Source organism: Campylobacter sp. W0066.2, assembly GCF_024723515.1.
Classification (GTDB): Bacteria; Campylobacterota; Campylobacteria; order Campylobacterales; family Campylobacteraceae; genus Campylobacter_D.
Map to the genome: position 1 here is coordinate 1 of NZ_JANQCV010000002.1, position 113,745 is coordinate 113,745.

125 protein-coding genes, 1 tRNA gene, 1 other RNA gene and 1 pseudogene (1 of these 128 only partly in view) are annotated in these 113,745 nt (G+C 29.4%); 66 read left to right on the plus strand and 62 right to left on the minus strand.

Annotated features, from left to right (window positions below; translation table 11 throughout):
- The first annotated feature begins 35 nt into the window (after nt 1–35).
- On the plus strand, nt 36–1,799 hold the full coding sequence (locus tag CAMP18498_RS00810; protein WP_337197020.1) for a tetratricopeptide repeat protein: 1,764 nt from the start codon (nt 36–38) through the stop codon (nt 1,797–1,799).
- A gap of 7 nt (nt 1,800–1,806) precedes the next feature.
- Here CAMP18498_RS00810 and ychF read toward each other — a convergent pair whose 3' ends face one another.
- The 6 genes from ychF to rpiB are packed head-to-tail and all read right to left on the minus strand — an operon-like array spanning nt 1,807 to nt 6,249.
- Nucleotides 1,807–2,907, minus strand: a complete 1,101-nt coding sequence (ychF, locus tag CAMP18498_RS00815) for a redox-regulated ATPase YchF (protein ID WP_337196823.1) — start codon at nt 2,905–2,907, stop codon at nt 1,807–1,809.
- A gap of 2 nt (nt 2,908–2,909) precedes the next feature.
- Nucleotides 2,910–4,355, minus strand: coding sequence for a leucyl aminopeptidase (locus CAMP18498_RS00820; protein WP_337196825.1), 1,446 nt, complete (start codon nt 4,353–4,355; stop codon nt 2,910–2,912).
- The gene (locus CAMP18498_RS00825; RefSeq protein WP_039618134.1) at nt 4,352–4,945 is read right to left on the minus strand and encodes a DedA family protein; all 594 of its coding nucleotides are present in this window, start codon (nt 4,943–4,945) and stop codon (nt 4,352–4,354) included. The genes CAMP18498_RS00820 and CAMP18498_RS00825 overlap by 4 nt, the downstream gene beginning before the upstream one ends.
- A gap of 1 nt (nt 4,946) precedes the next feature.
- The gene (gene apt, locus CAMP18498_RS00830; protein WP_337197022.1) at nt 4,947–5,483 is read right to left on the minus strand and encodes an adenine phosphoribosyltransferase; all 537 of its coding nucleotides are present in this window, start codon (nt 5,481–5,483) and stop codon (nt 4,947–4,949) included.
- Nucleotides 5,483–5,815: a hypothetical protein gene (locus tag CAMP18498_RS00835; RefSeq protein ID WP_039618138.1), complete on the minus strand. Its 333-nt coding sequence runs from the start codon at nt 5,813–5,815 to the stop codon at nt 5,483–5,485. The genes apt and CAMP18498_RS00835 overlap by 1 nt, the downstream gene beginning before the upstream one ends.
- Nucleotides 5,812–6,249 carry a ribose 5-phosphate isomerase B gene (gene rpiB / locus CAMP18498_RS00840; RefSeq protein WP_337196826.1) on the minus strand — a complete coding sequence of 146 codons (438 nt, stop codon included), beginning with the start codon at nt 6,247–6,249 and terminating at the stop codon, nt 5,812–5,814. The genes CAMP18498_RS00835 and rpiB overlap by 4 nt, the downstream gene beginning before the upstream one ends.
- A 139-nt stretch (nt 6,250–6,388) precedes the next feature.
- On the opposite strand from rpiB, the gene CAMP18498_RS00845 reads away from it, so the two are divergent.
- Together CAMP18498_RS00845 and CAMP18498_RS00850 are read left to right on the plus strand one after the other, a co-directional pair.
- Nucleotides 6,389–6,940 (plus strand): CheB methylesterase domain-containing protein, encoded by a 552-nt coding sequence (locus CAMP18498_RS00845; RefSeq protein ID WP_337196827.1) that lies wholly within the window; start codon nt 6,389–6,391, stop codon nt 6,938–6,940.
- 9 nt (nt 6,941–6,949) lie between these two features.
- Nucleotides 6,950–7,732, plus strand: coding sequence for a CheR family methyltransferase (locus CAMP18498_RS00850; RefSeq protein WP_263664281.1), 783 nt, complete (start codon nt 6,950–6,952; stop codon nt 7,730–7,732).
- On the opposite strand, the gene CAMP18498_RS00855 is transcribed toward CAMP18498_RS00850, so the two are convergent.
- Nucleotides 7,729–8,922 carry an MFS transporter gene (locus tag CAMP18498_RS00855; protein ID WP_337196828.1) on the minus strand — a complete coding sequence of 398 codons (1,194 nt, stop codon included), beginning with the start codon at nt 8,920–8,922 and terminating at the stop codon, nt 7,729–7,731. The two genes, CAMP18498_RS00850 and CAMP18498_RS00855, sit on opposite strands and share 4 nt — an antisense overlap.
- A gap of 105 nt (nt 8,923–9,027) precedes the next feature.
- On the opposite strand from CAMP18498_RS00855, the gene CAMP18498_RS00860 reads away from it, so the two are divergent.
- The 15 genes from CAMP18498_RS00860 to mog all read left to right on the plus strand — a co-directional run bounded on the left by CAMP18498_RS00860 (nt 9,028) and on the right by mog (nt 25,347).
- On the plus strand, nt 9,028–10,074 hold the full coding sequence (locus tag CAMP18498_RS00860) for a dehypoxanthine futalosine cyclase (RefSeq protein WP_263737132.1): 1,047 nt from the start codon (nt 9,028–9,030) through the stop codon (nt 10,072–10,074).
- Entirely contained in the window at nt 10,074–11,294 is a 1,221-nt protein-coding gene (locus tag CAMP18498_RS00865; RefSeq protein WP_337196831.1) for a M16 family metallopeptidase, read from the plus strand. Before CAMP18498_RS00860 ends, CAMP18498_RS00865 begins: the two co-directional genes overlap by 1 nt.
- Nucleotides 11,284–13,107, plus strand: coding sequence for an ATP-dependent DNA helicase RecG (recG, locus tag CAMP18498_RS00870; protein ID WP_337196832.1), 1,824 nt, complete (start codon nt 11,284–11,286; stop codon nt 13,105–13,107). Before CAMP18498_RS00865 ends, recG begins: the two co-directional genes overlap by 11 nt.
- Nucleotides 13,100–13,702: a Crp/Fnr family transcriptional regulator gene (locus tag CAMP18498_RS00875; RefSeq protein ID WP_337196833.1), complete on the plus strand. Its 603-nt coding sequence runs from the start codon at nt 13,100–13,102 to the stop codon at nt 13,700–13,702. The genes recG and CAMP18498_RS00875 overlap by 8 nt, the downstream gene beginning before the upstream one ends.
- Nucleotides 13,703–13,745: 43 nt before the next feature.
- Nucleotides 13,746–14,393, plus strand: a complete 648-nt coding sequence (locus CAMP18498_RS00880; protein ID WP_039618152.1) for an amino acid ABC transporter permease — start codon at nt 13,746–13,748, stop codon at nt 14,391–14,393.
- Nucleotides 14,386–15,045, plus strand: a complete 660-nt coding sequence (locus tag CAMP18498_RS00885; RefSeq protein ID WP_337196835.1) for an amino acid ABC transporter permease — start codon at nt 14,386–14,388, stop codon at nt 15,043–15,045. Before CAMP18498_RS00880 ends, CAMP18498_RS00885 begins: the two co-directional genes overlap by 8 nt.
- 1 nt (nt 15,046) lies before the next feature.
- Nucleotides 15,047–15,784 carry an amino acid ABC transporter ATP-binding protein gene (locus tag CAMP18498_RS00890; protein ID WP_337196836.1) on the plus strand — a complete coding sequence of 246 codons (738 nt, stop codon included), beginning with the start codon at nt 15,047–15,049 and terminating at the stop codon, nt 15,782–15,784.
- A gap of 75 nt (nt 15,785–15,859) precedes the next feature.
- Nucleotides 15,860–16,687 (plus strand): cysteine ABC transporter substrate-binding protein, encoded by an 828-nt coding sequence (locus CAMP18498_RS00895; RefSeq protein WP_337196837.1) that lies wholly within the window; start codon nt 15,860–15,862, stop codon nt 16,685–16,687.
- A 2-nt stretch (nt 16,688–16,689) separates the two neighbouring features.
- Nucleotides 16,690–17,904: an MFS transporter gene (locus tag CAMP18498_RS00900; protein WP_337196838.1), complete on the plus strand. Its 1,215-nt coding sequence runs from the start codon at nt 16,690–16,692 to the stop codon at nt 17,902–17,904.
- A 73-nt stretch (nt 17,905–17,977) separates the two neighbouring features.
- Nucleotides 17,978–19,384, plus strand: coding sequence for a COG3400 family protein (locus tag CAMP18498_RS00905; protein ID WP_337196839.1), 1,407 nt, complete (start codon nt 17,978–17,980; stop codon nt 19,382–19,384).
- A 7-nt stretch (nt 19,385–19,391) separates the two neighbouring features.
- Nucleotides 19,392–20,450: a 3-dehydroquinate synthase gene (aroB, locus tag CAMP18498_RS00910; RefSeq protein WP_337196841.1), complete on the plus strand. Its 1,059-nt coding sequence runs from the start codon at nt 19,392–19,394 to the stop codon at nt 20,448–20,450.
- On the plus strand, nt 20,447–21,976 hold the full coding sequence (locus CAMP18498_RS00915; RefSeq protein WP_337196843.1) for a mechanosensitive ion channel family protein: 1,530 nt from the start codon (nt 20,447–20,449) through the stop codon (nt 21,974–21,976). Before aroB ends, CAMP18498_RS00915 begins: the two co-directional genes overlap by 4 nt.
- Complete coding sequence (mtaB, locus tag CAMP18498_RS00920) at nt 21,973–23,229, plus strand: tRNA (N(6)-L-threonylcarbamoyladenosine(37)-C(2))-methylthiotransferase MtaB (protein WP_337196845.1); 1,257 nt, start codon at nt 21,973–21,975, stop codon at nt 23,227–23,229. The genes CAMP18498_RS00915 and mtaB overlap by 4 nt, the downstream gene beginning before the upstream one ends.
- On the plus strand, nt 23,219–24,817 hold the full coding sequence (locus CAMP18498_RS00925; protein WP_337196846.1) for an AAA family ATPase: 1,599 nt from the start codon (nt 23,219–23,221) through the stop codon (nt 24,815–24,817). Before mtaB ends, CAMP18498_RS00925 begins: the two co-directional genes overlap by 11 nt.
- A gap of 2 nt (nt 24,818–24,819) precedes the next feature.
- Nucleotides 24,820–25,347 carry a molybdopterin adenylyltransferase gene (gene mog / locus CAMP18498_RS00930; protein WP_337196847.1) on the plus strand — a complete coding sequence of 176 codons (528 nt, stop codon included), beginning with the start codon at nt 24,820–24,822 and terminating at the stop codon, nt 25,345–25,347.
- A 12-nt stretch (nt 25,348–25,359) separates the two neighbouring features.
- Here the strand turns inward: mog and CAMP18498_RS00935 are convergent, their stop codons facing one another.
- From CAMP18498_RS00935 to CAMP18498_RS00980, 10 genes are read right to left on the minus strand one after another with little or no spacing between them, the layout of a single operon-like run.
- Nucleotides 25,360–25,734, minus strand: coding sequence for a rhodanese-like domain-containing protein (locus tag CAMP18498_RS00935; protein WP_337196849.1), 375 nt, complete (start codon nt 25,732–25,734; stop codon nt 25,360–25,362).
- Between the two features lie 2 nt (nt 25,735–25,736).
- The gene (locus CAMP18498_RS00940) at nt 25,737–26,072 is read right to left on the minus strand and encodes a rhodanese-like domain-containing protein (RefSeq protein WP_263675485.1); all 336 of its coding nucleotides are present in this window, start codon (nt 26,070–26,072) and stop codon (nt 25,737–25,739) included.
- A complete protein-coding gene (gene htpG, locus CAMP18498_RS00945; RefSeq protein ID WP_337196852.1) occupies nt 26,069–27,898 on the minus strand; it encodes a molecular chaperone HtpG in 1,830 nt (609 codons plus the stop codon). Before htpG ends, CAMP18498_RS00940 begins: the two co-directional genes overlap by 4 nt.
- An 11-nt stretch (nt 27,899–27,909) precedes the next feature.
- The gene (gene crcB, locus CAMP18498_RS00950; RefSeq protein ID WP_337196854.1) at nt 27,910–28,278 is read right to left on the minus strand and encodes a fluoride efflux transporter CrcB; all 369 of its coding nucleotides are present in this window, start codon (nt 28,276–28,278) and stop codon (nt 27,910–27,912) included.
- Nucleotides 28,275–28,964 carry a lysophospholipid acyltransferase family protein gene (locus CAMP18498_RS00955; protein WP_337196856.1) on the minus strand — a complete coding sequence of 230 codons (690 nt, stop codon included), beginning with the start codon at nt 28,962–28,964 and terminating at the stop codon, nt 28,275–28,277. Before CAMP18498_RS00955 ends, crcB begins: the two co-directional genes overlap by 4 nt.
- The gene (locus CAMP18498_RS00960; protein ID WP_337196857.1) at nt 28,942–30,147 is read right to left on the minus strand and encodes a hypothetical protein; all 1,206 of its coding nucleotides are present in this window, start codon (nt 30,145–30,147) and stop codon (nt 28,942–28,944) included. Before CAMP18498_RS00960 ends, CAMP18498_RS00955 begins: the two co-directional genes overlap by 23 nt.
- Nucleotides 30,141–30,791: a phosphoribosylformylglycinamidine synthase subunit PurQ gene (gene purQ / locus CAMP18498_RS00965; RefSeq protein ID WP_337196858.1), complete on the minus strand. Its 651-nt coding sequence runs from the start codon at nt 30,789–30,791 to the stop codon at nt 30,141–30,143. The genes CAMP18498_RS00960 and purQ overlap by 7 nt, the downstream gene beginning before the upstream one ends.
- Nucleotides 30,788–31,024 (minus strand): phosphoribosylformylglycinamidine synthase subunit PurS, encoded by a 237-nt coding sequence (gene purS / locus CAMP18498_RS00970; RefSeq protein ID WP_337196859.1) that lies wholly within the window; start codon nt 31,022–31,024, stop codon nt 30,788–30,790. The genes purQ and purS overlap by 4 nt, the downstream gene beginning before the upstream one ends.
- Nucleotides 31,025–31,032: 8 nt before the next feature.
- Nucleotides 31,033–31,746 (minus strand): phosphoribosylaminoimidazolesuccinocarboxamide synthase, encoded by a 714-nt coding sequence (purC, locus tag CAMP18498_RS00975; protein ID WP_337196861.1) that lies wholly within the window; start codon nt 31,744–31,746, stop codon nt 31,033–31,035.
- A 1-nt stretch (nt 31,747) separates the two neighbouring features.
- Complete coding sequence (locus CAMP18498_RS00980; protein WP_337196863.1) at nt 31,748–33,064, minus strand: S41 family peptidase; 1,317 nt, start codon at nt 33,062–33,064, stop codon at nt 31,748–31,750.
- 207 nt (nt 33,065–33,271) lie between these two features.
- On the opposite strand from CAMP18498_RS00980, the gene CAMP18498_RS00985 reads away from it, so the two are divergent.
- The 5 genes from CAMP18498_RS00985 (at nt 33,272) to CAMP18498_RS01005 (ending at nt 40,102) form a co-directional block, all read left to right on the plus strand.
- On the plus strand, nt 33,272–35,845 hold the full coding sequence (locus tag CAMP18498_RS00985; RefSeq protein ID WP_337196865.1) for an ATP-dependent Clp protease ATP-binding subunit: 2,574 nt from the start codon (nt 33,272–33,274) through the stop codon (nt 35,843–35,845).
- Between the two features lie 161 nt (nt 35,846–36,006).
- Nucleotides 36,007–37,146 (plus strand): hydrogenase small subunit, encoded by a 1,140-nt coding sequence (locus CAMP18498_RS00990; RefSeq protein ID WP_337196867.1) that lies wholly within the window; start codon nt 36,007–36,009, stop codon nt 37,144–37,146.
- A gap of 2 nt (nt 37,147–37,148) precedes the next feature.
- Nucleotides 37,149–38,864, plus strand: coding sequence for a nickel-dependent hydrogenase large subunit (locus CAMP18498_RS00995; RefSeq protein ID WP_337196869.1), 1,716 nt, complete (start codon nt 37,149–37,151; stop codon nt 38,862–38,864).
- Nucleotides 38,865–38,879: 15 nt separating this feature from the next.
- Nucleotides 38,880–39,572 carry a Ni/Fe-hydrogenase, b-type cytochrome subunit gene (cybH, locus tag CAMP18498_RS01000; protein WP_337196870.1) on the plus strand — a complete coding sequence of 231 codons (693 nt, stop codon included), beginning with the start codon at nt 38,880–38,882 and terminating at the stop codon, nt 39,570–39,572.
- Nucleotides 39,569–40,102, plus strand: a complete 534-nt coding sequence (locus tag CAMP18498_RS01005) for a HyaD/HybD family hydrogenase maturation endopeptidase (RefSeq protein WP_337196872.1) — start codon at nt 39,569–39,571, stop codon at nt 40,100–40,102. The genes cybH and CAMP18498_RS01005 overlap by 4 nt, the downstream gene beginning before the upstream one ends.
- Before the next feature lie 21 nt (nt 40,103–40,123).
- Here the strand turns inward: CAMP18498_RS01005 and CAMP18498_RS01010 are convergent, their stop codons facing one another.
- Nucleotides 40,124–40,546, minus strand: a complete 423-nt coding sequence (locus CAMP18498_RS01010) for a PepSY-like domain-containing protein (RefSeq protein WP_257396881.1) — start codon at nt 40,544–40,546, stop codon at nt 40,124–40,126.
- Between the two features lie 134 nt (nt 40,547–40,680).
- On the opposite strand from CAMP18498_RS01010, the gene gltX reads away from it, so the two are divergent.
- From gltX to CAMP18498_RS01025, 3 genes are read left to right on the plus strand one after another with little or no spacing between them, the layout of a single operon-like run.
- Nucleotides 40,681–41,976, plus strand: coding sequence for a glutamate--tRNA ligase (gene gltX, locus CAMP18498_RS01015; protein ID WP_337196874.1), 1,296 nt, complete (start codon nt 40,681–40,683; stop codon nt 41,974–41,976).
- 1 nt (nt 41,977) lies between these two features.
- Entirely contained in the window at nt 41,978–42,265 is a 288-nt protein-coding gene (locus CAMP18498_RS01020; protein ID WP_012661430.1) for a YggT family protein, read from the plus strand.
- Entirely contained in the window at nt 42,266–43,903 is a 1,638-nt protein-coding gene (locus tag CAMP18498_RS01025; RefSeq protein WP_337196875.1) for a lytic transglycosylase domain-containing protein, read from the plus strand.
- Here the strand turns inward: CAMP18498_RS01025 and CAMP18498_RS01030 are convergent.
- A complete protein-coding gene (locus tag CAMP18498_RS01030; protein WP_263675496.1) occupies nt 43,791–44,285 on the minus strand; it encodes a hypothetical protein in 495 nt (164 codons plus the stop codon). The two genes, CAMP18498_RS01025 and CAMP18498_RS01030, sit on opposite strands and share 113 nt — an antisense overlap.
- A gap of 86 nt (nt 44,286–44,371) precedes the next feature.
- Here CAMP18498_RS01030 and mobB point away from each other — a divergent pair, with 86 nt between their 5' ends.
- From mobB to CAMP18498_RS01055, 5 genes are read left to right on the plus strand one after another with little or no spacing between them, the layout of a single operon-like run.
- On the plus strand, nt 44,372–44,851 hold the full coding sequence (gene mobB, locus CAMP18498_RS01035) for a molybdopterin-guanine dinucleotide biosynthesis protein B (protein ID WP_337196877.1): 480 nt from the start codon (nt 44,372–44,374) through the stop codon (nt 44,849–44,851).
- Between the two features lie 9 nt (nt 44,852–44,860).
- On the plus strand, nt 44,861–45,709 hold the full coding sequence (locus CAMP18498_RS01040; RefSeq protein WP_337196878.1) for a class 1 fructose-bisphosphatase: 849 nt from the start codon (nt 44,861–44,863) through the stop codon (nt 45,707–45,709).
- The gene (locus CAMP18498_RS01045; protein ID WP_149062294.1) at nt 45,709–45,903 is read left to right on the plus strand and encodes a hypothetical protein; all 195 of its coding nucleotides are present in this window, start codon (nt 45,709–45,711) and stop codon (nt 45,901–45,903) included. The genes CAMP18498_RS01040 and CAMP18498_RS01045 overlap by 1 nt, the downstream gene beginning before the upstream one ends.
- Nucleotides 45,904–45,916: 13 nt before the next feature.
- Nucleotides 45,917–47,803 carry a methionine--tRNA ligase gene (gene metG, locus CAMP18498_RS01050; protein WP_337196881.1) on the plus strand — a complete coding sequence of 629 codons (1,887 nt, stop codon included), beginning with the start codon at nt 45,917–45,919 and terminating at the stop codon, nt 47,801–47,803.
- Complete coding sequence (locus CAMP18498_RS01055) at nt 47,804–48,745, plus strand: hypothetical protein (protein WP_337196883.1); 942 nt, start codon at nt 47,804–47,806, stop codon at nt 48,743–48,745.
- 60 nt (nt 48,746–48,805) lie between these two features.
- Here CAMP18498_RS01055 and CAMP18498_RS01060 read toward each other — a convergent pair whose 3' ends face one another.
- Together CAMP18498_RS01060 and queC are read right to left on the minus strand one after the other, a co-directional pair.
- Nucleotides 48,806–49,378 (minus strand): YceI family protein, encoded by a 573-nt coding sequence (locus tag CAMP18498_RS01060; protein ID WP_337196885.1) that lies wholly within the window; start codon nt 49,376–49,378, stop codon nt 48,806–48,808.
- Nucleotides 49,379–49,439: 61 nt separating this feature from the next.
- Nucleotides 49,440–50,105, minus strand: coding sequence for a 7-cyano-7-deazaguanine synthase QueC (queC, locus tag CAMP18498_RS01065; RefSeq protein ID WP_337196886.1), 666 nt, complete (start codon nt 50,103–50,105; stop codon nt 49,440–49,442).
- Between the two features lie 52 nt (nt 50,106–50,157).
- On the opposite strand from queC, the gene ybeY reads away from it, so the two are divergent.
- Together ybeY and CAMP18498_RS01075 are read left to right on the plus strand one after the other, a co-directional pair.
- The gene (ybeY, locus tag CAMP18498_RS01070) at nt 50,158–50,568 is read left to right on the plus strand and encodes an rRNA maturation RNase YbeY (RefSeq protein ID WP_337196888.1); all 411 of its coding nucleotides are present in this window, start codon (nt 50,158–50,160) and stop codon (nt 50,566–50,568) included.
- Complete coding sequence (locus CAMP18498_RS01075) at nt 50,569–51,537, plus strand: DUF3298 and DUF4163 domain-containing protein (protein ID WP_337196890.1); 969 nt, start codon at nt 50,569–50,571, stop codon at nt 51,535–51,537.
- 4 nt (nt 51,538–51,541) lie between these two features.
- On the opposite strand, the gene CAMP18498_RS01080 is transcribed toward CAMP18498_RS01075, so the two are convergent.
- A complete protein-coding gene (locus CAMP18498_RS01080) occupies nt 51,542–51,952 on the minus strand; it encodes a PepSY-like domain-containing protein (protein ID WP_337196892.1) in 411 nt (136 codons plus the stop codon).
- Between the two features lie 113 nt (nt 51,953–52,065).
- On the opposite strand from CAMP18498_RS01080, the gene CAMP18498_RS01085 reads away from it, so the two are divergent.
- The 4 genes from CAMP18498_RS01085 (at nt 52,066) to CAMP18498_RS01100 (ending at nt 55,247) form a co-directional block, all read left to right on the plus strand.
- The gene (locus tag CAMP18498_RS01085; RefSeq protein WP_133318917.1) at nt 52,066–52,596 is read left to right on the plus strand and encodes a rhomboid family intramembrane serine protease; all 531 of its coding nucleotides are present in this window, start codon (nt 52,066–52,068) and stop codon (nt 52,594–52,596) included.
- Nucleotides 52,593–53,084 carry a SixA phosphatase family protein gene (locus CAMP18498_RS01090; protein WP_337196894.1) on the plus strand — a complete coding sequence of 164 codons (492 nt, stop codon included), beginning with the start codon at nt 52,593–52,595 and terminating at the stop codon, nt 53,082–53,084. The genes CAMP18498_RS01085 and CAMP18498_RS01090 overlap by 4 nt, the downstream gene beginning before the upstream one ends.
- A gap of 676 nt (nt 53,085–53,760) precedes the next feature.
- Nucleotides 53,761–54,828 (plus strand): tyrosine-type recombinase/integrase, encoded by a 1,068-nt coding sequence (locus CAMP18498_RS01095; RefSeq protein WP_337196895.1) that lies wholly within the window; start codon nt 53,761–53,763, stop codon nt 54,826–54,828.
- A gap of 47 nt (nt 54,829–54,875) precedes the next feature.
- Nucleotides 54,876–55,247: a hypothetical protein gene (locus tag CAMP18498_RS01100; RefSeq protein WP_337196897.1), complete on the plus strand. Its 372-nt coding sequence runs from the start codon at nt 54,876–54,878 to the stop codon at nt 55,245–55,247.
- A 2-nt stretch (nt 55,248–55,249) separates the two neighbouring features.
- On the opposite strand, the gene CAMP18498_RS01105 is transcribed toward CAMP18498_RS01100, so the two are convergent.
- Nucleotides 55,250–56,107 carry a DMT family transporter gene (locus tag CAMP18498_RS01105; protein WP_337196899.1) on the minus strand — a complete coding sequence of 286 codons (858 nt, stop codon included), beginning with the start codon at nt 56,105–56,107 and terminating at the stop codon, nt 55,250–55,252.
- An 86-nt stretch (nt 56,108–56,193) separates the two neighbouring features.
- On the opposite strand from CAMP18498_RS01105, the gene murA reads away from it, so the two are divergent.
- Both murA and CAMP18498_RS01115 read left to right on the plus strand, forming a co-directional pair.
- A complete protein-coding gene (murA, locus tag CAMP18498_RS01110) occupies nt 56,194–57,450 on the plus strand; it encodes a UDP-N-acetylglucosamine 1-carboxyvinyltransferase (protein ID WP_039618249.1) in 1,257 nt (418 codons plus the stop codon).
- Nucleotides 57,447–58,640, plus strand: a complete 1,194-nt coding sequence (locus CAMP18498_RS01115) for a molybdopterin molybdotransferase MoeA (RefSeq protein WP_337196901.1) — start codon at nt 57,447–57,449, stop codon at nt 58,638–58,640. The genes murA and CAMP18498_RS01115 overlap by 4 nt, the downstream gene beginning before the upstream one ends.
- Here CAMP18498_RS01115 and CAMP18498_RS01120 read toward each other — a convergent pair.
- Complete coding sequence (locus CAMP18498_RS01120; RefSeq protein WP_039668370.1) at nt 58,637–58,933, minus strand: invasion antigen C; 297 nt, start codon at nt 58,931–58,933, stop codon at nt 58,637–58,639. The genes CAMP18498_RS01115 and CAMP18498_RS01120 overlap by 4 nt on opposite strands.
- Before the next feature lie 109 nt (nt 58,934–59,042).
- Here CAMP18498_RS01120 and CAMP18498_RS01125 point away from each other — a divergent pair.
- Nucleotides 59,043–59,117: transfer RNA gene (locus tag CAMP18498_RS01125), tRNA-Gly, on the plus strand.
- 4 nt (nt 59,118–59,121) lie between these two features.
- Here CAMP18498_RS01125 and CAMP18498_RS01130 read toward each other — a convergent pair.
- Nucleotides 59,122–60,423 carry a Cj0814 family flagellar-dependent secreted protein gene (locus tag CAMP18498_RS01130; protein WP_337196903.1) on the minus strand — a complete coding sequence of 434 codons (1,302 nt, stop codon included), beginning with the start codon at nt 60,421–60,423 and terminating at the stop codon, nt 59,122–59,124.
- Between the two features lie 148 nt (nt 60,424–60,571).
- On the opposite strand from CAMP18498_RS01130, the gene flgA reads away from it, so the two are divergent.
- From flgA to murG, 8 genes are read left to right on the plus strand one after another with little or no spacing between them, the layout of a single operon-like run.
- Complete coding sequence (flgA, locus tag CAMP18498_RS01135) at nt 60,572–61,234, plus strand: flagellar basal body P-ring formation chaperone FlgA (protein WP_250322311.1); 663 nt, start codon at nt 60,572–60,574, stop codon at nt 61,232–61,234.
- Complete coding sequence (locus tag CAMP18498_RS01140; RefSeq protein WP_337196908.1) at nt 61,231–61,809, plus strand: UbiX family flavin prenyltransferase; 579 nt, start codon at nt 61,231–61,233, stop codon at nt 61,807–61,809. Before flgA ends, CAMP18498_RS01140 begins: the two co-directional genes overlap by 4 nt.
- Nucleotides 61,806–62,288: a pantetheine-phosphate adenylyltransferase gene (coaD, locus tag CAMP18498_RS01145; RefSeq protein ID WP_337196910.1), complete on the plus strand. Its 483-nt coding sequence runs from the start codon at nt 61,806–61,808 to the stop codon at nt 62,286–62,288. Before CAMP18498_RS01140 ends, coaD begins: the two co-directional genes overlap by 4 nt.
- Nucleotides 62,279–62,863 (plus strand): dTMP kinase, encoded by a 585-nt coding sequence (gene tmk / locus CAMP18498_RS01150; RefSeq protein WP_337196912.1) that lies wholly within the window; start codon nt 62,279–62,281, stop codon nt 62,861–62,863. The genes coaD and tmk overlap by 10 nt, the downstream gene beginning before the upstream one ends.
- Nucleotides 62,856–64,082, plus strand: a complete 1,227-nt coding sequence (gene hisS, locus CAMP18498_RS01155; protein WP_337196914.1) for a histidine--tRNA ligase — start codon at nt 62,856–62,858, stop codon at nt 64,080–64,082. Before tmk ends, hisS begins: the two co-directional genes overlap by 8 nt.
- A complete protein-coding gene (gene speA / locus CAMP18498_RS01160; RefSeq protein WP_337196916.1) occupies nt 64,079–65,908 on the plus strand; it encodes a biosynthetic arginine decarboxylase in 1,830 nt (609 codons plus the stop codon). Before hisS ends, speA begins: the two co-directional genes overlap by 4 nt.
- Nucleotides 65,905–66,498, plus strand: coding sequence for a serine O-acetyltransferase (gene cysE / locus CAMP18498_RS01165; RefSeq protein ID WP_337196918.1), 594 nt, complete (start codon nt 65,905–65,907; stop codon nt 66,496–66,498). Before speA ends, cysE begins: the two co-directional genes overlap by 4 nt.
- A complete protein-coding gene (gene murG / locus CAMP18498_RS01170; protein WP_337196919.1) occupies nt 66,495–67,526 on the plus strand; it encodes an undecaprenyldiphospho-muramoylpentapeptide beta-N-acetylglucosaminyltransferase in 1,032 nt (343 codons plus the stop codon). Before cysE ends, murG begins: the two co-directional genes overlap by 4 nt.
- Here murG and CAMP18498_RS01175 read toward each other — a convergent pair.
- From CAMP18498_RS01175 to CAMP18498_RS01195, 5 genes are read right to left on the minus strand one after another with little or no spacing between them, the layout of a single operon-like run.
- The gene (locus CAMP18498_RS01175; RefSeq protein ID WP_337196920.1) at nt 67,519–68,136 is read right to left on the minus strand and encodes a YggS family pyridoxal phosphate-dependent enzyme; all 618 of its coding nucleotides are present in this window, start codon (nt 68,134–68,136) and stop codon (nt 67,519–67,521) included. The two genes, murG and CAMP18498_RS01175, sit on opposite strands and share 8 nt — an antisense overlap.
- A gap of 6 nt (nt 68,137–68,142) precedes the next feature.
- On the minus strand, nt 68,143–69,390 hold the full coding sequence (locus CAMP18498_RS01180) for an RNA polymerase factor sigma-54 (protein WP_337196921.1): 1,248 nt from the start codon (nt 69,388–69,390) through the stop codon (nt 68,143–68,145).
- Entirely contained in the window at nt 69,390–70,115 is a 726-nt protein-coding gene (gene lptB / locus CAMP18498_RS01185; RefSeq protein ID WP_039618272.1) for an LPS export ABC transporter ATP-binding protein, read from the minus strand. The genes CAMP18498_RS01180 and lptB overlap by 1 nt, the downstream gene beginning before the upstream one ends.
- On the minus strand, nt 70,108–70,515 hold the full coding sequence (gene tsaE / locus CAMP18498_RS01190) for a tRNA (adenosine(37)-N6)-threonylcarbamoyltransferase complex ATPase subunit type 1 TsaE (protein WP_337196922.1): 408 nt from the start codon (nt 70,513–70,515) through the stop codon (nt 70,108–70,110). Before tsaE ends, lptB begins: the two co-directional genes overlap by 8 nt.
- Nucleotides 70,512–70,760: an RNA-binding S4 domain-containing protein gene (locus CAMP18498_RS01195; RefSeq protein ID WP_039618276.1), complete on the minus strand. Its 249-nt coding sequence runs from the start codon at nt 70,758–70,760 to the stop codon at nt 70,512–70,514. The genes tsaE and CAMP18498_RS01195 overlap by 4 nt, the downstream gene beginning before the upstream one ends.
- Before the next feature lie 114 nt (nt 70,761–70,874).
- On the opposite strand from CAMP18498_RS01195, the gene CAMP18498_RS01200 reads away from it, so the two are divergent.
- From CAMP18498_RS01200 to rnpB, 9 genes are all read left to right on the plus strand, one after another.
- Complete coding sequence (locus CAMP18498_RS01200; protein ID WP_337196924.1) at nt 70,875–72,095, plus strand: argininosuccinate synthase; 1,221 nt, start codon at nt 70,875–70,877, stop codon at nt 72,093–72,095.
- 12 nt (nt 72,096–72,107) lie between these two features.
- A complete protein-coding gene (gene rplI, locus CAMP18498_RS01205; RefSeq protein ID WP_087700593.1) occupies nt 72,108–72,551 on the plus strand; it encodes a 50S ribosomal protein L9 in 444 nt (147 codons plus the stop codon).
- Nucleotides 72,551–73,093, plus strand: a complete 543-nt coding sequence (gene hslV / locus CAMP18498_RS01210) for an ATP-dependent protease subunit HslV (RefSeq protein WP_039618282.1) — start codon at nt 72,551–72,553, stop codon at nt 73,091–73,093. Before rplI ends, hslV begins: the two co-directional genes overlap by 1 nt.
- A complete protein-coding gene (hslU, locus tag CAMP18498_RS01215) occupies nt 73,090–74,409 on the plus strand; it encodes an ATP-dependent protease ATPase subunit HslU (RefSeq protein ID WP_133318898.1) in 1,320 nt (439 codons plus the stop codon). Before hslV ends, hslU begins: the two co-directional genes overlap by 4 nt.
- Complete coding sequence (era, locus tag CAMP18498_RS01220) at nt 74,406–75,278, plus strand: GTPase Era (protein ID WP_337196927.1); 873 nt, start codon at nt 74,406–74,408, stop codon at nt 75,276–75,278. Before hslU ends, era begins: the two co-directional genes overlap by 4 nt.
- Entirely contained in the window at nt 75,268–75,414 is a 147-nt protein-coding gene (locus tag CAMP18498_RS01225) for a hypothetical protein (protein WP_337196928.1), read from the plus strand. Before era ends, CAMP18498_RS01225 begins: the two co-directional genes overlap by 11 nt.
- A 35-nt stretch (nt 75,415–75,449) precedes the next feature.
- Nucleotides 75,450–76,106 carry a hypothetical protein gene (locus tag CAMP18498_RS01230; protein WP_337196930.1) on the plus strand — a complete coding sequence of 219 codons (657 nt, stop codon included), beginning with the start codon at nt 75,450–75,452 and terminating at the stop codon, nt 76,104–76,106.
- 224 nt (nt 76,107–76,330) lie between these two features.
- Nucleotides 76,331–76,780, plus strand: a complete 450-nt coding sequence (locus CAMP18498_RS01235) for a hypothetical protein (protein WP_337196931.1) — start codon at nt 76,331–76,333, stop codon at nt 76,778–76,780.
- 26 nt (nt 76,781–76,806) lie between these two features.
- Nucleotides 76,807–77,132, plus strand: an RNA gene (rnpB, locus tag CAMP18498_RS01240) — RNase P RNA component class A.
- On the opposite strand, the gene CAMP18498_RS01245 is transcribed toward rnpB, so the two are convergent.
- The 17 genes from CAMP18498_RS01245 to CAMP18498_RS01325 all read right to left on the minus strand — a co-directional run bounded on the left by CAMP18498_RS01245 (nt 77,127) and on the right by CAMP18498_RS01325 (nt 92,100).
- A complete protein-coding gene (locus CAMP18498_RS01245; RefSeq protein WP_337196933.1) occupies nt 77,127–77,363 on the minus strand; it encodes a hypothetical protein in 237 nt (78 codons plus the stop codon). The two genes, rnpB and CAMP18498_RS01245, sit on opposite strands and share 6 nt — an antisense overlap.
- Nucleotides 77,339–77,710 (minus strand): flagellar export chaperone FliS, encoded by a 372-nt coding sequence (gene fliS / locus CAMP18498_RS01250; protein ID WP_263663313.1) that lies wholly within the window; start codon nt 77,708–77,710, stop codon nt 77,339–77,341. The genes CAMP18498_RS01245 and fliS overlap by 25 nt, the downstream gene beginning before the upstream one ends.
- Nucleotides 77,711–77,728: 18 nt before the next feature.
- On the minus strand, nt 77,729–80,029 hold the full coding sequence (gene fliD / locus CAMP18498_RS01255) for a flagellar filament capping protein FliD (protein WP_337196935.1): 2,301 nt from the start codon (nt 80,027–80,029) through the stop codon (nt 77,729–77,731).
- A gap of 2 nt (nt 80,030–80,031) precedes the next feature.
- On the minus strand, nt 80,032–80,373 hold the full coding sequence (locus tag CAMP18498_RS01260) for a FlaG family protein (RefSeq protein ID WP_263679419.1): 342 nt from the start codon (nt 80,371–80,373) through the stop codon (nt 80,032–80,034).
- 121 nt (nt 80,374–80,494) lie between these two features.
- Complete coding sequence (locus CAMP18498_RS01265) at nt 80,495–82,288, minus strand: menaquinone biosynthesis decarboxylase (protein ID WP_337196939.1); 1,794 nt, start codon at nt 82,286–82,288, stop codon at nt 80,495–80,497.
- The gene (gene hemC, locus CAMP18498_RS01270; RefSeq protein WP_337196941.1) at nt 82,289–83,215 is read right to left on the minus strand and encodes a hydroxymethylbilane synthase; all 927 of its coding nucleotides are present in this window, start codon (nt 83,213–83,215) and stop codon (nt 82,289–82,291) included.
- Nucleotides 83,206–83,601 (minus strand): FxsA family protein, encoded by a 396-nt coding sequence (locus CAMP18498_RS01275; RefSeq protein ID WP_337196942.1) that lies wholly within the window; start codon nt 83,599–83,601, stop codon nt 83,206–83,208. Before CAMP18498_RS01275 ends, hemC begins: the two co-directional genes overlap by 10 nt.
- The gene (locus CAMP18498_RS01280) at nt 83,598–85,298 is read right to left on the minus strand and encodes a proline--tRNA ligase (RefSeq protein WP_337197024.1); all 1,701 of its coding nucleotides are present in this window, start codon (nt 85,296–85,298) and stop codon (nt 83,598–83,600) included. Before CAMP18498_RS01280 ends, CAMP18498_RS01275 begins: the two co-directional genes overlap by 4 nt.
- Nucleotides 85,285–86,592, minus strand: a complete 1,308-nt coding sequence (gene hemA, locus CAMP18498_RS01285) for a glutamyl-tRNA reductase (protein ID WP_337196944.1) — start codon at nt 86,590–86,592, stop codon at nt 85,285–85,287. The genes CAMP18498_RS01280 and hemA overlap by 14 nt, the downstream gene beginning before the upstream one ends.
- Nucleotides 86,592–87,485, minus strand: coding sequence for a polyprenyl synthetase family protein (locus tag CAMP18498_RS01290; protein WP_337196945.1), 894 nt, complete (start codon nt 87,483–87,485; stop codon nt 86,592–86,594). The genes hemA and CAMP18498_RS01290 overlap by 1 nt, the downstream gene beginning before the upstream one ends.
- 47 nt (nt 87,486–87,532) lie before the next feature.
- Nucleotides 87,533–87,970 (minus strand): exporting protein, encoded by a 438-nt coding sequence (locus tag CAMP18498_RS01295; RefSeq protein ID WP_337197025.1) that lies wholly within the window; start codon nt 87,968–87,970, stop codon nt 87,533–87,535.
- Nucleotides 87,970–88,233, minus strand: a complete 264-nt coding sequence (locus CAMP18498_RS01300; RefSeq protein ID WP_039618310.1) for a DUF2018 family protein — start codon at nt 88,231–88,233, stop codon at nt 87,970–87,972. The genes CAMP18498_RS01295 and CAMP18498_RS01300 overlap by 1 nt, the downstream gene beginning before the upstream one ends.
- Nucleotides 88,234–88,235: 2 nt before the next feature.
- The gene (locus CAMP18498_RS01305; protein WP_337196947.1) at nt 88,236–88,862 is read right to left on the minus strand and encodes an HAD family hydrolase; all 627 of its coding nucleotides are present in this window, start codon (nt 88,860–88,862) and stop codon (nt 88,236–88,238) included.
- Nucleotides 88,859–89,191 (minus strand): hypothetical protein, encoded by a 333-nt coding sequence (locus tag CAMP18498_RS01310; protein WP_337196948.1) that lies wholly within the window; start codon nt 89,189–89,191, stop codon nt 88,859–88,861. Before CAMP18498_RS01310 ends, CAMP18498_RS01305 begins: the two co-directional genes overlap by 4 nt.
- The gene (locus CAMP18498_RS01315) at nt 89,188–90,813 is read right to left on the minus strand and encodes a cation:proton antiporter domain-containing protein (protein WP_337196949.1); all 1,626 of its coding nucleotides are present in this window, start codon (nt 90,811–90,813) and stop codon (nt 89,188–89,190) included. Before CAMP18498_RS01315 ends, CAMP18498_RS01310 begins: the two co-directional genes overlap by 4 nt.
- Before the next feature lie 27 nt (nt 90,814–90,840).
- Nucleotides 90,841–91,215 carry a heat shock protein transcriptional repressor HspR gene (locus CAMP18498_RS01320; protein WP_039668403.1) on the minus strand — a complete coding sequence of 125 codons (375 nt, stop codon included), beginning with the start codon at nt 91,213–91,215 and terminating at the stop codon, nt 90,841–90,843.
- 12 nt (nt 91,216–91,227) lie between these two features.
- The gene (locus CAMP18498_RS01325; RefSeq protein ID WP_337196951.1) at nt 91,228–92,100 is read right to left on the minus strand and encodes a J domain-containing protein; all 873 of its coding nucleotides are present in this window, start codon (nt 92,098–92,100) and stop codon (nt 91,228–91,230) included.
- Nucleotides 92,101–92,249: 149 nt separating this feature from the next.
- On the opposite strand from CAMP18498_RS01325, the gene CAMP18498_RS01330 reads away from it, so the two are divergent.
- The 9 genes from CAMP18498_RS01330 to CAMP18498_RS01370 are packed head-to-tail and all read left to right on the plus strand — an operon-like array spanning nt 92,250 to nt 99,112.
- On the plus strand, nt 92,250–93,668 hold the full coding sequence (locus CAMP18498_RS01330) for a DegQ family serine endoprotease (protein WP_337196953.1): 1,419 nt from the start codon (nt 92,250–92,252) through the stop codon (nt 93,666–93,668).
- Between the two features lie 12 nt (nt 93,669–93,680).
- A complete protein-coding gene (locus CAMP18498_RS01335) occupies nt 93,681–94,355 on the plus strand; it encodes a response regulator transcription factor (protein ID WP_039618324.1) in 675 nt (224 codons plus the stop codon).
- Entirely contained in the window at nt 94,352–95,593 is a 1,242-nt protein-coding gene (locus CAMP18498_RS01340; protein WP_337196955.1) for an ArsS family sensor histidine kinase, read from the plus strand. The genes CAMP18498_RS01335 and CAMP18498_RS01340 overlap by 4 nt, the downstream gene beginning before the upstream one ends.
- A gap of 7 nt (nt 95,594–95,600) precedes the next feature.
- Nucleotides 95,601–97,628, plus strand: coding sequence for an ATP-dependent helicase (locus CAMP18498_RS01345; RefSeq protein WP_337196957.1), 2,028 nt, complete (start codon nt 95,601–95,603; stop codon nt 97,626–97,628).
- Between the two features lie 56 nt (nt 97,629–97,684).
- Nucleotides 97,685–98,209, plus strand: a complete 525-nt coding sequence (tpx, locus tag CAMP18498_RS01350) for a thiol peroxidase (RefSeq protein WP_337196959.1) — start codon at nt 97,685–97,687, stop codon at nt 98,207–98,209.
- Nucleotides 98,210–98,248: 39 nt separating this feature from the next.
- Nucleotides 98,249–98,446, plus strand: coding sequence for a hypothetical protein (locus tag CAMP18498_RS01355; protein WP_337196960.1), 198 nt, complete (start codon nt 98,249–98,251; stop codon nt 98,444–98,446).
- A 37-nt stretch (nt 98,447–98,483) separates the two neighbouring features.
- Nucleotides 98,484–98,744, plus strand: coding sequence for a hypothetical protein (locus tag CAMP18498_RS01360; RefSeq protein WP_337196961.1), 261 nt, complete (start codon nt 98,484–98,486; stop codon nt 98,742–98,744).
- Nucleotides 98,726–98,854 carry a helix-turn-helix domain-containing protein gene (locus tag CAMP18498_RS01365; RefSeq protein ID WP_337197027.1) on the plus strand — a complete coding sequence of 43 codons (129 nt, stop codon included), beginning with the start codon at nt 98,726–98,728 and terminating at the stop codon, nt 98,852–98,854. Before CAMP18498_RS01360 ends, CAMP18498_RS01365 begins: the two co-directional genes overlap by 19 nt.
- A gap of 57 nt (nt 98,855–98,911) precedes the next feature.
- Entirely contained in the window at nt 98,912–99,112 is a 201-nt protein-coding gene (locus tag CAMP18498_RS01370) for a YgaP family membrane protein (protein ID WP_012661495.1), read from the plus strand.
- Here CAMP18498_RS01370 and msrA read toward each other — a convergent pair.
- The 15 genes and pseudogenes from msrA to pstC form a co-directional block, all read right to left on the minus strand.
- Nucleotides 99,109–99,615, minus strand: a complete 507-nt coding sequence (gene msrA / locus CAMP18498_RS01375; protein ID WP_337196964.1) for a peptide-methionine (S)-S-oxide reductase MsrA — start codon at nt 99,613–99,615, stop codon at nt 99,109–99,111. The genes CAMP18498_RS01370 and msrA overlap by 4 nt on opposite strands.
- Nucleotides 99,605–99,970, minus strand: coding sequence for a hydrogenase maturation nickel metallochaperone HypA/HybF (locus CAMP18498_RS01380; protein WP_039641489.1), 366 nt, complete (start codon nt 99,968–99,970; stop codon nt 99,605–99,607). Before CAMP18498_RS01380 ends, msrA begins: the two co-directional genes overlap by 11 nt.
- Nucleotides 99,970–100,941, minus strand: a complete 972-nt coding sequence (hypE, locus tag CAMP18498_RS01385; protein WP_337196968.1) for a hydrogenase expression/formation protein HypE — start codon at nt 100,939–100,941, stop codon at nt 99,970–99,972. Before hypE ends, CAMP18498_RS01380 begins: the two co-directional genes overlap by 1 nt.
- A gap of 1 nt (nt 100,942) precedes the next feature.
- Nucleotides 100,943–102,034, minus strand: a complete 1,092-nt coding sequence (hypD, locus tag CAMP18498_RS01390) for a hydrogenase formation protein HypD (protein WP_337196970.1) — start codon at nt 102,032–102,034, stop codon at nt 100,943–100,945.
- Nucleotides 102,021–102,302 (minus strand): HypC/HybG/HupF family hydrogenase formation chaperone, encoded by a 282-nt coding sequence (locus CAMP18498_RS01395; RefSeq protein WP_039618343.1) that lies wholly within the window; start codon nt 102,300–102,302, stop codon nt 102,021–102,023. Before CAMP18498_RS01395 ends, hypD begins: the two co-directional genes overlap by 14 nt.
- The gene (gene hypB / locus CAMP18498_RS01400) at nt 102,302–103,036 is read right to left on the minus strand and encodes a hydrogenase nickel incorporation protein HypB (protein WP_337196972.1); all 735 of its coding nucleotides are present in this window, start codon (nt 103,034–103,036) and stop codon (nt 102,302–102,304) included. The genes CAMP18498_RS01395 and hypB overlap by 1 nt, the downstream gene beginning before the upstream one ends.
- Before the next feature lie 63 nt (nt 103,037–103,099).
- Nucleotides 103,100–105,298, minus strand: a complete 2,199-nt coding sequence (hypF, locus tag CAMP18498_RS01405) for a carbamoyltransferase HypF (protein ID WP_337196973.1) — start codon at nt 105,296–105,298, stop codon at nt 103,100–103,102.
- Nucleotides 105,279–106,793 carry a hypothetical protein gene (locus CAMP18498_RS01410; protein WP_337196975.1) on the minus strand — a complete coding sequence of 505 codons (1,515 nt, stop codon included), beginning with the start codon at nt 106,791–106,793 and terminating at the stop codon, nt 105,279–105,281. Before CAMP18498_RS01410 ends, hypF begins: the two co-directional genes overlap by 20 nt.
- Before the next feature lie 101 nt (nt 106,794–106,894).
- Nucleotides 106,895–107,716 carry a dipeptidase PepE gene (gene pepE / locus CAMP18498_RS01415; RefSeq protein ID WP_337196977.1) on the minus strand — a complete coding sequence of 274 codons (822 nt, stop codon included), beginning with the start codon at nt 107,714–107,716 and terminating at the stop codon, nt 106,895–106,897.
- Nucleotides 107,717–107,789: 73 nt separating this feature from the next.
- Complete coding sequence (locus CAMP18498_RS01420) at nt 107,790–108,455, minus strand: M48 family metallopeptidase (protein WP_337196979.1); 666 nt, start codon at nt 108,453–108,455, stop codon at nt 107,790–107,792.
- Nucleotides 108,431–109,747, minus strand: coding sequence for an MATE family efflux transporter (locus tag CAMP18498_RS01425; protein ID WP_337196981.1), 1,317 nt, complete (start codon nt 109,745–109,747; stop codon nt 108,431–108,433). The genes CAMP18498_RS01420 and CAMP18498_RS01425 overlap by 25 nt, the downstream gene beginning before the upstream one ends.
- A 71-nt stretch (nt 109,748–109,818) precedes the next feature.
- Nucleotides 109,819–111,031 (minus strand): annotated as a pseudogene (locus CAMP18498_RS01430) (DUF2920 family protein).
- Between the two features lie 60 nt (nt 111,032–111,091).
- Complete coding sequence (gene pstB, locus CAMP18498_RS01435; RefSeq protein WP_337196982.1) at nt 111,092–111,832, minus strand: phosphate ABC transporter ATP-binding protein PstB; 741 nt, start codon at nt 111,830–111,832, stop codon at nt 111,092–111,094.
- Entirely contained in the window at nt 111,829–112,917 is a 1,089-nt protein-coding gene (gene pstA / locus CAMP18498_RS01440; protein ID WP_337196984.1) for a phosphate ABC transporter permease PstA, read from the minus strand. Before pstA ends, pstB begins: the two co-directional genes overlap by 4 nt.
- Nucleotides 112,914–113,745, minus strand: the 3' portion of a protein-coding gene (gene pstC, locus CAMP18498_RS01445; protein ID WP_337196986.1) for a phosphate ABC transporter permease subunit PstC. The gene runs 83 nt beyond the window's last position; 832 of the gene's 915 nt are visible here — the last part of the coding sequence; its start codon lies beyond the right edge, outside the window; it ends in the stop codon at nt 112,914–112,916. The genes pstA and pstC overlap by 4 nt, the downstream gene beginning before the upstream one ends.

The window sequence follows — 113,745 nt, forward strand, 5'->3', positions numbered from 1 at the left end:
TTTGGTATAATAATGCAAAAATTATAGAGGAAAATATGTTAGATAAAATAATATATCATTATTATAATAATAATTATCATAAATGTTTAGAATGTAGTGAAGCTTATTTAGAGCAAGATCCTAAAAATGCTTTAGAATATGCCATGATGGCTTCTTTTAAAATAGGCGATTATGTTAAAACTTTGCATTATGCAAAGCAAATTTTTAATTTATATCCTACTAGTTTTTATGGGCTAATGCTTGCAAAAGCTCTTTTGTCTAATGGAAATTTTAATGATGGTATTAGATTGCTAGAAGAACTTTTGCAAAGACAATGTTTTTTAAAAGATGAGCTTGGTTTGGAGCTTGCTTTTGCTTATCAAAGCATAGGACGCTTAGAAGAAGCAGAGAGATTATATAAAATTGCACTAGAAAAAGATTTGTATAATCTTGATTTATGGAAAAGTTATGCTGAGCTTTATTTTAAGACAAATTTTCAAAAGGCACTTGAAACACACAATGAACTATATGATTTTGCACAAATTATGATAGCAAAATTAGAAAGTGGAGAGCTAGTAGAAAATAATTTTACAAATAGCATTAACTTGCAAGATAGACTGCAAGAAAAAACTCAAGAAAATTTAACTGTAGTTAAAATTTATGAGTATTTAAATACGCAAATCCTACCACAAAAAGCATATTTGCTTTTTAAACTTTTAAGATTACAAGAATCATTAGAATTATTTGCGAGTTTATGTGAGTATAATCAAAATAATGCTCAGTTTTGGCAAAATTATGCAAAAGCACTAGAACTAAGTGCTAATTATCAAGGTGCTTATGATGCATACCAAAAAGCTTTGAGTTTGCATCCACATGCAACTTATCAGTTTGACTTGGCATATTTGCTAATGCGTATGGGAGAAAGTGATAATTTTGAAGAAGGTAAAAGGGTATATGAAAGTAGGCTTTTTTATGCTCATAATGAAACTTTTTCACCTTATCATTATAATAAAACCATACAAGCCTTTAATAAAGATGGAGTACAGGCTTTTAAAGATAAAGAAATTTTAGTTTTTTGTGAGCAAGGTTTTGGTGATACCATCATGTATGCTAGGTGTTTGGAAAAACTTTGTCAAATTGCCTCTAAAGTTTTATTTGCTCCGCAAAGCGCTATGTATGAAATGTTTAAAAATCAACTCAAAGAGCTTAATAAACAAAATAAATTTTTTTCTAATTTGAAAATTTTAAAAGATTTTCCAAGTGAGTTTGATTATGCTATGCCAATTTGCTCTTTACCTTTACTTTGTGATATTAAACTAGATGAAATTTCTAAATTGAGAACACCTATTATCGCTTTGGAAAAACCAAATAATAAAATTAAAAAAATAGGAATTTTTTGGTTTACCCCTAATGCCATGAATACTGATTTATTGAGAAATGTAGATTTTGTATTTTTGTATAATGCGTTAAAAGACTTATGTTGTGAGATTATTTCTTTTCAAGTAGAGGGAGTAAATAATATTAATCTACCTCAAGAAATTGAAAATAGGGGAGTAAAGCTAAAAAACTGGAATGATACTTTAGATAACTTAAAAGATATTGATTGTATTGTAAGTATAGATAGCGCTATTGCACATTTAGCCTTAGCTTTAGATATACCTACAATAGTGCTTTTAGCACCTAGGTTTGATTGGCGTTGGGGTAAATTTGAAAATCCTAAAAGTTATTTTTGGCCTAAAGCGAATTTACTTACTTTTTCTAATGAAGAAGAAACTAAAGATAAATTACAAAGCTTAATTAAAAAACAAATCAATGTTTGATAAATTATCAAACATTGAATCTAAAATGCATTACATCGCCATCTTGTACGATATAATCTTTCCCTTCAAGGCGTAGTTTTCCTGCTTCTTTAGCACCACTTTCGCCTTTGCAAGCGATATAGTCTTCATAAGAAATTACTTCAGCTTTGATAAAACCTTTTTCAAAATCATTATGGATCACACTTGCTGCTTTTGGTGCTTTCCAGCCTCTTTGTATAGTCCATGATCTAACTTCTACTTGTCCTGCTGTAAAATAGCTAATTAAATTAAGCTTTGAAAAGGCTGTGCGTATGACCACTTCAAGCCCACTACGCTCAACACCTAAAGATTTTAAAAATTCATAATTTTCTTCATCGCTTAAAGCTATCATTTCCTCTTCTATTTTAGAGCAAAGTTTGATAACTTCATGGCCTGATTTTGCGGCAAATTCTTTAAGATTTTTTACAAATTCATTATCTTCTAAAAGTGAATTCTCATCTACATTTGCCCCATATATCACTTCCTTAGCTGAAAGCAATCTTAGTTCTTTTATAAGAGCATGATAGACTTCATTTTTATTTGGAAATGAACTTGCACTATTGTTTTGATTTAAATGCTCTAAAAGCTCATTAGCTAAAGCTAAGCTTTCTTTTGCACCTTTTTCGTTAGCTTTTACGCCTTTAGTGAGTTTTTCTATTTTTTTACTAAGTTGTTCTATGTCTGCTAATATAAGCTCTGTTTCTATGATTTGTACATCACGCACAGGATCAACACTACCTGCAACATGGGTAATATTTTCATCATCAAAACAACGAACGATGTGTAAAATCATCTCTGTTTCACGTATGTTAGATAAAAATTTATTACCCAAGCCCTCGCCTTTGCTAGCTCCTGCTACTAAGCCTGCTATATCAACAAATTCTATATTTGAGCGTATGATTTTTTGTGGATTGACAATCTTTGCTAGCTCTTTTAAGCGATGATCAGGCACAGGCACTACTGCTTTGTTTGGTTCTATGGTGCAAAATGGATAATTTGCACTTTCAGCATTTTGTGCTCTTGTTAGTGCGTTAAAAGTGGTAGATTTTCCAACATTTGGAAGTCCTACTATACCAACTGATAAACTCATTTTTATTTCCTTGAAAGATAAAGTAAATATGAAAGGCACATTCTAACACCTGCTCCGGTTGCACCAAAGCTGTGATAACCCCAAGCTTTTTCTAAGTAAGCTGGCCCTGCGATGTCTAAATGTAGCCATTTGTCTTTGTATTCTTCTCTAATGAAAGCATTTAAAAATAACCCTGCAGTAATAGCCCCGCCATAACGACTTGAAGAGGTGTTGCTAACATCTGCTATATTTGATTTTATAAGCTCTTTTAAGTGTGGGTTAAAATGTAAAATAGTAGCTAAATCTCCACTTTTTTTACTTATTTTGAAAAAATCATTTTGCAAATCTTCATTATTTCCCATGATGGCACTTGTGTATTCTCCAAGTCCTACTACACAAGCTCCGGTTAGAGTAGCAAGATCTATTAATAAATCAGGTTTTAGATCTTGAGCAAGTGAAAGACAGTCTGCTAAAACTAATCTTCCTTCTGCGTCGGTATTTCTAACCTCTATACTCACACCTTCTCTTGAAATAAGCACATCATCAGGCTTGTAAGCATTTCCGCCTATCATGTTTTCGGTTGCACCGATGATAGAATGTACTTCTATATCAAGGTTTAACTCACTTGCACCTTTGATAATAGCCATCGCAGCTGCACCGCCGCTTTTATCAGATTTCATCGTTAGCATATAATCAGCAGGTTTTAAACTAAGCCCACCACTATCATAAGTTAGCCCTTTGCCTACAAACACTACTTTCATTTTTGGATTTTGTGGTTTATATGAAAGATGAATGAGTTTTGGAGGATGGATTGAAGCACGATTTACCGCTAAAAATGCTTGCATTTTTTCTTGTTCTAAGAAATCACTTTCATAAATTTTACATGAAATCTTACAATCATTTTGACTTAAACTAAGCGCGTCTTCGGCCATTTTTGCAGGAGTATAAAATTGAGGAATTTCATTTACGATATTTTTTGCAAAATCACAAGCATTTGAAAAAACCTGACCATAGTTTATACCTATACAAGCTTCTTCTAGGTTATATGTTTTGTCATTGATTTCATCTTTTGAGATGAAAATATTCTCTAACTTGCTTGGTGTTTTTTCTTTTTTGTATTTATCAAACTCATAAGCACCAAAAGTAAATCCTTGAATCATGGCATTAAAACTATTTACAACACATTTTCCTACGACACTTTTTGTTTTAACGCTTTTGATTTCAAGTTTTTTTAAAGCCTTGTAGGCATTTGCAAACGCAAGTCTTATGTCTTCATATTCTAAGCTTTTAAGTTCACTATAAAGAATTTTATTTTGCATATCTATGCAAATTCCTTCGCCTTTATAGTTTGAAAGTTTAAAGAGTTCTTGACTTTGAGTATATTTTTCTATCTTTTTATCTTGTATTAATATGATTTCAAAATCAGTATTGATAGATTCAATACTTTTTTCTTTAAAATTAAATGTCATTTATGTGTCCTTTTTCTAAGTATAGATTTTTCTATTTGTTTCATACCTAAAAACAAAGCAAGTAAAAAACCAGCAATAATAGGCACTGCAAAATACCAGTGGTCTCCAGCCCATTCTACAGCTAGCCAAATTTCTTTTCCAAAAAACCATGCTAGTAAAATGGTAATAGCGGCCCAAGCCCAAGCACTAATGAGATTAATAAATGCAAATTTTTTGGCACTATAACGTGTTAGTCCTATACTCATAGGTATAATAGTTCTAAAGCCGTACATATATCTTTGTATGAAAATAATAGGCCAGCCAAAACGTTGCAAGAGTAAATGCGCTATAGCAAATTTACGCCTTTGAGTGCGGAGTTTTTTCTGAATGTATTTTTTGTTATATCTTCCTATGTAAAAATATATTTGATCGCCTACAAAACCACCTAAACCTGCTATGAAGATTATAAGGCCTAAATTTACATGTCCTTCGTGTGCGAAGATACCTGCTAAAATAAGCGCAAGTTCTCCCTCAAGTATACACCATAAAAACACGATGATGTAAGCCCAGTTTTTATAATCATATAAAAGTTGTTTTAAAAATTCTTCCATTTTATACCTCTAAAACACTATAAACAGAAGTTAATTTAGCTAATTCTTTAGCCCCATCAAGATCTTTTAATTCTAGTAAAAAACAAGCTTCAACGCATTTTGCATTGAGTTTTTCTATGAGTTTAACAGCAGCGATAGCTGTGCCACCTGTGGCGATGAGATCATCTATAAGTAAAACATTTGTTTTTTGATTATTAAATGCATCGATATGAATTTCTATGGTATCGCTACCATATTCTAAACTATAAGATTCTTGCAAGCATTTTGAAGGTAATTTACCTGGTTTTCTAATAGGCACAAAAGGTAGTTTTAATCTAGCACTTAGCGCAGCTCCAAAAATAAAACCTCGACTTTCTATACCAACGATATAATCAAGTTTTGCGTTTTGATATTTTTCTACCAAGTGATCCATCAAAAATGCAAATGCTTCTTTGTTATTTAGCAAAGTAGTGATATCTCTAAAGATAATTCCTTCTTTTGGAAAATCCTTAATAGCTCTAATGCTATCTAATAAGTATTTTTTATCTTGTTCTTTCATCATAGTAATGCCTCGATTTTTGCTTCTAATTCTTTGATTCTTTGTCTTAATTTTTCATTTTCGATACGATATTGTGAATTTCTTGTTCTAAGAGAGGTTAGGTCTGCTTTGCTTTTGTTTAATTCCTCAGTTAAAATGTCAATATTACCCAAACTTCTTTGAAGCTGTACTTGTAATTTTCTAATGACTATTTCAGTATCATCAAGATTATTTTTTATGAATTCTTTTGCTACTTTTTCTTTATGAAGTAAGGTTTTATAATAAAGCAACATAATAGTCATATAAATACTAACACAAATTAATACAGTTAATACAAGCCAACTTAAAATCATAATTTTGCCTCTATTTTACTAATTCGCACGCAATGTCTTCCACCGCTAAAAGAAGTATTAATGAAATTTGAGATGATTTCAAAAGCCATATCTACTCCGGTTAGTCTAGCTCCTAAGGCTAAAACATTTGCATCGTTATGTTCTCTTGAGAGTCTAGCGCTTAAAGGTTCGTTACACAAAGCACAGCGTATATTTGTATGGCGATTTGCTGCTATACTCATACCAATACCTGATCCACACACTAAAATTCCAAAACTATTTTCATTAATTTTAGAGCTTAATAAATGTGCATAATCAGGATAATCACAACGATCCTCGCTAAAAGGACCTAAGTCTTCAAAGCCTATATTTTTTTCTTGTAAAAAATTAATAATTTCTTGCTTTAAAACAAAGCCAGCATGATCACTTGCTATGTAAATTTTTTCTCTTAACATTTAATAATCACTTATCATTTGAAATTTAAAGTATTAATTTTATCATATTTAATTAAAATTTTTCTTTCTTGTATATAATTATTTTTTAATATTTTCAAATATTTAATTTGATATAATAATACTAAACTTAAGGTAAAAAATGAAGCTTATTTTGATTGGTTCTTCAACGGGCGGTCCAAGCCAACTAAAGTTTTTATTTAATGATATAGAACTTAAAGATTGTGCGGTAGTGATTGCCCAACATATGAACCCAGCTTTTATTCCTTCTTTTGTAAATCAATTCAACAAAGAAGCAAAAAGTGATGTGATCATACCAAATGACAAAGAAGTTTTAAAAAATAAAATTTATATTTGTCAAAGAAATATGGTTTTAAGTGGAAATAATGCTTTGGTGTTAAATACTACAGAGCAAACAAGTAGTTTTAATCCAGGAATTGATGTTTTATTTCATTCAGCTGTAAATCTTTGCAAATATCATAAAATTTTAGCTTTGATTATGACAGGAATGGGTGATGATGGTGCTAAATCTTTATTTGAGCTTTATAAAGTTGGTGTGAGGTGTTTATGTGAAAATGAGGCAGATTCTATAGTATATGGAATGCCAAAAAAAGCTAGAGATACTAATCCAAATTTAAAACCTATGAGTTTAATAGAACTCAAAAAAGAAATAATAAATTTTATCAAATCATAGGATGGGAAGATGATAAAAATTACAGAAAATGAAATGAATGATTTTATAAAAATAGTAGAGCAAATAAGTGGAAATAATCTTAATACTAAAAAAGATATTTTATCTATAAAGCTACCTAAATTTTTACAAGAATTAGGTTTAAGCAGTCTTAGTGAATTAAATGAAAAAGTGCAGTTTCAAAGAAATTTAAAGCAAGAAACTATGGATTTTATCACAGTTTGTGAGACATATTTTTTTAGAGAATTAGAACAATTAAAAGATGTAATTTTTTATATAAAATCTCTTGATCGACCTGTAAATGTGCTTTGTGCCCCATGTTCAAGTGGTGAAGAAGTGTATTCTTTGGCTATTTTAGCAAGTGAGAATTTTGTTAAAGGTATGAATATAGTTGGTATAGATATTAATAAAAAAATGATAGATAAATGCAATGAAATGTTATATTCAGAGCGCTCAGTAGCTAGATTAAACACTATGCAAAAAACACGTTATTTTGATGTAAAAGATAGGATGTATCAGCTTAAAAAAGAAACTTTAGCTTGTAGATGTCGTTTTGAGCTTTGTAATGTTTTTGATGATTCTTTGTTTAAGCTTGGGAAATTTGATGTGATTTTTTCAAGAAATATGATGATATATTTTGATCAAGATTTCAAAATAAGACTAATGGAGCGTTTCCATAGGATATTAAATAGAGAGGGTAGAATATACCCAGGAAAATCAGATCTTGTACCTGAAACAGCGTATTTTGAAAAAAACTTTTCAGCGGGTGGGGTTTATTATTCTAAGGTGGATTAATTATATTTTTTATTAAACCACCACCAATAAATCGCCGCAAAGATAAAACATACTCCTAAGCCAAAAGTAAAATGGCTTAATTTTACTCCATAAAATTCAAATAAATATCCTGTTGAAAAAGCAATAATTGCACTAAAAGTTAAATACACCATATCATTATAGGCAATCACTCTACCATAATATCTTTTATCGCAATCATTTTGCAAAAGTGTGTAAGTATAGCTCCATAAAGATGAAGTACAAAAACCTGCCATTACTAAGCCTATAAAGGCAAGATAAAAGTTAAATTGCAAGCAAGCCCAAAGCATTATACCTATACCTTGCGCTAAGTATAAATATACTAAAGTGTTTTTATTAATATAAGGACTAAGTACATAAGGTCCTATGAGTAAAGATACGGCTCTTATAGCATTAGAAAGCCCTATGGCTAGAGGTATGGAAATAACTTTTGCGTATTCATATTCAGCCAAAAGAGTGATTAAAACATCATAAGCGGTTATCCCTACAACTCCATGAAGTAAAATTAAATGAATGATTTTTTTATTGTTAAATACATAAGCTAAACCTTCTTTGATTAATATAAAAAGATTGTTTTGTGTGGTATTTTTTTCATCAGGTAAGATTAAAGTTTTAAGTATAAGCATAGCACAAAATAGCATTAAAGTATCAGCTATGAAAGCTGGTTTTACTCCAAAAAGATCTATAAAAAGTCCTGCTGCGCCCATACCCAAAGCATATGATACAGCCCATATAATACTATGAAGCTCATTGCCTAGTTTTAATTCTTGTGGGGTTAAAATTTTAGGTAAAACTGACATTTCTGTTTGAAAATACATGCTTGCAACTGCCATACGCACAAAGGTTAAAAAGTATAAAAACCAAAGCATAGCTAAAGAATTTACAAAAATTAGCATAAAAATAGAAATCATCTCAATGCTAATCATTGTTAGCAATAAATTTTTAGGTTTAAATCTATCTACTATAACTCCATTTATAGGTGCAAGTATAATAGAAGGTAAAAAAACAAAAATAGCTGAAAAACCTATGATATTTGCGGGTGCTTGTAGCTCTTTGGTTAAGAGGGTAAAAACACCTACTTGAGAAAACCATGCACCAAAATAACTTATAAATTGTACCATTGCTAAAAGACGAAAAGTTTTATTGTTTTTAAGTAAAGACCTATAAGTCATGAGTATCCTATGAATATATGAAATTAAAGGGCTTAATTATATCGTTTTTAAGATTATTTTACATTTAAATGCTATAATAATTCTTTTTTATAAAAAAGGTTAATAATGAATAGATTAAGTAAAAATGAAGCATTAAATTTACTCCAAAATGCACCTTTATACGAATTAGGCGCAATGGCATATGAGAAAAAATTAGAGCTTCACCCTGAAAAAATAACTACTTTTGTGGTGGATAGAAATATAAATTATACAAATATTTGCTGTATTGATTGTGATTTTTGTGCTTTTTGTAGAAAAGAAAAAGATGATGATTCTTATATTTTAAAATACGAAGAAATAGGGCAAAAAATAGAAGAATTACAAGCCATAGGTGGAACGCAAATTTTATTTCAAGGTGGGGTGCACCCAAAACTTAAAATAGAATGGTATGAAGACTTACTTTCTTATATAAAAACTAATTATCCTACTATTACTGTGCATGGTTTTTCAGCAGTAGAGATAGCTTATATAGCAAGAGTTTCTAAAATTTCTATAGAAGAGGTTTTAAAAAGATTACAAGCTAAAGGACTTTTTTCTATACCTGGAGCGGGTGCTGAAGTATTAAGCGATAGGGTAAGAGATATCATCGCACCACATAAATGCGACACAGCTACTTGGCTTAGGGTGCATGAGAGTGCGCATAATATAGGTATGAAAAGTACTGCTACAATGATGTTTGGTACGGTTGAGAATGATGAGGAAATTATCGAACATTTTGATCATTTAAGAAATTTACAAGATAAAACAAATGGTTTTAGAGCTTTTATTTTATGGTCATTTCAAAGCGAAAATACTCCTTTGATTAAAAAACATCCTGAAATCATCAAGCAAAGCTCTAATAGATATTTAAGATTACTAGCTTTGGCAAGATTATATTTGGATAATTTTAAAAATTTACAAAGTTCATGGGTAACACAAGGCTCTTTAATAGGTCAACTTGCTTTAAAATTTGGTGCAAATGATTTAGGTTCAACTATGATGGAAGAAAATGTCGTAGCCGCAGCTGGTGCAAAATATAGAATGAATCAAGAACAAATGATAGAACTTATCAAAGATATAGGAGAATTACCTGCTAAACGCGATACAGCTTATAATATTTTAGAAAGGTTTTAATGCTAAATTTAGACTTTAATAATACTAAAATAGACATAATATATGAGTATGAAAACGAGCTTCCTGTGGTATTTTTTAAGCTCATTTTTAAAAATAGTGGAAAAATAGCAGAAAAACACAATAGAGGTTGTGCAAGTATGCTTGCTAGGCTTTTAAATGAAGGAAGTAATGATGAGTTTTTTAAAAGCTTAGAATACCGTGCTATAGAGCTTTATGCTAAGGCTAGTTTTGAGCATTTTCAAATTAGCATTAAATGCTTGAAAGAACATTTTGATTTTGCTTTAGAAAAATTACAAGAATTGTTTTTAAATGTGCGTTTTGATGAGAAAATCTTACAAAGATTAAAAACTTTAGCCTTAGGTGAGCTTGCAAGTTTAAATACTGATTATGATTATCAAGCAAAAAGACTTTTAAATAAAAATGTTTTCAAAGATGAAATTTTTGCTAGTGGTCTTGATGGGACTAAAGAAAGCATAGAAAAGATTAGCTTAAAAGAATTGCAAGATTTTATGAGTGAAAATTTAGTGCTTGATAATGCTTTATTTGTTTTTGGTGGAGATATTAAAGAAGACGAAGTGAAGGTCAAAACAGAAAAAATTTGCCAAATTCTAAAAAGAAATACCCCAAATCAAAACAAAAGTTACAAACTCATTGATGAAAGTATAGAAGTAAGTGAGCAAAAAAGTACCGAACAAGCTTATATATACTTTTGTTCTCCATTTAATATACAAATCAATAATGAAAAAATGTATTTAGCTAAACTTGCTTTATTTATCTTGGGTCAAGGTGGTTTTGGTTCGCGTTTGATGGAAGAAGTGCGTGTGAAAAGAGGCTTGGCGTATTCAGCATATGCTATGCTTGATGTAAATTTAAATTATAGTAGAGTTTTTGGGTATTTGCAAACTAAAAATGAAAGCTCTAATGAGGCTAAAACTTTAGTTAAGGAAGTTTTTGAAAACTTTGTCCAAAATGGAGTAAACGAGAAAGAATTTCAATTAGCTAAGCAATTTTTAGTAGGTTCTATGCCCTTAAGGTATGAAAGTTTGGCTAAAAGACTAGATATAATGCTAAATGAATATTTACATGGTTTAAAACTTGGAAATTTAAAAGAAGAAATGCAAAAGATCAAAAACACTACCTTAGATGAGCTAAATGACTTTATCAAAACACATAGTGAAATTACAAAAGTGAGTTTTGCAAGTATAGAAAATGAAAGTTGAAGAAAAGGATTTAAAACTACTTCATGCTTTAGGGGTTAAAAATTGTATTGATTTGGCTTTGATTTTGCCTAAAAAATTTGATGATTTTAGAATTTCAAAGTTTCCAAAAGATACATTTTGCACCCAAAATGTAAAAATTATCAGCACGCAAAATCATCACTCTCAGCTTTTTATACTTTGTGAATGTTTAGAATGGGGTATAAAAGCAAATATAGTGATTTTTCATCCTAATAAATGGCATTTTAAAATTTTTAAACATAATGCTTTAGTTTGTATTTATGCAAAGATGAATTTTTTTAATGGAATTTGGCAGTTTATAAACCCAAAAATAGTAAAAAATATAGGTCAAATAGTCCCTAAATACCAAATTAGCTCTATTAAAGATGAAAGCATAAAAAAACTTATCTTAAAATATGTCAATGAAACTAACTTAAAAGCATTAAATTTAGAACAAAAATACATTAATTTGCTTTTAAATTTACACAATTACGATGATTTGATTCTCTATGAAAATTTTAACACCATAGTTAAAGATTTAAAATATATAGAAATTTTTAATCATTTAAGGCGTTTAAAAGGTAAAAAAATATCACAAAATGCTTATAAAATAGAACTTTTCGATATAAGCTCTTGGCTTAATGGTTTGGAATTTAACCCTACAAATGATCAGCTTTTAGCGATAGAAGATATTAAAAAAGATTTGCAAAATAAAGTTGCTAAAAGGCGTGTGGTGATGGGCGATGTGGGTTGTGGTAAGACTTTGGTTATACTTGCTGCAAGTTTGCTAGTGTATCCTAAAAAGGCTATTTTAATGGCTCCAACTAGTATATTAGTAGAGCAAATTTATCATGAAGCAAAAAGACTTTTGCCTGATTTTGTTAATGTGCTGCTTTTAAAAGGTGGTAAAAAAGATAAAGATTTAGCGAAATTAAAAGAACAAGCTCATTTTATCATAGGTACACATGCACTCATTCATCAAGAAGAATTTGAAGCAGTTTTAGTGATGATAGACGAGCAACACCGCTTTGGCTCTAATCAAAGACAAAAAATAAGCGAGCTTAGTAAAAACTCTCAATATGCTCCACATATTGTGCAATTTTCTGCTACACCTATACCAAGAACACTTTCTATGATACAAAGTGAGCTTGTAAATTTTAGTTTTATTAAACAAATGCCCTTTAAAAAAGATATTAAGACTTTTTGCATACAAGATAAAGATTTTAAATATTTGCTTAAAAAAATTGATGATGAACTTGCCAAAAATCATCAAGTAATCATCATTTATCCTTTGGTAAATGAAAGTGAAAATATAGATTATTTATCACTAGAGCAAGCGCAAGGATATTGGATAAACAAATATAAAAATGTTTATGTAACCCATGGAAAAGATAAGAATAAAGATCAAATTTTACAAGAATTTAGAGAAAAAGGCACGATTTTACTTTCTACGACCGTGGTTGAAGTGGGGATTTCTTTGCCAAGACTTAGTGTGATTGTTATTGTTGGGGCTGAAAGACTTGGGCTTGCTACCTTACATCAGCTTCGAGGTAGGGTAGGTAGAGTAGGGCTTGAGAGCTTTTGTTATTTATATACTAAGCAAAAAGAAATTCCAAGTCGTTTGCTTGAATTTGCTAAAACTTTAGATGGATTTAAAATAGCTGAACTTGATTTAAAAAATAGATTAAGTGGGGATTTGCTAGATGGTAGAGTGCAACATGGCAATCATTTTAAATTCTTTGATTTTGCAGATGATGAAGAACTAGTTTTAAAAGCAAAAGAAAGTATCAAAAATATGGAAAAAGAAAATGGATAAACACTTTGAAATTTTAATTTCTAAAGGCAAGAAAAAACATTTTAACAAAGGGAATATTTTATTTTTTCAAGGTGAAAAGGCAAATAAAATTTATATTTTACTAAGTGGAAAAATGCGTATATATAAGGTGAATGCAAAAGGTTTTGAACTAACACTGCATACTTTAACTCCGGTAAATTTTATAGCCGAAATGCCTGTGTTTGAGGGTATTAATTACCCAGCTAATGCAATTTGTGAGCAAGATTGTGAAATTTGTGTTTTTGACTTTGATGAATTTAAAAAATTATGCTTGGAAAATGGAGAATTTAGCTTTTTACTTTTGACTTCTTTAATCGGCAAAATTCGAATTTTAGAAAATTTCATCAGACAAAAATCTTTGGATTTAAAGTCAAGATTAGTCAGCTTTTTACTAGAAAATGAAGAAAAATTACAAAATTTAAAGCAAAAAGAAATCGCTGTGATTTTAAATTTATCCCCAGAATCTTTGTCGCGTTTTTTAAAAGAATTAAAACAAAATGAGCTTATTTGCACAAATAAAGGTAAAATAGCAATTTTAAATAAAGAAAAAATGCAAAATTTAATTAAGTCTTTTTAAGTCTTATTTGTTACAATATTGTATTTAAAGTATGGAAGGTTTTATGGATTTTGATTTTTTAATCAAGTTTAGCCCTATGTTTATACAAGCTTCTTGGCTTACTTTAAAACTTGCTATTTATGGAGTATTTTTTTCATTTTTAGTAGGTTTATTTTGTGTGGGAGTAAGTTATTTTAAATTTTCTTTTTTAAATACAATCTGTAAAATTTATATAGAATTTTCAAGAAATACACCTTTATTAATTCAGCTTTTCTTTTTATATTATGCCTTGCCTGAGTTTGGGATACACCTTAGTTCTTTTGCTTGTGCTGTGATAGGACTTAGTTTTTTAGGCGGTTCTTATATGGCTGAGAGTTTAAGAGCAGGCATGGAAGCGGTGAAAAAACAACAATATGAATCAGGACTTTCTTTGGGTTTAAGTAAATGGCAAAATTTCCGTTATATTATCATGCCTCAAGCTTTGGGTATAGCTATGCCAAGCATTAGTGCAAATATCATTTTTTTACTCAAAGAAACTTCAGTAGTAAGCATTATTGCTTTAGCAGATTTAGTATATGTGGCTAAAGATCTTATAGGACTTTATTATAAAAGTAATGAAGCTTTATTTGCTTTGGTACTTTGTTATTTGATTTTGATTTTACCTTTATCTTTAGTGTTAAATCGTATAGAAAAAAGGTTAAATTATGTTTGAAATTTTAAATCAAGATACCTTTTTTAGACTAGCACAAGGTTTAAAGGTCACTTTAGAGCTTTCGTTAATTAGTGTTTTAATTTCACTCATAGGAGGAGTATTTTTTGGAATTTTAATGCATTCTAAAAATAAATTCCTTTATGCTTTTTGTCGTTTTATGCTTGAGTTTGTGCGTATTATGCCTTTGATTGTTTGGCTTTTTATAGTGCATTTTGGTTTGGCAAAATGGTTTGGATGGCATTTGAGTGCTTTAGGTTCTAGTATTATTGTTTTTAGTATTTGGGGTGTGTTTGAGATGATGGATTTGGTTAGATCATCTTTAGCAAGCATACCGAATCACCAGTATGAATCAGGATTTTCACTAGGTTTTAATAAATTTGAAGTTTATCTTTTTATCATTATGCCTTTATCTTTAAGAAGATTGTTACCAATGAGTATTAATCTTTTTACAAGAATTATTAAAAGTACTTCAGTGATTTATCTAATTGGCGGTATAGAGCTTATTAAGGTAAGTCAACAAGTGATTGAGCTTAATTTATTTCAAAATTCTTACGCAGCTTTTGTGATTTATGGTTTGATTTTATTGATTTATTTTATACTTTGCTATCCTTTGTCGGTATATTCAAAGTTTTTAGAGAAAAAATGGAGCTAATATGAGCATTTTAAAAATACAAAATTTACAAAAATATTATGATGATCATCATGTTTTAAAAGATATAAATTTAGAAGTAAATCAAAAAGAAGTAGTGGTTATACTAGGTCCAAGTGGCTGTGGGAAATCTACACTTTTAAGATGTATTAATGGTTTAGAAGAAATGGCTGATGGGGCTATTTTTGTAGATGATGAGAAAATTGATAAAAATTATAAAAAATGGACTCAAATTCGCCAAAAAATAGGTATGGTGTTTCAATCTTATGAGCTTTTTGATCATTTAAATGTGGAGCAAAATATACTTTTAGGACCTTTAAAGGTGCAAAAAAGAAAAAAAGAAGAGGTTTTAGAAGAAGCAAAATACTGGCTTGATAGAGTAGGGCTTTTGCATAAATTAAAAGCTTATCCTAAAGAGTTAAGTGGCGGACAAAAACAACGCATTGCTATAGTTAGAAGCCTTTGTATGAATCCTGAAATCATGCTTTTTGATGAAGTGACAGCAGCACTTGATCCTGAAATCGTACGTGAAGTTTTAGATGTGATTTTAAATTTGGCAAAAGATGGTATGACTATGCTTATAGTTACACATGAAATGGGTTTTGCTAGAGCAGTTGCTGATAAAATAGTTTTTATGGATGATGGAAAAATAGTAGAAATTTCAAAGCCTGATGAATTTTTTGAAAATCCAAAAACTGATCGTGTGAAGAAATTTCTCAATTTGTTTGATTTTCATCGTTAGTTTTTATTTTTTAAGAAATTTTTTAGAAAAATAATATAAAGTTTAAAAATAAAATTTTAATATAAGGATAAAAACATGAAAAAGATTTTTCTTTTGTCGTTTTTGATAGCACTTTTTTTTAGCGCATGCTCAAATTCAAATTCCAATGAAAACTCTATAGAGAAAATCAAACAACAAGGTGTTATCCGTATAGGTGTATTTGGCGATAAACCTCCATTTGGCTACCTAGATGCTCAAGGGAAAAATCAAGGCTATGATGTATATTTTGCTAAACGCATAGCAAAAGAGCTTTTAGGGAATGAGTCTAAAGTGCAATTTATTTTAGTCGAAGCAGCAAATAGGGTAGAGTTTTTAGAATCAAATAAAGTAGATTTAATCTTAGCTAATTTTACTAAAACTCCAGAAAGAGAAGCTGTGGTGGATTTTGCTTTGCCTTATATGAAAGTTGCTCTTGGTGTAGTGGCTCCTAAAGGATCAGATATTAAAACTTTAGATGATTTAAAAAGCAAAACTTTGATTTTAAATAAAGGTACAACAGCTGATGCGTATTTTACAAAAAATATGCCAGAAATTAAAACCATTAAATTTGATCAAAACACAGAAACTTTTGCAGCTTTAATCGGTAAAAGAGGCGATGCGCTAAGTCATGATAATGCTTTACTTTTTGCTTGGGCTAAAGAAAATCCAAGTTTTGAAGTGGTGATTAAAGAACTTGGAAATCATGATGTTATAGCTCCTGCTGTAAAAAAGGGCGATGAAGCTATGTTGAAATTTATCAATGATTTGACTATAAAATTACAAAATGAGCAATTTTTCCACAAGGCTTATGATGAAACCTTAAAGCCATTTTTTAGTGATGATGTAAAAGCTGATGATGTAGTAATCGAAGGTGGCAAAATTTAATAATGCAAAAAGCCTTTAAAAATACCATCTATGCTTCTTTAGGTGGTATTTTAGAATTTTATGATTTTGTTTTATTTATCTTCTTTGCAAGTGTTTTTGCAAAAATTTTCTTTCCTCAAAATGATGATTTTTGGTCATTAATCTATACCTATGTAGCCTTTGGAGCAGGGTATTTAGCTAGACCTTTTGGTGCTGTTGTTTTAGCACATTTTGCAGATATTAAAGGGCGTAAGAATGTTTTTTATATCAGTATGCTTTTAATGGTCGTGCCAAGTTTTATTTTGGCCTTTTTACCTACTTATGAAAGTATAGGACTTTTTGCTACTTTTATGCTTTTTATCATACGGATAGCTCAAGGACTAGCCATAGGAGCTGAAGTTAGTGGTGCTTGGATTTTTGTGAGTGAATTTGTGAGTAAAAAAATACTTGGCTTGGCACTTGGTTTTATTTCAGCGACTTTAACTTTAGGCTTATTGCTTGGAAATTTAGCGACTTTAAGTATATATGCGTATTTTAATAAAGAAGAAGTAGAAAGCTTTGCTTGGAGAATTCCTTTTTTTATAGGGGGATTTTTTGGCATATTAGCTTTATTTTTGCGTACAAAACTTAACGAAACACCAGCTTTTAAAAACATAAAAGAAAAAGAAAAAATTTTAAATTTTCCACTTTTGCAAGCTTTAAAAACACATAAGAAAAGTATGTTAATATGCGCTTTACTTACTGTGGTTTTAACAAGCGGGGTGGCTACTTTAATGATATTGCCACAATATTTTGAAAGCCTATTAGGAGTTAGCAAAACTACTGCTTTGACATATCAAAATTTGGCCATAGTGATGATCATACTAGGAAGTTTAGTGCAAGGTTATTTGGCTGATTTTTTAGGGCATTTTAAAATTTGTTTGATTTTTACTTTGCTTTTTGGAGTTTTTGGTATAAGTTTTAGTTTTTATAATGAGTGGTTTTTATCGTTTTATTTACTTGCTTGTTTTGCGCAAGGTATTATAACTTTTGCTCCTATTTTTATGACTCAAATTTTTACCACAGAGTTAAGATCAAGTGGTCTTTCTTTTGCTTATAATATCTCTTATGCGATTTTAGGTTTTTTAATACCCTTTATTGTTAATTTTATGTATGAGAAGTATTTTTATATTTATATTATTTTTATAGTGATTGCTAGTTTGTTAAGCATGTTTTTGATAAAAGTATTTTTAAAATAAAAACCAGTATTAAAAACTTTAAATTATAAACTATAACTTTGCTATAATTATATTTTATATTTTAGAGGTGTAAATGAATAAAATTTTATTACTAGCTGATGGGATTTTTGCTAAAGATTTTTTAAGGAAAATTCATAGCAATAAAACTTTTAAAGAGTCTTTGAGTGTTGTTTATTATAATGATGAAAGTGTGGATTTGGAGTTAGAAAATGAGCAAATATCTTTTTATAAATTTGATCCTACAAGTTTGGTTAAACTAGAAAATTTATTAAAGGAAGAATTCCATCAAGCTATCATCTATATGAAAGAAGAAGCAGATATGTTAGCTTGCTATAAAAATTTAAGAAAATTACACCCAAGATTAAACATAGTTATCATGGATTTGTGGAATAGTCAAATTGATGATAATTTTTGTGAAATGATTAATGTTTATGATACTTTAAACACGAGATTAACAGGTTGTTTAGATAATATGCCTTCTATGGCACAATTTATAGGGCTTGGGCAAGGTGAGATAATGGAGGTAAAAATTCCTGCAGGATCAAGCTTTGCTTATAGACATATAAGCTCTATTAGCCAAAAACGTTTTAAAATTGTAATGGTTTATAGAAATAATGAATTTATCCTAGCAAGACCCGGGCTTATTTTAATGCCAAATGATAGTATTTTAATCGTAGGCGATCCTAAAGTTTTACAAAGTGTTTTTACTAATGTTAAAACAAGCTTAGGACGCTTTCCATCACCTTTTGGTGATAATATACTTTGTATTATAGATATGAAAAAAATGAGTGAGTTTGCTATAGAAAAGCTTATTTTTGCAAGTTTACTTTTACATGCAAGGATTAATAGTAAAAAGCTTTATTTTAAAGTGATTAATCCTACTTTAACTCCTATGTATTATAAACTTAAAGCCTTGCATAAAAATAGTATTGAAGTGATATTTGACTATGAAAGTACAAATGTAAAAGACATTAAGCCTTTTGTAGAAAATACTAGCATAGGTTTACTTATAGTGGAAGATTATCTTTTTGAAAAAGAAAAAAGTTTTCTTTTTACTTTAAAAATTCCTGTGTTAAAAGCAGGTAAAGGGGATTTTGCGGATTTAAAATCTTCAGTAGTTTTAAGTTCAAATTTTGAAGATGTAGAGGGTATTGCTTCTATTATGCTTGATTTAAATAAGCAAATCCAACTAGGGCTTGCTTTGTATTATTATGATTTAAAACTAAATAAAGCTGAAATTTTTGAATACCACCAATATTTTGAAAGCCTTTCAAAACTCCATGATGAAAAATTACTTTTAATAGAAGAAAAAGAACATAATCCTATCAATAAATTTTCTTATAAACAAAATGTATTGCATTTTGTGCCATTTAATGAAAAAATTTTAGGAAGTAATTTCAATAAAATTTTAAAAACAGATTTAAATACGATATATTATAAGATGAGTAAAAATTATCAATTATTTATACCATCGCTGTGAGAAAACAATGCAAGTTAAGGTAAATTTAGAAAATAATACAAGTTATAATGTCTATATAAATGAGCTAGAAAAGTTAAATTTTGATACTAAAGTAGTGATTTTAACTAATGAATTAATAGCAAAGCTGCATTTAGATACGCTTTTGGAAAAAATTCAAGCTAAAGAGCTTTTTATCATAAAAATTAAAGATGGTGAAGAGTATAAAAATTTACAAACTATAGAATATATCTTAGATCAAATGTGTGCTTATAAGCTAGATAGAAAAAGCTTGCTTATAAGCTTTGGTGGCGGGGTTATCTCTGATATGGGTGGTTTTGTAGCAAGTATATATCAAAGAGGGATAGAATTTATCAATATTCCCACAACCTTACTAGCTTGTGTGGATGCAAGTGTGGGTGGTAAAACTGGAGTGAATAATAAATTTGGCAAAAACTTAATAGGCACTTTTTATCAGCCAAAAGCGGTGTATTGTGAAAGTAAGTTTTTAAAAACGTTGCCTTCAAGAGAACTAGCTGTGGGCATGGCTGAATTTATCAAAATGGCTGTGGTTTTTGATAAGGAAATTTTATCTTTTTTAGAAAATTTGAACGAGGATAAATTTTTAAATGCTAAATTAGATGATATTACCTTGGCTCAAATCATCAAAAAAAGCATAGAGCTTAAAGCTAGTGTGGTTTCACAAGATGAAAAAGAAAGCGGTTTAAGAATGCTTTTAAACTATGGGCACACTTTTGCTCATGTTATAGAAAATCAAACAAGGTATAAAAAATACTTACATGGTGAAGCTGTGTCTATAGGTATGAATATGGCAAATGTTTTAGCGTTAAATTTAGGATTATTAAATGAACAAGAATGCCAAAGAGTACAAAATTTACTTGTGAAATTTAAATTACCCATATCTTATAAAATTCCAAATACACAAGAGTTTTATAATGCCTTTTTTTTGGATAAAAAGACACATTTTCAAAAGATTAATTTCATTTTAGCTTGTGGTTTGGGAAAAGCTTGCATAAAAAATGATATAAACAAAGAAGATATTTTACGCGCTTTAGAGGTGTTTACATGAAAAAGATTTTTTTACTTTTATTTTTACCTTTTTTGATACTTTTAGCACAAGATGATATAGAGCATTTAGAGCAAAAACTCAATGAATTGCATAATAATTTAACATATAATACTTGGGTGATTAAATATAATAATTTTAATATTTACAGAAAAACTCAAAATGAAATTTTAGCTTTAGAAAAAGAAAGCTTAAAGGCCAATGAGCGTAATAAAAGCATTATAGAAAGGCAAATTTTAATCTTAAAAGAAAGATTAGAGCTTTTAAGTGAGTATAAAAGTGCAAATTTTTCTAAGATGGTTTTAGCGCCTGAAGAAGTTGATAAAATAGATAAACCAACTAATCCTTTAGCCATCATTTCAGCATACTCACACATAAAAAAACTAAGACGTGATAAAGAAGAATATGTTAATCTCTTAAATAGTTTTAAGCAAACTTTAGATGAGCTTATAAAAGAAAATGTTTTAGTGGCTGAGATAGCTAAATTAGCTCCTAGTAAAGAACATGATGAGTATTTAAAAATATCTAATCAAATGGTAAGAGATTTTTCACAAACCTTGCGTTTTGGAGAAATTTCTTATTCTGTGTATGAGAAAAAAATACAAGAAGAAATTGAAAAAACAACAGCTTCTGTTAAAATTCAAGGTGTAAGAGCTTTCAATATAGTTTTGGCTATTATTATCGTTGTAGCTATAGCATTTTTACTCAAATTTATAGCTAGAAAATATATAGGCGATAATGATCGCTTTTATACAGCAAATAAAATCATTAATTTTATTAATATCAATGTGATTATTTTGATTTTACTTTTTGGATATATTGAAAATATTAGCTATTTGGTTACTGTGCTTGGTTTTGCCTCTGCTGGTTTGGCTATTGCTATGAAAGATATGTTTATGTCTATGCTTGGCTGGTGTGTGATAGTTTTTGGTGGAAGTTTTAGAGTGGGCGATAGGGTTAGAGTTTTTCAAAACAATACGCATTATATTGGTGATATAATTGATATTTCGTTTTTAAGAATAACCTTATATGAAGATATTTCTTTGCTAACTTATACAGATAATCGAAGAAGTGGTAGGATAATTTTTATACCAAATAATTTTATATTTACCAATCTTATATCAAATTATACTCATCATGGTATGAAAACAGTTTGGGATGGACTTGATATTACTTTGACTTTTGATTCAAATCATCAAAAAGCCTTAGAAATAGTGGAAGAAATCGTTATAAAATCTTCTAAAGGTTATACAAAAATTGCAAAAGAATCTATGAGTAAATTAAGAAATGAATACAGCATTAGAAATCCTAAAGTAGAGCCTAGGTTTTTTACATTTTTAGAAGGTTATGGCATGAGAATTTCTGCTTGGTATATGACAAATTCTTATGCGGCTTTGATTTTAAGAAGTAATATAAGCAAAGAAATCATTAATGAATTTAATAAACATGATGATATAAAAATAGCTTATCCATCGCAAAATTTATATATGGCAAAACATGAATTTATAGAAAATAAGGAAGATATTTGAAAAAAAAGGTATATTTTAAAACTTTTGGTTGTAGAACTAATATTTATGATACGCAATTATTAAAAACTTATATTAAAGATCATATTGTTACACAAAATGAGCAAGAAGCTGATGTGATAGTGATAAATTCTTGCACGGTTACAAATGGTGCTGATAGCGGGCTTAGAAGCTATATTAATGGTGTAAAGAAAAATGGAGTTAAGGTTATACTTACAGGCTGTGGTGCTGTAAGCAAGGGAAAGGATTTTTTTGATAAAAAAGAAATTTTTGGAGTTTTAGGGGCTTCTAATAAAGATAAAATCAATGAGCTAATCTCGCAAGATAAAGCCTTTTATGAGCTTGGAAATTTACGCTTTATTGATACAAAAATCGTAAGTAATTATGAAAATCACACTAAAGCTTTTGTAAAAATTCAAGAAGGATGTGACTTTGCTTGTAGCTATTGCATAATCCCAAGTGTTAGAGGTAAATCAAGAAGTATGCCAAGTGAGGAAATAATAAAACAAATCAAACTTCTTGCACAAAATGGTTATAGTGAAGTAGTTTTAACGGGTACGAATATAGGAAGTTATGGTTTAAAAGATAAAACTACACTTGGAAAATTATTACAAGAAATAGGCAAGGTTAATGGTATAAAAAGAGTAAGACTTGGGAGTTTGGAGCCTGCTCAAATTGATGAGAGTTTTAAAGAAATTTTAGATGAGCCTTGGCTTGAAAAGCATTTGCATATTGCCCTACAACATACCCATGAAAAAATGCTACGCATAATGCGTAGAAGATCGCATACGCAAAATGATTTAGCACTGTTTAATGAGTTAAGTCAAAAAGGTTTTGCTTTAGGAACAGACTTTATCGTAGCACACCCTGGAGAAAGTGAGTTGATATGGCAAGAAGCTTTAGAAAATTTTAAGCAATTTAAACTTACGCATATCCATGCTTTTATTTTCTCACCGCGTGATGGAACGCATTCTGCTTCTATGAGTGAGCGAATCAATGGTGATATAGCCAAAGAAAGATTAAATATTTTAAAAGATATAGTTGCGCAAAATAATTATGAGTTTAGAAAAAATCAAAAAGATGTTTTAGAAATTTTAGTTGAGAGTAAAAAAGATGGTTTTTATGAAGGCTATGATCAATTTTTTAATAAAATCAAAATTACAAGTAAAGAAGACATTGCTAAACAATGGATAAATATTGAAAAATATGAATGCAAAGAAGATTGTAACTATGTAAGGTTAGAGGATGAAAAATAAAAAGATTATCTTAGCTTCATTTTTATTGCTTTGTGTTTTTGTAATAGTTGCGTTTATAAAAAATCAACCTGATTATATTAGCAAGGCTGCTTATGAAGAGCTTTTAGAGCAAAATTTAATCCAAAAAGCCATAGTAGAAAATAATGAAATATTATTAAAAAGCAAAGAAGGAAATTTTTTAATTGCTAAAGATGTAGTGGATTTAAATGCTTTGTGGCAAAAAATTCCTTTAGAATATGCTAAAGATTATAATTTAAGTGAGTTTTTTTTGATATTTATTTTGCTTGCTTTTCTTGTAAGTTTTTTACTCTTTCTTAGTAAAAAAAATAAAGATAGACAAAATTTACTTTCTTTAGAAAAAAACATTTTAGAAAAAAATGAACAAAATAACACTATACAAGATGTAGTAAGTGAGGTTAAATTCAAAGATGTAGCAGGGGTTGGTGAGGCTAAGGTAGAGCTTTTAGAAATTGTTGATTTTTTAAAAAATCCTCAAAAATACAAAGATTTTGGCGTGAAAATGCCAAAAGGCGTTTTACTAGTAGGGCCTCCTGGAGTGGGAAAAACTTTGATAGCAAAAGCAGTAGCAGGTGAGGCTGGGGTACCATTTTTTTATCAAAGTGGGGCTAGTTTTGTAGAAATTTATGTAGGTATGGGCGCAAAAAGAGTTAGAGAGCTTTTTTTAAAAGCTAAATCAAAAGCTCCAAGTATCATTTTTATAGATGAAATTGATGCAGTTGGTAAAAGTAGGGGGGATTTTTCTAATGTAGAAAGAGACAATACGCTAAATCAACTTTTAACTCAAATGGATGGATTTGAAGATAATAGTGGTGTTATAGTGATGGCCGCTACAAATAAAATCGATCTTATGGATAATGCGCTATTAAGGTCAGGTCGTTTTGATAGAAGAATTTTTATATCTTTGCCTGATTTTAAAGATAGAATGCATATTTTGCAAAATTATATGAAAGAAAAAAAATCTAGTGTAGATTTAGAAAAAATTGCAAAAGCTAGTGTGGGTTTTAGTGGAGCAGCTTTAGAGACTTTAGTTAATGAAGCGGCTATTAATGCTATAAGAAGAAAATCAGATTTAATAGAAGAAAATGATTTTTTTGCAGTGCTTAATAAAGTTTTAATGGGTAAAAAAAAGATTTTTTCTCTAAGTGATAAGGAAAGAAAAATTCAAGCCACATACCAAGCGGCTAAAGCCTTGTGTGCTTTTTATTTTGATGTTAAATTTGAAAAAATTACCTTAATTGAAGATAGATTTAAAGAGTATGAAAATACTATCAAATCAAAATCAGAATTATTAAATAAAATAAAAGTTTTTCTAGCAGGCTCGGTTGCTATGGAGCTTATTTTTAATGAAAGCTATACTAATGCACAAAGCGATCTTTTAAAGGTTAAAGAATTACTTACTTTCATGGAAACTTTTGCTATGGCAAATGAGGGTTTATTACAAGAGCAAAAGCAAGAAGTGAAAGAATTTTTAGAATTAATGAAAGAAAAAGTAGTGAGATTGGCTGGTATTCTTTTGGAAAATGAAAAAATAGAAAAACAAGATGTAGAAAAAATCATAATGGAGTAAAAATGGTAAAAATAGGAATTTTAGTACTTTCAGACAGGGCAAGCAGTGGAATTTATGAAGATAAATCCGGAGTAGAGATAGAAAAAATTTTAGATTCTTATATAAAAAATGAAAAAAGCTTTTATTATGAGCTAATTCCTGATGAGTATGATTTAATCATAGAAAAATTAGCTTATTTAGCAGATGATGTAAAATGTGATTTGATTTTTACTACAGGGGGTACGGGGCCTGCTTTGCGTGATGTTACACCAGAAGCAACGCAAGCAGTGTGTGATAAAATGCTTCCAGGTTTTGGGGAGTTAATGCGTGCAAAAAGCTTAGAATATGTGCCAACAGCTATACTTTCAAGACAAAGTGCAGGCATAAAAGGAAAATCATTGATTGTCAACTTACCAGGTAATCCAAAAGCTATAAGAGAATGCATTGAGCCTATATTTTCTGCTATTCCTTATTGTGTGGATTTAATAGGTGGAGCTTATATTGAAAACAATGAAGAGGTAATTTCTGTATTTAGGCCAAAGAAAAAGTAAGTCTAGCTAGACTTACTTTGAGGTTTCATAGCCTTGTGATAAAAGTACGTTCATACCGCCTTTTAAATTAGTAACTTCTATGCCATTTTGATCTAGTAAAGCAGAAGCTTTAGCGCTTCTCGAACCACTTCTACAAACTATAGCGATAGGTTTATTACTTGAAATCTTTTTAATTTCCTCAACGAAATTTTTATTTACACTACCATCTTCGTTGTAAAAACTAATTTTAATGGCGTTTTTTATTGTACCAGTTTGTGCCCATTCACTAGGTTTTCTAACATCAATTACTTGATAATTTTCCAAAATATCCGCATTAATATCGATATTTTTCACTTCTGCTAAAACAAAACTAGCACAAAGTGTCAAAGATAAAAATATTTTCTTCATAATTAACTTTCCTTTTTTGTAGCTTCATAGCCTTGCGATAAAAGTGCTACCATGCCACCGTCTAGATTGGTGCATTCTATACCTAGAGCATCTTCTATCATCATAGCAGTATGTTTGCTTCTTGAGCCTGTAGCACACACAAAGGCTATGTTTTTATTTTGATAATCTACTTTTTCTTTAAACTCTTGGATGAAATTTTCATTCATAAAGCCATTATCATCGCAAAGTGCGATGAGTATAGCTTCTTTTATAACTCCGCTTTTCCATTCACTCGGAGTTCTTACATCTATAATACAAAATTCGTGCAAAATATCTTTAGAAATAGCTATATTTTTCATTTTTCTAAAGCCTTGGAAACGATTTTGCTTAAGGCATTGTTAAATTCGCTAGGGTTATCTATACCCATGCCTTCACTAAGTTTAGCCATATTTAAAAGAATATGCGCCATTTCATTAGTTAAGGTATCATTTTCTTTTAAGGCTTTTAAAATTTCATGATTAGGATTGATTTCAAGTATAGGTTTAACTTGTTGTTCTTGCCCCATTTGTTTAAGAATTTGTTGCATAGCAAAATCAGGTTTATTTTGATCATAAACAATACAGCTTGGACTATTTGAAAGTCTTTGGCTAAGTTTTACCTCTTCAACTTCATCTTTTAAAACTTCTTTTATTTTGATGAGCAAGCTTGCAAATTCAGCCTTTTGTTTTTCGCTAGTTTCTTCACTAGCTAGATGATTGATAGCGCTAAATTTTAAACCTTCAAATTCATTCATCATAGGCATAACTATGGTATCAATTTCCTCATCAAGCAATAAAACATTGATATTTTTTTGTTTATAGCTTTCAAGTAATGGAGAATTTTTTAAAAGTTTTTCATTTTTTCCGCTAATATAAAAAATTTCATTTTGACCTTCAGCTAGGTTTTGTTTATACTCATCAAGATCAATTAATTCTTCTTTATTTGAGTTTTTAAAGTATAAAAGCTTAGCTATAGCGTCTTTGTTTTCGCCAAAACCATATAAACCCTCTTTTAAAACTTTTCCAAAATTCTCATGGAATTTAAGATAGTTTTCTTTATCTTTTTCTTTGAATTTTTTAAGTTCTGCTAGGATTTTTTTAACACTTGCTTCTTGAACGCTTTTTAAAATTTTATTTTCCTGTAAGATCTCACGACTTACATTAAGCGGTAAATCTTCTACATCAATAATCCCGCGTACAAATCTTAAATAAGTTGGTAATAATTCTTTATCATCATCGCTGATAAAAACTCTTTTTACATAAAGTTTTAAACCACTTTTATAATCTACTCTATATAAATCAAATGGAGCTTGTGCGGGTATAAAGAATAAAGAATTATATTCTATAGAACCTTCAGCTTTTGTGTGGATATAAAGCATAGGTTTGTTTGAGTCATGGAAGTTTTGTTCATAAAATCTTTCATAATCTTCAGCTTTTAAGCTTGCTTTATTTTGTCTCCATAAAGCACTTGCTGTGTTAATTTGAGTGTTTTTTAATTCTTTTTTAGGTTCTTTTTCGCCTTCTTCTAATGGCAAATATTCTTCTTTTTCCATAAAAATAGGAAATTGTATGTGGTTTGAGTATTTTTCTACTATACTTTCAATACGGTATGAGTTTAAAAATTCTTCATCTTTTAAATGTAAGGTTATGCAAGTACCTTGCTCACCTTTATTTGCATCTTCTATTTCATAACCACTAGCATCAGAAGTCCAAAGATAAGCTTTATCATCTAATGCCTTTTTGCTTAAAACCTCTATTTTAGAAGCCACCATAAAAGCAGAGTAAAAACCTACACCAAATTGTCCTATAAGTTGTGAGTCTTTTTTGGTATCACCACTTAAGTTTTCTAAAAAGCTTTTTGTACCACTTTTAGCAATGGTTCCAAGGTGATTAATTAAATCTTCTTTATTCATACCTATACCATTATCACTTATGGTTAGGGTTTTTGCTTCTTGATTGAAGTTTATTTGAATTTTTGGTTCAAATTTTAAATTTTTATAAGCATCATCACTCACGCTTAAATAACTAAGTTTATCAAGTGCGTCGCTTGCATTAGAAATAAGCTCTCTTAAAAAAATTTCTTTGTTTGAATACAAAGAATGAATCATAAGTTGTAAAAGTTGATTAACTTCAGTTTGAAATTGCATTTATATCTCCTTTATTTAAAAATTAAAAAACCAATCCATACTGCCAAAAGACAAAGGATAACATTTAAAATAATATTTAGAAAAAAGTGAAAATAATCACCACTTTGCAAAAATAGCAAATTTTCATAAGAAAAAGTTGAAAAAGTCGTAAAAGCACTTAAAAAACCTGTGCTAATTAAACTTTTAGTAAAAATATGCACACCTTTAGAGTTTGCATAAGAAAAAAACAAGCCCATTAAAAAAGATCCTATGATATTAACAAGTAAAGTACCATAGGGAAAATCATGTGGAATGATTTTATTAAAAAAGCTACTAGTAAGCATTCTAGATACAGCCCCTAAAAAGCCACCAAAACCTACAGCCAAAACCGTACTAATCAAGCTTTTGACCTTTCATTATCTAAGATTGTTTGCATTTTTTCTCTAGTTTGCTCAAGCCAATCATCTTTACTTATATCAACAAGATCAAGAAATACTACTTTTAAAACGCCACTATTTGCACTAAAGTTTTGTGTGTCTAAAATTTTAGCTGAATCAACAATTACAACAGGTTGGACTTTTAGATTAAGTTTTTCACTTAAAATTTTAGCTCCAACTTTAAATTTTAAAAGTTTTTGTGTTTTAGATCTTGTACCTTCTGGAAAAATAGCCAAAATTCTATCTTCTTTTAGTCTTTCTTTGGCTTCTTTTAAAAGTTTTACTAGACCTTTTGGGCTTCTATCTATACAAATAATTTTAGGTTTTTTAATCAAAGTTTTAAAAACGGGGAGTTCACCAAGTTCTTTTTTTGCTATCCAAGATATATTTTTTGGACATAAATCTTCCAAAACAACTATATCTAACAAGCTTTGATGATTGATTAAAAGTAAATTAGCTTGAGGGTGTATAGAACCTTGAGTTTGGATTTTATAATTTATTACATATTTTTGCAATTTTGACCATGCTTTTCTGATTTTCCAAATTTTTTCTTGTGATTGCAATAATAAAAAGGCAATGCATAAAAATATAATAGATAAAATAAATTCAATCCAAAATACTAAAGCTTTAAATCTTTGATAAATCTTCACTTTTTACCCAGCCTATTTTTCCATTATTAAATAAAATTTTTTTATATTCATCTCTTGAATCTAACACTTCTACTTCTTGGTTATATTTTCCAGAATAAAAATGAGTTGAGTTAAGAGTTGGTAAAATTTGCACTTTACTTTCAGCTTTTAATATGGCTTTGTATATGTTATTTTGGGCTAAAAAACTTGCTATTAGAGCCAAAATTGCCAAGCCTAAAGCTACATAGCTTTTCTTAAATACAAACCATAAAGCAAAAATACCACACAAGCTCCACAAAAATACTTGTTTGTAAAAATTAAAGTCATTGGTTTTTGGATTTAAATCACTTTGTGTGCTAATGCTATCTTCTTTAAGTTCTATTTTTAAAGAAAAATCTTTTAATTCTTTAGAATTTAAATTAAAATAAGAAAAATCAAAGCGTGTTTTGCTTTTATCTAAAATAGCATAATAAAACCCGCTTTGTTTTTCAAAATCGCCTTTAATAGCCTCTACACCTTGTTTTTGAATATCTTTTATATTAAAACTTGCTAGGTTTGTGTTTTCTCCTGCAAGTTCTATAAATAAAATCATATTATCATTATCAAAATGGCTTGCTTTTACTTGTTTTACTTCTAAATTACTTGCAACTATGTGTGAGTATTTGTTAGAAGGAGCGTCGATTTTTTTAAGTCTAATAGGTTTTATAATTAGTGATGAGCTTTGAAAAATATGATCATTTCTGCTTAAAGAAACGATGATTTTATTTAAATTAGCATTTAAACTTTTTGCTTCAAACCATAATTTTGTATGATATGAATTAGCCTTTTGTTTCCAAATAGGATTAGGATTAATCCAAAGCATATCGTCATTTTTTTCAAAACTCACATTTAAATCAAAACTTACATTAGTTGTGGTGATAACTTCAAGATCTATAGCAAAAGCTTCATCTATATAAGCTTCATCAGTGTATTCTTTTGCGTTTAATACTAAAGAACCTTGAGGAATAAAATTTTCATCATTGATTTTGCTTTCATAATTACTCTCATCACTTGGAGCGATAGTTTGATAAATTTGCTTAGCTTGATCGTCTAATTGATTGTAGTTTTTTTCTAAGGTGTTATAATCTTCAAAAACGCTATTTTCTTGAGCATATAAATTAAACGCTAGTAAAAAAACACAAAAAACTTTGAAGGTTTTTAGCAATTTAAAAATCCTTCAAACATTTTAAGTCCTACTTTTGAGCCAAGTATATCATCACACATTCTTTCAGGGTGTGGCATAAGTCCAAAGACTTTTTTATTCTCATCACAAATTCCAGCTATATCGTTTAAAGATCCATTTGGATTATTGATATATCTTAATAAAATCATATCTTTATCTTCTAGCATTTTAATACCATCTTCGCTATTAAAATAATTTCCTTCTCCGTGAGCAATAGGTAATTCTATAATGTCATTTTTTTGGAAATTTTTCAAAAAAGCATTATTGTTTGATACTACTTGTAATGCTTGTATTTTAGAAATAAAACTTAATCTATTGTTGTGTTTCATAGCTCCCTTTAGAAGACTAAGCTCTAATAAAATTTGAAAACCATTACAAATACCTAGAACATATCCACCTTTTTGTACATGTTCTTTAAGTGTTTTCATAGCAGGAGCAAGTTTTGCAATGGCTGCACATCTTAAATAATCTCCATAAGAAAATCCACCTGGTAAAACAATTAAATCTGCGCTAAAATCTTGTCTTTCATGCCAAATGATTTCAGTTTTTACACCTAGTTTTTCAAAAGCATAAGCTGTATCAAACTCGCAATTAGTTCCGGGAAAACGAATAATAGCTACTTTCATAATATTATCTCATAATCTTCTATCACAGTATTTGCAAGCAATTCTTTACACATTAAATCAACATGTTTTAAAGCTTCTTCTTTATTATCACAAGCTATATCAAAACTAATTTGTTTTGAGGTTTTAACATTTGATATGTTATTAAAATCTAAAGAATGCAAAGCCTTTTCTATGGCTTTGCCTTGAGGATCTAAAACCCCATTTTTTAGTGTGATATTTACAATTACTTTCATTATTTTTCCTAACTTAAAATTCTTTTTAATACTTCTTCATAGGCCATTTTTACATTACCTAGGTCTTGTCTGAAGCGGTCTTTGTCTAATTTTTCATTAGTTTTGCTATCCCAAAATCTACAACTATCAGGGCTAATTTCATCAGCTAGTATCATATTTCCTTCACTATCAATACCAAATTCTAATTTAAAATCAATCAATCTTAAACCTTTAGATTCAAAGAATTTAACCAAGATAGAATTGATTTGTCTTGCAATGTTTTTTATTAATTCTAAATCTTTTTCACTTTTTACTAAATTTAAAATCAAACAATGCTCATCATTGATAATAGGATCGCCTAAATCATCATTTTTATAACAAAACTCAACTACAGCAAAAGGTAAAATTGTACCTTCTTTAATGCCTAATCTTTTTGTTAAAGATCCTGTAGCTACATTTCTAGTAATAACTTCAATAGGTATAATATTGCATTTTTTAACAATTTGTTCTTTATCACTGATAGTTTCTACTAGATGTGTTTTAATACCTTCTTTTTCTAAAAGATGAAAAATTTCAGTACTAATTTTACAATTTAATGCACCTTTTCCTGCTTCATTACCTTTTTTTTCTGCATTAAAAGCAGTTAAGTCGTCTTTAAATTCCGTGATGAGTAAATTCTCATCATCAGTCTTAAACATTTTTTTACCTTTTCCCTCGTATAAAAGATCTAATTTTGTTGCCATTTTACTCTCCTTTTGTGATGTTTAAAATTTTGATTGCATCTATTGCAGTTTTTAACTGTATATCATTATCAATTTGTTCTTTGGTGATGATATTTTTATTTTCTTTATTATCTTTTTTCTTTTCTTGATGTCCGATTTTATCAAGTTCAGCTTGTAGGTGTTTTTTTAGATCACTTTCTTTGATTTCAAAGCCATGATTTTCTTCTTTACTTACTTTTCCTGGGAATACTTCTATATCAGGACTAACCCCGACAGCTTGTATGGTTCTACCACTTGGTAGATAATATTTTGCTATAGTAAGTCTTAAGCCTTCTTTGCCTTTTTCATCCATAGGTAATATAAGCTGTACACTACCTTTTCCAAAGGTTTTTTCACCTATGATAATAGCACGTTTGAAATCTTGTAAAGCTCCGCTTACAATCTCACTCGCACTCGCACTACCACCATTTACAAGCACTACCAAAGGTGCGTTGGTGATTTTTTTACTAGGATTTGCTTTAAATTCTACATTCTCACTTTCTATTTTTCCTTTTTGTGAGACAATGACTCCTTTATCTACAAAAAGATTTACCAAGCCTACGGCTTGATTTAAAATACCACCTGGGTTGGTTCTAAGATCTAGTATAATTCCTTTAATATTAGAATGTTTTTTGATAGCTTTACTAGCTTCATCTACGACATTTTTATCAAAATTAGTCACTCTTAAATAAAGTAAGTTTTCATTTTCGATTAATTTTGTATAAACGCTATCTACTTTTATAATATCTCTTTTTAAATTGACATCAAATGGTTTTGCATCGCCTTTTCTATAGATAGTTAGAGTAACCTTTGTCTTAGGTTCTCCGCGCATTTTAGAAACAGCTTCATTTAAAGTCATACCTAAGGTTGATTCGTTATTAATTCTTAAGATAATATCATCAGTTTTAATGCCTGCTTTATCTGCTGGACTTCCTTCTATAGGAGCTACAACGCTAATTGCTCCATCTTTTTGCGTAATAGTAAAGCCAAGTCCACCAAATTCTCCATTAGTTTGCTCTTTAAGTTCTTTATAACCTTTTTCATCTAAGAAAGAAGAATGAGCATCTAAATTTGTTAGTAAGCCTGCTATGGATTTATCAACTAAATCTGTATAATTAACATCATCAACATAGTATTGTTCTATGATGGACATGGTTCTTGTGAGTTTAGATAAAGCTTCTATTTTCTTTTCTGCTTCACTAGGAGTGGGGTTTTTAGCTTGTAAATTAGTAAAAATAAAAGAAGCAGTTATTAAACTGCAAATGCTAGCTGCGATAATAAGATTTCTTTTTGTCTTCAAAGGAAAAACTCCAAAATAAATATGAATTCATGAAATAATTATCTAATTTTAGTTATTTTTGCTTAAAAAATCGTAAATAAAGTAAATATTTTTATTATATTAGTGTGTTTATATAAAAAATTATTTATAAATATAACTAAATAAACTTGACAATAATAGACTAAAGTTATATAATACATCTCATATAAAAGTAAAAAAGGAGTAAAAATGGCAAATATACAAGATTTTTTAACAGATTCTATGCTTTCAAATATAGAAAGTGCAATTTCTTTGGCCATTCATTCTAAGAATAGTGAAATAAAACCTTTGCATTTATTATGGGCTTTAAGTGTTGATAGTTCAAGTTTGCTAAATCAAGTTTTTAATAAATTAAATGTTTCTAAAGAGGCATTTGAGCTAGAAGTAAAAAGTAAAATTTCATCTTTTCCTACTAGCTCAAATGTAAATAAAGATAATATTAAATTTTCAAATGAATTTATTAATTCTTTAGAAAAAGCAAAAGGCTTGGCTTTAGAAAACAAAGATAGTTATTTGGCTGTGGATATGTGGCTTGTCTCAGAAAGTACGAGTGGGGTTATTAAAGAACTTTTATCTAAATTTGTAGATTTAAATGAATTTAAAAAAGAATTAGAATTTATTAGAGCTGGAGCTAAAATAGAAACCAAAACAAGCGATGAAACACTTGATTCTTTGTCTAAATTTGGTATTGATTTGACTATGAAAGCTAAAAACAATGAACTTGATCCTGTCATAGGCAGGGAAGAAGAAATTCAAAGATTAATGCAAATTTTAATCAGAAAAACTAAAAATAATCCTATTTTATTAGGTGAGCCAGGGGTAGGAAAAACTGCTGTAGTAGAAGCTTTAGCACAAAGGATAGTTAAAAAAGATGTTCCTACTTCATTGCAAAATAAAAAAGTCATAGCCTTGGATATGAGTGCTTTAATAGCAGGAGCAAAATACAGAGGTGAATTTGAAGATAGGTTAAAAGCTGTTGTAAATGAAGTAATAAAACACAAAAATATAATTTTATTTATAGATGAAATTCACACCATTGTAGGTGCGGGTGCAAATGAAGGAAGTATGGATGCAGCAAATATTTTAAAACCTGCTTTAGCAAGAGGTGAGCTTCATACTATAGGCGCTACAACCTTAAAAGAATATAGAAAATATTTTGAAAAAGACGCTGCTTTACAAAGAAGATTTCAACCTGTAAATGTAGCTGAACCTAGCGTGAATGAAGCTTTAGCAATGTTAAGAGGTATAAAAGAAAAATTAGAAATTCATCATAATGTAACTATTAATGATAGTGCATTGGTAGCAGCTGTAAAACTATCTAAGCGTTATATAGCTAATAGATTTTTACCTGATAAGGCGATTGATTTAATTGATGAGGCTGCAGCAGAATTAAAAATGCAAATAGAAAGTGAGCCAAATTCTTTAAGAAAGGTTAGAAAACAAATTGAAAGCTTAGAAGTAGAAAATGAAGCTTTAAAAATGGAAGAAAATGAAACTAATGAAAAAAGATTAGAAGAGATTAAAAAAGAATTAGCAAATTTAAAAGAAGAGCAAATTAAACTTAATGCTAAATTTGAAAATGAAAAAGCAGTATTTAATGGTATAAGTGCAAAGAAAAAAGAAATCGATACTTTAAAAAATGAAGCTATTTTAGCTAAAAATAAAGGAGATTTTCAAAAAGCTGCTGAAATAGAATATGGAAAAATTTTAGAGTGCGAAAAAGAGGTATTAAATTTAGAAGAAAAATGGAAACAAATGACCCAAGAAGGAGTTTTGCTTAAAAACCAAGTAGATGAGGATTTAGTAGCTGGTATTTTAAGTAAATGGACAGGTATTAGCGTGCAAAAAATGCTTACTTCTGAAAAGCAAAAATATTTACACATTCAAGAGTATTTACAAGAAAGCGTCGTAGGACAAGATGAGGCTTTGAGTGCTTTGGCTAAAGCTATTAAGCGTAATAAAGCAGGGCTAAATCAAGCAACTAAGCCTATAGGAAGCTTTTTGTTTTTAGGGCCAACTGGAGTAGGTAAAACAGAAAGTGCGAAGGCTTTGGCTAAATTTTTATTTGATGATGAAAAAGCTATGGTGCGTTTTGATATGAGTGAATTTATGGAAAAACACAGCATATCAAGACTTTTAGGTGCACCTCCAGGATATATAGGGCATGAAGAAGGAGGGGAACTAACTGAAGCTGTTAGAAGAAAGCCTTATAGTGTGATTTTATTTGATGAAGTAGAAAAAGCTCATAAAGATGTATTTAATATACTTTTGGGAATTTTAGATGATGGTAGAGCTACAGATAGTAAAGGTGTAACAGTTGATTTTACTAATACTATTATTATCTTAACTTCTAACATAGGTGCAAATTTTATTATGGAGTTAAAGGGCGAAGAAAGAGAAAAAGCTATCAAAGAAGCCCTTAGAAGCTTTTTTAGACCTGAGTTTTTAAATCGTTTAGATGATATTATTACTTTTAATCCTTTAGGGGAAAATGAAGCTGAAAAAATAGTTAAATTGCTTTTTAATACCTTGCAAAAAAGTCTTGAAAATAGAGGTATTAAAGCAAATTTGAGTGATAATGCTGCTAGGTTAATAGCAAAGGTTGGTTTTGATGTAGATTTTGGCGCAAGACCATTAAAAAGAGCCTTATATGACATGGTAGAAGATAAATTAAGTGATATGATATTATCCGATGAATTAAATGAAAATGATGAGATTATTATAGATTCTAAAGATGATGAGATTATCATTATTAAACAATAAGCAAGTGCAATACTTGCTTATTTTAGAGTAAAATTATCTTATTAACATTAAATTGTAAATACTTCGTATATTTGTTTAAAAAAAATATTATTTTTTTATCTATTCTTAACAATAAATGTTTTAAAATCTTTAATGATATTTCTATATTTAAGGAACAACAAATGAGTGATTTAGATATTTTTAATCGCCGTTTAGACGCATTAGAAAAACTTCCTCTTTTGAAAAATGAGATTTCTATCTCTAAAGCCTTAGAACAATCAGGTTTTTCAAGAAGAGATTTTATGAAATGGGCTAGTGCAATGACTGCATTTTTAGCACTACCTGCTAGCTTTACTCCAGTAGTTGCAAGAGCTGCTGAGCTTAGTGATAGACTTCCAGTGATTTGGCTTCATATGGCTGAATGTACAGGATGTTCTGAGAGTTTATTAAGAAGTGATGCTCCTACTATTGATAGTTTAATTTTTGATCATATTTCTTTAGAATATCATGAAACTATAATGGGTGCAGCAGGTTGGCAGGCTGAGCATAATCTTGAAGCTGCTATGGAAAAATATAAAAGTAGATATATTTTAATGGTAGAAGGTGGTATACCAACAGGTGCTACAGAAAACTTTTTAACCATAGGACCACACGGCAAAACAGGTAAGCAAATAGCAGTTCAAGCTTGTGATAATGCTTTGGCTATTTTTGCTATAGGCACCTGTTCAGCTTTTGGTGGTATTCAAGCTGCTAGACCTAATCCAAGTAATGCTGTGAGTTTAAGTAAAGTTACAAATAAAACAGTTATTAACGTTCCAGGTTGCCCTCCAAGCGAGAAAAACATTATAGGTAATGTGATTCATTATATATTGTATCAAACATTGCCAGCGCTTGATGCTTATAATAGACCAAAATGGGCTTATGGATTAAGAATTCATGATCTTTGTGAAAGAAGAGGACGCTTTGATGCGGGTGAGTTTGTGCAACAATTTGGCGATGAAGGAGCAAAAAAAGGATATTGTCTTTATAAGGTAGGCTGTAAAGGACCTTATACTTTTAATAATTGCTCAAGAGAAAGATTTAATCAGCATATTTCATGGCCGGTACAAGCTGGGCATGGTTGTATAGGTTGTTCTGAACCAGATTTTTGGGATACTATGGGGCCTTTTGAAGAAGTGATGGCAGGAAGATTATTTGATACTGTTTATGGTTTGGGTGCTGATAGTATTTCAGATAAAATTGGTATAGGTGTGCTTTGTGTAACAGGTGTTGCTGTTGCTGCGCATGCTGTGATTGCTTCATTAGAAAAGAATAAGGATTAAGAATGTCAAAAAGAATTATTATAGATCCACTTACTAGAATAGAAGGACACTTAAGAGTTGAAGTGGTGGTTGATGAAAATAATGTCATTAAAGAGGCATATTCAGGATCAACTCTATGGAGAGGTTTGGAAACTATTGTAAAAGGTCGTGATCCAAGAGATGCAGGATTTTTAACTCAAAGAATTTGTGGTGTTTGTACTTTTTCACACTATAGAGCAGGGATTATCGCGGTAGAAAATGCTTTAGGTATTACCCCGCCATTAAATGCTGTTTTAACTAGAACTTTAATGAATACAGCTTTATATATGCATGATCATGTGGTGCATTTTTATCAACTTCATGGGCTTGATTTTGTTGATGTTGTAAGTGCTTTAAGTGCTGATGTAAAAAAAGCAAGTGATGAGGCATTTAAATACACCGATATGCCTTATGCAACAGGTGCAGATAAACTTTTAGAAGTACAGCAAAGACTAAAAACCTTTGTAGATAAAGGAAATCTTGGACCATTTGCAAATGCTTATTATGGACATGCGACTTATCGCTTTACTCCTGAGCAAAACCTTATTGCGCTTTCACATTATTTAGAATGTTTAAGAATTCAAAGAATAATAGCTCAAGCTATGGCGATTTTTGGTGCTAAAAATCCTCATCCACAAAGCTTAACAGTAGGTGGTGTGACTTGTGTTATGGATCTTTTAAACCCATCAAGAATGGCTGAATATATGACTAAATTCCAAGAAGTAGCTGATTTTATTAATCGTGCTTATTATCCAGATATCATAATGGCTGCAAAAGCTTATTCTAAAGAAGCAAGTGTGTTAAATGATGTAGGAGTAAATAATTTCTACACTGAAAAAGAATTCCAAGTTTCTAGCGATGAGTGGCTGTTTGAAGGTGGTATTATTAGAAATGGTGATTTGAGTAAGGTTGAAGAAGTAGATGAAGCTAAAATCACTGAAGAAGCTACAAGATCATGGTATGCAGACAATGAAGCTTTACATCCTTATGATGGCAAAACTAATCCAAACTATACAGGCTTAATTGATGGTGAAAGCATTGATGATAAAGGCAATATGGTTCATAGTAAGGTATTTGATACCAAAGGTAAATACAGCTGGATTAAAGCTCCAAGATATGAAAATTTACCTATGCAAGTTGGACCATTAGCAAATATTTTAGTAAATTATGCTAAGGGTAATAAAATCGTAGTAGAAGCGGTTGATTCATTCTTAAAAACCACAAATTTACCAGTTAAAGCACTTATGAGTACTTTAGGAAGAACAGGTGCTAGAGCGATTGAAGCTAAAATCATTGCTGATCATGGTTTAAAAGCATTTTATTCTTTAGTTGAAAATTTAAAAACAGATGAAAGCACTTGTGCTACTTATGTAATCGATAAAAATAAAGAATACAAAGGTAGATTTATGGGAAGTGCGCCTCGTGGTGCGTTGAGTCATTGGTGTAGAATTAAAAATGGTGTAATTGAAAATTGGCAAGCAGTAGTACCTTCTACTTGGAATGCAAGTCCAAAAGATGCGAATGGAGTAGGCGGTAGCTATGAGCAATGTCTTATCGGTATGAAACTAGCTGATGTTAAACAACCTTTAGAAGTAATAAGAGCCATTCACTCTTATGATCCTTGTATAGCATGTGCTGTGCATGTAATGGATACTAAAGGCAATAATCTTAGCGAGTATAAAGTTAATGTAAATTTATAAGGAAAGGACTTTAGTATGGATTCTAAACATTCCTTAAAATCAAACAGAAAGGCTGAATACGAATTTAGTATTAGCCTTCGTTTTACACATTGGTTAAGAGCAGTTGCGATCGTGATTTTAGTAGGGACTGGATATTATATTTCTTATGTATTTCAATCTCCATCTATTTCATCTGAACCAACTTTATTTATGCAGGCAAAATACCGCATGGTACACCAAATTTTTGGATTTATCTTAATAGCTTGTGTGATTTTTAAAACATATTTGTTCTTTTTTGATTCAAAAAGTGATGGTGAGAGAAAAAGCATAAAAGATATTTTTAATGTAAAATTATGGATAGAGCAGATTAAATTTTATATTTTCTTAGGAAAGCACCCGCATTTACAAGGTGTGTATAATCCTTTGCAATTTGCAACTTATTTTTTCTTTTATCTTGTTATGTTTGGGCTTATTTTAACGGGATTAATCCTTTATATGCATGTATTTCATGAAGGCTTAGGTGGATTTTTATATAATATCTTAAGACCTATTGAGGTAATGCTAGGTGGATTGGCCGATGTTAGAACTTACCATAGAATTTTAATGTGGGTTGTGTTGATTTTTGTTCCAGTGCATATTTATATGGCTGTGTTTAACTCAGTTAAAGGTAAAGATGGTGCTTTAGATGCTATCTTTAGTGGTTATAAATTTGTAAGAGAAAATCATTGAAGCTTCTAATCTTAGGTATTGGTAATATTATGTTTGCAGATGAGGGCTTAGGTGTTCATCTTTGCAAACTTTTAGAAAAAAATTATAAGTTTTATCATGAAAAAGACTCAGTGAGCTTTGTGGATGGTGGAACTTTGGCTTTGCAACTTAGTTATATTATAGCTGAATATGATGAAATGGTTGTGATTGATTGTATTGCAGCAGATGATGCTAAAATCGGAGATGTTTTTTTCTTTCCTTATGATGCAATGCCAAAAAAAGTTAACTGGAGTGGTAGTGCGCATGAGGTTGAGATGCTTCAAACCTTACAATATATGGAGCTTATGGGAGATTTGCCTAAAACTCAAATTTTAGCCTGTGTGCCAAAACGCATAGAACCATTGAGTTTTAAACTTTCAAAAGAAGTCTTAAATGCTTTAGAAAAAATGGAGAAAATTTTACTTGATTTTTTAGAGAAAAAAGGCTTTACTTATGAGAGAGTTGCTAATTATAATATACAAGAGCTTGCTCTAAATTCTTACAAAAGCTAAGCAAAAAGCTTAGCTTAATTTTTAATCATCAAATTTTTGTCCTAAGAAATTTCCATTTACATCAGTATAAATTTCCATCATATTATTTAGTTTAAATTTATAACCTTGAATTTCTTTTTCAACTTTAATTATACTTGCATTTGGGTGCATTTTCTTAATCGTTGCTAAAACATTTGGGCTTAAAAAAGAAGTATCAATCGGTCTGTATTTTGCATCAATTTCTTTCCAATCTCCATTGATGAAAAACTCAAGTTCAGTTCCATTGTCTAAATAAACATCAAAGCTATCAATATCTTGTTTAACTAAAGCTATGTTTGATCCTGTAAAGTGTTTTTGTATAAAATTTTTAGAATTTGCTGGTAAAGCATTTACACCTACAACCATATCTCTTGCAAAAACACAACTTGCTAGAGCTAATGCCATTAAAGCTATTTTTAATTTCATTTTTTATCCTTTGAATTGAATTATTTGTGAAATCATATAAATATTGAGTGAATTTTGTGTGAACTTTGTTTTTTTTAAAATAAATAGCAAGTATTTAATTGTATAATGATAAAAAAGTTTTAAAAGGATAAATAATGTATAGGTTTGCACCATCGCCTACTGGAGATATGCATATTGGAAATTTAAGAGCAGCTTTGTTTAATTATATTAAAGCAAGACAAGAAAATACAGATTTTATTTTGCGTATTGAAGATACGGATAATGCTAGAAATATTGCTGGAAAAGAAGAAGAAATAAAAGCTATTTTGAAAGAATTTGGTATAATTTGGCAGCATTATTATGTACAAAGTGAGAATTTGAAATTTCATCGTCAAATGGCTTTAAAGCTAGTAAGTGAAAAAAAAGCTTTTGCTTGTTTTTGTACTGAGGATGAGTTAGCTCATAAAAAAGAATTAGCTAAAAGTAAAAATCAAGCATATAGATATGATGGCACTTGTGAAAAATTAGCAGATATTGATGTGTTAAATTGTGAGAAACCTTTTGTAATCCGTCTTAAAAAACCTCAATCTCAAATGCAATTTACTGATTATATTAAAGGCGAGATTAGTTTTAATCCTGAAGATATTGATAGTTTTGTGATTATGAGAGCAGATAAAACCCCAACTTATAATTTTGCTTGTGCGGTTGATGATATGCTAGAAGGTGTTACTTGTATTATAAGGGGAGAAGATCATGTTTCAAATACTCCTAAGCAAGAACATATTAGAGCTAGTTTAGGTTATGGTAAAAGCATGACTTATGCACATTTACCTATCATTTTAAATGAAGAAGGTGTTAAAATGAGCAAAAGAGAGGCTCATTCTAGTGTAAAATGGATGCTTGATAATGGATATTTAGCAAGTGCTATTGCAAATTATTTAATCCTTTTAGGTAATAAAATTCCAAAAGAGATTTTTACTTTAGAAGAAGCTATAGAATGGTTTGATTTGAAAAAAGTTTCAAAATCTCCCGCGAGGTTTGATACTAAGCGTTTAATGCAAATTAACCGTGAGCATATAAAAATGCTTGATAATGATAAACTAAATTTTTTGTTAAATTTAGGCAAAGATGTAGCGGAGCTTGCAAAATTTTATACTCAAGAAGCTAGTACGCTAAATGAGATAAGAGAAAAAATACAGGCCATTTTTGCAGTTAAAAATTATAATGAATTTGAAAATGAATGTAAGTTGATTAAAGAAGTTTTAAAAGATTTGGATTTACCTCAAGAATATGATGAGTTTAAAAAGATTTTGATGGAAAAAACAAATTTAAAAGGTAAAAATTTCTTTATGCCTTTGCGTTTAGTATTAACAGGGGTTGCTCATGGACCTGAAATGGGTGAAATTTATACTTTAATCAAGCCTTTTATTAAAGAAATTATAAAGGAGTAAAATGGGAGTTGGAACAAGTTTGATTGTGTCTTTGGTGCAAATTTTTTCTTTAGTGATTGAAATTTATGTTTGGATTATAATCATTGCTGCATTGATTTCTTGGGTAAGGCCTGATCCGTACAATCCTATAGTACAAATTTTATATCGTTTAACTAATCCTGCTTATGCTTTTGTAAGAAGATTTATTCCTACTACTATAGGAAGTATTGATTTAGCACCTTTGATTATTATTTTAGGGTTAAAATTTATTCAAATATTTTTATCAAATTTAATTTTAGGAAGTTTATAAGTGTTGAAAAAAAGTGTAGTATTGCTTTTAGCTGGAGTAGTTTTTGCAAATAGTGCTATGTATTCTTATAAAGAATTAGAGCAAAAACCAAATTCTTTGGCTAAGGATTATTATTTATATCGTTTATTAGAAAAAAATGAATTTAAAAAAGAAGAAGTTGAAGGTTTAAAAGAACATATTTATCGTTATGCAGGGCGTATTAAAAATGCTATTGAAGCGATCATTCCACCTTTGGGATATAATAAAGAATATGAAGCTTGTTATAAATTTAACACACAAAATATCTTAGATGCTAATGTTACTTGTCAGCTTATAAGATTAAACAGCTTAACTTTTATACAAGATCTTAATGCTTCAACGCGTAATGAGATGAAAAAAATTATCCCACAAGATAATCCAAATTTAGTAAAGCTTCTAGAAGCTTTTAGTGCTAAAGATCCTCTAAGTTATGCGGTTTTAAATTATGATAGTGCAAATTTTTATAAAATTTATGGCTTTTTAAAAGATAAAAAGGATTTTTTCCTAGAAAAAGATTTTGTAAATGAATTAGCAAAAGAAAAAGAATTTACAAATTTTGTAAAAGAAATTATCATTAAGAAAAAAAGTCCATTGATAAGAAAATCTTTGGTCAATGTAGATGCAAAATTAACTTTTCAAGATAATGCATTTTACTTAGGTGTGAATGCTATTTTAGAAAATGATGATAAAAAAGCACTAGAGTTTTTCCAAGTAGCAAAAGATACTTTTAAAAGCAAGCCTTTAGTAGATAATGCAAATTTTTGGATTTATTTAATCACTCAAGATAAAAAGTATCTTGATGAGCTTGCTCAAAGTGATTCTTTAAATATTTATAGTCTTTATGCAAGAGAGTTAAAGGGCTTGCCTTTGCCTAAAATAGAAGAATTAAGTCCAAAAAAACAAAAAAATGATTTTGATATGAAAGATCCTTTTGCTTGGCAAAAACTTGCAAAAGAAATTGCAAAAGGCACTCCTAATGAGCTAGAAAAACTTGCAAAAGATTTTTATACTAAAGAAAATATCGCTATTTATGCTTATATTAAAGAAAGAGCTGAGGGTTTTAAAAAACACTATTTCATTATGCCTTATTTTGAGTATTTAAAAGATTATTCTACACAAAGAAAGGCTATGATTTTAGCTTTAGCTAGACAAGAAAGCCGTTTTATCCCAACAGCCATTTCTACTTCTTATGCTTTGGGTATTATGCAATTTATTCCATTTTTAGCTAATCATATAGGCAATAAAGAGTTACAAATTCCAAATTTTGACCAAGATATGCTTTTTGACCCAAAAACAGCTTATACTTTTGCAAATCATCATTTAGATTATTTAGAATCTAAACTTAATTCTCCAGTTTTTGTGGCTTATGCTTATAATGGAGGCATAGGATTTACCACTAGAATGCTCAAAAGAGAAGATATGTTTAGAGCAGGAAAGTACGAGCCATTTTTATCTATGGAGCTAGTTCCTTATGCAGAAAGTAGGGTGTATGCTAAAAAGGTTTTAGCTAATTATATTGTGTATTTGCATCTTCTGAACGATAATACACCGATTTCGAAATTTTTTGAAACTTTAACTCAAAACACTGATTCTCAAAACACAAATCAAGTTGTAAAATAGGTTTTTGTACCAACTCATCAAGGGTGATTTTGTAATAACTTGCATAATCACTTTTGATGATATATTTAAACAACTCATCATTTTTATCTAAGGCTTTTAAGTTGGTTTTTTCTCCATCTATGAGTATTGAAATTTGCTCTTGTTTTATATTAATATTTGGTAAAAAACTAAGCACAAAAACTTCTTTTTGGCTTTTTTCATCTAATACAGGATTTAGATAACTTAACAAAGCTACTACTCTATTATCTTTATAATTAAAATTGATTTTTTGTGCATACATAAGAGTTTGGCTTTTTAAATCTATTTCGCTTTGTTTTTGGGTTTTATTTGAGCATGCAGTAAAAATAAGTGTTAAAAAAATAATCATATAAATTTTTTTCATATTTTATTCCTAATTTTTTTATAATTATAAGCTTTTAACTTTTAAAAAGATATAATTTTGTTTATTTTCTTTGATTTAAGGAAGTTATGAAAAGATTAGTAATGGCTTTTAGTGGGCCTTCCAATTCAGGTAAAACAACTTTAATAACTCAAGTTGCTAAGTATTTTATGGAACAAAATTATAAAGTATGTATTATAAAACATGATCCAAAAGATAAAGCAAGTTTTGATATAGCAAAAAAAGATAGTTTTAAATTTTTTCAAAGCGGTGCTGATGTAATGGTTTTAAGCCCTACAAGGACAACTTTATTTACACATTCTCCAAGTACTTTAGATGAAGCTATTTCCAAACTAGGGGAATTTGATTTTTTATTTATAGAGGGCTTAAAAACCTTAGATATGCCAAGAATTAGTGTTTTTTGCAAAGAAGTAGATGAAAGCTATTTTGCTTATTCTAAGGCTATTGCAAGCTATGAGAAAATCGAAAATGAAAATTTAACTTGGCTTTATTTGGATGATTTAGAAAGTATTTGTGATTTTATATTAAAAAATTCAAAAAAAGTATAGGGGTAAAATATGCAAGAATTAATTAACGATATACAAAAAGCAGTGATTGAAATTTCAAAAGAGCTTAGATATTTAAAAGATTTTGATTATGCCACTTCTCAAAATGCAACCGGAGATAATCAATTAAAACTTGATGTAAAAAGTGATGAGATTATCACTAGAATTTTAAAGCAAAACAAAGGTATAAAAAGCTTAATTAGCGAGGAAAAGCAAGAGCAATTATTAGTCAATGAAAATGAAAAATACGTCGTTGCTTATGATCCTTTAGATGGTTCATCTTTGGTAGATGTGAATTTTGCTATAGGTTCTATTTTTGCTATTTATGAGCAAGAGGCTAGTGCAAAAAATCTAAAAGCAGCAGTTTATGCTATTTATGGTGTGCGCTTAGAGCTTATAGTATGCATAGATACTCCTAAGCTTTATAGGTTAAATGAAAATGATGAATTTGTTTTTGTTAAGAATTTAAAATTAAACGAAAAAGGCAAATTAAATGCAAGCGGTGGGACACAAAAAAATTGGTCAAATACTCATAGAGCTTTTATAAAAGCTTTATTTGATGAAGGATATCGTTTAAGATATTCAGGTGCTATGGTAAGTGATTTACACCAAATTTTACTCAAAGGTGGAGGATTATTTTCATATCCTGCAACAAGCGATGCGCCAAATGGAAAATTAAGAGCATATTTTGAAGTATTTCCTTTTGCTTTTATTTTTGAAAAAGCAGAAGGGCTTTCTACTAATGGAGAAAATGATTCTTTACTTGATTTGGAATTTGAAAAAATCCATGCAAGTACGCCATGCTTTTTGGGTTCAAAATATGAAATTGAAAAACTAAAACAAGCTTATAAAGGGCTTTAATGGCTGAAGTTAAAGATGAATTTGAACTAGCTTTGGAAGTTAAAAAAAATGAACTTCAAGCTTGTCAAAATGATAAAAACTTAAAATCTTGTTTACCTTGCTCTATGATTTTTGAGTGCTCTTTAAGAAAAGAGTATATTGATGCAGTTTATAAGAGTATGTCTAAAGGTAAAGAAGGTGGATTTGATTTTTAATTAAAGGTTGAAAATGCGTTATATTACTACTCCAATATATTATGTAAATGATGTGGCTCATATTGGTCATGCTTACACTACGATTATAGCAGATACTTTGGCTAGATTTTATCGCTTGCAAGGAGAAAAAACATTCTTTTTAACAGGTACAGATGAACATGGTCAAAAGATAGAGCAAGCTGCTAGCGCTAGAAATTTTACCCCTAAAGAATATGCAGATGAAATTAGTTCTAAGTTTAAAAAACTTTGGGATGAGTTTGAAATTTCTTATGATTATTTCATTAGAACTACAGATGAAAATCACAAATTAAGCGTACAAAAAGCATTTAAAAAAATGTTTGATAAAGGTGATATTTATAAAGGAACTTATGAAGGTTTTTATTGTGTTTCTTGTGAGAGTTATTTTACTCAAACTCAGCTTGTAAATGAGTGTCATTGTCCAGATTGTGGTAAAAAAACACAGCTTTTAAAAGAAGAAAGTTATTTTTTCAAGCTTTCTAAATATCAAGATCAAATTCTTAAATGGTATAAAGAAAAAGAGCCGATTTTACCTAAAAATAAGGCTAATGAATTAATCCACTTTGTAGAAGGTGGTTTAAAAGATCTTTCTATTACAAGAACAAGTTTTGAATGGGGTATAAAGCTTCCAAAAGAATTAAATGATGAAAAACATGTGGTGTATGTTTGGCTTGATGCTTTGATGAATTATGTGAGTGCTTTGGGTTATGGACTTGATGATAAAAATATGGATCTATGGCCTGCTCATATTCATTTTGTAGGTAAGGATATCTTGCGTTTTCATGCAGTGTATTGGCCTGCGTTTTTGATGAGTTTAGAACTTCCTTTGCCTAAATTTGTAGCAGCGCATGGTTGGTGGACTAAAGATGGTGAAAAAATGAGCAAATCTAAAGGCAATGTAGTAGCACCTAAAGAAGTAGCAGATGCTTTTGGTTTAGAAGCTTTTAGATATTTTTTACTCAGAGAAGTTCCTTTTGGCAATGATGGGGATTTTTCACAAAAAGCATTAATCACTAGAATCAATGCAGAATTAAGCAATGAGCTTGGAAATTTATTAAATAGAATTATTGGCATGAGTGCTAAGTATTCTCAAAATATTATTGAGTGTAAAGATGTGAATTTGCATTTTAATCAAGAATTAAATGAATGTAAAGAGTATTTAGATAATGCAATCAATGCTTTAGAAAATATCCAGCCAAATCGCTATTTAGAAGAGCTTTTTAAGGCTTTATCTTTAGCAAATTTAAGTATTAGCAAATATGAGCCTTGGAATTTAATTAAAAATGATCAAATGCAAAAAGCTAATGCCTTAGTGGCTTTATGTGCTAATATTTTAACAAAGGTTACTGTTTTACTTTCAGCTGCTATGCCAAAAACAGCTTTAAAAATTGCCAAAGCTTTAAATTTTGAAATTTCAAACGAAAATTATCAAAAACTAATTTTAAATAATCAATTGTGCGATTTAAAATCAAGTGCATGTGAAGCTTTATTTCCAAAAGTCGAATTAACCCAAGAGAACAAAAAAGAAGAAAAAGTAGAAGAAAAGCCAAGTTTAGCTCAAATTAAAATCGATGATTTTAAAAAAATCGAAATTAAAGTAGCATTAGTAAAAGATTGTCAAAATATAGAAGGCAGTGAAAAGCTTTTAAAATTTCAACTTGAGCTTGAAAATGGCGAGTTAAGACAAGTACTTTCTGGTATTGCTAAATTTTATAAAGCTAGTGAATTAATAGGCAAGCAAGTTTGCGTCATTACCAATCTAAAAAAAGCTAAAATTTTTGGCCATGAAAGTCAAGGTATGATTTTAAGTGCCCAAAAAGGTGAAAAATTAGTTTTAATTAGTCCACAAAGCTTTATTGAAAATGGAGCTTTAATAGGTTAGATGAATATTTCTAATTTTATTGAGCTTATTAATGCCCAAGTTTTAAACCATGGAGCAACTTCTAGCGTTTATGATTTTAGTATCGATTTAAACAAAGTTAAACAAGCAAGTGTTTTTTTTGCTAAAAATAGTGAACAAGCTAGTTTTGCTATAAAACTTGGAGCTTATGTTATAGTAAGCGAGGAGAAATTAAGTCTTGAAGATAAAGATGTGTTTTATCTTCAAGTTGATGATCTTGAAAAAGCTATTTTTAGACTTTTTAGATTTTTATGTGAAGAAAAATCTTATGAATTTCTATACTGTAATCATATAGAATTAAAATTTGCAAAGGCATTTAATTTTAAAGTCTTAAACTCAAATATTTTATTAGATTTTGATCTTTTAAAAAATTCAAAAGAAAAAACTTTCTTTTGTTCTGATGATGAAAAATTTATTTTAAAATTAAAATCAAATTTTCATATCTTAAAAGCTTGTAAATATGAAATTTTAGGCTCAAAATCTTTATTTCAAACGAGCTTGCTTTGTAAAAATTTGTATTTTAAAGATTTAAAGTTTGCATTTTTTTATGCAGATGTTTTTGCTAGTTTTATTGAATTTATAGAAAGTCAAAAATTATCTTTTTATTTTAATGATAAAAAATTAGAACTTTTTAAAGCCTATTTTTTGAACTCAAAAAATGAAATTTGTGCTTTTGGGGGTAGTTCTAGAGTAGTTTTACTTGTAGAAAATGAAAAAGATTTTGATTTTATAGCACAAAATTTTCAAGGCGTTAAAGATTTTAAAATAGCATTGAAAAATTCACTATTTTGTGATTTCTCTTATGCAAATTTAAATGAATTAAAGAATTTTTTTGATTTTAAATATTGTCTGATCAAAGAATACAAAGAAGATTTTTTAGAATACTTTCTTACTCAAGAAAAAAATATTAGTTTATTTGATTAAAATATTATTTTCATAAGTAATAAAATTAGCATTTTACTTTAGAGTAAAATGCTTTTTAAATTATTTTTCGTTAATTTCTGCTTCGATGTTGATTTGTACTTCATCGCTAAGTGTTAAACTAGAAGTATCTGGAGCAAATTTAAAATCGCTTCTTTTGATTTGTCCTTGTAAAGTAAATCCTGCTTTTTCTTTGCCACTATCTGTTTTGATAACCCCACCAATTTCGGTATCTAAAACGATATCTTTGCTTATACCAGCAATGTTTAATGAGCCATACATTTTACCTTTTTCGTCAGAAATTTTTTCATATTTACTCATGGTAAAAGTGATGTTTGGATGAGTTTTTGCTTTGAAAAAATCATCTTGTTGTAAATGAGCATCTCTTGCTTTATTTTCAGTATTTATAGAAGCAACTTTTACATTTGCTTGAAGTTTGTTAAATTCAAATTTAGCGCTATCAAAATCAATCACCGCATCATAGTCTTTAAAATTTCCATTTACATTACTAATTTGTAAATGTTTGATTTTAAAAGCTACATTTGTATGAGCTTTATCTAGAATAAATTCTTTACTTAAAGCATTGCTTGCTAAAATAGAAGCAGCTAAAAAAGAACCAAGTAGTAATTTTTTCATGTTTTCTCCTTAATATTAAAAATGCAAATTATACAAATGAAAATAAAATGAAAATAAATTTTTAAATATATTCTATAAAATCTTTCACATTAGCTTCTTTAAAGCCTTTTAATCTTAATAAACAACTATCACATTTGCCACAAGCTTTATCTTCTCTTTCATAGCAAGACCAAGTATGTTCTAAAGCTACCTTTTCTTTTAAGGCTAAATCAACTATTTGTCCTTTACTTAGATGAACTAGTGGGGTTTTAATTATGAAATGACAAGTTTTTGTAGTACCTTCATTGATAAACTCACTCGCTTTTCGTATGAAATTTGCACTACAATCAGGATAACCACTGCTATCTTCTTGTACTACTCCTATGAAAATACTTTCACATTTTTCTTTTTCAGCTATGGCTCCTGCAATAGATAAAAAAATACCATTTCTAAAAGGAACATAAGTATTTGGAACTTCTTTTTCGTGTAGTTTTTCTTTGGGAATTTCTAAATTTAAATCCGTTAAAGAATTGCCACCAATATTTGCTATAAATGAAACATCTAAAATATATTTTGTTTTTATATTAAGTTTTTCACAAATTTTATTAAAACATTCTCTTTCTTTAAGCATGGTGCGTTGATTATAATCAAAATGCAAAGCAATGATTTCATATCCTTCTTTTTTGGCTAAATACGCACATAAAGTACTATCCATACCACCACTTATAATACAAAGAGCTTTTTTCATACTTTTCCTTAATTTTGATATAATTTGAAATTATAAAATCAAAAGGATAATAATGATTTTTTGTGAAGAAGAAATGGATATTTCTTTTCTTGAAAAAATTGCCCAAAAAATGAGTGATCAAAATATAGAACTTGTTTTAGTAGATGAAAAAACCATGCATGAAATTAATCTTAACCAAAGAGGAGTAGATAAAACTACAGATGTTTTGTCTTTTCCTTTAGTGCAAAATTGTGAAAATTTACTTGGCAGTATAGTGATAAATTTAGATGAAGTAAGTAAAAAGGCTATGGAATATAAACATAGCGAAAAAGAAGAAATGGCATTGCTTTTTATACATGCCATGCTTCATTTACAAGGTTATGATCATGATGTAGATCAAGGACAAATGAGACAAAAAGAACAAGAATGGATTGAGTATTTTAAATTGCCAAAAAGTTTGATTATAAGAGTGCAAGGGGATTAAATGTTTAAAAAGATTGCTTCTAGCTTAAGTTTATGCGTGAGTTTGTATGCTTATAATGAAAATACATTTACTTTAAATATTTTAGAAGGAAAGGAATTTGATATTTATCTATATAGCTCTAGTAAAAGTAACACTAGTTATGGATTTGTTCAAACAAAACAAAAACAATACAGTTTTTGGGGTAGTGTTAAAAATGATGAGTATTATATAGATATAGCAGATTTTGGAACTTGCGTTTTAAAAGATATATATAAAAATAAATTTGAAGCCCTGTGTAAAATAGATGGTATAAAAAAAGAATTTAACTTTTTAGCTAATAAATCCAGTGCAAGTATTTATCAATTATCACTTAAAGAACAAAAACAAGTAGAAGACAATAAGAATATTGAATTTGATTTTAGTGAAGATATATTAAAACTATCAAGTCAAAATAAAAATTTAGAAAAAATTATTGATGATTTTAATGAGAATATAGATAAAAATTCATTAAAACAAAAAGCAAAAGAAAGTTTTGATAAATGGAATAAAGAAGATATTTCTAATAATGAGTTTTTTTCTCAAGCTTATATATTTTATCAAGATGAACATATCATCTCTTTGGGAAAAAATATTTATGAGTATAAAGGTGGTGCTCATGGTATGACTAATTTTTTAAGAAAAACTTATAGTATTGATGATATGAAGCTTCTTAGATTGAAAAATGAGTTAAAAATAGAAAATGAAGATTTTCAGAATATGATTAAGCAAAAGATTTTAAGTTTATATAATGAAAATGAGTTATTTGATATTAAAGAGCTTAAAATAAGTGAAATTTTTGAAGTGAGAAAAAACGGATTAGTTTTGATATGGGAACCTTATGATATAGCTCCATATTCAACAGGAGTAATTGAAATTTTTATAAGTTATGATGAGTTAAAACCTTTTTGGAAAAATAATTCAAAATTAGCTTATTTGAGTAAAATCAAATAAGCTTTTAATCGTCAAATTTTTGTCTTAAAATCGTTCCATTATCATCTATGTAAAGTTTCATTTGATTATTAAGTTTGATTTTATAATAAGAAATTTTTCTTTCTATCTCTATGATTGCTGCGTTAGGATAGATATTTTTAATGGTATTTTGTATTGTTAGGGGTAAAATTGCGTAATTTAACGATCTAAAATTTTCAGCCTCTTTAAATTCTCCATTGAGTGAAAACTCAATTTCACTTCCATCACTTAAATAAATCTCATAAGAATAACCATCTTGCTCTACTAGACCTATTTCTGCATTAAAATAATCTTTGATAAATTGTTTGATATTTACCGGTAAAGAATCAGGTGCTATGACTATACCTGCATTAAGAGTATTTAAACTAATCAAAAAAGCTAAAGCTAGTTTTTTCATTTTTAACCTTATTATATTTTTGACGATATTGTATCTTATTAATGTGAATTTTATGTGTAAGCTAGAATTTAAATGGCTTTTTGTTATAATTATTAAAAATACAAAGTAGGGCAATGGTAGCTTCATTTTTAATCGCTTTTAATGTTATTGTATTTATTTTTGTAAATTATCTTTATTTTGGTTCTTTAAATTTAGATACTATTTTGGGTTTAAATTTATTTTTTTTTCAAGGATTTTATTGGCAAATTTTAAGCTCAATATTTATGCATGGAAATTGGCCTCATTTGATTTTAAATATGATAGTGCTTTTTCAATTTGGCTCTATGCTTGAAAAATACTTAAAAAGTTTTAAATTTGCTCTGCTTTATTTAATCGGTGGAATTCTTTGCTCTTTGCTTAGTGCTTTTTATGTGTATTTAAGTTTTGATGGCAGTTTTGTAAATGTAGTGGGCGCAAGTGGTGCTATATGTGTTTTAATGGGGTATTATGCGTATTTGGATAAAACTGCTACTAAAGGACTTATCGTGGCTATATTGTTAATGAGTTTCGTGCCTATTTTTATGGGTGTTAATATAGCTTGGTATGCACATATTTTTGGCTTTATATGTGGATATGCTTTGGGTAAATTTAAGGTTATAAGATGAAATATATCTATTTTATTCGTCATGCTAAAGCTCAAAAAGAAAATTACGATCAAGATTTACAACGAGAACTTAGTTCTAGTGGAAAAGATGATTTAAAAACTATGATTTATAGGATTAAGGATTTAGAATTTAAAGCCCAAAGCGTTATCTCAAGTCCTGCTAAGCGCTGTATAAAAACAGCACAAAAACTCTGTAAAAGCTTTTCTTTAAAAGAAAAAGATATCAAGATAGAAAAAAGCTTTTATGATGGTAATTTAAAGGATGTGTTAAATTTTATAAAAGAATTAAAAGAGAGTAGGGTAGTGCTAATTATGCATAATCCTTTATTGCAAGAACTTTGTGAATATTTAGCTTATATAGATTTAGAAAACTTTCCAACTTCTGCTATTTTATGTATGCAATTTGATATAAAAGAATTTAAAGATATAAAAGAACACAGCGGGGAAGTTGTGTTTTTTGATTATCCTAAAAGTCAAGAAAATAACTAATCTACATTTTTAAACTTCAATTTTATTTAAGCAAAAATATAAACTAAAATTTAGTTGAAATAAAAAATATATATTTTAGTCTTTCATAGTTGCATAAAATAACTTATAATATTTTTCAAAAAATTATACTTATTTTTTTATGGATAAATTATTTTCATCCAAAAAATAAAATACTTTAAATACTATAATATAGGTATTTTAAAATATATTTTACTTATGTATAAACAGATAAATATAAAAGTTTGAAAATTATAGTTTTCAATACAAAATATATATAATTTCAAGATTTTATTATTTATCATATAATTTTACATATATATTAAGTTTAAATTAAAATATTTTTATAGACTAAAAAAAGCTAAAATGATGAGTAAAAAGGCAAATAAATATAAAAGTTTAGCTTGTAAGGAATTTTTGGTTTTATTTGGATTTTTGGATTAATCTTGAAAGTTGTCTTGCTAAGTTTTTTCATATTTTCTCTAAATTCATAAAGTCTTTTTTCTTGTGCAAAGTCATTGTTTGAAGTATTGTTTTGGTTTACTTGCTTTTGCGTAGTTTTTTCTTAAAAAAACATATCATCACCCTATTTTGTTTTTTATAATTATAGCTTGATATTTTTGTAAGTAAGATTTTTTTATAATTTTTTAAGCTGTTTTAGAAGTTTTGGAGACTAAAAATGAAATATCCTCTAGATTATGAAGAAAATTTTGAAAAGTCATTTTTATTTTGGCTTTGTAGATATGTGAAATTTAAGCTTAATTCTTTGTCAAATAAGGAATTAAAAGACCCCCAAGCCTTGGCTGTAGTAAATTTAGCTCTAAATAAGGGTGTTAAAAATATACAAGAGCTTGATGCTTATGTAAAAAAAGCAAGAAATGCAGGACTTAGCGGTGTAAATACGTATTTTAATCCTTTGAAAAAACTTTATGAGTATTTGTTATTTTACAAGCTTTATTCACTAAAACAAATTGATGAAGAGCTTTTAGTGGAAATTTTAGCAAGTATTAGTGCTTCTTTATCTGATGCGAGTAAGAAAAATTATCGTATAGCTGTGATTAATTTTTTTGCATTTTTAGATAAACAAAATGAAGAAGATCAAAAGGCGCACATTTTTGATATTAATCTTAAAAATTGGGCGGGTATAAGTGGTTCTAAGGGGGTTAAGCTACCTGAGTATATGAGTGAAGATGAAGTGAGTAAATTTTTAGATGCTATCGATAATACAGATTTTAAAAGCAATACTATACGCAATCGTTTGATTATTAAAATCATCATTTTTACAGGAATTAGGGTTAGTGAAGCTATTAATATAAAATTAAAAGATATTAGCAAAGAAAATGATCTTTATATTATACGCATTAGAGCTAAAGGTAATAAATACCGCGTTGTGATGATTAAAAAAGAGCTTATAGAGTATCTTTTAAAAGATGTAAGGGTAAATTATCTTTCTTGTGATGGGCTTTTGTTTGTTAATCGCAATGGTAAAGCCCTAACACAAGCTTATGTTTCTCGTATAGTAGAACAAATTTTATTTAAAGCAGGAATTCGCAAGCAAAAAAACGGAGCTCATATGTTAAGACACACTTTTGCTACCCTACTTTATAAAAAACAAAAAGATTTAGTTTTAGTCCAAGAAGCGCTAGGTCATGCAAGTTTAAATACTTCAAGAATTTACACACATTTTGATAATGAAAAGCTAAAATTAGCCGCAGAAGTAGCTAAAAAACTTCACGATAGAAATTAATTTTTTATAAAAAAATCCGATATATCCTTTAAAAGAAAGGATATATCATGCAAATAAATAATTATGCTAGTAGTAAAATCAATCCTTATGTTTTAAACACTCAAAAAGAAGAAAAAGAAAGCAAAGAGAGCAAGAATTTTATAGAGTTTAAATTCACTCAAGGTATAAAAGAACTTGAAAAAAGTGTTAAAGAAAGTCAAAATGGAGAAAAATCAGAAGATGAGTTAAGTAAACTTTATAAAGAACTTTCTAAAATACAAGCTAAAATAGCAGAATTAAATGCTAAATTACAATCAAGCCAAGATCCACAAAAAGCTCAAATGATCAATTCTCAAATTCAAAGTTTAAATTCGCAAATGCAAAGCATTTATGCAAGAATAACCCAAATGTTATCTCAAGCCATGCAAGCTATGCAATGACTTTAATGTTTTTTAGCATTTAAAAACACACTAAGAATGATCAAAGTAAAAGCAAAAAGATCAATCACGCTATAAATAGTTCCTAAAAATAAAAAACTCATAAAAGCAGCAGCCACAGGTTCTATACAAGCTATTATACTAGCTTTAAAAGCTCCTATTAATTCAACTCCTTTTAAATATAAACAAAAAGCCCCTATTGTACCTATAAATACAATCCCACTCATAGCCAAAAAGGAATTTAAAGAAAAATCATGTTTTGGGATATTTCCTTGTAATAATACAAAAAGCAAAAAAGAAGCAAATAAACTAGCCAAACCCATGATTAAAAATAAGCCATATTTTGCTATGATAAGCCTAGCACTCAAAGAATAAAACGCTACTCCAAGAGCTCCAACAAAAGCCCAAATAACACTTCTTATATCAAGTTTTAAGTTGTTAATATCTCCATTTGTTATAAGTAAAAATAAAGCAAAAAGTATTAAAAACAAAGCGATTAACTCTATTTTTTTAGGTAAAATTTTATTTTTAAAACACATAAAAAGCATTATGATTAATGGTGCGTTGTATTGTATCATCGTGGCAGTTCCTGCATCGGTATAATAAATAGCTTTAAAATAACCATATTGAGTTATCAATAAACCAAAAATAGAAAAAATCAAAAGAGAGCTAAGTTCTTGTTTTTGCTTTAGCAATTTTAATTTGAAATTTTTTCCACCCAAGATTATTAAAATAATGCCTGTAAAAAGCAAACGATAAAAACTTACCCATTCAGCAGAGTAATGATTTTTAAACAAATATTCAGCCAAAACTCCACTTACAGCCCAAAATATCCCACCAAGTATGACTAGAAAAACTCCCAAAAAACACCTTTAATCTTATTAATTTATATAATATTTGTAGTAAAATATTATTATATCATTAAATGTATATATTTTAAGGAAAATTAATGACTTATTTAGAGATTGATGGTGTTGAAAAATTAAATGGAGAAGTGATAATAAGCGGTGCAAAAAATGCTGCACTCCCTTTGATAGCTTCAAGTATTTTAGCTAAAAATGAAGTTCAAATTTCAAATTTACCAAATGTAGCAGATATTTGCACCCTACTTTCTTTGCTTGAAAATTTAGGAGCAAATTATACTTTTAAAGACAATTTTGCAAAAATAAATACAAAACATTTAAATAAAACCATAGCAAAATACGACATCGTGCGTAAAATGCGTGCTTCTATACTCACCTTAGGGCCTTTACTAGCTAGATTTGGAAATTGTGAAGTTTCTTTACCGGGAGGTTGTGCTATAGGTCAACGCCCTATTGATTTGCACCTTTTAGCTTTAGAAAAAATGGGAGCTAATATTGAGATTAAACAAGGCTATGTGGTAGCTAGTGGAGAGCTTAAGGGTGCTGATGTGATGTTTGATAAAATCACTGTTACAGGTAGTGAAAATATCATTATGGCAGCGGCTCTAGCTCATGGCAAAACTAGACTTTTAAATGTTGCTAAAGAGCCTGAAGTAGTGCAACTTTGTGAGGTTTTAGCTAGAGCTGGGCTTGATATACAAGGCATAGGATCTTCTGAGCTTGAAATTTATGGCACAAGTGGAGAGCTTTTAGAATTTAAACCTTTTGAAATCATTCCTGATCGTATTGAAGCAGGAACTTATCTGTGTGCAGGAGCTATCACTAACTCAAAAATCACTCTAAAAAAAGTCAATGCAAGCCATCTTAGCGCAGTTTTAGCAAAGCTAGAGCAAATGGGTTTTAGCTTTGATATTAATGAAGATAGTATTAGTATAAATCCTGCTAAAGAAATCAAACCAGTTGAAATTTTAACTAGTGAATATCCAGGCTTTCCAACGGATATGCAAGCACAATTTATGGCTTTAGCTTTAAAAGCAAATGGCACAAGTATTATTGATGAGAGATTATTTGAAAATCGTTTTATGCATGTAAGTGAGCTTTTAAGAATGGGAGCTGATATAAGATTAAACGGGCATATTGCTACTATAAATGGCACTAAAGAGCTTTTGGGAGCTGATGTTATGGCTACTGATTTGCGTGCGTCTTCTGCTTTGATTTTAGCAGCTTTAGCAGCTAAAGGCACAAGCAAAATTCATAGAATTTATCATCTTGATAGAGGATATGAAAATTTAGAAGAAAAATTTAAAAAACTAGGTGCAAGTATAAGAAGGCTTGAAGAATGAGAGATATTTTTGCAACTTTAGATTTTTTAAAAGAACAAATCAAAGCAAAAAATGAATTTCAAAGAGTAAATTTGACACAGGCTTTGGGGTGTATTTTATATGAAGATATTTTTGTGAAAAAAAACCTACCCGCTTTTGATAATTCTGCCCTAGATGGTTATGCATTAAATTATACACATAAGAATGAATTACTAGAAATAAAAGGAAGCATTTTAGCAGGCGATAAAAATGATTATATTATAGAAAAAAATGAATGCTATAAAATCATGACAGGAGCTAAAATTCCTCAAAATGCAAATACCATTTTAATGTTTGAAGAAGCTTTGCTTGAAGATGAAAAGCTCAACGCTAAAAACGCTAAAGAAAACAATGCCATCCGTTTTAAAGGCGAGGAAGCAAAGCTTGGAGAGCTTTTGTTTAAAAAGGGACAAAAAATCACTTCAGGTTTGATAGCTATGCTTGCTGCTCAAGGAATTTATGAGCTAAAAGTCGTTAAAAAAATGCGTGTTGGGATTTTTTCAAGTGGAGATGAGCTTGTAGAACCTTGGGAAAATGCCGATGAATACAGCATATACAATGCAAATGCTTTTGGAATTTATGCTATTTTGCAAGATTATGCTGATGTTGAGTATTTAGGACTTATAAAAGATGATTTAAATGCATATAAAAAGCTTTTAGAAAATAAAGAATTTGATATGCTTATAAGCAGTGGTGGAGCTAGCGTGGGTGAGGCTGATTTTATCAAACAAGCTTTGCTTGAGTGTGATTTTAGCCCTATTTTTGAAAAAGTCAATGCTAAACTTTGCAAGCATGTAAAACTTTTTAGTAAAAGCGATATGCTTTTTCTAGCCCTACCAGGAAATCCTTTGGCCTCTTTAGTTTCAACGCATATTTTTGCAAAAAATATACTCAATTTACTTTATGGTAAAGAACTTTTGGAATTTGATAAAGCAAGATTGACTAAAGATTTAAATTTCAAAGGCCAAAGAAATGATTTTGCTTTTGGAAAATTAGTCGATGGGTATTTTAAACCAAGTGAAGCTAAATTTGGCTCAGGTATGCTAAAACCTTTATGTGAAAACACGCATATTTTAATCACACAAATTGATGATACAAAATTAGCAAAAGATCAAGAAGTTAAAGTTTTAAAATTTAATAGGGTATTACACTACCCTATTTTGAATGATTAACTTCTTGCTTTATCTAAGGTTTTAAAAAGATTATTTAAGATATTTTCTTCATTTTTTTGGTATTTACTTTGGCGTAATTTCTCCCAAGCATATACGCTATAATCTTTAGAAATCGAACCTATATTTAAATCTGTATTACTAAAAGCATTGTTGCTATCTTTTTTATACTCTTTTTCCTCTTTGTCTTTAAGTGCATTAAGCGTAGCTTGAAATTCATCTGAAGATGTGTTTTTTTCTTTGATTTTTGTCATATTATTTAGGGCTAACGGACTATTTTTATCATTTACTTGCATGAGAACTCCTTTTTTAAAATTTAATAGCTATAAGCAAAAAACATTCCTTAATTTTAAAAACTTGACAATAAAATAAAGTTTTGATAAAATCACACTCTACTTTCAAAATGCGGGAATAGCTCAGGGGTAGAGCACAACCTTGCCAAGGTTGGGGTCGCGAGTTCGAATCTCGTTTCCCGCTCCATTTTTTACACCCTAGTTTGACTCATGAGATTATTTAATCTATCCATTATAGAATTTGTATAAGAATTAATTGTGTTGCTTTGTGGTTTCCAACCATTAGCAAAATATTTTTTCATGTCGAAGTCTAATTGAGAATTTCCCATTGCTTCATTTTTTGAAATTCCATGTTCATAAAGATAAAGATGTATGTTTTGAAAACTTTCTTCAGCATAATACTTAAACAAAGATTGAAAATCGATTTTTTTTGTCATTATATCATCCAAGTGCATACTTGGGCTTCCAAAGCTTTCTTTTGCTCTAACTGCATTATGCATTTGTGCTTTTGGGTTTAAAGTGGTGTTTGGGCTATATAAAATACGCCCTTCTTGAGATTTTAAAAAACTCATAAATAAAGCTTCTTTAGGATAACTCCCATCTTCATTTTTTGGATAAACAGACATATCAGGCTTGAATTCATGCTCACCGCCTTTATTGATGTTGTTTAAGTCTTTCATAGATAGTCCTAGAGTTTCGGGCTTGATACCTGTTATTAACCCCCAAGAATCATCATAAATATTATTTGCCTCATTAAATTGCTCTGATGTTTTATATACATTTGAAATTTTTACATCAGAATAATCTGCCAAGAATTTAATGCGTATATCATTATTTCTTATTGTGTCTGAATGTTGAAAGCCTATGCCATATCCATTATAAAACCCATCAATAGCATAACCTTTTGGCATAGAATTAATATCTGCTTCACTAAAGCTTATTTTATCATTTGGAAAACTTTGATCTAAAGCACTAGAAAAAATATTATAATATTGTCTTATAGTATCAGCCATATCTATGTTTGTATAGTAATTTGAAATGCCTAGATATTCTTTTTCGCCCGCAATAATAGGATTGTTTTCAGCTACTCTATACAACTCATCTAAAGTAGATTTATGTATCTTAAAATCTTCAGGTAATCCCGCTGCTTTGTTAAAATCACTACCCATATAGCCACTAGAATCAACACTATAACCATAAGCCATAGAAGCAGGATTATTAGCTTGTCTATATTTTAAAGCATAAATAGAATTTTTAAAATCGCTTGATATATGATAATTAGGAGAATCGCTTTTAATACTATTTTGATTTAATATTGTTTCATTGAGTGCTAATGTTTGAGTATTATTACTTTGAATTTCAATTAATTTACTAGCATTTTGTTTAACAAAAGTATTTGCAAAATTTGTTTTTGAACTTGTTTTATTTTCTTTATTTGCTTTTGTTTGTGAAATGATAGAACCATAAGAGGAATTATCATACTCATTAGGCATTCCTTAGATTTAGATTTTGCCCTCAATCTTCAATCTTGCATTTTTACAAGCAAATTTTATTCCATTTATTTTAGCAATTTTCAACTAAATTCAAACTTTTTTTATGTATGATATATTAGTTTTAAATTTATTACAGAGGTTGTATTATTTGAGATATATTATATTGTTTTTATTTTTCTATACTTTAAGTTTTGCTTCGAATTTTGATGAAGTAAAATTAGCTTTGATTAAAGAATTTAAGACAAATTATCCGCAACTAGAAATCATTTCTTTAGATCTTAACACTCAATCAAGTTTGCCTGCTGATTTTAATCAATATATTTTTTTAAAGCTGGGTAATCATAATTTTGATAGAGCAGATGGTTTTGTAAAGGCTGAATTTAAAACTCCAGAGCAGTTTAAAAAAAATATATTTTTTAAGTATTTTTTAAAGGCAAAATTAGAGGTTTTGCAAACCACGCGCCCTATTGCGCGCAATGAAAATTTAAGTCCTGCTAGTTTTAAAATTTTAAAAATTCCTTTTGATAAAGCTCCTCAAGGTGTATTAAAAAAAGATGAAATCGCAAATTTAATAGCCAAAAGCAATATAAGAGAAAATATGATTTTAAAATATAATATGTTTAAAACCAAAACCCTTATACAAAGAAATGATTCTGTTTATGGGGTTATCAAAGATGGGGATTTAAGCATGATAATAGAATTAAAAGCCTTGCAAAGCGGGAATTTAAACCAAAGAATTCGCCTTAAAAATAAAGATGGAAAAGTCGTGCATGGTAAAGTTATTAGTAAAAATTATGTGGAGCTAAAATGAGAAAAATTTTAGTAGGTATTTGCGGGGCTAGTTCTTGTGAACTTGGTTTTTTATTGTTAAAACATTTAAAAGAAAAAGGGCAAATTTATGCCATTGTGAGTAAAAATGCAAAAATAAGCTTTACAAAAGAAAATTCTCTTTTAGAAAATATAGACTTTTTGCAACACATAAAAGATAAATTTGAGCTTGAACATGTAAATTTTTTAGATAATGAAGATATTAGTCAATGTGTTGCAAGTGGATCTTTTGGCATAGAAACGACTTTTATCACACCTTGCTCGATTAATACTTTAGCAAAAATTGCTTGTGGTATAAATGATACTTTACTTACAAGAGCTGCAGGAGTGGCTTTAAAAGAACGCAAAAAACTCATACTTGGGGTAAGGGAAATGCCCTATTCTACTTTAAATTTAGAACAAATGGCTAAACTTTCTAGCTATGGAGCTATCATCGCTCCTCCTGTAATGGCAAGTTATGCTAAGATTGATAATTTAGAAAAACTATATGAATTTATCATAGGAAAATGGCTTGATCTAGCAAATATTGAGCATAATTTATACCAAAGGTGGCAATGATGGCTAGTTGTATATACCCAGGGACATTTGATCCTATCACTAATGGACATTTAGATGTGATCGTTCGAGCTAGCAAGATGTTTGAAGAAGTAGTTGTTGCCATAGCTAAAAGTGAGAGTAAAAAGCCTATGTTTAGCTTAGAGCATAGAGAAAAAATGGTAAAAATTGCTACAAAAGACTTAAAAAATGTTAAAATTACAACTTTTGATAACTTACTAGTAGATCTTGCTAAAAATTTGCAAATAAATATCATTATAAGAGGCTTAAGAGCGGTGAGTGATTTTGAGTATGAACTGCAACTTGGTTATGCAAATCACATGCTTTGGGAAGATTTTGAAACTATATATCTTATGCCAAATTTAAAAAATTCTTTTATTTCAAGCTCTATAGTAAGATCAATTTGTGCGCATAATGGCGATGTGAGTAAGCTTGTGCCAAAAGAAATTATACCTTTATTAAAGGAGAGAGATTGTATATAGCTTTTGAAGGGGTTGATTGTGTAGGCAAAAGCACGCAAATAGAGCTTTTAAAAAAATATTTTCATAATGCATTTTTTACTAAAGAACCAGGTGGAAGTGAGCTTGGATTGCATTTGAGAAAAATTTTATTAGAAAGTAAAATGCAATTTTCTAAAAAGGCTGAGCTTTTGCTTTTTTTAGCAGATAGAGCAAATTTAATCGACATGTATTTAGCGCAGAATAAAAACAAACTTATCATTTCAGATCGTAGTTTTATCTCTAATATGGCTTATGCAAGATGTGATTTTGATCAAAATATTTTATTTGAGTTAAATTCTTTTGCCACAGGTGGATTTTTTCCACAAAAGGTTGTATTTTTGCATGGTTCTAAAGAGCTTATTGAGCAAAGACTTTCTAAAAAAGATTTAGATAGTATTGAAAAAAGAGGGATTGAGTATTTTTTAAATATACAAAAAGCTTTAGAAGAAACTTTAGAGTTTTTAAAAACTAAAATAGATATAAAAATTTTAAAATTAGATGCTTCTTTGAGTATTGAAAATTTACATGAAAAGATTAAGGAATTTATAGATGATTAATGCTTTAAAAGGAATGAAAGATTTACAAGATGGCCAAGCTGTTCTTTATGAAAAAGTAGTAAAAACTTGCGAAGAAGTAGCTAAAAACTATGGTTTTACTTTTATTAATTGTCCGCATTTAGAACTTACTAAGCTTTTTAAAAGAAGTGTTGGGGAAAGCTCTGATATAGTTGGCAAAGAAATGTATGAATTTGTTGATAAAGCAGGCAATGATGTGTGTTTGAGGCCTGAAGGGACAGCTGGAGTGGTAAGATCATACATAGAAGCTAAAATGGATAAGGCTCAAAGTGTTAAAAGATGGTTTTATCATGGCTCTATGTTTCGCTATGAAAGACCACAAAAAGGAAGATTGCGTGAATTTCATCAATTTGGAGTAGAAAGCTTTGGTGTAGCAAGTGTGTATGAGGATGCGAGTATTATTTTAATGTTAAATGAAATTTTTAAACGCTTAGAAATTCACACAAGCTTGAAAATTAATTCTTTAGGCTGTAAAGAATGTATGGGTGTATATAAAGAAAAACTCATAGCTTTTTTAAATTCTAAAGAAGGTTTTTGTGAGGATTGCTTAAGAAGAAAAGACTTAAATCCTATTAGAGTGCTTGATTGTAAAAATGATCATTGTCAAAGTTTAATCAAAAATGCACCAAAACTAAGTGAAAATTTATGCCCATGTTGTAAAAAAGATTATGAAAAATTACAAAAACTTTTAAAAGAAAATGATGTTGAGTTTGAATGTGATGAGAAATTAGTACGCGGGCTTGATTATTATTCTAAAAGTGCATTTGAGTTTGTTAGCGATGAAATCGGTGCAAAGGCTGCTGTGGCAGGTGGTGGAAGATATGATAGATTGATTGAATACTTAGATGGTAAAAGTGGCTATGGCGTGGGTTTTGCTATGGGTATAGAAAGGATTATGGCTATTTTAGAGCAAAAACAAAGCATAAAAGCTAGAGAAGGAATTTATCTTTGTGCTATGGATGAAGCTTATATAGATACTATTTTTAAATTAGCAAATACTTTAAGAAAAAAACATAAAGTGCATTTAAGTTATGAAGCAAAAAAACTTGCAAAGCATTTAAACCAAGCAGATAATGCTAATGCTAAAATCTTTTTGTGTATAGGTGAAGATGAAATGGAAAAAGAAGAGATTTTTTATAAAAATTTAGATAGTAAAGAAAATAAAAATATAAAATTAGCAAATTTGGAGAATGAATTATGATTGATTATGGTATTAATATTTGGGGTGCAAATAATTTTATCATCGAAAATGGTAAAGTATGTGTAAATCATGGTAAAAAACCTGCCATTATAGATATAGTAAATACTTTGCGCGATGATGGTTATAAGGGGCCATTATTGCTTCGTTTTCCTCATTTAATCCATAAGCAAATTGAGCAAATTTATAATAAATTTGCTAAAGCAAAAAAAGAATTTAACTATAAAGGTTCTTTTAATGCTGTGTATCCTTTAAAAGTCAATCAATATCCAGGTTTTGTAAAAAATTTAGTTAATCTAGGCAAAGAATACAACTATGGCTTAGAGGCAGGAAGTAAGGCTGAGCTTTTACTAGCTATGGCTTATAATAATGAAGGTGCTCCTATAACGGTTAATGGTTTTAAAGATAAAGAACTCATAAATATGGGCTTTATAGCGTGTGAAATGGGTCATAATATCACTTTAACTATGGAAGGGCTTAATGAGCTTGAAGCGATGATTGAAATTGCTAAAAATCGTTTTAAGCCAAAGCCAAATATAGGCTTAAGGGTGCGCTTGCATTCAGCTGGAGTAGGAATTTGGGCAAAAAGTGGTGGTATAAATTCAAAGTTTGGTTTAACATCTACTGAGCTTATTGAAGCGGTAAATCTTTTAAAAGCTAATAAACTTTTAGATCAATTTACTATGATACATTTTCATTTAGGCTCACAAATTACTGAAATTCATCCTTTGAAAAAAGCTTTAAATGAAGCGGGCAATATCTACACCGAGCTTAGAAAAATGGGGGCAAAAAATTTAAAAGCTATTAATCTTGGTGGAGGCTTAGCGGTAGAATACTCTCAGTTTAAAAACGAAACAAGTAGAAATTACACCTTAAGTGAGTATGCAAACGATGTTGTGTTTATTTTAAAAGGCATTGCAGAACAAAAAAAAGACTTAGAGCCTGATATTTTTATAGAAAGTGGGCGTTTTGTAGCGGCTAATCATGCTGTTTTGGTAGCACCTGTTTTAGAGCTTTTTTCTCAAGAATACACAGAAAGTAAGCTTTTATTAAAAGATAAAAATCCAAAACTTATCGATGAGCTTTATGATTTGTATAAAAACATTAAAGCCTCTAATGCACTTGAGTATTTACATGATAGTATTGATCATATGGAGAGTATTTTAACCTTGTTTGATTTGGGTTATGTGGATTTACAAGATCGCTCTAATAGTGAAATTTTAGTGCATTTGATTATGAGAAAAGCTATTTCTTTAGTGGGTGATCAAGCTGATTTATCGAGTTTGCAAAATGAAGTACAAGAAAAATATTTAGTGAATTTTTCAGTATTTCAGTCTTTACCTGATTTTTGGGGTTTGGAGCAAAATTTCCCTATCATGCCACTTGATAGACTCAATAAAAAACCTACAAGAAGTGCAAGTATATGGGATATAACTTGTGATAGTGATGGAGAAATTTCTTATTCTAAAGATAATCCTTTGTTTTTACATGATATTGATGTAGAAGCTGAAGATTATTTTTTAGGATTTTTCCTAGTAGGAGCTTATCAAGAAGTGCTTGGTATGAAGCATAATCTTTTTACACATCCAACCGAAGCTTGTATAAGTATTAATGAAAAGGGTTTTGAAGTAGAAAGCGTGCTAGAGGCTCAATCTATTTTAGATACCTTAGAAGATCTTGATTATGATATTCATGCAATTATGGATAATATTAATGAAAAAATTTATACTTCAAAACTTGTTAATGAAAATCAAAAAAAGCATATTTTGGGTGAAATTTATTTATTCTTAAACGATAATGGATATTTAAAAAGCATAGGTTCTAAATGAGTATTTTCAAACTAATCAAAGAAGATTTTTCTATGCCAAAGCAAAAAGATCCTGCATATAGATTTTGGGTGGAATTAGTTTTTAACTATCCTGGTGTTTGGGCTGTGGTAAATTATCGCTTTGCACATTTTTTTTACCAAAAAGGTTTTAAAAAAATAGCAAGGATTATTAGTGGAATTTCTCAGTTTCTTACTGGAGTTGATTTACACCCTGGGGCACATTTAGGTAGAAGGATATTTATAGATCATGCAAGTGGGGTTGTGATTGGTGAGACTTCTATTATAGGTGATGATGTTTTGATTTATCAAGGTGTTACTTTGGGTGGAACGAGTTTAGATAAAAATACCAAAAGACACCCCACTATAGAAGATGGTGTGATTATAGGTTCTGGTGCTAAAATTTTAGGCAATATTACTATAGGTAAAAATGCCAAAATAGGCTCAAATGCAGTTGTATTAAAAGATGTTGGACCAAATTTAACAGCTATTGGCATACCTGCTTATATTAAAGATGATTATGAAGAAAAAATCGCTAAATTAGAAGCAAGGCTTGCTATTTTAGAAGAAAAGCTAAATAAAGAGGATAAATGATAGCAATTACAGGTGGAGGCACAGGAGGGCATTTAGCTATAGCTAGATGTTTATTACAAAGTGCAAAAAAACAAGGTTTAGAGTGTATTTACATAGGAAGTGAAAATGGCCAAGATAGACTTTGGTTTGAAAACGAAAATGGCTTTTATAAAAAATACTTTCTAAGCTCTCAAGGCGTTGTTAATAAAAAAGGCTTAGTTAAGGTTCAATCGTTTTTGCATATTATAAAACTTGCAATAAAAACAAAACAAATTTTAAAAGAACATAAAATTAAAGCAGTTTTTAGTGTGGGTGGATATAGTAGTGCTCCAGGTGCTTTTGGTGCTTTAATGGCAAATATCCCACTTTTAATCCATGAGCAAAACTCAAAAATGGGAAGTTTAAATTCACTTTTAAAGCCTTTTTCTAAAGCTTTTTTTACTGCTTTTGATGATCAAATTAACAAAGCAAATACTTTCTTTTGTTCTTATCCTATTAATGAGGTTTTTTCTCAAAAAGCAAGAGTGAGAAAAGAATTAAAAAATATTATTTTTCTTGGTGGCTCTCAAGGGGCTAAATTTATAAACGATCTTGCTTTAGAAAATGCTTTATACTTTAAAGAAAAAGGCATAAATATCATTCACCAATGTGGTAAGAATGATTATGAAAGATGTAAAAAAGCTTATGAGGTTTTAAATGTTAATGTAGAGCTTTTTGACTTTGATAAAAACATTATAGATAAAATTTCTAAAGCAGATTTAGCCATATCAAGATCAGGCGCAAGCAGTCTTTTTGAGCTTAGTGCAAATTTACTTCCTTGTATTTTTATTCCTTATCCATATGCGGCTAAAAATCATCAGTATTTTAATGCTTTGTATTTAAAAGAGCGTAATTTATGTGAAATTTTAACCCAAGAAGAAAAACATCAATTTTTAAATTTGGTAGAAAATTTCTCACTAGAAGAAAAATCTTTAGCCTTGCAAGAATTAAAAAGTGAAAATGGTGCAGATTTTATGACAGAAAAAGCAAAGCAAATGGGGTTTATTTAAATAAAATACTCCCCAAACGCACCATATTTGAGCCACATTTTATAGCTAGCTCAAAGTCTCCACTCATACCCATAGAGCAAATTTTTGCCCCGTGTTTTTGTAAATTTTCATAGATTTTAAAAGTTTGCTCAAAACTTTCTTGAACTTTTTCTTCATCCATAGAGCCTATACACATAATGCCTACTAGATTTAAATTTTTACACTCTTCTTGTATTTGCAAATACTCTTCTATGGCCCTATTTTGCTCTATGCCACTTTTAGAGCTTTCATTGGCAGTATTTATTTCTAATAAAGTATCTAATTTATAATCAAGTCTTTTATCTACAGCTTTGGCGCTTTTTAAGCTATTGCAAGATTGCCAAAGTAACGGGTTTTGTTTGATTAAAAGATTGATTTTATTACTTTGAAGATTACCTATAAAATGCCATTTGATTTCTAAGTCTTGAAGTTTTTCTTTTTTTAAAGCTAAAGCTTGGACTTGATTTTCTCCAAACTCTACAACACCTTGCTTAAAAAGCTCTCGAATTTGTTCATCTTGAACATACTTGCTAGCTGCTACTAAACGCACATTTTGTTTTATGGTTTTTTCAAAAATACTTTCTAAATTCATCTTTTCCTACATCAATTCATATAATTTTTTACGCTCACTTGAGCTTCCTATGCCAAGTTGCATACGATATTTTGTGATAGTCCTACGCCCTAGTTGCACACTTGGGAATTCTTTTTGAGTGAGTTCAAGAATTTTCAAATCACTCAGAGGTTTTTTAGGATTTTCTTTTTTAATTAAATTACTAAGAAAATCTTTAATAGTTGCATTAGAAGTTTCACCATCATCAACTGCGGTGGTAAAGAAAGATTTTAAAGGTATTAAGCCTCTATCACAACTTAAGTATTTATTTGCAATTGCCCTTGAGATGGTAGAAGCATTTCTTTCAAGATCTTGCGCTAGGTCTTTAAGTTGCATAGGTTTGATATCCCCGCCCATGAAAAAATCATATTGATATTCTATAATCATAAGTCCTAGTTTATAAAGGGTAGCTTTACGCATAGCTAATGCATCGATTAAATTTTTAGCATCTTTTAAATAAGCACTTAAAAACTCATGATCTAAGCCATCTGCTTCAAAAGCAATTTCAGGGTAATAATCATCATTAATTTTAATTTTAATTTCACCATTTTCTTGATAAATAAATATATCAGGAATAATTTCCATACTCTCTTCAAAATATTCTAAAAAAGGCGGAATAGAGATTTTTTTAATTATCGCTATAGCCTTTTTATACAAAGGATCTTTGATAAAATCTTTTGCATTTTCTAAATTTAAAATTAGCATTTTGCAAAACCCATAAAGCTCATCATCTAAGTCAAAATGCTCTAATGCAAAAATAAAAGCTTCTTGATTATTTTTTGCCCCTACTCCAACGGGATCAAGGTATTTAAATCTTTGTCTGATTTTTTCTACTTCTAAAGGATCAAATTCACCTAAAATTTCCTCATCATATTCAAAATAACCTTCATGATTTAAACATTCTATGATTTTTTCAGCAATGGTTTGGGATTTTTTAGTAGGAAAAAATGGTGGTATGATTTGTTCGCTTAAAAGTTCATATACATTTTTTACTTCTAAGCTTTTTGCATCAATCATTTGCGTGGTGGTATTTTTACTAAAATATTCTTGATAATACTTGTTTTGATTGTTTGTAATGCTTGAGTTTTCTTTAATCTCTATAAAAGGATTTTCTTTAGCAAATTCATCTAAACTTTCTTTTAGATCTTCAATATTAGCTTGCAATATAGGAAGCCAAGATCTTAAGGTTTGTGATAGTTTTGCTTTTTGCGTTATAGAGGTTTTTTGTTTAAGCATTATTCAAGTCTAAACTCACTTCCAAGATAGTATTTTTTAACATCTTCATTATGTGCAATTTCATTAGCATTGCCACTAGCTAGCAACCTTCCGCTTCTAATCACATAAGCTCTATCGCAAATTGCTAGAGTTTCTCTTACATTATGATCAGTGATTAAAACACCTATATTCATAGCTTTTAAATCATTAATCAAGCTTTGAATTTCACTTACTGCGATAGGATCAACCCCAGCAAATGGTTCATCAAGGAGTAAAAATTTAGGATCACACATAAGCGATCTTGCTATCTCACAACGCCTTCTTTCACCCCCGCTTAAACTCATACCTTTTCTGTGTCTAATAGGCTCTATGCTAAGTAATTCTAGCATTTGCTCTATCTTTTGTTCCAATAAATTTTTATCCTTATATATTACTTGGGCGGCTAAAAGTAAATTTTCTTCTACGCTTAAGTCTTTGAAAACACTACTTTCTTGAGGTAAATACCCAATGCCAAGCTTTGCTCTTTTATTAAGTGGTTCTTTTGTGATATCTTGTGAGTCTAAAAACACCTGCCCACTTGTTGGCAAAATAAGTCCACATATCATATAAAAACTTGTAGTTTTTCCTGCTCCATTAGGCCCTAAAAGTCCAACAACTTCTCCGCTTTGTACTTCTAGTGAAACATCGTGTATGATTTTTGTTTTTTTAATGATTTTTTCTAAATTTCTAGCTTCTAGCTTACTCATGTATTATATACTTTCTTTTATTTTCATAAGGAATGATTTGTAAAATTATATTAAAAATTTGATATTTATCTAAGTATTTTTTTAATTTTTCATCACCCCACTCTACCAAATGCAAACCCTCTTCAAAAAAATTTTCAATCAAACCATTTTTTAAAAGTCCATCAATGCCCTCTTGATAAATATCATAATGATACATTTTACCTTGTTGAAAATCATACTCTTGCATGATAGAAAATGTAGGAGAATTAAGCGTTTTTTCTATTCCAAGAAATTGAGCATAGTTTTGCACCAAAGTAGTTTTACCACTTGCTAAATCCCCTTGAAGTAAAATAACTCCGTTTTTAGGCAAAATTTCACAAAGCTTATAAAGCTCATTTTGGCTTAAAATCATTTCTTTCATTGAATTTTTACCACATATTTTTCTTGCATAGCTTTTGGTATGCTTTTGGTTGTTGGTATGTCTAAGACTTTATAGATATTAGTATATTCTATAAATTTAATGCTTATTTCATCGCCAATTTTTACTTCTTTACTAGCTTTAACTACTTGATTGTTTATACTTACTACGCCACTTTTACACATATCTTCTGAAATAGCACGGCGCTTAGTGATATTAACTACATTTAAAAATTTATCTATTCTCATAAAAATATTTTATCAAAAAATACAAGAAAATGTTATAAAATGTCTGAATTTTTTACATTATATTAAGCTAAATTCGTTAAATTTTACAATCATTTTTTACAAAGAGGAAAGACAATGAAAAAAGATATCAAAAAAGTGGTTTTAGCATATTCTGGTGGACTTGATACAAGTATAATTTTAAAATGGTTACAAGATGAGTATAAATGTGAAGTAGTAACTTTCACAGCAGATATTGGACAAGGTGAAGAGCTTGAGCCTGCTAGAAAAAAAGCACTTTCTTTGGGCGTAAAAGAAGAAAATATTTTTATTCAAGATTTAAAAGATGAATTTGTAAAAGATTATGTGTTTCCTATGTTTAGAGCAAATGCTATTTATGAAGGAGAATATTTACTAGGTACAAGTATAGCAAGACCTTTGATAGCAAAAGCTTTAGTAGAAATAGCAAATAAAACTAATGCAGATGCTATTAGCCATGGAGCAACTGGTAAAGGAAATGATCAAGTGCGTTTTGAATTAGGTGCTTTGGCGCTAAATCCAAATTTAGCCATTATTGCTCCTTGGAGAGAATGGGATTTAAATAGCCGTGAAAAACTCTTAGCTTATGCGCAAAAACATGGTATTGATATAGCTAAAAAACCAGGTAAATCACCTTATTCTATGGATGCAAATTTATTACATATTTCTTATGAGGGTTTAGTGCTTGAAGATCCTGCGGCTAAACCTGAAGCAGATATGTGGCGTTGGGTGAAAGATTTAAAAGAAACTCCAAATGAAAGCGAAGTAATAGAGCTTGAGTTTAGCAAAGGCGATTTATGTGCTATTAATGGAGAAAAAATGTCTCCTGCGCAGCTTTTAGCAAAACTTAACGAGCTTGGTGCAAAACATGGTATAGGTCGTCTTGATATTGTCGAAAATCGCTATGTGGGTATGAAAAGTAGAGGTTGTTATGAAACTCCAGGTGGAAGCATACTTTTAAAAGCACATCGCGCTATAGAAAGTATCACTCTTGATAGAGAAGCAGCGCATTTAAAAGATGAATTAATGCCAAAATATGCAAGTTTAATTTATAATGGCTATTGGTTCTCGCCTGAAAGATTAATGCTTCAAGCCTTAATTGATGAGTCGCAAAAATATGCAAATGGTAAAGTTAAACTTGAATTATATAAAGGTAATGTAATGGTAATAGGTAGAGAAAGTGCGAATGATAGTTTATTTAGTGAGGCTTATTGTACTTTTGAAGAAGATATTGTGTATGATCAAAAAGATGCAGCAGGTTTTATAAGATTAAATGCTTTGAGATTTATCATCGCAGGTAAAAATGGAAGAAAATTTTAAAAAAGGAAAACAATGAAAGTATTATTGATTAAAGATGTAAAAAGCTTGGGAAAAGCAGGAGAAGTTAAAGAAGTAAAAGATGGATATGGACAAAATTTTTTAATTGCCAAAGGTTTTGCCAAGGCTGCTACACATGAAGTTTTAAAACAATATGAAGCAGAGCAAAAGAAAAAGGCTGAGAATTTAAGATTTGAACTTGCAAATTTGGAAAAATTAAAAGAAGAATTATCTAAAATCACTATTTGTATAGCTAAGCCTGTAGGAGCTAATGGAAGCTTGTTTGGTGGGGTTACTAAAGATGAAATCGCACACGTATTAAAGGATCAAAAAGGCATAGAGCTTGATAAAAAAAGCTTAGAATGTGATACTATAAAAGAACTTGGTGTGCATGAAATTTCAGCAAAATTAGGCCATGCAATTCATGCTGTATTTAAGCTAGAAGTTAAAGGAGAATAATGTTTCACGCAACTACAATTTTAGCTTATAAAGGTAAAAATAAGTCTGTAATTGGTGGAGATGGACAAGTAAGTTTTGGAAATACTGTTTTAAAAAATAATGCAGTTAAAATTAGAAAATTAAATAATGGAAAAGTATTAGCAGGCTTTGCAGGAAGCACTGCTGATGCTTTTAATCTTTTTGATATGTTTGAAAAACTACTTTCTAGTTCTAAGGGTGATTTATTAAAAGCTGCGATAGATTTTTCAAAAGAATGGCGTAAGGATAAATACCTAAGAAAACTTGAAGCAATGATGTTAGTATTAGATAGAAATCATATATTTTTACTTTCAGGAACTGGAGATGTAGTTGAGCCTGAAGATGGTGCTATAGCTGCTATTGGTAGTGGGGGTAATTATGCACTTTCTGCTGCAAGAGCTTTAGCTAAACACTCAAGTTTAGATGAAGAAGAATTAGTTAAAGAAAGCTTGCAAATAGCTGGTGAAATTTGCATTTATACTAATACAAATATTAAAACTTATGTAATTGAGGATGATAAATGAATTTAACTCCAAAAGAGATTGTGAAATTTTTAGATGATTATGTAATTGGACAAAAAAATGCCAAAAAAATCATAGCAATTGCTTTAAGAAATCGTTATAGAAGAATGCAGCTTAGTCCTGAACTTCAAGATGATATCATGCCAAAAAATATTTTAATGATAGGATCAACTGGGGTTGGTAAAACAGAGATTGCAAGACGCCTTGCTAAGATGATGGGGCTTCCTTTTGTAAAAGTTGAAGCAAGTAAATATACTGAAGTTGGTTTTGTTGGGCGTGATGTAGAAAGCATGGTTAGAGATTTAGCTAATGCTGCTTTAAATTTAGTAAAAAATGAAGAAAAAGAAAAAAATAAAGATAAAATTAATGAATTTATAGAAAATAAGATTTTAGAAAAACTTTTACCGCCTTTACCAAAAGGTGTTAGCGAAGAAAAACAAGAAGAATATCAAAATTCTTTAGAAAAAATGCGCGTGAAATTAAAAGCTGGTGATTTAGATGATAGCACAATAGAAGTTGAAATTTCACAAAGCGTGTTTGATACTAATCCAAATTTACCACCTGAAATGGGTGCTATGCAAGATATAGTAAAAGTTATTGGCGTGGGTAATAAAAAAGTTAAAAAAGAAATGAAAGTAAAAGATGCAAGAATAGCTTTAGCTCAAGAAGCAAGTGAGAAAATTCTTGATATGGAAAGCATTAAAGGCGAGGCTTTAAGAAGAGCAGAAAATGAAGGGATTATTTTTATTGATGAGATAGATAAAGTAGCAGTTTCAAGCTCAAATTCAAACCGCCAAGATCCAAGCAAAGAAGGGGTGCAAAGAGATTTGCTTCCTATAGTTGAAGGTAGCACTATACAAACTAAATTTGGACCTTTAAAAACTGATCATATTTTATTTATCGCAGCAGGTGCTTTTCATCTAAGTAAGCCAAGTGATTTGATTCCTGAACTTCAAGGGCGTTTTCCTTTAAGAGTTGAGCTTGATTCGCTAGATGAAGATGCTTTATATGCTATTTTAACAAGACCTAAAAATTCATTACTAACACAATACATTGAGCTTTTGAAAACTGAAAATGTAGAGCTTGTTTTTGAAGATGAGGCTATTAGAGAAATAGCAAAAATAGCAAGTAAGGCTAATGAAGAAATGCAAGATATTGGTGCAAGACGCTTGCATACGGTAGTAGAAAAACTTTTAGAAGATATTAGTTTTGAAGCAGATGAATATGCTGGAAAAGTTTATAAAATAGATGATTTTAAAGTGCAAGTTAAACTTGGAGATATCATAGAAAATAAAGATTTAGCTAGGTATATCTTGTGAAAAGTGGCTTTATAAGCATAATGGGTAGAACTAATGCGGGAAAAAGTTCTATCCTAAATTCTTTATTAGAAGAAAAAGTGGCTATGGTTTCTCATAAGCAAAATGCCACAAGAAGAAAAATTAATGCGATTATAATGCATGAAAATCATCAGCTTATTTTTATAGATACACCAGGTTTGCATGCAAGCTCTAAGGCTATGAATCAGCTTATGATTGATTTAGCGATTAAAAGCATTGCTGACTGTGATGTGATTTTATTTGTAGCTAGTATTTATGATGATATTAAAGATTATGAAAATTTTTTAAGTTTAAATCCTAAAGTACCACATATTGTTTTGATTAATAAGGTTGATTTAGTAAAAAAAGAAGTTTTGCTTAAAAAATTAAGCGAGTATTCTCAGTTTAACTCACATTTTAGTGCTATTATCCCCTATTCTGCAAAGCAAAAATTTTATAAAAAAATTCTCTTAGATGAGATGATTAAGTATTTGCCTGAACATCCGTATTATTTTGATCCTGAGTTTATTACTACAACAAATGAAAAGGACATTTATAGAGATTTTATCTTAGAAGCTATATATGAAAATTTAAGTGATGAAATTCCTTATAGCACTGAAGTCAAAATAGAAAAAATCAAAGAACTAGAGCAAATTTATTATATTAACGCTATCATCATTACAGATAGTAATTCTCACAAAGGAATGATACTAGGTAAAGATGGTGCTACAATTAAGCGTATAGGTAAAGAAGCTAGGGTTAAAATAGAAAAATTAGTAAAAAAAAAGGTAATGTTAAAATTGTTCGTTCAACTTGAGAAAAATTGGCACAAAAACGAGCAAAACCTTAAGAAAATCCTTTATGATGAGTAAAAAAGTCATCAAAAAAGATTTTCTTGCTTATGAAAAACTTTTGTATATTAAATTTGCAAATCCTATTAGCGAAGATGAAATTTTAAAAAAGAGCTTTGAGAGCTTGGTCTTAAAGATGATTTTTCTTATAAGCTAAAGTATTTTCAAGATAAATCTATTGCTCATGTATTTTTGTGTAAATATGAAGATATTCTAGATATTGATTATATAATCCCAGAACCCCTACTTTTTGAAGTATATTTTAAGAATGATACAAATAGTGAAAATCTTGTATTATTATTTAAAGAAAAATATATAGTTTTAGTGGAGTATTTAGGGTGTAATTTTCAAAATTGCAAAGTTATACCATTAAATGTTTATGATAAAATATATGAAGAAAAATTAAAAAATACCTATAAGCACATTATAAGCATAGATGATACTCAAAATCTTAGCAGTTTTGATAAATTTAATAGTAATATTTTTTACCAAAAATTGTTAAAAAATTGCGATCAAGTCAAGATTAATTTTACCAATAAAGAAAAAATAAATCATTTAAAATCTTTTAGTTTTAAAATTTTATTAGCTTTTACATGCGGGATTTTACTAGCCTTAGTTTATCCTTTGTATTTGTATACACAAAAATCATTTTATGAAAATGAGAAAACAAAATATGAAAATTTAATAAAAAAGCAAGATGATATTTTAGAACAAGTAAAAATAAATCAAAAACAAAATCAAGAGTTTAAAAAACTACAAGAAGAAAATAAGTTAAAGGTTGATTTATTACAAAAATTTTATGCAAATACACTTTGTTATAAAGATTTTTATGATTTTTTAAAGTTTTAAATTCTCATCAAGCTTATATAGAGGCTTTACATGTTAAAAATAATGATTTTATTATAGAGCTTAAAAATGACTATGAATTTTATGAAGATTTTAAAAAGTATCATTTTGTATTAAAAAATAAAGAAGTTAATAATGGAAAAATCACTCTAGTTTTTGAAAAATCTTTATAAAAATTTAGAAAATATTTTTGCTAGGTTATCTCTGGGTGGGAATTTGCATTAGCTTTGATAGTTGCTTTTGTTTTTGGTTTTTTTACGATTTATATGAGTGTTTTTGATTATTTTGAAAAGCAAATGAGGTTGTCAAAAGATGGGCCATATGTTTTACAAACAAAATACGAGCAAAAACAAGAATTGATTTCTGATTTAAAAGAAGATGAAAATATATCTTATAATGATCGCTCGTTTTTAAGTATAAATAAAGATTATCAAAGTATTTTAAAGGATATAGAAAAGAATCTTAATGGAGTTAAATCTTTGCAAATTCAAAGTTACAAAAGTCAAGATGAATATTTTACTTCTTATGAATTAAAATTGAGTTTTGTTAGTGATTTTTATTTTTTAATGCAATTTTTACAAAAACTAGATCCTTATATAAAAGTTAAAAATTTAGAGCTTACAAAATATGAAAATAAATTAAAAATTACATTAAATCTTGTTTTTGCTCTGGTATAAAAATATTTTTTTTGGTAGAATTTGTCTAAACATGGCAAGCGATCGCTTCTTTTTGAAGAGGAAAGTCCGAGCTGCAATAAGACAAGGATTCCATCTAATGGATGGCTAGGGCAACCTAAGGGAAAGTGCAACAGAAAGAAAACTACCATATTTTATATGGAAAAGGTGAAACGGTAGAGTAAGAGCCTACCAGTAGCTTTGGTAACAAAGCTAGCTATGTAAACCCAATCTGCAGCAAGAAGGGGTGGTTTTTTGTCTTATAATATAACCCTTCGCTTGAACTTGTTTGTAAAAACAAGTCTAGATAAATGATCGCTCTTGACAGAACTCGGCTTATAGCCATGTTTTACTTTATATAAGCAGAAGCTTTTTTGAGTTTTTGCAAATTTTTTGCTACTTCATCTTGCTTTTTTTTCATAAAAGCTATTGCCTCATTGGTAAGTGCTAAGGCCTCATTAGGACAATCTTTATAATCAGGTTTTTTGATAAGTTTAACTATTTTTTCTACATCTTCAGTGTAAACAGCTAGTTTAAACTCATCAATCCATTTTTTTTCACTCATTTTTGGTGTACTTCTCTCCAAGCTTCCAATAAGCCTTTTACTACATTTATTACTTCATCTACTCTTGCTTCACTATTTTCTATGTTTGCTAAAGAAAGAAGTTGTAATTCTCTAGTGTATAAGCCACTTAAATAATGTGCTACTTCGCCGCCCTTATCATAATCAAGACAATTTAACAATTCAATAAAAATAGCACTAGCTCTTTTTACATAATACACTCTTTCTTCTATATTTTCATTTTGTATAGCTATTTTTATCCTGCTTGAAAAGCGTAAAATCCCACTGTATAGCATCTCTATAAGTTTTTCTTGGGATTCTACACCAGTTTGATTTTGTGAATATGCGCTATAAACTGCACTATTTAGCATTTAAACCCTTTCTTTATTTTAAGAATTTTGATTATTTGCTGCATTAATCATATTTGCAATAACACTTGCTTGGTTATTTAGTTGTGCAATGATACCATCATATGCTGCCCATCTTGACCACATTGTATCATATCTACTTTCTATGGAAGCTTTGGTGCTTTCTATGGTTTCATTTAGATTTTTTGATTCTTTTGTTAAAGATGCTTTATAACCTCCAAATGAACCTTCAGAACTCATTATTTCACCCATGGTATTTTTTAGCATACCAAAAGTTCCAGTTTCTTCTTTATAAACTGAATATAAGGTTCTAGAACTTAAACCAAATTTTTTCAAAAATTCATTATCACCTTGAATTTCTAAGTTACTACCTGAAGTTCCTTTGATTTTAAATTGAATTTGTTGATTTTGATTGCCTTGGTTAATGATTTCAAAGCTAGCCTCTAAACCTTCTAAGCCAAAACTATTTATATGATCAACCAAATTTTTAGCTTTTTCAATATCATCTGCACCTGTTAATACAAAAGGATCTCCATTTGGAGTTTTGCTTAAATCTATGGTTGTATCATTATAAGTGATAGTAAAACTACCTTCTTTAAATGTTATATTATCTACGCCAAGATTGCTTACTCTATCACCAGCTAAATCAATATCTTCAAAACCATTACTTCCTACGAAAAATTTTTCAGCTAATTCAGGATCTTCATTAAATTTAGAGTTAAATTTTCCTGAATCAAAAGATAAAACACCATCATTTAATGTTAAACCATAATCAGCCAAAGATAAACTTACTTTAGAGGAAACTTCAATCCCTTCTGAACTTTCACTATCACCAACCGTAACAGTTCCATCTACTGTTATAGTTTGAAGTAAAATATTGTTTATCTCAGATTTTATATTATAAATTTCGCTAACACCTACGAAATTTCCTTTTGTACCTGCATCAGGATCGTACTTTGTTGCTGCGTTAAGATTTATCATTAAATCATTATAAGCAGTAGCTAAACTTTCTAAAGATTGCGCAAGTGCTTCAGTGTCTTGAGAAACGTTAAAAGTTATCTCTCCTTTTTGTTTTAATTCTAAGGTAACATCTGGAGCGATATCAGTGATAGTATTAGTTGGTCTTGTCATTTTAACACCATCTACACTAAAGATAGCGTCCATACCTTTTTGGATATGGTTTTCATTATCTGCTTTTACATTATAACCCTGCGGTGTACTTGTATCTAATTCAATACCAAATTTATCTTTCAATAATGAAGTAGCTTTGCTATCTCTAGCATAATTAGCTTGATCTATATTGCCTTCAGCATCAGTTGCATAACCACCATCAAAAAGACTTAACTGCCCGCCATTGGTAGCTCTAAAAGTAAACGATTTTCCAGTTTCATCAAGGCTTAATTCAACTTTTCCATTGGTTTGTTTTTTTAAATCTTCTGCTAAACTTTTATAAGTAGTGTTCTCGTCTATGTCAATGGTAAATCTATCATATCTTTCACCATTTTTAATAACAAAAGTAAAAGAGGTTTTTTCACCAGGACCAAGTAGTTTATCGTCAGGATTTCCACTAAATTTTCCGCTTATTTTATCTTTATTTTCTTCTCCAGCACCTGTTGGTCTAAAACCATACAAACCACCAGCGCTAATGCTATTTTTATCAAGCCCCCAACCCATAGCATTTAATAGATCTTCATCACCTGAAAAAGAAATATTATTTTTAGTTCCTGTTTCAGTACTTTGTACTACTAAGCGGTATGGATTATCTCTATCTCCTGTATTGACTATTTTAGCTTCTACTTTTCCACCTGTTGCGGCATTTATTTTTTCTGCAAGCTGAGATACAGTAGTACTTTCATCAATATCGATTTTATAATCTTTTCCATCTTGGGTAATAGTAAAAGAAGTTTTGCCATCTGTGCCTTTTATACCCAAACTACCCATTACAGTAGCAGTTTTATCTTTAAATCCATTACTTTGATACACATCTTTTTGTGCAAGTTGATCAACAATAACTTTCATGTTTGTAAGGTTGGATAAAGATCCTACTACTAAGCTTGCAGCAGCGCTATCTCCACTTACACTAGGTGATACTTTTTTCTTGTTAAATTGTGAAGCATCACCTAAGCTATTTACGGCTGTTTGAAATGCAAGTAGCTTAGCTTCAAGTTCTGCTAGGTCTTTTTGTCTTGAAGTATTAGTTTCAAGCTGTGAGTTATAAAGACCTAAATGCGCATTCATTTCTGCTTCTTTTAGCTTGTTTAATGTATCGCTTGTTAAAACTCCTGAACCTATTCCTAAACTTCCTAAACTACCTACTGCCATAATTAACTCTCCTTATCAAAAATAGTGCCAATAACACCTTGAAAATGTTCTATTAGCTTCATAACTTCCTCGCTAGGAATTTTGCGTATTAACCTACCAGTATCTTTTTCGGTTACACTAACATACATTTCATTGATTTTATCATTATATGCAAAACGAACGTTTGTTTCTAATGTTTCCATTTGATTATTAAGTTTTTCTGTTGCATTTTTCAATTTTTCATTTAAATTCTCATCTTGATTATTTAAATTAGTTTGCTGTTGATTTTCTTGAGATACTTTTCCAGTACTTTTTGTATTAAATTGTGCTGTGTTTGCATCCCTTTGAATATTTCCAATGTCCATTTTAAACTCCTTTTTAAAAGACTTTAAAATACTCTATCGACATAATTTTAAAAAACTTAATATTTAGATTAAAAATCTCTATATTATTAATAAGCAAAAAGTGTTCTCAAAAAGCTTAAAATTAAAAAATTTCAAACTTTTTGAATAATTTTTCATCATTTGGAAGTAAATTTCTTGTAATAAGTCTATTTATGACTTCTTTAGAACAATTTGTCATTAAAGGCCATTCTTTATGATAATCTTCTAACAATCCTTTATTTGTTGCATCAATCGCAACGCAATCTTTTTTGATAAATATATCTCTTTTTGCATCTATATTATTTACCACACGCCAAATTAGCATATAAGGATTTTCTAAAATAGCATCTGTATCTAAAAAAACTAAAATTCTAAAATGCTTTTTATAAGTTTGTAATTTTTCAAAAACTTGAGTTATTTTTTCTTTTTTATCAATCAAAATCATACAAATTGGAGCAAAGGTTTGAGTGTAAAATTGCTTTAATTTTAAAATATTTTGATCTTTTTCTTTAAAAAGTGAAAGTAAAGCCTCATCGCTTAGAATTTCAAGTTCAACTTTTTTCTCATCACCACATGCATCAAGCCCTGCTTTACCACCATAACAATAAGTGCTTGAAGCATGGTCGAGTTGATCGCAAATTCCTTCGCTAATAAGTAATTTTTCTTCATCAAAGCGATTGAGTATATAAGGTATGAGTTTGTCATAATCTTTCAAACGAGGCGCATTTTCATCAACAAAAATTGCATGTTTTACAAAACTCATTTGTCCTACTCCCCAAAAAGTATGCATTATTTGTTTTGCATGAGCTGGGTATTTTGCTTCTATTTTGGCCAAGATTAGATTATGAAAAACACCATTTTCAGGCATGTTATAATCTATCAAATCAGGAGCATTTGTTTGAAGTAAAGGTAAAAAAACTCTTTCTGTTCCAAGTCCCATGTATTTATCTTCCAAAGGTGGTTTTCCTACAACAGTAGCTTGATAAATCGCATTTTTTTTAGCAAAGATTTTTTCTACTTTTAAAATAGGACAAAGTTCAACAGGGGTATAAAAACCTGTATGGTCTCCAAAAGGTCCCTCAGGTGCGAATTCATTTGGATCTACGAAGCCCTCAATCACAAAGTCACTATCATAAGGTACATAAAGATGATTGCTTTTGCATTTTGCTAAAATGGCAGGTTTTTTCTTGATAAAACTATAAAGTAAAAGTTCAAAAATTCCTTTTGGCAAAGGCGCTTGAGCACACCAAATATATAAAGGATCTCCACCTATGGCTATGCTTACTGGCATTTTTTGATTTGCTTTTTTATACTCATAAAAAAAATGGCTCGCATCTTTGTGAATTTGCCAATGCATAAGCAAGGTTTTTTCATCAACTACTTGTAAACGATACATTCCAAGATTATTTTGTTTTCCATCTATACTTTGAGTATAAACTTGTCCCATGGTGATAAAAGGCGCAGCATCTTTTTCCCAAGTTTTTAAAATAGGCATATCATATAATGAATTTAAGCTTTTATAGTTGAATTCTCCATCTTTTTTAATGCGTTTTGGTGGGATATTTTTTAAATCAAGCAAGGTTTTGAAAAAATTTAATTTTGCACCAAAGCTTTGTGGTATATGCATTTTAAGTAAAGAGCTAATTTCTTTAGCTATATCTTCATAGTCTTTCCCAAATGCTAATTTTAAAGCTTTTTCATTACAAAAAGTATTTAAAAGAACAGGATAATCGTATTTTTTACCATTTTTTACTGCATTAGTAAAAAGTAAGGCTTTTGAGTCTTCTTTTTTAACTTCTATATAAGCTAAATGTGCCATCTCAAGATCAACATCAACAGGCTCATGAATGGTTTTTAATAAATTATTTTTTTCTAAAAGTTCTACGAATTTTTGCATTTATATCATACTCTCTGCTTCTTTTAAAATTTCTTTTGCACCTTTTGCTATCATTTCTTTAGCTAAAAGTTCGCCCGCTTTTGCGTAATCTTGCTTATCAATCATTCTTTTTTCTTTGAGAATTTTACTTGCATCAGGTAAGCCTACTATGGCGCGAATTTCTATTTTTTCATCAATGATTTTTGCATTAATACCTATAGGTACTTGGCAGCCGCCTTCTAGAGTTTTTATAAAATCTCTTTCTATATGGGTTTCTATGAAGGCATTTTCATCATTTAAGCATTCAAGGTATTTTAAAATTTGTTTATCATCAATGCTTTCTATACCTAAAGCTCCTTGAGAAGCTGCAGGTATCATCTCATCAAGTTCAAAAGTTCTAATGTATTTTATTTCTTTATCCAAACCTAAGCGTTTAATGCCAGCTAGAGCTAAAATAATAGCGTCAAATTCCTTGGCTTTAAGTTTTTCTAAGCGTGAGTTGATATTACCTCTTAGAGAAATGATATTTAAATCAGGTCTTAGTGCTAAAAGTTGCATTCTTCTTCTAAGACTTGTGGTGCCTACTTTTGCACCTTTTGGAAGAGCATTTAAGCTCTCATAATACTTACTTAAAAAAGCATCATTTACCACTTCTCTTTTTGAAATAGCAGCCAAAACTAAACCTTTTGGAAAAAAACTAGGCACATCTTTTAAGCTATGCACAGCTAAATGCGAATCGCCTCTTAACATACTTTCTTCAAGTTCTTTTGTGAAAAGTCCTTTTCCACCTATTTTAGCCAAAGGTGAATCAAGTAAAACATCGCCTTTAGTTTTAAAACCCTCTAAAGAAATTTCTAATTCAGAATGTGTTTGCGATAATTTATTTTTTATATACTCACTTTGCCATAACGCAAGTTGGCTTTTTCTTGTTGCGATGATTAATTGCATTTTTTATGCTCCTGTATGATTTCTACGTCTATGATTTCTTCTTCATTATTTGTTTGATGATATTTTCTTTTTTGTTTTGTAAAAAGTTTTAGTGCCATCATAAAAAATAAAAGCAAAATTCCTAAAAATGTACTTAAAATTCCTGGTATTAAAAGTAAAATTCCTACTATAGTTAAGGAAAATAATTTAATCATACCAAATAAATTCGTGTTAGTATTTTGCATAGTAATGAGATTTGTCCAAGTCTTTGCTAAAAACATTGCTCCTAAAAACATACTTGCAAAAAGTATCATAAAAAAATTTAAAAAACCAAAAAAGGTTATAAATAAAATACTAGCGATTAATTCTAAAATCAAAAATGCACTTAAATTTGTTTTTACCATCATAGAATTTTCTCTAAGTGTGAAATTACTTCTTGGGTTTTCAAAACTTGTTTTTCTAAGGTATTTCTATGGATCAACTCTACTTCATCATTTTCTAAGCCCTTACCTATAACTAAAGCATAAGGAAAGCCCATTAATTCAAAATCATTAATCTTTACACCAAAACGCTCATTTCTATCATCAAATAAAATCTCTTTATCACTAAAATGAGTGTAAATTTGTTCAGCAAATTCCATAGCTTTTGTGTCTTTTATATTAGAAACGATAATATCCAAAACAAAAGGAGCTAAAGTTTTATTCCAAATACAACCTTTTTCATCATGACTTGCTTCTATGGCAACAGCTACTAAACGGCTCACTCCTATACCATAACAACCCATGGTGAAAAATTGAGCTTTACCATTTTCATCTAAATAGCTTGCATTCATTGCTTTTGAGTATTTATTTCCAAGTTTAAAAATATGCCCTACTTCAATACCTTTGCTTTGCTTGAGTTTGTGCTGGCATTTTGGACAAAGATCATGTTCTTTAACTGCTGCAAGATCTTTAAAGCGTTCTTTGTTTAAATTTACAACATTGATTCCGACTAAATGATAATCTTTTTTATTTGCTCCAATAATCATATTTGTTTCATTTTCAAGCTCATGATCAATATAAAAATCAACTCCATTTAATCCTACAAAGCCGATAAATCCTGGTACTAAACCTGCTTTTTCTAATTCTTCTTCACTTACATCAATTAATTCTAGTGCATTTGCTGCATTTAGTGCTTTAACTTTTTGTAATTCATCATCACCGCGTATAAAAAATACTACAATTTTTTCTTCATTTTCATAAATAGCTTTTTTGGCAATAGCTTTGATAGTATAGTAAGGGTTGATTTTAAAAAATTCCGCTAATTCTTCTATAGTTTTTACATTTGGAGTGTGAAATTGTGTAGCAAAATCAGCTTCTGGCCTTTCATCTTCACAACTTTTTTTAGCTCTTTTTGCTGCTTCGATATTTGCAGCATAATCACAATGCTCACATAATAATATATCATCCTCGCCATTTTTAGCTAAAACCATAAATTCTTTTGAACCGCTTCCACCAATAGCCCCACTATCGGCTTCAACAGCTCTAAATTCAAGCCCTAATCTTGTAAGAATTTTACTATAAGTTTCATGCATAAGATTAAATTCTCTATCTAAATCAGCTTCACTGCTATGAAAACTATAACCATCTTTCATTAAAAATTCTCTACACCTTAAAAGTCCAAATCTAGGTCTAGCCTCATCTCTAAATTTAAGTCCTATTTGATATAAATGTAAAGGAAGTTGTTTGTAAGAATTTATTTTATTTCTTACTAAAGCCACCATAACTTCTTCATGAGTTGGCCCTAAGACAAAATCATTTTCTTTTCTATCTTTAAAGCGTAAAAGCTCTTTGCCAAAAACATTAAATCTCCCACTTTCTTTCCAAAGTTCTGCTGGAGTATTAAAACTTAAATTTACTTCTAAAGCTCCTGCTTTATCCATTTCTTCTTTGATGATATTTTTAATCTTATCTAAAACTCTTTTTCCTAAAGGTAAAAAATTATACAAACCACTTCCAATTTGTTCTACAAAGGCACCTTTAACTAAAAATATATGACTTGGTAAAGTAGCGTCTTTTGGATTTTCTTTTGTACTTATGGCATAAAATTTACTAAATTTCATGATTATTCTCCAAATTAAATTCACATTTATAAAGGTTTAAACCTTCCATATTTTCATTTTTTAAATCAAACACATAACGCATAGCATTAACTACTGAATCATTTTGCATAGTTCCACTTAGTTTTTTTAAATTTATGCTTGGATGATGTAAAAATGCATTCATTACTTGTCTTATAAGCTTTCTTGCTTCTTCATGGTTTGAGTGTTTTAAATACCCTTTATCTATAGCCTTTTGCAATTGTTCTTTAGCGATTTCATCAGCTTGTAAGCGTAATTGCTTAACTAAAGGCATGGTTGCTAGTTTGCTTAGATGTTGAAAAAACTCATTTGTCATAGCACCTACTATAGAATAAGCAATTTGGGCTTGGTGTTCTCTTAGAGTTAAATTTTTTCTTACAACTTCTTCTAAATCATCAACAGCATAAACTATATTTTTTTCATTTGCTTTTACATCAATATCCCTAGGCACCGCTATATCAAAAAAATATCTTTTATAATCTTTTTCTTCTAATAAATCATTGGTTATGATAGCATGCGGAGCATTTGTAGCGCTAAAAAATATCTCATATTGATTTAATGCTTCTTTTAAATTTGCAATACTTTCACAACTTGCATTTTTACCTAAATCCTCGCAAAGCTTTTGAGCATTTTGTATATCTCTATTTAATATCAATACTTTGGCCTTAGCATTTAATAAATGCTTACAAGCTAGCTCGCTCATTTCCCCTGCGCCTACTACAACTGCAATTTTATTTTCTAAATTTACAAGCTCTTTGGCTTTTGCCACCGCCACTGAAGCAACTGAAATAGGATTTTTAGAAATTTCAGTTTGATTTCTAACATTTGCCGCACATTTAAAAGCATAATGCACTGCTCTAGTTAAATGCACACCACATCTTTGCTCTTGCAGGACAAATTTATAAGCATCTTTTAATTGTCCAGCAATTTGTGTTTCACCAATAACCAAGCTATCAAGCGAACTTGCCACAGAAAATAAATGATGGATGGCTCCGCTATCTTCGTAAAAATCAGCCTTAGTGCTTAAATTTTCTTTATCAACCCCACAAAGCAAACTAAGCGTTCTTAAAATATGCTCATTAATGCCTTCAATCTCTCCAACAAAAAGAAAAATTTCAACCCTATTGCAAGTACTAAGCACTAAGCTTTCTAAAATTTTATTATTAGCATGGATTAGCTTTAGCAATTCTCTTTTTTTATCTTCATTAGAAAAGGAAAGTTTTTCTCTAGTAGCAATATCTGTATTTTTATGTGTAAAACTGATACAATAATAATGCATTAAAATTCCCTTTCTATCATACTTTTAATAATATCTTCTAAATCTTTTATATTGTATTTTTTTATGGCATTTAGTGCATTATTTGCATAAGTGTTTAATTCTTGACCAACTTGATCAAAAATTCCATATTCTTGCATTTTATTTTTAATCCAAGTAAGCTCATCTATACTTAAATCTTTCTTGTAATAAGACTTAAGTATTTCTTGATCTTGTGGATTTAATTTTTCATATAAATACATATAAGCAAGAGTGGTTTTACCTTCTTTAAAATCATTCATAGCAGGTTTACCTAAAGTTTGCTCATCACCTTTGATATCTAAAATATCATCTACAATTTGAAAAGCTAAACCTAAATTTTTACCATATTCTGCAAAATCATCTTCATTTAAATTAGCAAGTATTGCCCCGCACCTTGCGCTAGCTTCGATTAAAATGGCTGTTTTATTATATATCATTTGTAAATAAGCGTTTTTATTAGTATTGAAAGTTTCGCTTAAATTTACATCCATTAATTCTCCAACAGAAAGCATAACAACAGCATTAGAAATGATTTTTGCTAATTTTAAATCAATCAAAGAAAGTTCATAGAAGGCTTTTGAGTATAAAATATCTCCAAGCATGATAGCATTTTTAGCTCCAAATTGTGCATTGATAGACTTTACACCTCTTCTTAATTTTGCTTCATCAATCACATCATCATGTAATAAGCTTGCAGCATGAATTAACTCTATAATAGCACAGATTTTATAGCTAATATCACTTTCCCCAGCTATTTTTAAAAGTAGTTTTGAACGTAATTTTTTACCACCTTGAAGTTTTGAACTCATGGTTAAAATAGGCTCATAATTTAATTCAGATAAAAATTCATGCATATACTGATCGATCTTTTGCACTATGCTTTCCTTAGTTTTCTTATAATTATATTTTATTAAATTTTACTTTAGTTTTGATTAAGAGTGGCTTTTCTAGGGTCTAAAAATTCTACTTCTAATTTCTTATCTCTATCTTCTATATACACAGTAAAAATAGCCTCACCTTTTTTAAAATCACTAAATTCAAGTATCAATCTTGCTCTATCTATATGAGGATTTTTATAATCAGGCACTAAGGTTTGATCAACCCAGTTTAAATTTCTTCTTAAAGACATCACAAATTGCCTAGGGTATTTTTTATACTTTGAATGAACAATGATATTAGTTTGATCAAATAAAGTCCATGAGAAGTCAAAATAATAAATCTCATCAGGATAGTCAATTTCTTTTATTTTTACACTTGCTTTTTCATCTTTACTCAGGGTAAATTTATAAGTATAATCAAAAAATACTTCAGCCTTTAAAAAATTAAGTATCAAAAATAAAGATAAAAATAAACGCAAAATTAACCCTCATGCCCTAAAATTTCAGCGCTTAATCCTATGTAAAAATCGTTTTTTCTCTCATCTATTAAGAGTGAATTTTCCATTTGAAATTGCGCTACATCGCTTTCATTTAAATTATTTTTTTCTAAAAGCTCTATCATAGCGATATGATCGGCTAATAATTTTTCTAAAACATTTTCCAATGCACCTAAATTTGCATATTTTATTGTTTCAATAAATTTTTCTTTAGGGCTTTTTGCAAACATTTCATCAAAAATATCCATTTTTAACCTTTTATGTAAGTTTGAATTTTTTCTATTAAAGTAGTTTTATCGTTAGCTTCATCTAAGTCTTTAATTTCTTTTTGCCAAGAAATATGTATATAATCCATCTTAGCATTTTTAGCACAAAGTCTGTCTTTTAAGCTATCGCCTATGAAAATACTTTTTTCATATTTTGCTTCATCTGCGATTAATCTTAACATCATAGGATCAGGCTTAGCTTCTATACCATAACTAACACCTAATATTTTATCAAAATATGAAAGAATGTTTTGTTTTTTTAAAATAGGCACCAAGCTTTCTTGAGGTGCATTAGTAGCTATAGCCAGATAACAATCGTTTTTTTTGCAAAATTCCAAAACCTCAAGCACACCATCAAAAAGCACCACACTTTGATCATAATGCTTAATAAAATATTTTTCATAACCTTCTTTAAAGCTAGTATGTGAGTAAGTATCAACCCCATAAAAAATCTTAGCATAATTTTGCCCAGGAGTATTGATAGTATCTAAAATAAACTTTCTTTTTAAAGGTTCTAAATTTAAATCCGCTCTTATTTCATTTACCGCACATACTATAGCATTAGCACTATCTATAAGCGTGCCATCCATATCAAAAATTACATTTATCAATATTCATCCTTAAATTTAATTTTATGTTTGTCTTTTTTATAACTTTGATTATTTTTTAGCTTATACAAAGCATTAGCTTTTGAAGCTAAGGTTTTTTGGTCTAAACTTTCATCTAAACACTCATTTACAAAAAGCTCCAAAGCCTTAGTGTAAGTAGAATCCAAAAACACCGCTTGAACTTTTTCAAAGATTTTAGCATTTTTTTGTATTCTTTCTCTAAAAAGTGTTAAATCAAAATCTTCTCTTTTTAAAGCACTTACAGCAGAGTTGGTAAATTTTTCCAAAGCTCTTACGTATTTAACTCTTAAAGCTTTTTCATCATTTTTCATTCTGCTGCACTTGTATTGATTCTACATTGTAATGCTTCTTGAACTAAATTTCTAGCTATTGAAGCTTCAGCATCTACAATGTGTAAATGTTGATCAGTATGTGGGAAAATGATTTTAGCACCTGTACCACTTGTTTTTAAAACTGTTTGTATAGGTTTGTTAAAACCAGAAAGCACTTGATAGAGCATATCAAGTTTAGCTTCATTGCTTATAGTTATAATAGCAACTGAGCATTCTTCTATATTAGCTACTTTTAATGTTTCTACTTGCGCTACACTAGCAAAAAAAACATTCTCATTTCTGCTACGCCCAAGCTCAACCAAATTTAAATCACTTTCTAAAACCAAATATGGAATACCTGTTTTTTTAATCTTTTGCACTACTTCTTGACCTAATCTTGCATAACCAAAAATGATAAAATGATCTTTCATTTTTTGATCGCATAAATAAAATTTAGCCATATCATTTTGCTCACCTTCGGCTGCGTTGGCTATTTTTCTAAGATTATTTAAAATAAAAGGCGTCGCAACCATAGTGATAATAGAAACTATAATGAAAATTTGTGCTGTTTTTTCATCTATAAGTGAATTTACTTGCATTAGTGAAAATACTGCTAGTGCAAATTCTCCAATTTGAGAAATACTCAAAGCAGTTTTTAACGCCACTCTTTTTCTTGTATAAAGGATTAAAAGACCATAAATTACTACAAATTTTATCAATAACACCAAACTTACAAAAACAAAAATCAAAAACCAATTTTCAAAAACTAAATGAAAATCAATTTGCAAGCCAACACTAATAAAGAAAAATCCTAAAAGTAAATCCCTAAAAGGAACCAAGTCGGCTTCTATTTTATGTTTATATTTAGTTTCAGCTATCAAAGCTCCAGCTATGAATGCCCCAAGTGAATATGAAAAACCAAAAGAATGCGCTAAAAAGCTTGCTCCTATTACGGTAAAAAGTATGGTAGCGATGAAAATTTCATTTGCATTAGTCTTAATGATAAATTTCAAAACATAAGTAAAAAGGTATTTGCCTATAAAATAAAGCAAAACAAGTAAAATCACAGCACTGACTAAGGTTGTAAATAAAAGCTTTGAAATATCAGCGTTTTGAGAGCTAAATATATCAATCATTAACAGTAGTGGTATTACAGCAATATCTTGAAAAAGCAAAATTCCCAAAGCTTTTCTACCATATTCTTCATTGATATCGCCACTATCATTAAGTATTTTTAAAACTATAGCAGTGGATGATAAAGCTAGAGCAAAACCTGCTATCATTGCTATATGGTTTGCTATACCTAAAATATAAGTTACAAGCAAAGTACAAACCAAGCCACAAGTTAGCATTTGCAAACTTCCATTTAAAAACACTTCTTTTTTCATTGCTAAAAGGTGTTTAAATGAAAATTCAAGCCCTATAGTAAACATTAAAAAAACTATACCAAACTCAGCCACATGGATAATGATTTCATTCGTGCTAAAACCATAAAATTCACGTACAAATAAACCTGTGGCTATATAGCCTATAATGGTTGGAATTCCAAATTTTTTAAGTATAACATTAAGTACGACAGCAACTGCTACTGCAGTTAAAAATAAAGTTATAAAAGCATCCACTCACCAACCTTTTTTTGTAATGTTTTATTATTTTATTTTTTCTAAAAAAATTAAGTCAAAATTGCTTCTGTGTTTGACTACTGCTCTTGATTTAGAAGGATTATCTCTTCTATCAAGTTCTAATCTTAATTCTTCAATGGTATTTTCAAACTCATCAATTTTTGTTTTTAGCTTTAAAATCACATCAACACCAGCTAAATTAACTCCAAGATCTCTTGTTAAGCGTAAAATCATTTTGATTCTATCTATATCTTTTTGAGAATAAAGCCTCATTTTGCCATCGGTTCTACTTGGTTCAACCAAACCTTCTTTTTCGTATTGTCTTAGAGTTTGTGGGTGTATGCTTAAAACCTTTGCAACAACGCTTATAAGATACACCGGTTCATCATAACTATGCTCCATTGCATACTCCTTTTAAGGTAATTTTTCTTCTAAAATTTTTACAAATTCAGGATCAAGGCTATTAATATCAGGTATTTTTACATTTAAAATTAAATACATATCCCCATAAAGGTCTGTTTTTCTATTTTGCACCCCATAGCCTTTAAGTCTGATTTTTTGATTGTTTTTAGAATTTGGCGGTATAGTGATTTTAACTTCTTTTCTTGGGGTATGCACGCTGATTTTATCTCCAAAAAGTGCTGTTTTTAAGCTAATTTCAACCTTTTTGTATAAATCATCATCTTCTCTTTCATATTCATCGCTTCTTTCAAGCTCTACCTTTAAAATCAAATCTCCTTTTTGCCCTTGAAAGCTTTTTCCCTTACCTCGTATGCGTAGCTTTTCGCCATCTTTTATGCCATGTGGAATTTTGATTTTAACTTGTTCGTTATTGATATTTATAGTATGTTCACCACCTAAAATTCCTTTCTCAAAAGGAATTTTAACACTTGCTTGTAAGTCCAAATCCTCTTCAAAACCCCCAAAGCCTCCAAAACCACTTCTAAAATTATTACTAGAGCTAAAACCTCTACCAAAACCCCCAAAGCCTCCGCCAAAAATATTATTCAAAATATCATTGATATCAGCTCCGCCTACATTTCTTGAAAAATCATGAAAACTTTGCCCACCAAACATAGAATCACCATATCTATCATATTGAGCTCTTTTTTTCTCATCACTTAAAATTTCATAAGCGGCGTTGATTTCTTTAAATTTTTCCTCAGCACCTGCTTCTTTATTGATATCTGGGTGGTATTGTCTTGCTAATTTTCTATAAGCTTTTTTTATCTCATCCGCGCTAGCATTTTGCGAAACACCTAGTGTTTCATATAAACTATTACTCATTCTTTATTCCTTATTTTTTATAAGATTATATCATAAACTTTAGTCTTAGTCAATCAACTTTTATAAGTTTTAAAACTAAAGGTTTTATTTACAATTGTGTAAAAATAAAATTTTATACTTGCATAAATTGATTTTACAAAGGATAATACATGAAAAAAACTATGGTTCTTTCTTTGGCATTAGCAACTACTCTTTTTAGCGCTAGTATTGATTTTAAACAAGCAGATGATAATGTAAAAAGATCTTTACCAGCTGATAATCAAAATACTATACTCTCTTATCATGATTCTATACAGAAAGTTAAAAATTCAGTTGTGAATATCTCAACTTCTAAAACCGTTCAAAATAATTCCTTTGGGATTGATGATTTTTTCAATGATCCTTATTTTAAACAATTTTTTGGTTTTGATTTTCCACAAGCTCCAAAAAGTAAAAAAAATAAAAAAGAAGTAGTAAGTTCACTTGGATCTGGTGTAATTATCTCAAGTGATGGTTATATTATAACAAACAATCATGTTATAGAAGATGCTGAAAAAATCACTGTAAATTTACCTGATTCAAGCACTGAATATAAAGCTAAATTAATTGGTGCTGATCCTAAAACAGATTTAGCAGTGATAAAAATAGAAGCAAAAAATCTACCTGCTGTGGTTTTTGCTGATTCGGATAAATTATTAGAAGGTGATGTAGTATTTGCTCTAGGTAATCCTTTTGGTGTTGGAAGCAGTGTTACAAGTGGAATTATTTCAGCTTTAAACAAAAACAATATAGGTTTAAATCAGTATGAAAATTTCATTCAAACGGATGCTTCAATTAATCCTGGAAATTCAGGCGGGGCTTTGGTAGATAGCAGAGGAGCTTTAGTTGGAATAAATTCAGCCATACTTTCAAGAAGTGGTGGAAATAATGGCATAGGCTTTGCAATCCCTTCTAATATGGCAAAATCTATTGCACAAAAACTTATCGAGCATGGAAAAATAGAAAGAGGATATTTAGGTGTAGTTATAGGCGCTTTAACTCAAGATATTAAAAAAGCTTATACTAATCAAGAAGGAGCTTTAATAACAGAAGTTCAAAAAGATTCAGCAGCTTATAATGCAGGATTAAAAAGAGGCGATTTGATCATAAAAGTAGACAAAACTGTGATTAAAAGCCCTATGGATTTAAAAAATTATATAGGAAGTATTGACCCAAAACAAGCTATAGAAGTAACTTATGAAAGAGATAATAAAGTCAAAACAGCTAAATTTATGCTAAAAACAGATGAAAAATCGCTACAATATGAAAAAGGTTATATTGATGGTTTAAAATTAGTAGAGCTTGATTCTAAAAATAAACAACAATACCGCATACCTGAAAATATTAGTGGTATTTTAATCACTGAAGTTACTCCAAAATCAAAAGCAGAAAAAATAGGCTTTGAGCAAGGTGATATTATTATAGGTATTGATCAATATGAAGTTTCAAATTTTAAAGAATTATCTAAGGCTTTAGAATTAAATAAAGGCAAAGAATATGTTAAAATTTGGATTAATAGAGGCGGTATGGTTAGAGCTTTACTTTTTTAAGAAAGGAAAAAAATGACAAATATTTTAATGATAGAAGATGATTTAGAATTAGCAGAGATTATAGCTGAATATTTAGAGCAATTTGATATGAAAGTAGATATTGCTCATGAGCCTTATATAGGTCTTTCAAGACTTGCTTTAAATCCTTATGATTTAATCATTTTGGATTTAAGCTTGCCTGGGCTTGATGGACTTGAAGTGTGTGAAGAAATTCGTAAAAAATATGATACGCCTATTATCATTTCAAGTGCAAGACATGATATTAGCGATAAGGTTGCTGCGCTTGATTTGGGTGCTGATGATTATTTGCCAAAACCATATAATCCTCAAGAGCTTCAAGCAAGGATTAAAAGTCATTTAAGAAGAATTTCAAACACCAAAACCGCTCAAACTCAAGTTAAAAAAGATCTTGTATATGATAAATACAAACATACTATCACTATGAAAGATCAAGAAATTAGCTTTACTAATGCTGAATTTGATATTTTGAGTTATTTAATTAAAAAAGAAGGTGGAGTGGTAAGCCGCGAAGAACTTGTGTATAATTGTAGTTCTATTAGTGAAGATTCTAGTAATAAAAGTATAGATGTAATCATTAGCAGAATCAGACAAAAAATCGGAGATGATCCTAAAACTCCAAAATACATTCATTCAATCAGAGGTATAGGGTATAAATTAACTCAATGAATAAATCATCTATTTTTTATACCATAACCTTTGTTTTTTTGCTTGCTAGTGTTAGTGTGATTTTGGCATTTTTATGGCTTATAAAATATGATCAGCAAAATTACACTAATGAGCTTAATGCAAAATATTCTTTTATAGCTAATGCAAGATTATTGTATTTTAATCATGTAATTAGTGAAAAAGAATTTTATGAGCAAACAAAAAATTATAAAATGATAGAATTAACTACACCTTCTTCTATAAGAAAAATCATCTACAAGGCTGAAACCATAGCACGCGCTCAAACTAGCACAGGTGTAGTTGAAATCATTACTTTAGAAGATAATGTATATTTAAAAATCATTTTTGATGGTAAGCTTTATTTGTACAAAGATTTAGAATATCAAGGCTATCGTTATTTCGTGATTAAGCTTATTGCTAGTATAGTGGTAATGGTTTTATTGGTTTTATATATTTTTATCATTAAAAAATTAAAACCACTTAGAGCTTTAAAAAGACAAATAGATAAATTTGGCGAAAACAAACTCAATGAAATTCAAAATGTCAGTAAAGGCAATGATGAAATTTCTCAAGTAGCAACAGCCTTTTATGAGTCTATTTTGAGAATTCAAAAACTAAACACTTCAAGGCAATTTTTCTTAAGAAATATTATGCATGAGTTAAAAACTCCTATCACTAAAGGTTTAATTACTTTAGAAATGCTTGAAGATAGCAAATATAAAGAAAGATTAGTGGGTGCTTTTAATCGTTTGGAAATTTTGATTAATGAATTTGCAGCCATTGAACAAATTACTTCGGGTGCTGGTTTAATTAATTTAAAAAAATACAATATCTTAGATCTTTTAGATGAAGCTAAAGATATAGCTATGAGTGATGATGAAAAGGTAAAGATTAGTATAAAAGAAAGTTTTAGTGTCAATGTGGATTTTAAACTTTTTACTACTGCGATGAAAAATATGATAGATAATGCGATAAAATATTCTGATGAAAATTGCGTTACCATAGAAATAACTAAAGATTATCTTTGCTTTAAAAACAAAGGAAAAGCCTTAGATAAAGACTTGAAATACTACACTCAAGCCTTTACGCAAGGAAAGAAAAACAAAGATAGTTTTGGACTTGGATTATATATTGTTAAGACTATTTTAGACTCTCATAAACTTACACTTTATTATGAATATAAAGATGGTGTTAATCATTTTTATTTTAATGATATGCAAAATATAATTTTAAACTAGGAAGCTCATGCCCTTATCGCGTTTAAATGAAGAACAATACAAAGCTGCTAGTGCTCCTTTTGGACACAATCTAATCATAGCAAGTGCAGGCACAGGTAAAACTTCAACCATAGTTGCAAGAATAGCCTTTTTACTTCAAAATGGTATAAAGCCTGAAAAAATTATGCTTTTAACCTTTACAAACAAAGCTAGTAAAGAGATGATAGAAAGACTTAGTAGGTATTTTGATAAAAGTATTACTTCAAAAATCACAGCAGGAACCTTTCATAGCACTGCTTATTCCCTACTTAAAGAGTTAAATCATGATATTATTTTAAAACCTGCTAGTGAGCTTAAAATTCTTTTACGTTCCATTTTTGAAAAACGCACTTTTCATCATTTAAGCGACACTAAACCTTATATGCCAAGTTATTTGTATGATGTGTATTCTTTATTTCAAAATACTAATGCAAATTTAGATGAATTTTATAATTGGTTTTGTCAAAATTATGATGAACAAGCTGTTTATGCTGAAATTTATGAAGATATTTTAAAAGAATACGAAGAAGAAAAAGCACGTTTTAATTATGTGGATTTTAATGATTTATTGATCAAATTAAAACATGTTTTAGCTTTACATCATTTTGAATTTGATGAGATTTTAGTAGATGAGTACCAAGATACTAATACTTTACAAGGTTCATTAATTGATGCTTTTAAAAGTAAAAGTTTATTTTGTGTGGGGGATTATGACCAAAGTATTTATGCTTTTAATGGAGCTGATATTTCTATTATAGGAAGTTTTAAAGATAGATTTATCGATGCAAATATTTTTACTTTAAATAAAAACTATCGTTCTAGTAAAAATATACTTGCGCTAGCCAATAAGGTTATTTTAAACAATGAAAGATTATATCCTAAAGAATTGATTGTAACTAGAGAAGGAGATTTTAAAGCACCAAGTTTGCTAACTTTTAATGAATTATTTGATCAATACTCCACCATAGCAAAAATAATCTTACAAAGCGGGGTTAATCTTGATGAAATCGCTGTTATTTTTAGAAACAATTCTAGTGCAGATGGAGTAGAAGTTGCCTTGAGAGAACTTGGTATAGCAAGCAAAAGAAAAGGCGGGGGAAGCTTTTTTGAAAGCTTGGAAGTTAAAAACTTTTGCTCTATGCTTGCAATCGTGCTTAATCCAAAAGATATCATGGCTTTTATATACTTGCTTGAATACACCAAAGGAGTTGGTGGGGTTTTAGCAAAAGATATTTTTGACGCTTTATTAAAACTGGGACATTCTAGTTTGATTAAAGGTTTTTTAAATCCTGATAATAGTGTGAGTTTAAAAAAATATAAAAAGCAAAGTTACCAACTAGGACTTTTTGATGATATTGAGGAGCTAGCCTCGCCTTCAAGGTTTAACTTAGAAAGTGAATTTAACACCCACCCTATTTTAAGCCTTCCTAAAATCAACGAGCTTTGTGCGAAAAATCTTGAAAAAATTTATCTTTTTATTAAAAAAGCAAGTGAGTGTAAGGTTTCAATCCAGCTTGTAAATTTGATCTTAGAAAATGATTATTTTAAAGAAATTTGTGATATTTTAGCAACCAAAAGAGCGACTAATAAAAACTCCAATGTTGACTTAAATAAAAAAAATGAAATTTTAGAAAAAATCAACGCAAAAATGTTTGTATTAAAAGAACTTGCTAAAAATTACAGTGATAATTATAAATATTATAATTTTCTTACTCTTGGTGCTAGTGAAATGAGTAGTGGTAGCGGGGTTAATCTTTTAAGCATACATGCTAGCAAAGGTCTTGAATTTGAGCTTGTATTTGTAATTGATCTTGCACAAGGAAGATTTCCTAATCAAAAACTCATGAGCATGGGTGGAAGTTTGGAAGAAGAAAGAAGGCTTTTTTATGTAGCTGTAACTAGAGCTAAGGATACTTTATACTTAAGCTATGCAAAATATGACAAGATTAAAAAAAGCAATTATCAACCTTCGTGTTTTCTAATCGAAGCAGGTATGTGCAAAGAAGAACAAAAATAAGACTTTATTAATCTTTTTATATTATGATTAATAAAAATCATTCAAGGAGAAAAAAAATGAATAGTGTATTATTCAAAGGAAATAAAGTAAATTTAAAAGGAAACAACATCCAAGTTGGCGATATGGCTCCAAATATCACCTTAAAAGCTAAAGATCTTTCAGGTATTGAAATTGCTCCAAAAGGCAAAACTCAAATTATTATCAGCGTACCAAGCCTTGATACTCCAGTATGTGCAACTGAAGCTAGAGAATTTAATAAAAAAGCAGCAGCAAGCGGTGTAGAAGTAATCGTAGTTAGCATGGACTTACCATTTGCTATGGGTCGTTTTTGCTCAACTGAAGGTATAGATAATTTAACTGTTGCAAGTGATTTTGTTTCTAAAGAATTTGGTGAAAAATATGGTGTTTTAGTGGCTGATGGTCCACTTGAGGGAATTTTAGCTAGAGCGGTGTTTGTAGTTAAAGATGGCGTGGTTGCTTATAAAGAATTAGTAAATGAAGTAACAGAACTTCCAAATATGCAAGCTTTAGAAAGCTTCTTTGGTCAAAGTTGTGGATGTGGTGGTTGTGGTTGCCACTAAAATTTAAAAGCCTTTTATAGGCTTTTAAAACTTAAAAACATGGAAAATTTTCTTTCTCATTTTGAAATAGAAAAACAAGATCTCAAACTTATACAAGAGCATTTACAAATAATAAACATTGAAAAAGACTTTAAGGTCAATGATAAATGTTTAGGATTTATAAAAATTTTAAAAGGCGAGCTTAGAGCTTTTATTTTAACCCCAAATGCAAAAGAAATAACACTTTTTTCACCTTAAAGAAAATGATGAATGTGTTATTTGCTCTGAGTGTAATATGGATGGCATATCTTATGATGTTTTTATACAAAGTACTCAAAATACAAGTATAGCTATCACTCCCTCATCAATTTTTCAAATTTTAAAAGATAAATACCCAAAAATTAATAATTATGTTTTAAGTTTAATCACCAAGCGTTTTAATACCTTAATCAAAGTTTTAGAACAAGCTTTATTTATGCCTTTATCTTCTAGAATTTGTGATTTTTTAAAAGAAAATGCTAGCAACAATACTTTAAAATTACCCATGAAGCTTTAGCTAATCACTTAGGAAGCGCTAGAGAAGCTGTTTCAAGAATTTTAAAAGAATTAGAAAAAGAAGGTAAAATCAAACTTGAAAGATCTAAAATAATACTAATTTCTTTGTAACTTTATCACAGAAATACTTTTAAAATTTATTTATAATATCAACAAAAAGGAGAAATTATGAGTAAATTAGAAAGAGTGCTAAGAATAGCTTTAGCCATAGTGGCGTTTTCTTTAGGAGTTTATTTTTCAACTTGGTGGGGACTATTGGGTTTAATTCCTTTATTAACAGGTATTTTTGCTGTTTGTCCTATAAGAGTACTTAGTGGAAAACAAGCTTGTCCACTTGGGGTTTGCCCTATTTCTAAAAAGAAAAATTAGGAATGATTTACTAGTTTTTCTAGCTTTGGTGCGATGATAAATCTACAATAAGCTTGGCTGGGATTATTTTTAAAATATTTTTGATGATAATCCTCAGCTTTATAAAATTTTTCTAATTTTAAAACTTGCGTAACTATAGCTTTAGCGTAATATTTTTGTGCTTTTTGTAAAAAATCACTAATGATTTTTAACTCCTCATTAGTTTGATAAAAAATAACTGATCTATATTGTATCCCCTCATCAGCACCTTGTTTATCTAGGCTTGTTGGATCATGCATTTTGAGAAAAATTTCTAAGATTTTTTCTAATGAAATTTGTTTTTCATCATAAATTATCTTAGCTACTTCTATATTTTCATCGCCATTTATCACGCTTTCATAACTTGGATTTGGCTTACCACCACTATAACCTACTTCTGTATAAACTACGCCTTTAATTTCATCAAACACAGCTTGAGTACACCAAAAACAACCCGCACCTAAAATGATTTCTTTATTTGTCATTGTTTTCCAAATCCTCGTTTTCTTTTAAAACAAGTTGCATAAGATAAAGTTCTTCTCCATCTATGATTTTTAAATCTTTATCTTCGCATTTTGGGCACCAAAAGATATTATTTTCAAGCACTCCACTAAAATGGCATTTTTGACACTCAACTACTACTTCTTGAATATGCATAATAAATTTAGCATTCTTACACAAAGGACTATTTTCTTTAAAAGTTTCAAAGCTTCTTTGCAAAAGTGGAGGCTCAACCCCACTTAAGCGCCCTATTTTAACATGCACTTCTTCAATAATTTTTCCTTGAGCGTATTCTTCGCAAAGCTCTAGCAAAGATTCTGTAATACTTAACTCATGCATTAGCAAATTCTTGGCAAAAGTTCGCCTTTTGGAGCTTCTAAAATACGTTTTGCTCCATAAGCATTTTCTAAAACCACTCTTGTTTTTTCATTAGCTGTGATTTCACCTATAATAGCTGCATTAGGATTAAATTGTTTTAAAATTTCTAATGCTTTTTGCTCATCTTTTTTATCTACACAAATAATAAAAGTTCCTTCGTTTGCAAGCTCATAAGGCTCATACCCAAAAAGCTCACAAACCCCTAAAACTTCATCGCAAACTGGGATTTTTTCTTCATATATTAAAAGCTCTAAATTACTTAATTTAGCCCATTCATTTAAAACCGCACTAAACCCACCACGCGTAGCATCACGCATTGCTTTTATAGAAATATCTGCATTTAAAAGTGTTAAAACTTCATCTTTTAAGCTTTTGCAATCACTTTGGATATTTGCCTCTAAATTATTTCTTTCAACCAAAACCGCACAACCATGAGCTCCAATATCCCTTGAAACTAATATACTACAACCACTTTTTAAGTCTTTGGTATTGATTTTTTGTATATTTTTACCTATACATGAAGTGTTAATATATATCTCATCGCCTTTATTTTTAGGAACAACTTTAGTATCCCCGCAAACTAGTTTTACTCCCGCTTTATCGCATTCTTCTTTTATAGATTTTAGTATAATCTTTAACTTTTCTATCTCAAAACCCTCTTCTAAAATCAAAGCTAACGATAAATATAGCGGTTTTGCTCCCACCATTAATACATCATTTACGCTACCACAAACTGCTAATTTTCCTATATTTATATCTTTTAAAAAGATAGGATTTAGCACAAAAGAATCAGTGCTAAAAGCCAAATCATCTAAAATAGCAGCATCATTTGCTTCTTTTAAAATATCGTTTTCAAAAATAGAAAAAATTTCACTTATCAAAGCATTCATTTCTTCGCCACCACCACCGTGGGCTAGAGTAATTTGTTTCATTTTATGCCTTATCTTGATAGTATTTATAATAAGCCGCACAAGCTCCTTCACTAGAAACCATACAGCTACCTATAGGATTTTTTGGAGTACAAGCTTTTGCAAATACCTTGCAATCATAAGGCTTAGCTAAGCCTCTTAAAATTTGACCACAAATGCAAGCCTTGCTTTCATCTTTACTTTGCACCTTACAATCAAACACTTTGCTAGCATCTAAGTGTGCAAATTCATCTTTTAAACAAAGCCCCCCATTTACAATCACTCCAAGACCTCTAAATTCAAAATCACAAGGTTTAAAGTATTTTTCTACTAAAGCCTTAGCTTTTAAATTACCCTCTTTGCTAACTACTCTGTGATATTCATTATAAACTTCAAAAGTATTTGCATTCATTTGCTCTACTATATTTAACACACTAAGCATTATATCAACTGGTTCAAATCCACTTACTGCTATAGGTGTTTGGTATTTTTTAGCAATAGGTTCATAAATGTTTGATCCTGTGATAACACTTACATGAGAAGGTCCTAAAAAGGCGTCAATTTTTACATTTTCATCTTGCATGATAGCTTCTACCGCAGGTGGAACTAATACATGATTAATATGAAAAAATAAATTTTTTAAATTTAAGGCTATACTTTTTTCTATAATCACCCCACTCATAGGTGTAGTTGTCTCAAAACCTATGGTAAAAAAGATTATATTTTTCTCAGGGTTTTTTAAAGCTATATCTATCACATCCAAAGGTGTATAAAGTGCTCTAACATCAGCTCCTTTAGATCTAAGATCAATTAAACTTTCATAGCTTCCTGGCACTTTAAGCATATCACCTAATACACAAAAGATAGTATTTGGCATACTTGCAAGCTTTAAAGCTGTATCAATACGCTCTCTTGGCATAACACACACAGGACAACCTGGACCATGCACAAAATTAATTTCTTTGGGTAATAAATCAGGCAAACCAAATTTCATAATACTATGCGTATGTCCACCACAAATTTCCATGATATTAATAGGCTTAGTAATTTTAGAAGCAATAAGTTCTTTTAGGGCTAAAATTCTTTCTTTATCTCTAAAATCATTAATTAAATCCATTTTTTAGCCCCATATCGCCTTCATTTTCATCAATTTGTCCATTTTGCATTTTCTCTGCTATATCTGTATAAATTTTTAAACTCTCTTGTGCAGCTTGAGTGTCGATTTTTTCCATAGCAAAACCTACATGTATAAGCACATAATCGCCTACTTTTAAAGGCTCGCTTATCAAGTCTAAACTCACTCTTCTTTTAACCCCTAAAGTTTCTACTATGGCTGAATTTAGTTCATCAATTTCTAAAATTTTAGAAGGTATAGAAAGACACATTAGTTAAGCTCCTTTTTCATTTTTAGATAATTTATCCAAAGATCAAATCCTGTTTTTGTTTTACTATCTAAAATCATAATATCTATTTTAGGATTTAGTCTTTTAGCAGCCATAGAAGCTGCTTTAAAATCAAAGTCAAAATGCTGAGCTAAATCGGCTTTAGCAATGACTAATAAATCAGCCTTTCTAAACATCACTGGATATTTTTCTACCTTATCGCTACCTTCTGTTACTGAAAGTAAAACTACATTTAAATGCTCGCCCAAATCATAACTTGCAGGACATACTAAATTTCCCACATTTTCAACAAAAACTATATCAAGTTCGCTAAGTTTAAAATGATGTAAAGCTTCATGCACCATAAAAGCATCTAAATGACAAGTTTGTCCTGTGGTGATTTGATGAGCTAAGCCTCCTGCTTTGATAATGCGATTTGCATCATTATTAGTTTCTAAATCTCCTTCAACCACAGCTATTTTTAAATCATCTTTTAAAGTTTTTATAGTTTCTTCTAAAAGTGTTGTCTTACCGCTTCCTGGGGAACTCATTAAATTAATACAAAGAGTATTATACTCATTAAAATGCTCTCTATTATGAGCTGCTTGATGATCATTTTTTGATAAAATTTTACTAATAACATTAATAGTTTTTTCATCTTTTAAAGCTGGATTTTCATGATGGTGATCATGATGATGTTCATGTCCATTAATAGAACAGCCGCAATCTTTACACATAATCTTTCCTTTATATTTTTATTTTATTGTATATAAAAAAGTATTAAAAAAATATGAGCTTTATTAAGTTTTTAAAGATAAATAATGCACAAGTTGTCCAAGTGCAATAGAACTATCATTACAAGGAAATTGCAAAGAAGTTTTATAAGCAAATTTTTTTCGATCTAAAATTTCAAGCAAGGTTTTATTTTGAAATACCCCGCCACACAAAAGTACTTCTTCTTTAAAATCTTTTGAATATTCTATAATTAAATTTACAATGCCATTAAGCAAACCTGTGCTAATTTTAATTTTATCTTTATCTTCTAAAGCTTGCAAAAAAGCATTTTTAAAGCAAATTTCTTTTTCTTTGATATCAAATTTGTAACTATAATCAAGATTTTTATCATAATATTTTTCCATCAAAAGCCCAATTTGTGCTTCATAATCAAGCTTTTGTATATCAAAAGCAAAAGAGCCAAAAGCATCAATAATCCTACCAAGAGAACTCGTATATAAAGAGCTTTGAGCGTGAATTTTTTTAAGGTTGTTTAATTTTACTTGAGAAAATTTAGCTAAAAACTCGCTAGCTTTGCTTTCTAAATTAAAATCAAAAATTAAAGCTAAAGCTAAATTTGCGATATTTTTAATATCTGCATTAATTAGTTTGAAATTTTTAAAATGATTTAGCCTTTCATAGCTTTTTAAACTCGCTCTAAAAATCTCCCCACCCCAAATTTTTCCATCATCTCCATAACCTGTTCCATCAAAAACAAAGGCTAAAACATCATTTTTGTAAATTTTGTGTTCAAATAAACAAGCACACAAATGTGCATAGTGATGTTGCACACGAAAATTTTTATAATCTCTAAATTCTTTTACATAGTTAAATTGTGGATGTTTGTCGCTTAAAATATGATCAAAATTTAGTTTATAAGAGTTTTGAAAGAAAGTTAAAATTTTAAAAAATCTCTCTTGTATGTCTAAACTTTTCATATCGCCTATATAAGGAGAAATGAAAATTTGATTTTTAAAAAAACATGCAAATTCATTTTTTAATTCACTTCCTAGAGCTAGAATATTTTCTTTTGTATTAAAAATATCTGCTGTATTGATATAAAGTGGGTTAAGGCCTCTTGAAGTCCTTAAAAACATCACTTCTTTACCAATAACCTGAGCAATGCTATCATCGCTTGAGTTATGTATTACTCTATCATAATCAAGATAAAAATCAAACACATCACTAAGTTGCTCTAAAAGTTTTGTTTCTTCATAAATAATGCTTTGTGAGCTTAAATTAGCACTTGTTGCAATGATAGGTTTTTTAAAATGTTCAAAAAGCATTAAATGCGTTCCCATATAAGCTAACATAATGCCTATTTTATTGGTATCTGATGCCAAGCTTTTATGGATATTTTTGCTATTTAAAATAACTATGGGTTTTAAATTTGAAGTTAAAAGTTTTGCTTCAGCTTCATTAATAAAAGCTAATTCTTGAGCCGTTTTAAGATCTTTTACCATGATAGCAAAAGGCTTTTTAGGGCGATTTTTGCGTATTCTAAGTTCATTTATAGCATTTTCATTTGTGCTATCACAAATTAAATGAAATCCACTCATACCTTTAAAAGCTATGATTTTACCTTCTTCTAAAAGCTTTGCAAGCAAAATAAAAGCTTTTTCATCTTTGGCTAAAATATTTTGATTTTTATCTTTTAAAAAAATAGTAATTTTACATTTTGGACATGAGAGTGGTTGGGCATGAAAGCGACGATTGGTAGGATCTTCATACTCGCTTTGACAAAAAGAACACATTTTAAACTCATCCATAGTGGTATTAACTCTATCATATGGAAGTTTTTTTATAATAGAAAATCTTGGCCCGCAATTTGTGCAAGTGATGAAAGGATATTTAAAACGCGGATTTTTCTCATCATAAAATTCATTATAGCAATCCTCACAAAGAGCAAAATCACTCAAAATCGGGCTAAATTTTTCACTATCTTGTGAAGTACTTATGCTAAAATCATTATAAGTTTTTTGAAGTTTTTTATAAGAAAAATTAAAATCATCTATCCTAGCTAAAGGTGGTAAATTAGTAAAAAGTTTTTCTTTAAAAATTTTTAATTCATCATTGCTACACTCAAGGATTATAACAACTCCTAAGCTATTATTATAAACTTCACCTTTTAAATTAAGCTCTTTAGCTATATTGAAAACAAAAGGACGAAAGCCAACGCCTTGCACTAGCCCTTTAATATGAATTTCATATCCAAAGCGGGACATCGCTTAACTTAAAAAATGGTATGTGTTTGAATACATTTTTACTAAGGCTTTTGTGTTCAAACAAGCTCCCACTAAGCACGGCACAATCAACTTGTTCTTTAGCCTTTAAATCATCAAATAAATCTCTTAAAAAATACGCCAAACTCTCAACAACACCTAAGGCTATGATTTGATTTTCTACTCCAGCAAGCTTAAAACTCATCACGCTTCTTAAGGTCTTAGTATAATCAAATTCTTTTTGCTCATTAAGCTTAAAGTCTATCCTAACACCTTTTGCCATTTTACTCTCATCTGCTAAGGCCAAAAGCGCTAATGCGGCACTTTGTACATCTTCACCAAGCTCTAAAATCATCCCTACCATGCCAAAAAGATTAAAAAAATTATTAGCTATGTTAAGTTCTTTTCGCACAAGAATAAATTCTTTTTCATAATTAGCTAGTAATCTCTTAGCAACATCATCTTGACTTATAATTTCATAAAACTCATCAAAACTTTTTGGTAAATTTAGTTTTAAAAGATTTAGCTCTTTATCAAGTAAGATAATATCATCATTTCTTTTGCTAAGTTCTAAAAGCAAAGGCTTTTTGTCTTTAAAATCAGACAATATACAAGAAATTCTTGCAAAATTTTTATCTTCTTTTTGAAAAATCAAATTTTTAAACTCAGGTAAAATATAATCATAACCCCTACAAACTACTAGCTCATTTTCGATTAAAGCCACTTCAAAATCATCTTCAAAATGTTCTAGTTTTTTAAAATTTAAAAACTTAATTCCTTCTTTTTCAAGCTCAAAACATAAGGCAAACAAGAAAAGATTATCATATATTTTTATTTTAAAATACTCATGATTTAATTGATGATTTTGTCTAAAAATAGCATTGAATTTAAGCTTCATTAGAGGCTTTTCAACCCCTGCTAAGATTTTAAATTGCTCGTTATTGCAAGAAAAAAATGCATTGATATGCTTTGGATCACTTGGCATTAAAAAATCATCCAATACTTCATTAAAAATTTCAAAAGCATATACTCCTTTTGAGCTTTTAAAATGTATTTTTTCTTTGTTTTTTAATTTTTCTAAAGCTTTTTTTAAATTATCGCAGAAATTTTCTTTAGTGATTTTTATAAAATCTTCTTCTATCCTAAACTCTTCTTCTACAAAAACACCCCATTCATTTTCTAAAAGCTCACCATTAGTATAAGCATTTGCATTAAGTCTTGTTAAAAAACTTCTTTTAGTGAAGGTTTTTTCTTTTTTTATGGGCGTAAAATCTTCTTCTGTAACTTTTAAGTCAAATTTGTTTAAAAAAACACTGTGGCTGATATTTTCTAAATTAGAACAAAAGGCTTGAATTTCATCTTTTTCGCCTTTAATTTTAATGATGATTTTCTCATCTTTTTGCTCATAATTATACACATAATCTTTAGCATAATAAGCTAACAAATACTCAAAAATATCGTTTTTAGATTTATAATCAAAAGTAATTTCTAAAAGCAAGTTTAAAACCTTAAAATTAAAATTTCTAAAGCATAAATATAACAATTTTAATTCTAAGGAAAGCTTAAACAAGCTATCTAAAATATAGATAGCTTGTTATTTTAGTAGTTAAATTCAGAACCGATAGCGATTTTTTGAATTTCTTTTTTGTTTTCAAGTTTTAAAAGTGGAGCATTTTTATCCATACCTAAAACTTTTGCTTTTTTACCATCAAGTGACAATGCAACACCTTCAGGTAAAGCATAAACAACAACTTTAGGATTAACAATCAAAAACTCTTCAAGTCTTTCTTCACGACTTTCACCATTATGTCCTACTGGTTTACCTGAGATAAAATGCGGGTTGATTTGATGAGGGAAGATATTAAAAGTATTGAATGATTTTGGTTCAACTATAGGCATATCATTAGTTGTCATCATAGTTACACCTGCTACGTTTGAGCCTGCTGACCAACCAACATAAGGCACACCCTCACTTACTCTTTTTGCGATGAGTTCTACTAGGTCATTATTATAAAGTTGATTTACAAGTTCAAAAGTATTTCCACCCCCTACAAAAATCGCATCAGCACTTTTAACAATATCAGCAGCATTTCCTCTATGTACGCTAATTATTTGAAGTCCTAAGCTTTCTAAAGCTTTAGCAACTTGTGCTTCATATTGCTCATAAGTTTTTCTAACACCCGCATAAGGTATGAATGCTACTTTTTTACCTTTTAAGTTGTTTTTTTCGACAAATTCTTTAAGCCAAGGTAAAGCATGGTTTAAATACCCAGTGTCTTTATAGCCTGAACTTGAAAGCAATAAAGCTTTTTGCTTATCTTTTGGGAAATTAACCACATCATTAGCATTTAAAGCCACCCCGCTAAAAAGCATAGCAGCTAAACCAAGAGCACCTACTTTTAACAAATTTCTTCTTTTCATTGTTTTTCCTCTAAAAGATATTTAAAAACTATTTATTTTAATAAATATTTTTTTAAATTAAAATAAATTCTTGTTAAAAAATAAGACTTTTTAGAAAAACTTCTCTTGCCTTGTAATCAGGCATAAATTTATATAAAAAATCATAAAATTCTTTTTGATGATGTGGGTAGATTAAATGTGTAAGTTCATGTAAAATCACATATTCTATAGCTTTTATAGGTTTTTGCATGAGTTTTAAATTTAAGTTTATGTATGCTTTTTGATGATTGCAAGAACCCCATCTTGAGATCATTTCTTTAATACAAATTCTTTGCACTTTTCTCTTGTGAACAAATTGCCATTTTTTTATAAAATACTCAAAAATCACTCTAGCACTACGCCTTAAAAAAAGATCTAAGGATTTTTGATTTTTTGCAAAGATTTTATCTTTTTTTATGAGAACTTTTTTGTGATTTTCGTTAAAAACTAGCTTGTATTTTTTACCTAAAAAATACAACTCATCACTCGCTAAAACTACTCTTTTTAAAGAAAGTTCTTTTTCTTTGGCTCTAATCCAGCTTTCATTTTTTTCTAAAAACCTTAAAACATCTCTTTGTTTATAATATAGCGGTATGCTAAGCTTGAAATTTAAATCCCTATCTATCCTAAGTCTTAAGTATTTAAGTTTTTTCTTTTCAAAGGCAAAACGAAATTCTTTAAATTCTAAAATTCCTTTTATACTAGTGCTTTGCCTTGCCATTTTTTACTTTTCCATCTATATGAATTTACAATACCACGTAAAAACTCATCCGCACAAAAACCTATCCAAACTCCTAAAATTCCAAAGCCAGCATAAAAACAAAGCACATAGCCAACCGGTAAAGAAACCCCAAGCATAAACACCACTCCACTTAAAAATGGAAACCTTGCATCACCACTTGCTCTTAGCGAATTCACCATGACTATATTAAAAGTTCTTGAGATTTCTAAGAAAATTGAAAGAGTAAAAAGTGGTATCATAAGTTTTTTTAAACTTTCTTCAAGCTTTACCACACCCATGGTAAAATCTTGCAAAACATAATTAAGCAAAGCTACAAAAGCACTTGCTATCACGCTAAAATATAAAGCTATCCAAGTATGTTTATAGGCTACATTTAAGTATTTTGCGCCGACTAATTTACCTATGATAATTTCATTTGCCACGCTTATGGCTTGCCCTACTAGCATGATAAGTAAAGAAATTTGAAAATAAATCGTTTGAACACTTAAGTTTTCTTTACCTAAACTTGCTACAAAAGCAAAAGCTATGGTGTATTGTATAAACCATATCAAATGCTCTCCTGCTGCAAAACCACCGATATTAAAAATCTTTTTAAGCACAGCTTTTTCAAGGCTTATCATCTCTTTAATTTTAAGATGAATTTTGAGTTTAAAACTAAGTATTGCTACAAGCATGCTAAAGGCTACCAAACGCCCAAGTATATTACTAAGCCCTACCCCAAAAAGCTCTAACTTTGTAAAATGTAATACATAAAAATTTCCTATAAATATCACAATATTCATCAATAAGGTAGTAAACATAACCCAATAAGCCATATTATACACCCTAATAATAGCAGTTAAAACTATACCCATAGCGTCAAAAAACAAACAAATTCCAAGCATATGCAAGTAAATCGCACTATCTTTTAAAAGCTCATTTGGGATTTGCAAAAGATAGAGTAAAAACTCTCCATGCCATAAAATCAAACTTCCACACACAAAACCAAGCAAGACATTTAAAAATAAACTTTGATGAATTGCCTTTCTTGCTAGAGTGTAATCTTTAGCTCCTAAAGCTTGAGCGATCACTACACTACAACCCACACTTAAAAAACTAAAAATAATGATAAATAAATCTGCTACTTGATTACCCGTACCCATAGCCCCAACTAAAAAGTTAGAATACTGCGAAACCATCACGGTGTTGATAATCAAAGAAAAATATCTTAAAAACATTTCAAGCAATATAGGCATACTAAGATGTTTAAGTGAAAGTTGTTTGCTTGCCATAAATACTCTTTTTGATAATAATCTTTTGAAAGTAAAAAGTAATTTTACTTAAAAATTACTTTTTATAAGCTTTATAATATCTCTAAAACAAATTTATCATTTTCATCTTTAAAAGTAAAAACTTTATTTTTGCAAGGATAAGATATACTATCTTCTTTCATACTAAATGTTTTATCTTTTAATTTTTCAAGCATAATAGGTAATTCTTTATTAAATAATGCCTTATCGGGAATTCCACACCCATGAGTTAAATTTTTAATAAATTTACCATCTATATCTTTTTCATCTATTAGATGAAAATCTACTTCATAATTTAAGGCTTTTAAAATTTCTATCATAGAAATTTTATATTCAACTGGAGTTGCATCATCTTTAGCACTATGATAACTTGTATAAATAATATTTTTATTCTTTTGAGCTTGTAAAATTAAATGATCTTTATTAAGTAAAGCTCTTATTAAATAATTTTCATCAGCAAAATAATAAGGTGAGTTTGGATTTTTGCGTGTCCAATGGGTTTTAATGATTCCATATAATATAGTATTTGAAGTTTTAAGTATATGATCGCATCCTTGAACATCTCTGCCTACAATATAATGCAACGGAGGCAATGCAGCACCTGAATTATCTATCACTCCATCTACATACCAAGGAGCTATTTTAGCACACATTAATGCCACTAAGCCACCGTATGACCCCCCCCCCGTAAATTTTAGGTAAAGATTTAAATTGAGGATAATTTTTCATTATATCTTTTAAGGCATTGATATGATCGATAGCAGGCATAATAGCAAAATTATTATACTCATTGTTGGGTGGGATAAAAGAACGTGAAAGACCAACCTTATAATCTACATCTAATAATTTTTTCTCTTTTAAATTAGTAATGGTATGATACAAATAATCATAATGTATATGAGCATTATTGGTATCTAATTTACTTGATTGAATTTTGAAATTTTCTAAAACTTCTTTCAAAAAAGGTAAATCATCTTCCATAAAAGTAGTAGTCGCACTATATTTATCCACATCAGAAACTCTTTGACAAAAACAATGATAAAATACATTTACAGTTACTACATCAAATTTTTTAGCTATAAAATTTCTATAACTTTCTAGAAAATGTATATTTGCATTAGCTCCATATCCACCTATGATAAAAACAATAGCTTTCATTTGTTTACTATCATCATAAGTGATTCTATATTCTAATTTACTTTCTCTTTTTATATTTAATTCTACATCATCACAAGAGTCTATGAAATAAGTTTGATTTATGAGCATTATTAAGCCTTTTAGAAATTTTGATTAATTATATTATCAAAATTTCTAAATAAATAAAAATTACCCAAAAGCTCCGTTTAAATAAGCTTTTGTTTTTTCTTCTTTGGGATTTTCAAAAAATTCTTTACTCTCTCCAAATTCTACAAGTTCTCCTAAATGAAAAAACGCAGTATAATCAGCCACGCGCTTACCTTGTTGCATATTATGTGTCACAATAATCATGGAAAGATTATGACTTAATTCTTTAATAAGCTCTTCTATAATGCTTGAAGATATAGGATCAAGTGCAGAAGTTGGTTCATCTAAAAGTAATAATTTTGGCTTTATAGCCAAAGCTCTTGCTATACAAATGCGTTGTTGCTGACCACCTGAAAGTGCTAGAGCATTTTGTTTTAGTTTATCTTTTACTTCCTCAAAAAGACCCACTTTTTTAAGACAATCTTCCACTAAAGCATCTTCTTCATCTTTATTTTTGATCATCCCATGGAGTTTTGGAGTATAAGAAATATTATCATAAATGCTTTTTACAAAAACATTAGGTTGTTGAAATACCATTCCGACTTTTTTTCTAAGCACAACTAAATCTTGATTTTTAACATCTTTTCCATCAATCTCAACAAGACCATCGATTTTTGCTATTTTGTCATTCATCCTATTAAAACAACGCAAAAATGTGGATTTTCCACATCCTGAAGCACCTATTAAAGCTGTGATTTTATTTTTTTGAATTTCCATATTAATATCAAACAAAGCCTGTTTTTTACCATAAAATAAATTTAGATTTGTTGTTTTTGCTATCATTTTAATTTTCCTTGAAAATATCTTCTTAAAAGTATTGCTGCTAAATTTAAAATTACCAAAAGAGATAAAAGCACTATAATCCCTGCTGCTGTTCTTTCTAAAAATGCACGCTCTGGCATAGCTGACCATGAAAAAATTTGAGCAGGCAAGACACTTGTTGGCGCAAAAAAACTATTTGCCACATCAGGTATAAAAGCTATCATACCTATAATCATCAAAGGTGCGGTTTCGCCAATAGCCCCTGCTAGAGTTAAAATAGAACCTGTTAAAATCATAGGCATTGCCAAAGGTAGCATAATGCCTTTTATCATTTGAATTTTAGTCATACCTAAAGCATATGCTGCATTTTTCATATTAACATCCACACTTTTTAATGCAGCTTTAGTTGAAACAATGATAATAGGCAAACTCATAATAGCCAAAGTTAATCCTCCAACTAAAGCACTAGAACGAGGCATACCAAAAAGATTAATAAACACTCCAAGACCTAAAAGTCCAAATAAAATGCTAGGAATACTAGCTAAATTATTTATACACACTTCTATAAAATGCGTAAATACATTTTGCGGAGCAAATTCTTCTAAATAAATAGCTGCTCCAACTCCTATTGGGATACTCACAGCCATACATACTAACATTACAAGCAAAGTTCCAACCACAGAAGCAAAGATTCCTGAATTTTCAGGTGATTTAGAATCTCCATTAAGGAAAAAATTCGTGTTAAAACTTAGCTTAATTTCTTGCTTTTGAACTAATTCATCAACTAATTTTTTTTGCTCATCACTTAATTTATTGTAGTTTTTTTTCATATATTGATCAACTTCAGAATTTGCTAAAAGCCAAGATTTTTCTTTGATTTGACCTGTTCTTATTTTCCTTTGTTCAGCGCGCGATAAAAGCTCATACGAAGGGCTATTTCTATCAGCCTGGGCATAAATATAAGTTTGCTTAAAAGCTCCTATCCCAAGATACCCTACGCTTGATAAAAAAACACAAAGAAAAATAAGGTTTATATAAAGCCCCATTTTACAGAATCTTTTGAAATTTTTTGAAGCTTTTTTTCTTTGTTTAAAAAGTCTTTTCATAAATTTTTCCTTTTATGGAAGCGATTTATCAAATAAACGCTAAAAATATTAATGATTAATGTAATAATAAAAAGCACAAACCCTAAAGAAAATGCACTTAAAGCCAAAGAACTATCAAAAGCTTGATCACCACTTAATGCTTCTACTATTTTTACAGTCACTGTTGTCATATCTTCTAAAAAATTCATTGTTAAATTTGGACGCAATGAAGCAGCCATAACAACAATCATTGTTTCACCTAAAGCTCTTGAAAGTCCTAAAAGACAAGCTGCAACTATACCTGGCATTGCTTCTGGTAAAATTACTGCAAAAACGACTTCTTTTTTAGTCATACCTAAAGCATAAGCTCCGTTTATCCTTTTTAAACTTACAGCTTCAATGCAATCTTGTGAGAGTGAAGCCACTATAGGAACTATCATAATACCCATGATAAAACCTGCACCTAAAGCACTTTGAAAACTAGCTTTGATACCAAAAAGAGAAAAAAACCACACTATAAAAGGAGCTACAACTATGGCTGCGAAAAATCCAAAAACTACAGTAGGAATTCCTGCTATGATTTCTAAAATAGGTTTTAAATAGTTTTTAGATTTTTTACCTGCAAATACTCCAAGATAAATAGCACACATTACACCTAAAGGTAAGGCTGTTAGCATTGCTATTAATGAAATATAAAAAGTTCCCCAAAATAAACTCAAAGCACCAAAAACCCCATGCTTGCTACTTCCATCAGCACCTACAAATGCAGCATCTGCTGCCCACTGACTTGAGAATAAAAAAGTAAATACGCTTTCTTTTTGAAAAAATTTTAATGCATCTATTAAAATA

Excerpts from the sequence above, each read along its gene's own strand:
- CAMP18498_RS01045 (WP_149062294.1), top strand. The coding sequence starts at position 45,709 with ATGGCTGAAGTTAAAGATGAATTTGAACTAGCTTTGGAAGTTAAAAAA.
- cybH (WP_337196870.1), top strand. The coding sequence starts at position 38,880 with ATGGATTCTAAACATTCCTTAAAATCAAACAGAAAGGCTGAATACGAA.
- metG (WP_337196881.1), top strand. The coding sequence starts at position 45,917 with ATGCGTTATATTACTACTCCAATATATTATGTAAATGATGTGGCTCAT.
- pstB (WP_337196982.1), bottom strand. The coding sequence starts at position 111,832 with ATGATAGCAAAAACAACAAATCTAAATTTATTTTATGGTAAAAAACAG.
- CAMP18498_RS01330 (WP_337196953.1), top strand. The coding sequence starts at position 92,250 with ATGAAAAAAACTATGGTTCTTTCTTTGGCATTAGCAACTACTCTTTTT.
- murG (WP_337196919.1), top strand. The coding sequence starts at position 66,495 with ATGATAGCAATTACAGGTGGAGGCACAGGAGGGCATTTAGCTATAGCT.
- CAMP18498_RS01275 (WP_337196942.1), bottom strand. The coding sequence starts at position 83,601 with ATGATGGTAAAAACAAATTTAAGTGCATTTTTGATTTTAGAATTAATC.
- mobB (WP_337196877.1), top strand. The coding sequence starts at position 44,372 with ATGAAAAGATTAGTAATGGCTTTTAGTGGGCCTTCCAATTCAGGTAAA.
- CAMP18498_RS01370 (WP_012661495.1), top strand. The coding sequence starts at position 98,912 with ATGAGTAAATTAGAAAGAGTGCTAAGAATAGCTTTAGCCATAGTGGCG.
- CAMP18498_RS01260 (WP_263679419.1), bottom strand. The coding sequence starts at position 80,373 with ATGGACATTGGAAATATTCAAAGGGATGCAAACACAGCACAATTTAAT.
- hemC (WP_337196941.1), bottom strand. The coding sequence starts at position 83,215 with ATGCAATTAATCATCGCAACAAGAAAAAGCCAACTTGCGTTATGGCAA.
- CAMP18498_RS00895 (WP_337196837.1), top strand. The coding sequence starts at position 15,860 with ATGAAAAAGATTTTTCTTTTGTCGTTTTTGATAGCACTTTTTTTTAGC.
- hisS (WP_337196914.1), top strand. The coding sequence starts at position 62,856 with ATGATTAATGCTTTAAAAGGAATGAAAGATTTACAAGATGGCCAAGCT.
- recG (WP_337196832.1), top strand. The coding sequence starts at position 11,284 with ATGAAAGTTGAAGAAAAGGATTTAAAACTACTTCATGCTTTAGGGGTT.
- CAMP18498_RS01355 (WP_337196960.1), top strand. The coding sequence starts at position 98,249 with ATGGAAAATTTTCTTTCTCATTTTGAAATAGAAAAACAAGATCTCAAA.
- rpiB (WP_337196826.1), bottom strand. The coding sequence starts at position 6,249 with ATGTTAAGAGAAAAAATTTACATAGCAAGTGATCATGCTGGCTTTGTT.
- hypE (WP_337196968.1), bottom strand. The coding sequence starts at position 100,941 with ATGAAACAAATTACTCTAGCCCACGGTGGTGGTGGCGAAGAAATGAAT.
- CAMP18498_RS01080 (WP_337196892.1), bottom strand. The coding sequence starts at position 51,952 with ATGAAAAAACTAGCTTTAGCTTTTTTGATTAGTTTAAATACTCTTAAT.
- hypF (WP_337196973.1), bottom strand. The coding sequence starts at position 105,298 with ATGTCCCGCTTTGGATATGAAATTCATATTAAAGGGCTAGTGCAAGGC.
- CAMP18498_RS00885 (WP_337196835.1), top strand. The coding sequence starts at position 14,386 with ATGTTTGAAATTTTAAATCAAGATACCTTTTTTAGACTAGCACAAGGT.
- CAMP18498_RS00890 (WP_337196836.1), top strand. The coding sequence starts at position 15,047 with ATGAGCATTTTAAAAATACAAAATTTACAAAAATATTATGATGATCAT.
- ychF (WP_337196823.1), bottom strand. The coding sequence starts at position 2,907 with ATGAGTTTATCAGTTGGTATAGTAGGACTTCCAAATGTTGGAAAATCT.
- fliD (WP_337196935.1), bottom strand. The coding sequence starts at position 80,029 with ATGGCAGTAGGTAGTTTAGGAAGTTTAGGAATAGGTTCAGGAGTTTTA.
- CAMP18498_RS01325 (WP_337196951.1), bottom strand. The coding sequence starts at position 92,100 with ATGAGTAATAGTTTATATGAAACACTAGGTGTTTCGCAAAATGCTAGC.
- CAMP18498_RS00900 (WP_337196838.1), top strand. The coding sequence starts at position 16,690 with ATGCAAAAAGCCTTTAAAAATACCATCTATGCTTCTTTAGGTGGTATT.
- CAMP18498_RS01075 (WP_337196890.1), top strand. The coding sequence starts at position 50,569 with ATGTTTAAAAAGATTGCTTCTAGCTTAAGTTTATGCGTGAGTTTGTAT.
- hypB (WP_337196972.1), bottom strand. The coding sequence starts at position 103,036 with ATGTGTAAAGATTGCGGCTGTTCTATTAATGGACATGAACATCATCAT.
- CAMP18498_RS00810 (WP_337197020.1), top strand. The coding sequence starts at position 36 with ATGTTAGATAAAATAATATATCATTATTATAATAATAATTATCATAAA.
- mog (WP_337196847.1), top strand. The coding sequence starts at position 24,820 with ATGGTAAAAATAGGAATTTTAGTACTTTCAGACAGGGCAAGCAGTGGA.
- hemA (WP_337196944.1), bottom strand. The coding sequence starts at position 86,592 with ATGCATTATTATTGTATCAGTTTTACACATAAAAATACAGATATTGCT.
- hslV (WP_039618282.1), top strand. The coding sequence starts at position 72,551 with ATGTTTCACGCAACTACAATTTTAGCTTATAAAGGTAAAAATAAGTCT.
- CAMP18498_RS01130 (WP_337196903.1), bottom strand. The coding sequence starts at position 60,423 with ATGCCTAATGAGTATGATAATTCCTCTTATGGTTCTATCATTTCACAA.
- purS (WP_337196859.1), bottom strand. The coding sequence starts at position 31,024 with ATGAAAGTAATTGTAAATATCACACTAAAAAATGGGGTTTTAGATCCT.
- tpx (WP_337196959.1), top strand. The coding sequence starts at position 97,685 with ATGAATAGTGTATTATTCAAAGGAAATAAAGTAAATTTAAAAGGAAAC.
- coaD (WP_337196910.1), top strand. The coding sequence starts at position 61,806 with ATGATGGCTAGTTGTATATACCCAGGGACATTTGATCCTATCACTAAT.
- CAMP18498_RS00915 (WP_337196843.1), top strand. The coding sequence starts at position 20,447 with ATGAAAAAGATTTTTTTACTTTTATTTTTACCTTTTTTGATACTTTTA.
- speA (WP_337196916.1), top strand. The coding sequence starts at position 64,079 with ATGATTGATTATGGTATTAATATTTGGGGTGCAAATAATTTTATCATC.
- pstA (WP_337196984.1), bottom strand. The coding sequence starts at position 112,917 with ATGAAAAGACTTTTTAAACAAAGAAAAAAAGCTTCAAAAAATTTCAAA.
- CAMP18498_RS01020 (WP_012661430.1), top strand. The coding sequence starts at position 41,978 with ATGGGAGTTGGAACAAGTTTGATTGTGTCTTTGGTGCAAATTTTTTCT.
- queC (WP_337196886.1), bottom strand. The coding sequence starts at position 50,105 with ATGAAAAAAGCTCTTTGTATTATAAGTGGTGGTATGGATAGTACTTTA.
- purC (WP_337196861.1), bottom strand. The coding sequence starts at position 31,746 with ATGGCAACAAAATTAGATCTTTTATACGAGGGAAAAGGTAAAAAAATG.
- CAMP18498_RS01425 (WP_337196981.1), bottom strand. The coding sequence starts at position 109,747 with ATGGCAAGCAAACAACTTTCACTTAAACATCTTAGTATGCCTATATTG.
- CAMP18498_RS01380 (WP_039641489.1), bottom strand. The coding sequence starts at position 99,970 with ATGCATGAGTTAAGTATTACAGAATCTTTGCTAGAGCTTTGCGAAGAA.
- CAMP18498_RS00985 (WP_337196865.1), top strand. The coding sequence starts at position 33,272 with ATGGCAAATATACAAGATTTTTTAACAGATTCTATGCTTTCAAATATA.
- CAMP18498_RS00865 (WP_337196831.1), top strand. The coding sequence starts at position 10,074 with ATGCTAAATTTAGACTTTAATAATACTAAAATAGACATAATATATGAG.
- CAMP18498_RS00835 (WP_039618138.1), bottom strand. The coding sequence starts at position 5,815 with ATGATTTTAAGTTGGCTTGTATTAACTGTATTAATTTGTGTTAGTATT.
- pepE (WP_337196977.1), bottom strand. The coding sequence starts at position 107,716 with ATGAAAAGAAGAAATTTGTTAAAAGTAGGTGCTCTTGGTTTAGCTGCT.
- hypD (WP_337196970.1), bottom strand. The coding sequence starts at position 102,034 with ATGGATTTAATTAATGATTTTAGAGATAAAGAAAGAATTTTAGCCCTA.
- CAMP18498_RS01395 (WP_039618343.1), bottom strand. The coding sequence starts at position 102,302 with ATGTGTCTTTCTATACCTTCTAAAATTTTAGAAATTGATGAACTAAAT.
- murA (WP_039618249.1), top strand. The coding sequence starts at position 56,194 with ATGACTTATTTAGAGATTGATGGTGTTGAAAAATTAAATGGAGAAGTG.
- CAMP18498_RS00995 (WP_337196869.1), top strand. The coding sequence starts at position 37,149 with ATGTCAAAAAGAATTATTATAGATCCACTTACTAGAATAGAAGGACAC.
- hslU (WP_133318898.1), top strand. The coding sequence starts at position 73,090 with ATGAATTTAACTCCAAAAGAGATTGTGAAATTTTTAGATGATTATGTA.
- CAMP18498_RS00825 (WP_039618134.1), bottom strand. The coding sequence starts at position 4,945 with ATGGAAGAATTTTTAAAACAACTTTTATATGATTATAAAAACTGGGCT.
- apt (WP_337197022.1), bottom strand. The coding sequence starts at position 5,483 with ATGAAAGAACAAGATAAAAAATACTTATTAGATAGCATTAGAGCTATT.
- CAMP18498_RS01115 (WP_337196901.1), top strand. The coding sequence starts at position 57,447 with ATGAGAGATATTTTTGCAACTTTAGATTTTTTAAAAGAACAAATCAAA.
- CAMP18498_RS01180 (WP_337196921.1), bottom strand. The coding sequence starts at position 69,390 with ATGCTTAAACAAAAAACCTCTATAACGCAAAAAGCAAAACTATCACAA.
- CAMP18498_RS01060 (WP_337196885.1), bottom strand. The coding sequence starts at position 49,378 with ATGAAAAAATTACTACTTGGTTCTTTTTTAGCTGCTTCTATTTTAGCA.
- CAMP18498_RS00935 (WP_337196849.1), bottom strand. The coding sequence starts at position 25,734 with ATGAAGAAAATATTTTTATCTTTGACACTTTGTGCTAGTTTTGTTTTA.
- CAMP18498_RS01040 (WP_337196878.1), top strand. The coding sequence starts at position 44,861 with ATGCAAGAATTAATTAACGATATACAAAAAGCAGTGATTGAAATTTCA.
- CAMP18498_RS00880 (WP_039618152.1), top strand. The coding sequence starts at position 13,746 with ATGGATTTTGATTTTTTAATCAAGTTTAGCCCTATGTTTATACAAGCT.
- CAMP18498_RS01195 (WP_039618276.1), bottom strand. The coding sequence starts at position 70,760 with ATGAGAATAGATAAATTTTTAAATGTAGTTAATATCACTAAGCGCCGT.
- CAMP18498_RS00820 (WP_337196825.1), bottom strand. The coding sequence starts at position 4,355 with ATGACATTTAATTTTAAAGAAAAAAGTATTGAATCTATCAATACTGAT.
- CAMP18498_RS01420 (WP_337196979.1), bottom strand. The coding sequence starts at position 108,455 with ATGGCAAGGCAAAGCACTAGTATAAAAGGAATTTTAGAATTTAAAGAA.
- CAMP18498_RS01345 (WP_337196957.1), top strand. The coding sequence starts at position 95,601 with ATGCCCTTATCGCGTTTAAATGAAGAACAATACAAAGCTGCTAGTGCT.
- CAMP18498_RS00860 (WP_263737132.1), top strand. The coding sequence starts at position 9,028 with ATGAATAGATTAAGTAAAAATGAAGCATTAAATTTACTCCAAAATGCA.
- CAMP18498_RS01100 (WP_337196897.1), top strand. The coding sequence starts at position 54,876 with ATGCAAATAAATAATTATGCTAGTAGTAAAATCAATCCTTATGTTTTA.
- CAMP18498_RS01360 (WP_337196961.1), top strand. The coding sequence starts at position 98,484 with ATGGATGGCATATCTTATGATGTTTTTATACAAAGTACTCAAAATACA.
- CAMP18498_RS01140 (WP_337196908.1), top strand. The coding sequence starts at position 61,231 with ATGAGAAAAATTTTAGTAGGTATTTGCGGGGCTAGTTCTTGTGAACTT.
- purQ (WP_337196858.1), bottom strand. The coding sequence starts at position 30,791 with ATGAAAGTAGCTATTATTCGTTTTCCCGGAACTAATTGCGAGTTTGAT.
- CAMP18498_RS00990 (WP_337196867.1), top strand. The coding sequence starts at position 36,007 with ATGAGTGATTTAGATATTTTTAATCGCCGTTTAGACGCATTAGAAAAA.
- fliS (WP_263663313.1), bottom strand. The coding sequence starts at position 77,710 with ATGCTAAATAGTGCAGTTTATAGCGCATATTCACAAAATCAAACTGGT.
- CAMP18498_RS01030 (WP_263675496.1), bottom strand. The coding sequence starts at position 44,285 with ATGAAAAAAATTTATATGATTATTTTTTTAACACTTATTTTTACTGCA.
- CAMP18498_RS00925 (WP_337196846.1), top strand. The coding sequence starts at position 23,219 with ATGAAAAATAAAAAGATTATCTTAGCTTCATTTTTATTGCTTTGTGTT.
- CAMP18498_RS01300 (WP_039618310.1), bottom strand. The coding sequence starts at position 88,233 with ATGGATATTTTTGATGAAATGTTTGCAAAAAGCCCTAAAGAAAAATTT.
- gltX (WP_337196874.1), top strand. The coding sequence starts at position 40,681 with ATGTATAGGTTTGCACCATCGCCTACTGGAGATATGCATATTGGAAAT.
- aroB (WP_337196841.1), top strand. The coding sequence starts at position 19,392 with ATGCAAGTTAAGGTAAATTTAGAAAATAATACAAGTTATAATGTCTAT.
- CAMP18498_RS01320 (WP_039668403.1), bottom strand. The coding sequence starts at position 91,215 with ATGGAGCATAGTTATGATGAACCGGTGTATCTTATAAGCGTTGTTGCA.
- cysE (WP_337196918.1), top strand. The coding sequence starts at position 65,905 with ATGAGTATTTTCAAACTAATCAAAGAAGATTTTTCTATGCCAAAGCAA.
- rplI (WP_087700593.1), top strand. The coding sequence starts at position 72,108 with ATGAAAGTATTATTGATTAAAGATGTAAAAAGCTTGGGAAAAGCAGGA.
- CAMP18498_RS01095 (WP_337196895.1), top strand. The coding sequence starts at position 53,761 with ATGAAATATCCTCTAGATTATGAAGAAAATTTTGAAAAGTCATTTTTA.
- CAMP18498_RS01010 (WP_257396881.1), bottom strand. The coding sequence starts at position 40,546 with ATGAAATTAAAAATAGCTTTAATGGCATTAGCTCTAGCAAGTTGTGTT.
- CAMP18498_RS01120 (WP_039668370.1), bottom strand. The coding sequence starts at position 58,933 with ATGCAAGTAAATGATAAAAATAGTCCGTTAGCCCTAAATAATATGACA.
- CAMP18498_RS01200 (WP_337196924.1), top strand. The coding sequence starts at position 70,875 with ATGAAAAAAGATATCAAAAAAGTGGTTTTAGCATATTCTGGTGGACTT.
- CAMP18498_RS01265 (WP_337196939.1), bottom strand. The coding sequence starts at position 82,288 with ATGCAAAAATTCGTAGAACTTTTAGAAAAAAATAATTTATTAAAAACC.
- ybeY (WP_337196888.1), top strand. The coding sequence starts at position 50,158 with ATGATTTTTTGTGAAGAAGAAATGGATATTTCTTTTCTTGAAAAAATT.
- CAMP18498_RS01175 (WP_337196920.1), bottom strand. The coding sequence starts at position 68,136 with ATGAATTTAGAAAGTATTTTTGAAAAAACCATAAAACAAAATGTGCGT.
- CAMP18498_RS00855 (WP_337196828.1), bottom strand. The coding sequence starts at position 8,922 with ATGACTTATAGGTCTTTACTTAAAAACAATAAAACTTTTCGTCTTTTA.
- CAMP18498_RS01085 (WP_133318917.1), top strand. The coding sequence starts at position 52,066 with ATGGTAGCTTCATTTTTAATCGCTTTTAATGTTATTGTATTTATTTTT.
- CAMP18498_RS00905 (WP_337196839.1), top strand. The coding sequence starts at position 17,978 with ATGAATAAAATTTTATTACTAGCTGATGGGATTTTTGCTAAAGATTTT.
- htpG (WP_337196852.1), bottom strand. The coding sequence starts at position 27,898 with ATGCAATTTCAAACTGAAGTTAATCAACTTTTACAACTTATGATTCAT.
- lptB (WP_039618272.1), bottom strand. The coding sequence starts at position 70,115 with ATGAGTAAGCTAGAAGCTAGAAATTTAGAAAAAATCATTAAAAAAACA.
- CAMP18498_RS01055 (WP_337196883.1), top strand. The coding sequence starts at position 47,804 with ATGAATATTTCTAATTTTATTGAGCTTATTAATGCCCAAGTTTTAAAC.
- CAMP18498_RS01090 (WP_337196894.1), top strand. The coding sequence starts at position 52,593 with ATGAAATATATCTATTTTATTCGTCATGCTAAAGCTCAAAAAGAAAAT.
- msrA (WP_337196964.1), bottom strand. The coding sequence starts at position 99,615 with ATGACAAATAAAGAAATCATTTTAGGTGCGGGTTGTTTTTGGTGTACT.
- CAMP18498_RS00875 (WP_337196833.1), top strand. The coding sequence starts at position 13,100 with ATGGATAAACACTTTGAAATTTTAATTTCTAAAGGCAAGAAAAAACAT.
- CAMP18498_RS01335 (WP_039618324.1), top strand. The coding sequence starts at position 93,681 with ATGACAAATATTTTAATGATAGAAGATGATTTAGAATTAGCAGAGATT.
- CAMP18498_RS01340 (WP_337196955.1), top strand. The coding sequence starts at position 94,352 with ATGAATAAATCATCTATTTTTTATACCATAACCTTTGTTTTTTTGCTT.
- CAMP18498_RS01225 (WP_337196928.1), top strand. The coding sequence starts at position 75,268 with ATGATGAGTAAAAAAGTCATCAAAAAAGATTTTCTTGCTTATGAAAAA.
- tsaE (WP_337196922.1), bottom strand. The coding sequence starts at position 70,515 with ATGAAAGAAATGATTTTAAGCCAAAATGAGCTTTATAAGCTTTGTGAA.
- CAMP18498_RS00845 (WP_337196827.1), top strand. The coding sequence starts at position 6,389 with ATGAAGCTTATTTTGATTGGTTCTTCAACGGGCGGTCCAAGCCAACTA.
- CAMP18498_RS01310 (WP_337196948.1), bottom strand. The coding sequence starts at position 89,191 with ATGAAAAATGATGAAAAAGCTTTAAGAGTTAAATACGTAAGAGCTTTG.
- CAMP18498_RS00850 (WP_263664281.1), top strand. The coding sequence starts at position 6,950 with ATGATAAAAATTACAGAAAATGAAATGAATGATTTTATAAAAATAGTA.
- CAMP18498_RS00940 (WP_263675485.1), bottom strand. The coding sequence starts at position 26,072 with ATGAAAAATATAGCTATTTCTAAAGATATTTTGCACGAATTTTGTATT.